This window comes from Martinezella sp. CNPSo 3890, from assembly GCF_057784455.1.
In genome coordinates, this window is sequence record NZ_JBXSOR010000002.1 from 230,687 (window position 1) to 344,720 (window position 114,034).

Consider the following 114,034-nt stretch of genomic DNA (forward strand, 5'->3'; position numbering starts at 1 on the left):
GGTGCGAAAATTCGCAAGCCCTACGAAGCCGCTCTTCAGTCCGAAAGGGTCTTCGCGCTGCGTCGATTGATAAAGCGCCTGGCTTGCCGGCCAGAAGAAGAACACGATCGTCAGGACGATTTGTGGCGCGACGAGGAAATAGGGTAGGATCTTGTTGGGAAAGACAACGCGCTGCACGGCGATCTCCTAGGACGAGAAAACGGCTCGCAGCCTTGTCGGCCGCGGGTCAAATCGCATCAGCCCATCAATTGCCAATGGCTTGCTGGATAGCGGCATCGCCACGCTGGACAGCCTTGTCGAGCGCCGTCTTGGCATCTTCCTTGCCGGCCAGCATCGCCTCGAACTCCTCGTTCATGATATCGCGTACCTGCGGCAGGTTGACGAGGCGAACGCCCTTGGAGTTGGCCGTCGGCGCCTTGCCGAGCATTTGCAGGATCGGCGTTTCGCGGCCGGGATTCTTGTCATAGAAGCCGGATTTTTTTGTTTCCTCATAGGCGGCCATCGTCACCGGCAGGTATCCGGAAACCTGATGCAGGCGTGCCTGGATCTTGGTCTGAGACAGGAAATGGAAGAATTCGGCAATGCCCTTGTATTCTGTGTCGCTCTTGCCGGCAAACACCCAGAGGCTGGCGCCGCCGGGAATGGTATTCTGTGGGCGGCCTTCGCCTTCGTAGTAAGGTAATTGGCCAATACCGTAATTCATGCCGCTCTTGATGATGTCGCCGAGGCCTCCCGACGATTCCGTCAGAATGCCGCATTCTCCCGAGGTAAAGAGCTGCTTTGCCTCCGATGTGCGGCCGCCATAGCGGAAGGTGCCATCCTTGGCGAGATCGGCGATCGACTGGAAATGCTGGACGAAGAGAGGCGTATTCAACGCCAGCTTGACGTCGGTGCCTCCGAGACCATTTTCGTTGGAGCCATAGCTGATATTGTTCCAGGCGGCGAAATTCTCGGTCTGAATCCAGGTCAGCCAGGTCGAGGTGAGGCCGCAGGCCGATGCCCCGCTCGACTTGATCTTCTTGGCGGCGTCGAAAACCTCCGGCCAGGTTTTCGGCGGGTGCTCGGGGTCGAGCCCGGCCTTCCTAAAGGTATCCTTGTTGTAATAGAGGATCGGTGAAGACGAATTATAGGGGAAGGACAGCATCGTGCCATCCGGCTTGGAATAGTAGGAAACGATACCGGGCAGGTAGAGCGACTTGTCGAATGTATAGCCGCCCTTTTTCAGAACTTCAGCCGCCGGCATGATCGCGCCTTCCGCACCCATCATCACGCCACTGCCGGCGTCGAAGACCTGCAGGATCGCCGGCGCCTGCTTGGCGCGAAACGCCGCAATACCGGCATTCAGCGCTTCCGGATAGGTGCCCTTGAACACCGGAACAATCTTATAGTCCTTCTGGCCGTCGTTGAATTCCTTGGCCAGTTGCTCGACGACTTCGTTGTTGGCACCCGACATGGCATGCCACCATTGCAGTTCGGTCACTGCAAGCGCGTGCGACGTCCCTCCGAATGAAATGGCAGCCGCTACAAGGCAGCTCCACGCGAGGCGATTAGGCATTTTTCCTCCCATTATGATCCCTTCCATGAAACGATTGGCTAACCCTCCTTGATCAGCCAGTCCCGCTTTGCGCAGCGTGGCCACCCGATTTGGCGGCAGATTTGCAAGCGCGTTCATTTAAACTAATGCCTACTCGGCTGTTGTCTACCGGGAAAACTTATAAGCCAGCTATCTTTTTAAGATCATCGATCGCACCCGGGGCAGCACCCAGAACCACCGATCCCTTGGTCAGACGTTCACCTTCCGTCGGAAAGGGATGGTACCAGCCGCCGGCTTCCTTCACGAGGCAATAGCCGGCCAGGCAATCCCAGGCATGCATATAGGGTTCGTAATAGCCGACCAAGCGGCCGGCGGCGACATAGGCGAGCATCAAGGCGCCCGAGCCGTTGCGGATGAAATTGCCGCCGGCTTCGAGAACCTGCTCGACCATCTTCGCGACAAAGGCCGGTGAGACATGGTTGTTGGCGCCGATGCCGGTCACGGCGTTACGGATGTTGCGCGATACATCCAGCTTGAGGCTCTTGCCGTTCAAGGTGGCACCCTTGCCGTGCGCGGCGACGTAAAGCTCATCGTGGCATGGTGCGCGGATGACGCCGATCACGGGAATGCCGTCATGCAATACCGCGATGGAAACGCACCAGTTCGGCATGCCGCTGACGAAGGGACTTGTGCCGTCGATCGGATCGACGACCCAGGTGTAGCCGGAGCTGCCCGTTTCCAGACCATATTCCTCGCCGAGAATGCTATCTTGCGGGTGCGCTTCATGGATGCGTCCACGGATGAGATTTTCAACCTCCCGGTCGGCGATCGAAACGACATCCTGCGGGTCGCGCTTGGTTTCGATGATCAGGGTCTCGCGGCGCTTGAAATAGTCGAGCGCGAGCTTGCCGGCCTCACGGGCGATGGTCTCGGCAAGGGCGAGACGTGCTTCGAGATCGGCGAGGGGAGCGGAGGTCATGCAATTATGTCCTTAATCGTCTGATGTTTGACGGCAATCAGCCGCTGATGACGGCAATGCCGCGATCCTTGAAAGCGATCGTGACATCGGTGTTGGGAGGAAGGGCGGAATCGACCGTGGCATCGACAACGAAGAGCGATCCGCGATCGGTCTTTACCTCATACTCGACATGATCGCCGAGATATGCGGAATGAGTTATCTGGCCATGGAACTGGCCGTTGCCTGTCCTTGGCGTCAGAATGATCGCGTTCGGCCGGACGGCAAGCTGGGCGGGGCCGTGTTTGACTGAACGGTTGCTGATCCTGTGGCGAAGTCCTTCGATGGCGATTGTGACACCATCGTTGTCGGTTTCGACAACGTCGCACGGCATGACATTGGCCTCGCCCATGAAGTCGGCGATAAAGGCGGACGCCGGGGCATCGTAGAGTTCGCGCGGCGCACCTTGCTGCGCGATACCGCCATCCTTCATGACGATGATGCGATCGGAAACGGCGAGCGCTTCGTCCTGGTCATGGGTCACATAGACGGCGGTAAAGCCAAGCCGTTGCTGCAATTCGCGAATATCCGTCCGCACGCGCCGGCGCAGCCGGGCATCAAGATTGGAAAGCGGCTCATCGAGAAGCAGAACCTGCGGCTCAACGACGAGCGCACGGGCCACGGCGACGCGCTGCTGCTGGCCACCGGAGAGCTCGGCCGGAAGACGCGAGCCCATGCCGGCAAGGCCGACAAGACCAAGCGCACCCTCCGCCTTCTCGCGCGCTTGACTGCGTTTCATGCCGGAGGATTCCAATCCATAGGCGACATTGTCGAGCGCCGTCATATGCGGAAACAAGGCATAACTCTGGAAGACCATCGAGACGTCACGCTCGTTTGCCGGAAGCATGGTGACATCCTTGCCGCCGATCAGAATACGGCCGGAGGAGGGATGTTCCAGCCCCGCCAGCATGCGAAGCGTCGTCGTCTTGCCGCAGCCGGAGGGGCCGAGCAGGGTGACGAGCGTGCCGGGCTCGATGGTGAGCGAGAGATCGGGAATGGCCGTGAACGCTCCGAAGGTTTTTCGAACATTCTCGAAGACGACGGAACCGGGAGCCTTCGGATTCATGCGGTTTTCTCCTGAACGAGGGATGTAGGCGCGGTCGGCGACGGTATTATCGCGACACGGTTCACGCGCCGCAGCCGCCTTTCTCCGACGAGCAGCTGGAACCCGGCGATGACCGATATCATGACGACGATAAGCGCGGAGGAATAAGCGATCGCGACGCCATATTCGCCGTTTTCGACCAGACCGACGATATAGGCAGTGGACATGTTGTACTGGGCGCTGACGAGGAAAATAACTGCGCTGATCGAGGTGATGGCCCGTACAAAGGAATAGACCAGCGCCGCGGTGATCGCCGGCCGCAGCAGCGGCAGGATCACCTTCCGAATGGTGCGCAGGCTGTCGGCTCGCAATGTCAGCGATGCTTCATCGAGGCTTTTGTCGAGCTGGCTCATGGCGGCAACGCCACCGCGCACACCAACCGGCATGTTACGAAACACGAAGCAGGCAACGAGAATCAGCGCCGTTCCGGTCATCTCCAGGGGCGGCAGGTTAAAGGCCATGATGTAGCTAATGCCGATGACCGTGCCGGGGATGGCAAAGCTCATCATCAGCGCGAATTCGAACAGGCCGCGACCGACGAATTTCTGGCGCACGATCAGATAAGCCGTCAGCAGGCCGACGGCAGCCGTCAAGGGCGCGGAGATCAGGGCGATCTCCATCGTCGTCCAAAAGGAGTTCCATGCAACGCCGGTCCAGGCAAGACCGCCATCGTCGCGCAGGCCGATCGAGAAGGCCTTGACGTAATGTTCCACCGTCAGCGTGTTGTCGAGACCCCAAGTGCGGACAAAGCCGCCGAAGAGGATCATGAGGTAGACGACGACGGTAAAGATCATCCAAGGGATGACGAGCGCATGGACGGCGATGGAGAGGCCGCGGGGCAGGGCGCCATGAGCGCCTGAATCTCCCTTGCCTGTCACCGTCGCAAAGCTCTTGCCCTGTAGCCACAGGCGTTGCGCGAGGAAGGCGCTCAGTGTGAAGACGAGCAGGATCATGGCAAGGACCGCCGCGCGTGAAGGATCGTTCTGTGCGCCGACGACACTGAAGAAAATCTCCGTCGACAGAACTCCATGGCTGCCGCCGAGAACCATCGGATTGCCGAAATCGGCCATGCTTTCGATGAAGCCGATCAGGAAGGCGTTTGCGAGGCCTGGTTTCATCAGCGGCAGGGACACCCGCCAGAAGGTGCGCCAACGATTGGCGCGTAAAGTTTGAGAAGCCTCTTCCATCGACGGGCTGACGCCTTCGACCACGCCGATGAGGACAAGAAAGGAAATCGGCGTGAAGGAGAGAACCTGCGCGATCCAAATGCCGGTCAGGCCATAGAGCCAGCGGCTGGGTTCCGTTCCGAAGATCGAAGCCGCGGCCTGTGTCACGACGCCGGCCCGTCCGAACAGCAGGGTCAGCGCGAGACCGACCACGAAGGGCGGCGTGATAATCGGCAGGATCGTGAGAAGCCTCAGTCCCTTCTTGAAGGGAAAGCGGGTGCGGGTGGCGACAAGCGCAAAGCAGAGCCCGAGCAAGGTCGACGCGCTTGCCGTCAGGATAGCAAGCCAAAGCGTGCGCCAGGCGACGCCGCAGCGGTCGCCGCCGACAATGCAGCTGAGGCTCCAGATCGACGGGTCCTGGATGTTCGTCGTGAAGCCGCTGGGATCGAAGGATCCGTCGAACGACTGGAAGGCTCCGAGGAACATGCTGCCGACGGGATAAAAGACGAAGATCGCGACAAGGACGATCAGCATGGTAATGGCGCTGACGACGAAGGCATCGCCCTTCATCGCGCCGCGTTCGGCAAGGCCGAAGGAAAAGAACAGGACGAAGACGATGCCAAGGATAATGGCGCCGGCACCCATCGCTGGCTGGCCGTCCGCCAGCGCACCGAAGATGGTCTCGAAGATCGACCAACTCCAGCCCGACGGTGTGATCGCTAGTCCCTGCAGCGACAAAAAGGCAAAACCCAACGCACCGGCGAGCGCCATCAGCGCACCGCGCGGCATCGCTTTGGAGATGAAGCGCGCGATGCCACCGAGCATAAGGAGCCCGGCGGCGATCGCGAGCCACCATCGACCGTGACTGACGATTTGCAGGATTCCAGGCGCTGTGGAGGGGTCGCCGGGAAAGCCGCTCAGCCAGCCAAGGCCGAAGAAGCCGCCCTCTATGCGATACCATGGGAGTAGTATCAGGGCGGCAATGCCGAAGATCAGCGTAACATCCAGCCGGCGTTTGCTATTGGTCATGGTCGGATTCGCATCCCGTTCAGCAAAAATCAGAGATGACGCAGGCCGGTTGCACGAGGAGCCGGCCTGCGAGGGCAATCGAAAAAGCCGTCAGTTGGCCTTGGCGCCGATTTCCCTGTCCCATCGGGCAAGCAGCGCCTTACGGATCGTGGGATCGCCGTATTTCTTGAAGTCGTAGTCGATCAGCTTTATCTCCTCGAATTTCGGGGCCTCCTTCGGCACCTCGGCCGACTTGTTGGAGGGAAGCTGGTAGGACTTGGCATCCTTCATATGCGATTGTGCCTCGGCGCTGAGTGCCCAGTCGTACCACTTCTTGGCGTTGTCGAGATTTCTGGCGCCTTTGATGATCGACATGGAGCCGATCTCGTAACCCGTGCCCTCGCACGGTGCCACCGCCTTGATGGGAAAGCCTTCGACGGTCTGTGCAACCGCGTCATGCATGAAAACGATGCCGATCGTCGATTCCCCACGCGCTGCCGCTTTCACCGGGGCGGAGCCCGACTTGGTATATTGCGAGACATTGGCATTGAGCTTCGAAAGATAATCGAAGGCCTTGTCCTCGCCCATGATCTGCACGAGTGTCGCCAAAGTATTGTAGGACGTTCCCGACGAGTTCGGATTGGCAATCTGGATCTCGCCCTTAAAGGAGGGGTCAAGAAGGTCGGCCCAGCATTTAGGCTCCTTCAAGCCCTTCTTCCTCAAGATATCCGTGTTATAGCCCCAGCCAAGCGCTCCCGCATAAACGCCGACTGTGCGGAAATTGGCGCTTTCGGCCTGCTTCTTCGCCCAATCCTGAAGCTGGTCGAAAAGCGGTGATTTATATTCCAGCGTCAGGCCCTCGGCCGCGGCTTGCAAATGCGGGTCACCGGTTCCCGCCCACCAGATATCCGTCTTCGGATTGCGCGCCTCGGCGCGGATCTTGGCGTAGGTTTCGCCGGCCGAAAGCCGAACCATATTGACCTTGATGTCGCTTTGCTTCTCGAAGAGCCCCTTCATCAGGTCGCAAACTTCGGGATCCGCCGAGCAGATCACGTTCAAATCGCCCGCGGCATGCGCCGACCAGGCAATAAGCGAAATTCCCGCGGCAAGGGCTGTCGCGGCCATGTTGACCAATCGCATGATGTCCTCCTACTTTACGGCGCCTCCACGCCGAGCGCTTTTTGCAAGCGCGTGCAAATGCTGCATTGGTTATCTCACACTGTCAACTACCGCTGTCATAAAAGTTTCACAAAACCACCGAGATCACCATATTGCACGCGATTGCAAACTATGATGGAGTTTGGATGGAAGAGGAGAGGCGGTGTGTCGCAACGAGATTTTGTCAGTGCCGAGGAAGTTGCGCGGCGGGCGGGTGTTTCGCGCTCGGCGGTTTCTCGCGCATTCACGCCAGGGGCGAGCGTTTCGGAGGCCACCCGCCAAAAGGTTCTGCGGGCGGCGGAGGAGCTTGGATATCAGGTCAATCATCTCGCCCGCGGGCTGATGCGCAATGAAAGCGGCATCGTCTGTCTGATTGTCTCGGAGGTGGCGACACCTTATCGGTCTGCATTGCTGCGCGAGCTGACACAGCAGCTGCAGATCGTCGGCAAGGTCGCCATGCTCGTCAATACCGACCGCTCCGACGGCAGCGTCGATCGCGCGCTTCAGCAGGCGATCCGATATAGGGCGGATGCATCGATCATTCTCTCAGGCCTGCCCGACAAGTCGATCACCCAGCTCTGCCTGAGAAACGGCCAGCGCCTCGTTCTGATCAACAGAGACGACGATCAACCGGGACCCTTGCGGATCAATCTCGACGATCGCGAGGCGGCAGGGCGCGTTGTGACCGCTTTCGTTCGCGCCGGCTGCACCAGGCTGGCGTTCGCAAACTCGGAAGCCGGCACGCCGAGTTTGATGGCGCGTGAGGCCGGTTTCATCGCGGCGGCGAAGGCCCATGGACTGGATGTGATCGTCGAACGATATGGCTGGACCGGATACGAGGCTGGCAAGGTCGTCGCGCAGCGGCTGCTGACCCTAAGCGAACGACCGGACGCGGTGTTTTGTGCAACCGATCTGCTGGCCTGCGGCCTCATGGACGCGGCACGGCACCAGTTTTCGCTTTCGATCCCGGATCAGCTCTGCGTCGTCGGCTTCGACGATATTGAGCAGGCCTCATGGTCGTCCTATGATTTGACGACCTTTGCTCAGCCCGTCGTGGCAATCGCACGACACGCTGTGACATGGCTGGGCGAGAGCCCGTCATCGGACAGGCTCGAGGGCCATTCCGTAACATTGCACGCCGAATTGGCGTGGCGAGGCTCGGTTAGAGGAGGATAGGGCGCTGGATAGGCTGATAAGTTGAATGATATGACATCAAAAAAAGACAGCGGCAAGCCAACATTCCCCAAATCAAAGCACCTGCTGCAACAGCTGGCACGCACGCCGGAACGGCTGTTTTCCAGTGCGTTTCGAAACCAATATGGCGCGCTTTGTTTTCGCTACAAGGAGGGCGGTGACGAGATCGAAGTTCTGGTGATTACCTCGCGTGAAAGCGGGCGCTGGATCGTGCCGAAAGGCTGGCCCATGAAAGGCAAGGAGCCTCACGAGGCAGCCGCCATCGAAGCATGGGAGGAAGCTGGTGTCCGCGGCAAGGTGAGAAGAGCGCCGATCGGCCGATACACCTATCTGAAAGAACTTGACGACGGAAAAGTCGTGCCATGCGTCGTTGACCTGTTTCAAGTGGAAGTGAAAGAAATCCGGAATGAGTTCAAGGAGCGAGGCCAGCGGCGGATCGATTGGGTCAGCCTCGACGAGGCGGCTAGACGCGTACGTGAAATTGAGCTCAAATCTCTGCTCATCAACTTTAGGCCTCAGCGAAAATAAACGTTGGAAATCAGAAACTTCAGAACCACAGGTCCTGGCCAACACCTGATCACATAGACTTCGGACTGTTCTCGCCCGCAATCAACCTGAACGATTTCTAATGTTCAGGTTCGCGGAGGCCGGAAGGTTCGTTGACCGGGCTCCAGTTTGAGGGCACCGAAGGCGGAGCTTGGCCAACATCGCACGGTGACGGAGCGCACCATTGAACGGGCGCCTCCTTTGATCAAACCGGTGTCTGATCTCCCAAAGAAGGTGAGAGCCGCCATAGAGATGCGTTTGCGGGAGCCACCTTGGACAAGGGCCCTGGTAAGGTGCAGGCGCTTGACGATTACGCGAGCAACGAGGTTCGTGCCGCATGTCGGGCCGATGATGGGAAGGGGCTGGACCGCGATCGCCCCAGAGATTCTCAACAAGCACTCCAGCAGCCCGTCGTTTTTCGATGCCAAGGGGATGCGATGTCATTTGCCTGCATATCAGGAAGCATATTCCTTGCCTCATGCGCCTGGTCGTAGCCCATAGCCAATCTCTGCCCCCTCCTTTCTAGAGACAGGCGGAACCATCCAGCAAATGTGCTGTCGTCGACACGACGGACTGTCCAGACATCGCGCTCGGTTCTCTCAGTCTCCGGAGGTGAACCCAAGCTCCATTCGCGCGCAGGTCACAAAGGATCTTACTGGATCGAGGCGGCACTACGTATCGAATTCTCGCCGAGGATTTTAACCAAGGTCGCGCGTGCGCGTGACACGCGGCTTTTAATCGTCCCGATCTCGCACCCGGAAAGTCTCGCCGCATCGTCATATGACAAACCATCGACAATCATAAGAAGTGCGTCTCGTTGATATGTGGGAAGGCGAGCTAAGGCAGAACGGACGTCGGCCGTATAAATGCAGAGCTGCTGGCGGCCTGCTACTGGAATTTCGAAAAGTCCATCATCACTATTACGAAGCTGGACCCGTTTTTGGCGCTTGTATTCGGTCATGTAGGTGTTTCGCATAATGGTGAATGCCCAGCTCCTGAGCTTGGTTCCCGGAGTGAAGCTATCGAGATGGGCAAGCATTTTGCCGACAGTCTCCTGCGTGAGGTCGTCGACATCGGTCTCGCTAAAAACGAACCGTCGGGCAAAGTTGCGCAAGGCTGGCAGCAGGGCGACAACTTCGTCCTGCAATGTAGAACATGCGGTTATGAGCATTTGATTTATCCTCCTGGATAAATCTGCAATGCTTACTCGCCTAGCTTGTTCCCCTTTCATATTTTCCGTACGCAAGCAGACAAAACTATGTTCGGATAATTACAGAGAGCTTGTCCTTTCCGATCACGACCCAGCATGTTTTCCCATCTAGGTTTGATATCAGTGCAGTGTTCACAAAAGACATCGCATCATCGTATTTGCAGCTAGAAAGACGATAGGAATCGCCGCAGCATCGCCTTGTTCTTGGTGGTCAATCAGCATTATTCGCTGACTTGAAGATATGGCGAATCTGCTTCGCGAGTTGTCTTCACAAGATATATTCGATTGTGACTTTGGTCTTGTTTCGATCGCAATGGCGGGCTTTATAATTGTCAATTCATCTACGAATGATCCGAAAGCGAAATGAGACGATCGGTAATGTAGGCGCTAATCCGCTTAGCGGATATGCCTCGAAGCAGACCCAACGGCTGTCGCAAGGAGCGGTCTTGCCGCGATCATCATGAGGCTGAGAGGTAGCCGTCGAAGGACGCGCCCTGTTATGAAGGCCGCCAGTGATGCTGCGGATAACTTCAGCCATGGATAAGCTCCAAGTTGGTCATGCGCAGAGGCATCAACCAATCGGATTCCACTCCAGGCGACATTCCTTGCCCGATATTTAATCGTCAGCAGTCGAATTCGCACGATTGCAATTTCGGTTCGTAGCTCCAGCAATCGCAGCTGGAGCTTCTCGCGAGGGCCGATCTCTGCCTGGTGATGGGTTTCGAGTTTAGCTGTATCCTCGAGGCTGTCATTCTGATTCATCTGGTACTCTCCCTTGTGGCAAATAAGACTCTGCTACCGCAACAGTCCTTGCCCAACGTCGACGAACACCGGAGTGCCGGTGATAGGATCGAGCAAATCCCTAATCAGCTTGGCGACATTGATGGCACTTACTTCTTCCAGCCAGACCCATTCACCTGAGGCACCTCAGTTATTGCGCGTCATCCTCAATCCACCGGTATCTCGGCGGCGTTATGGATGATCGAATTGGTTAGCGTGTCATGCCACACGCAAACCCTATCACCGCGGCCGCAACTATTGTCGCGATCGGTCGCTCGCGAATCCTATGCTTGAACTCGCTTAGCAGACCGGCGCCATCTGGCAAAGGGACGGAAGCGTCACGCGCAGTTGGCGCCGGATCAGTTCGACTCGCTTGGCGCGCTGCTCGGTAAAGCGCACGAACCTCGGTTTTTGCGGCACCTTTGTCACCGGCTCCGTCGCCTGTCGTTACGTGCCCGTCTGAAGTGATAGGAAGTCTGTCTTCAAATGCATCAACATGATGCCGCGCCCTGCCTCTTTCGGAGGCTTCTGAGGAGGCATGCTTCGGTAAGACTGCTGTATGGGTCGCAGAAACAGGATCGGACGCCGGGAATGTGTCCTCAAGGCCCCTTTCGAGTTCGTTTTGCGTTGCTTGCTGCTGCTGCTCCTCGCGTTCGTTCGAGAGGGATTGAACTGCAGGAGAATCGTTCCGTTTGGGCATCTCAGGCTCCGTTCGTGGCGATCGACTTGTTTGACCGTAATGAACCTTGTTCATTAGGTACGTGTTAACTTACCGTTTTACTTCAGAGACCCGGCCGCGGGTTGTAACGACCAGGTCTTCTTCTTCGTCACGCTGCCGGCCGCCGAGGGCCGAAGCTGCGGAGGCGATGAAAGCGCCCACCAGGAGCGAAAGAGAACCGACCAGTGCGGTCGTCGCGCCCGCCTTCCTAGCCTTGTCAGCCGCTTCTTTCGCAGCTGACTTCGCGTCATCGATCTGTTTAAGCACGGTATCGACGCGGTTGCGCGCATCGGCCTCAGAAAGGCCAGCACGCGCGGAGATAATTGCTGCCATATAGGACTTATCGCTATCGGGAATTTCTCCACTGGCCGCCCCTTGCAGGAGGATGCGTGAGATTTCTGCCGCTGCTGCGCGATCATCGGATTGGGCACGGTCTGAAACCTTTGCGGGCCGAAGCAGGGCGTCGGTAAAGTAAGCTGTCGCGTCCGTCTTCGTCGCTGGTGCAGCAGAGGCACTAACATCCGCCGCGGTCTGCGCGACCTTACCCGCGGCATCGACTGACGCGCCCGCCAGCGATGTTAGCGAAGACGCTAGAAATCCAGCCACGAACACTGTTGCCAGCGCCCAACTTAGAAATCCATGCGCCGTGTCACGGAAAAAGACCTCATCGGAGTGTATCTCCACCCATTTCGTACGCAGCCTGCCAGTGATGTAACCGCCGATCGCGGATGATAGCCATTGAACCACTATCAGCCAGATCGCGGCGGTTATACCAACCGTCGCCGCTGAGCTGGTTTGGCTGGACCACGGTGAAACCATCGTCAAGCCGACCCCGGATCCGAGGAGAAGAAGGATAAGAGCAATGCCGGTCGCTGCGAGCGCGCCACCGATGATCGGGCCCCAGACGATGGCCGGCTTGGACGACTCGACTGGGACGGTTCCCGCGGGTACTTCTTCGACAGAGGACATCCGCACCTCCTATCGCGTGAAGAGAACGAGAAGAATGACGATTGGCAGCGGGATGCCGAGAAGCCAGAGCAGAATACCTCGACCCATGTTGAATATCCTCCAAACGTGAAACTCACGCCTATTGCAACGGCGGTCGACATTGTTTGTTCCAGATGATCACTCACCCGTTTAATGGATTTTCTCCGGGATCGATGCAGTTTCCCGTCACGACATAAGGCGCTCCGGGAACCGCGACGCCGGATGGGAGTTAACGGCCCATGAACCAGATAGTCGCCAAAGTCGAAGCCGCTGCCGCGGCTGCCGAAGCAAAGCTCCATTCCGGACTGATCTACATTGGCAATCTCGAAGACGGCATCACCCGAAAGCCCGGAAGGAACGGATTCGTCTATTACCTTCCAAACGGAATAAGGATTAGGGATCGAGATGAGATCGCTCGCCTGAATGCCTTGGCCATTCCTCCCGCCTATACGGATGTTGTGATCTCAACCAATCCGTTGTCTCATCTTCAGGCTGTCGGTTTCGATGCCCGGGGCCGCAAACAATATCGCTATCATCCGGAATGGCAGTCCGAGCGTGCCCGCGCGAAGTTCGATCGTCTCGCCGATTTCGGCGATACCCTTCCCGAAATTCGCCAGCGCGTCGACGTCGATCTGCGCTCGCGCGGCTTGACGATGGAAAAGGCTTTGGCCACGGTGATCTGGATACTCGATAACCTCTATATTCGCATCGGCAACACCGCCTATGCCGAAGAGAACCAGTCCTATGGAGTGACGACGTTGAAGAGCCGTCATGTCCGGGTGGAGGGCGGGACGGTCAAATTCCGCTTCAAGGGAAAATCAGGTAAAGAATGGAATCTGGTTCATAGCGACCGGCGTATCGCCAATGTCGTGCGACGTTTGCAGGAACTGCCAGGTCAGCAACTTTTTCAGTATGTCTGCGATGACGGTGGTTGTCGCCAGATTTCGTCGCAAGATGTCAATACGTATATCAGGGAAACCATGGGAAGTGATTTCACCTCGCGCCAATTCAGGACGTGGGGCGCGACCTGTTTGGCAGTCTCGGCGCTGGCTCCTCTCAAGGTCGAATCGTCGGAAAGCGCGATCACGCGGCAGCTTAATCAGGTGGTCGATGCTGTCGCAGCAATGCTCGTCAATACGCGCGCGGTTTGTAAGACATCCTATATTCATCCCGCGGTCTTCGAGGATTTCCGGAATGAGCGCCTCGGTGATGTGCTTAAGATTCAAACACGCAGTGAGCGGCTTTTAAATTGGATGGACATGGAGGAGATCCGCGTATTGCGGTGGCTTCAAAGACGGGCGGCGAGGGATGTCAGCCTTTAAAAGGGAGTCCGCATCCTCTTGGATGAGGTGATCGGCGGACTGAGCATGGGAGGCGAGAATTGTTTGACGGTATGGCAGTCGAGACCGTGAATGTCGGACCTGGCAGTTTACGGGTTCGGTATGGAGGCAATGGGCCGCCCCTGCTTCTGCTGCACGGGCATCCGCGAACGCACATGACGTGGGGCCAGGTGGCGGACTTGCTGTCGCCGCATTTCACCGTCGTCTGTCCCGATCTCCGAGGGTTCGGGAAATCCTTTCAACCACCTGACACAGACGATAGCCGGCACTCGGCAAAGCGGGCAAAGGCGCTCGATTGCGTCAGCTTGATGCAGCTATTGGGCCATCGCAGCTTTGCCGTCGCGGGCCATGATCGTGGAAGCTACGTCGCTTTCAGGCTCGCCATGGATTATCCCGAGATCATCACGAAACTCGTCGTGATCGACAGTATCCCCATTATCGAACATCTCGAACGGATGGATTGGCGGTTCGCGCGCGATTGGTATCACTGGTTCTTCTTTGCTCAACCAGACAAACCGGAACAGGCGATCAATGCCGATCCAAGAGGCTGGTACAAGGCGATCACACCTGAGTTCATGGGGGAGGAAGCCTATCAGGATCTCATGGCGGCGATCCATGATCCGGCCGTCGTTCATGGAATGATCGAAGATTATAGGGCTGGCTTGACAGTCGATCGCGAAGACGAATGGCAGGATCGCAAAGCCGAAAAAAAAATTGCATGCCCGTTGCTTTGCTTATGGTCGACACGTGACGATCTCGAGTATTTCTTCGGCGATCCGAGAAAAATTTGGCGATCGTGGGCGACCAATGTCTCGGGTCATGGCATCGAGAGCGGACACCATGTAGCGGAGGAGAACCCCATGCATCTTGCACGCGCGCTGCTGCACTTCCTCAAGGCGTCCTGACATAGGATTTTCCGCCCGGTCCTTATCTATTGTTGCGGCATTTCTTTCGTTAGCTCGTCAAAAGACGGCTTCCGCCCTTTTGCGGCCATCAGCAGGTCAAGTTCGATCGAGGATGGACCGAAGCGGATGAAGAGATCTTCGGCGCTGCGGTCGTCGAGGTCATACTTTTTCTGAAAATCGGTGAGCGTATATGCTGAGCCTCTTAACGGTCGACGTCGCTCGAAGCGCCGTTGCTTTTCCATATGCGCGGTCTCCTTAGTTGCGTTGTAGATCAAATCGATCTGGATGCAGAAGGTTCCCGCGCGGAGAAGATATTGCGAGGAGCAAGCAGGAATTGATCGTGCCGCCCTTCCAAGCTTTTGAAATTGGATTGCTTTCGCGCGGGCTGCGTGTCCGGGAACAAATGATCAATAAGCACGGTTTGTTCGCACCGCGACCGACAAGATGCGCGGTCCGGTTCTGCAGGAGGCAGTCATGAGCGGCTATCAGATGGACGACAAAAGCTCTGTCGTCGAATCTTCAAAACCACGTCTGTTGGAAATCCTGGGACCAGGCCTGGTCACCGGCGCCTCGGACGACGACCCAAGCGGGATCGCGACTTACTCACAGGCCGGAGCGCAGTTCGGCTACCTCGCGAGTTGGACGCTGGTGTTCACCTATCCGCTGATGGTGACGGTGCAGATGATCAGTGCCCGCATTGGCCGAACGACGGGCCGAGGTTTGGCGGGCAGCATGGTGAAATGTTATCCGCGCTGGGTGGGCGTCAGTGTCACCGTTCCGCTCCTGATTGCCAATGTCATCAATCTCGGCGCCGATCTCGGCGCGATGGGGGATGCGGCACATTTGCTGTTGAATGGCAATTCGCTCATTTACGTCGCGGCTTTTGGCGTGATCTGCATCCTTCTGCAGGTCCTCCTGAAGTACAAGCGTTACGTCGCCGTCCTGAAATGGTTGAGCCTGGCGCTCTTGTCATACATTGCGACCCTCTTTGTGGTGCGTGTCGACTGGTTGGCCTTTAGCCGCGGTCTCCTGCTCCCAACCATCAAGGCGGATCCGAATTACTGGTCAATGATCGTCGCGATCTTCGGAACCACCATCAGCCCCTATCTCTTCTTCTGGCAAGCATCTCAAGAAGCCGAGGACCTCAAGGAGAAGCCTCGTGAAGAACCTCTCGTCAAGCATCCGGCGGAGGCGGAGAAGGCAAATACACGGATCACACTGGATACGCTCGTTGGCATGGCCGCTTCCAATATCGTCGCACTCGCGATCATCACGACGACCGCCGCGACCCTTAACACAGCAGGCTCAACGAATATCGAAAGCTCCGTCGACGCGGCGAAAGCGATCGAACCACTGGCCGGACCGTTTGCCAAGATCATCTTTGCAACAGGCATTATGGGGACCGGTCTTTTGGCAGTGCCCGTTCTTGCAGGTTCAGCTGCGTATGCGATTGGCGAGGCGGCTCGTTGGAAAGTCGGCCTATCTCGCGACCCCAGCGAGGCCAAGGCTTTCTACACGACCGTCGGTCTGGCGACTATCGTTGGCATGCTTTTGAACTTCACCCCCATCCCGCCGATGAAGGCCTTGTTCTGGAGTGCGGTGATCAACGGCGTGGTCGCCGTTCCCGTCATGGTGATCCTCATGCTGATCGCTTCCAATCGCGATGTCATGAAACAGTTCGTCATCGGCAGGGCCCTGCGTGCTGTCGGCTGGGCGGCGTGTCTAGCGATGTTCGTTGCCGTGATAGGAATGGCGGCAACTGCGTTTTTTTGATCGCTGCTGGGAACCAACATGTCCAAAGCCTGTTTGAAGCCGCGAGACCAATGAAGGTCTCGCAATCAAACAAGAGGAGAAACATCATGGCTTCCCAAGGTGGGTCCCACGAACAGCACGTCAAAGCCGGCCAGCAGAGCCACAAGAACGCCGACAAGGATACCAACACGAAGCACGCTTCGTCTCGTAACGAGCAGTCGGGCGGCACCCGTGGCGGTAGCCACGAACAGCATGTGAAGGCTGGCCAGCAAAGCCACAAGAATTCCTGATAGAGCTCGCTAGGGAGGTCCGCATGGCGGACTTCCTTTCAATCCTTATTCGATGGAGGACATCCATGGCATCCGAAAAGACACTCAACGACCTCTTTCTGGAAACGCTGAAAGACATCTATTACGCGGAAAAGCAAATCCTCAAGGCCCTGCCGAAGATGGCACGCGCAGCGCAAGCGCAGGAAGGCAAGGACGGCTTTCTCCACCATCGCGATGAGACCCAAGGTCACGTCGAACGCCTGGAACAGGTATTCGAGCTCCTTGGAAAGCCAGCGCGCGGCAAGACCTGCGAAGCGATCCAGGGCATCATCGCGGAAGCTGACGAAATCATCGAAGAGTTCAAGGGAACTCCGGCACTCGATGCAGGTCTGATCTCCTCGGCGCAGGCCGTCGAGCATTACGAGATCGCCCGCTATGGCACTTTGATCGAATGGGCCAAGCAGCTCGGCCTGAAGGATGCGGTACCTCTTCTCCAGCAGACGCTCGCGGAAGAAAAGGCGACGGATCAGAAGTTGACGAAGCTGGCGGAAACAGCGGCCAATGCAAAAGCCAAAAAGGCGGCATAGGACTACAGCCGGCACTTCTTCTTCGGTGCGTTGCCCCTGGCAGCGCACCGCCTGAGGTCGAACATGACGAACTTTTATTTCGCAACGAAAGATCGCGAGACAGTGCTTGATGATGACGAGGGCCAAGATCTCCCGGATCTCATATCAGCCGTTGATGAGGCGAAGCGAATACTGGCGGAGATGGCGTTGGATGGTATCCCGAACAAGAACGGCGAATGCCTTGCTGTCGAAGTCGCCAGGAGTGACAAGATTCCGGTAGTGCGGCTCACTCTGACAATGGAGATCACGTACCTGGCTCTTAAGGATGAGGGAACCTGACTATATCCGGGCGAGCCGCTGGTCGCCAGTTGTTGCAATCAGATTATTTCAGCCCTGCCGTGCATGGCGAGGAGCAATCGCGCCGCTCTTTGCCTGAAATCCATCTCCCACTGAATTGCGGGAACAATGGGCCCTTCGCGTGGTTCGCATCGGCAGTAACGAAAGGTTTGAACATGAACAAGCTTATCAGCATCACATTTGTCGCGATGGCTTTTGCGACGGGATCGTTCGCGCAAAGTGAGAAACCAACCACATCGCAGACAACGCCCGCCGTCAACACTGACCGCAATCCCGGGGCTCCGATCGCCGGCAAAAACAGCTTCAGTCAGAAGCAGGCGAAATCGCGCTTCGAAAACGCCGGATACAGGAATATTCGTGATCTGAAGCTCGATAGCCAGGGCGTCTGGCGTGCAAGCGCCGACAAGGATGGCAGACCAGTCGGCATCTCCCTGGATTTCCAGGGTAACGTGACAATGGCGAAATAATCCACAACAAAGGGAGAAGCATCCAATGCAGACCGTTACTGGACTTTATGACAGCTATGATAATGCCCGCACGGCCGTAAAGACCCTTGAGGATGCCGGTGTCGCGTCTGACGAGATCAGCATCATCACGAACAAGGCCGATGGCGTCGATGTCGAAGGGCAAGGCAGCTATGGCGCGGAAGGCGCCGGCACCGGTGCTGGCATCGGAGCCGTTGCAGGTGGAGCCGGGGGCCTGCTCGCCGGTCTCGGCATGATCGCCATTCCCGGAGTGGGACCGGTCGTTGCAGCCGGTTGGCTTGCTGCGACGGCCGCCGGTGCAATAGCGGGCGCTGTGGCCGGTGGAGCGGTGGGGGGGATTATTGGCGCGATGATCACGGAAGGCATTCCCGAAGAGGATGCGCATTTCTATGCAGAGGGTATTCGTCGCGGCGGATCGCTGGTCGCTGCTCATGTCGAAGACAGTCGCGTAGCGCAGGCTCAATCGATTCTTGCCGCGTCTCGTCCGGTCGACATTGCACAACGGCGCGCGAGCTATGTGGAGCAAGGATGGACCGGCTTTGACGAATCGGCACCTCCTTACACGTCGGAACAGATCCTGGCCGAGCGCGAGCGCAATCGCGCGCACCGCCTCTAGAGCAATTACAGGAAAAGTGTGTAGCGGTCTTTCGCCCGCAATTGCGTGAAAACAAAAAGATAGGGCGGTTCAGGGATTCCGCGAAAAGCTGAACCGCTCTAGGAAGCTGATCAACGGGCGGTTCAAGCCTCTTCCGGCGGTCTCGTTCGGGGAAGAACATCGGCTGGAATTCGCAGTGTAATCTTCAATCCCGCCGGATCCCAATCACGACTGATTGCACCTTGGAGGGATGCAATCGTCGCGCGCTCGAGCTGGGAGCCGAAGCCGCCCGGCCCCTCGGGTTGGTTGACCGATGGACCACCTATTTCAGTCCAGGTCAAAACAAAATCCGGATCGTACCGCACTTCGATCTCAATACGGCCCGCCGGCGCGGAGAGCGCGCCGTATTTCACTGCATTCGTTGAGAATTCGTGGAGCAGAAGCGCGAGCGATGTCAGCGTCGTTCCGCAGACTGGCACATCCTGGCCGCGAATGGAGGCCCGTTCGATGTCGGCGCCTTGGTGGGCGGCGAAAAGGGCTTTAACGAGTGTAAATAGCGACGTCTCGCGAAACTGAACGGCGGTGAGGCCGATGTCTGGCAGCGTCAGTTCATAGGCGATCGCCAAGGTATTTACCCTTGCACGGATGTCGCTCGTTAGTTCCTTGACGGTTGTTGCCGTGCGCTCGCTTACTCCAATGACCGCACTCATGATGGCGAAGATATTCTTGATGCGGTGGCTCATTTCCCGCAGCAACAGCATCTGGCGTTGGGCCGCATGCTTGCGTTCGGAAATGTCGCGCGCGATTTTTGATGCACCGACAATGGCGCCGCTGCTGTCGCGAACGGGCGAAACCGTCAGGGAGATGTCGAGCGGACTTCCATCCTTGTGGCGACGGACGGTCTCATAGTGCTCTATTCGCTTTCCCTCGCGGATGCTGGCGAGAATCGTGTCTTCTTCATGCCGGCGATCTTCCGGGATGATGATGGTGATATGCTGTCCGACCGCCTCTTCTGCGCTGAAGCCGAAAAGCCGTTCGGCGCCGCTGTTCCAACTGGTAATGAAGCCATCAAGGGATTTGCTGACGATCGCGTCATCCGAACTTTCGACGATGGCTGCAAGCAGAGCTTGAGCTGAGGGAGTATCGCCGCCGCCCCGTGGAGTCGCAACAGCGGAGGGTATCGATATGGATATTCTTGGTGCTCTATAAGGGGTATCTGTTGACGGCGTGGACCGATCAATCTTCCCAGGCATCTCCACCTCCCATTTTTCGGCAGAAAAGGTCACATGCCGTTGCCGATGCTCCTGTGGCGCCTATGTAGAAGTCATGCCAGCGAGATTTTATCTCGCAGATGATATTTGTGCTCCGCATTCCTGAGCCGATATCATTTAAGTAAAGCCTTCAGCTCTTCAGCCGAAGGGCGCTGCCGCATTTCAGGGACGGTAATAGCTACTGGCTTATAGGCGTCATCCAACGAGCGACCGCGTAGTGTAAAATAGGCCAAATTGCGAGCTTTGCCACAAAATCCGCTCTTCTGTCTGCTAGCGTACATTCCTTGTGACGCAGCTCCAAGAAGAGTAGCTTCTTTCATGTTGCCCGGCTGCAGCTCAGACGGCAAGGCGTGCATGCCATGCTCTTGCCTAACCAGGAGGAAGCGCTGTCATGCCAGCCCCCCACCAGTCCAATATGCAAAACAAACTGCTCTCCGTTCTTCCGTCGGCGGATTATGAACAGATTGCGCAAGAGCTTGAATATGTGGCGCTTCCGCGCGGCACGCTCATCGGAAAAGCCGGCCAGTCGATCGACTATGTTTATTTTCTGACATCCGGCATCGGATCAATCGTCGCCGTGACACCGGAAGGCCGCCGCGCCGAGGCGGGCGTGTTCGGCTTTGATGGCTATGTGCCGACATCGGCCGTTGCTGGCACCGAATTTAATGCTCATGATGTTATTGTGCAGCTCGAAGCGGAATCCTATCGGATGAACTATGGATCGTTTCGTCATTTCATGGATCGGAATCGAAATTTCAACAAACTTATAATCCGTTCCATCGAGGCCTTCGCCGTCCAATTGGCCTACACCGCTATTTCCAACGCTCTTCATGACGTGAACGAGAGATTGGCGCGATGGCTGCTGATGTGCCACGACCGAGTATCGGGCAACGAGATAGCGCTGACGCATGAATTCATATCCCTAATGCTTGCGGTGCGGCGACCAAGCGTCACCACCTCGCTGCATATTCTCGAAGGCAATCGCTTCATCACAGCGGAGCGCGGCAGCATCACCATTCGAAATCGAGCCGCTCTCGAGGAGTTTGCCCATGACGCTTACGGCAAGCCGGAAGAGGAATATCGGCGTTTGATGAAGGATCTCTTTTGATCGCGGCGGCAATGGCGCCAGTGGTGCTGGCGGTGGACAAGTGCTGAAGGAGCCTGCATGACACGCTACTTCTTTCATATTCGCCGAAATGGCGAAACCGTCCGCGATGGCGAAGGCGATGAATTTGCCACCATCGATGATGCGCGTTCGAGTGCAATAAAGGCAGTGCGGGAACTCGTCGCCGCGCGGATCAAGAATGGCCAGATGGTCCCCGATGAGCATATCGAGGTTCACGACGAGACCGGTAAGCTGCAGTTCTCGGTTTCATTTCATGCGGTCGTTCGCGACCATTTGAAATAGCGCTCCGTCAGAAATCACCGATAAGGCGACGATATTCCTCTTCCGGCTTGCCATAGGAGCCGCCAGTAAATTCTTCAAGTCCTCTTCTGTCGCGGATCGTAATGCGGCCACGCTCGGCCCTGATGAGCTTCCTTCCCTCAAGAACGTGCAGGGCCGTCGTGATGCTCGGCCTTCTGACACTCAGCATCGCGGCGATGAAGTCATGTGTTAAAGCAATCTCGTCGCCATCCACCCGGTCATGGCACATGAGCAGCCAGCGGGCGAGCCGTTCGTCTACCTGATAGTTTGCGTTGCAAAGGGCCGTATAGGAAATCTGTGTCGCAAAGGTCTGAATGAAACGCGCCAAAAGGTTGGAGAAAACCGGATTTTCCGGCAATGCTGCAAGGAGCGCATGCAGCGGCATCCGTACGCCCTGACCGTCCATTTGCATGAAGACCTCGTGGATGCTGATCGTCCCACCGACGCCGGCCGGCATTGGCAAAAAACCTTCGCGCCCCACCATGCCGGCTTCGGCGCGCTGGCCGTCAGGCGAAATGGCAACGACGGAGCTAATTCCACTCGAAAGGAAATAGACATCGTCGATCAGGCAATCGGCTCCGGCAATGTTGAAGCCGCGCTCGAGATCGATCTGCTCCAACTGCTTGCCGATGCTGCGAAATTCATCTGCGGGCAGGCGAGCGAGAAGCCGGTTCGTTGTCATTAAACGTTCTAGGTCGAGCATGGCTCTCGCGAAAGATCGAGCATGGGAATTGGGTCCTCGCCGGCCTGCCCTTAGCTTTGTGGGCGGATCATGATTCTATAGCACCCTGATGTTGGGGATGATTTTGCGTACGCTGGCGGACGTTCGTCGTGCACCAAGTTCCATGGCTGTTTCCGAGCGAGCGTTATCTTGGCGAATGAAGCGATCGGAGGAGGGTAGACCCTTAGGTTGGAAAGGGCGACCCTAGCGAGAATGGTGAAGGATGGCGCTGGACTGAATGACGAGTACGGCTACGATCCCGACACGTTGCTTGCCTTGCGTTTCTCCCGCACTCATCGGGATGCATGCGTTCGCCGCGGCCAACGTTCGTTGACAGAAGTCATCGGCAAATATCACGTCTCGCCCGGCGCATTTTTCGCAACCCTCGCCGCTCACGAAGTTTGTCGCATGAGGTAAACTCGTGATGGCTGCAGATGGTAGCCAAAGAGGAACATTCTGATGGCTGTGCAATTTTCCTTTCAGTTCGTAAGAACTAAAATGCAAAGGAGAATGCTATGAGAACGAGACTCATCGTTTCAGCGGTTGCCGCCTTTGGCCTTCTCGCTGGTTCAGCCTTGGCGCAGTCTTCCACGGTCACTGGAGCCGCGGGCGGCGCGGCCACTGGAGCGGTTGTAGGGGGTCCTGTCGGTGCTGCAGTTGGCGGTGTTGCCGGAGCGATTGCCGGTACCGCGATCGATCCGCCGCCACAAAAAGTGATCACCTATGTTCAGGAGCAACCACTGCCTCCAACCGAGACTGTCGTGCAGGACCAGATTGTCGTCGGTCGAACTCTCCCAGAGACCGTTGCCATCACACCGGTTCCGGACAACCCGACATATGGCTACGCTGTCGTGAACCATGAACGCGTCATCGTCCAACCGAAGACGCGTAAGATTGTTCGCATCGTTGAATAATGCCGAGAGGGCCTCCGAAAGAGGCCCTTTTGGCTAAACCAGGCAAGTACATTGTCAAGTCTTGGCCGACACGGACTTGAATGTGACATGGCGCATAGCGCCCTTGTGATAAGCGGCAAACCACATCCAACTTCAGCGTTTGTGAACTCCTCCGCAGTTTGGCGATCATGGTCTCGCGCATTCCGCGGCGCAGTCGGAACATTTTTGTGGCGATATCGTTCGGCGGGGAAAAGGGAACACCCGCCATGATGCCGTTTCGAAGAATCTCGCACTGTCTCAGAATCGTCGCCATGGCCGCCGCTATCTTCTTAAAGGTGGCGGCGGTGAGCCATGCATGTCCTGAAGAGACTAGTGCTGGCTACATGATCGAACGGAGCGGTCCGCGTGAGGTTCAGACAGAAGGCACACCGCGGCCGTGTTGTTGTTCCGTCGCGCATTGTTGTGCGCTAGTTCCTGATTACTTTGCAGGCGGGCTACTCATCAGGGAAGCCGACAATCTCGTGGCCCGAACGATCCAGCCGAGTCCTCTCCTCCTTATCAGGGCGTTGGATCCGCCGCCTCGATCTTCGTTTGGTTAAGAGAATCGAACCAAATCAGAAGGAGATCGACATGAATATCACCAGGAAGATCGCATTTGCAGCGGTCATCACCATGGCAGCCTTCGCGCTGAAACCTGCCGGCGCAGCGGCGCAGATCGCCTATCCGGAGACGTGTAAATCCGAGGAGATGCAGATGTCGTCGGCGGGCATGCAAATGCCTGGCGACATGACCGACTACCAGAAAGCGGCCATGGACGGAATGAAGAGCATGAATTCCAACATGATGCAGGGAATGATGAAGAAGGATGCGGACGTGTCCTTCCTTTGCGCCATGATCGCTCACCACATGGGTGCGATCAGCATGTCGCAGGTCGAACTCAAGTACGGCCATAATAAACTGGCGCGGCAAAAGGCTCGCAAGATCATTAACGATCAGACGAAGGAAATCAAACAGATGAGCGGCTTGCTCCACAGCGAAGCCAAGTAAGGAGGATGCCAATGCACCACGTTTCAGCCGAAATGAAGAGCTGCATCGAAGACTGCCTCGCGTGCTACGGCGAATGCCTGTCCACTGCGATGGGACACTGTCTCCAGGCTGGAGGAGAGCACACCAGTCCGCCGCATTTCAAGCTCATGATGGCCTGTAGCGAGATATGCCGGACGGCCGCGCATTTCATGCTGATAGGCTCTCAACATCATCGCCACGTCTGTCGTGAATGCGCGGAGATCTGCGCTCAATGCGCGGATGATTGCGAACGGATCGGTGACATGCGGGATTGCGTTAAAGCCTGCCGCCGTTGTGCGGACAGTTGCCATCGCATGGCGTCATAGAGAAGAAGGCCCTCGTACCATCTTCGCATCTGACAAGCGGGTCGACGTTGCATCTTTGCGCCGGCCCGCCGATTGAAGCGTCGCTGTGGTAGATGTGGGTCGGGCTTGCAACACCTCCATCCCATGATGCGGCTTCGTCAATTTCGCTAGAAAACGTCGATGCGATCAAGCTCTCCATTTAGTAGCGGAGTGATTTGAAATGCGAGCGGTAGCCGTTACCATTTCCGCAGCAGGATACGACATGACGGCGCAGATTATAGCGGAATGGGCAGCACAACGGTTTCGAGGTTCTCGATCCGTGGACGTATCGTCGGCCTATGTCACTGATATCGTCTACGATCGCCGTGCCTGATTATTGACGTCTGCTACGACATCTCAGATACCGGCATACCATTCGTAGCCACGATCTTCCCAGAACCCGCCGTTACCACCCCACAAATCATCAAACCGGTCACGGATTTCGATGCGCATGACGTATTTGGCGTGTTTGTAACCAAGATGACGCTCGACGCGCAGCCGCAAAGGAGCGCCGTGTTCGACTTCCAGATCCTTCCCGTTAAGAGAATAGGCGAGGATCGACTGCGGATGAAAGGCGTCGATCAGGTCAATACTCTCGTAGTAGCGACCGCTGCCATCGAGGGTTTGTTCCAGTTCATCTGCACAATAAAAGACGGCGTAACGAGCGCCTGGCTTCAAACCCGCAGTCTGCAGGATAAGCCCGAGAGGAACGCCCTGCCATTTCCCGATGGCGCTCCAGCCTTCGACACAGTCGTGGCGGGTGATCTGGGTGCGAGAAGGCAGCTTCTTTAGGTCGGCCAACGAAAATTCCATCGGCCTATTGACCATGCCATCGATCTTGAGCCGCCACTCGGCAAATTGAGTTTCGACCATCTGGATATATTCGGCGCTGTTTGGCTGAATTGATCCATTCGGATGAAAGCTCGGTGAAATATCTACGTCGGTATATTCTCGAGCAAGCGTCTGCGGCGAAACTATGAGCCGCTGTGTGCCCATGGTCAGCCGCTCAGCCAGAGCGAGCACCTTCTGAACGTGCTGGTTCTGGGAAATGTCATCGCATCCCGTCAGGCCCACGGCGCCCAGACTGGCGGCCGAGCCAATGAGAAAACGGCGGCGGGTGAAGATGGAGCTCATCGGTCGGCCTCCTCATTGATGATAGCGTAGCGGCCGGTCACCATCGAACGCATGTTGTTCCAAAGCCCGGAGAGAATGACCATCGCGATATGCACGACGACGAAGGCCACCAGGCTCCAGGCGGTGATGAAATGAATGGAGCGGGCCGATTGGCGACCACCCAAAATATCGAGCAGGAAGGGGTAACCGGCGTCTATCGCCGGTGACATGGTCAATCCTGAACCGATCATCAGCGGCAGCAGGATGAAGATTACGATGAGATAGGACAGCTTTTGCAACGCATTATAGTGCCGCGCCTTTTCCCCCTGCGGGAAGCGCAATCGGGCATGATCCTTGATTTCATGCCAGATGTTCCCGGGCTTGATGTCTTGAATCGTCGGCGCCAGATCGCGGCGGAAATGACCGCCGATGAGGCTGTAGGTCATGTAAACGAACCCATTGATGACAAACAGCCAGGCGAAGAAGAAATGCCAGCGTCGGCCAGTTGCAAGATCCTGGTAGCTCGGTATCGTTGCCCAGGCCGGAAATGCGCGCGGCACCATTTCGCCGTCGGCCGTGGAGGCACCGAGTATGCCGGTTGTGGTGATCGACAGACGGCCGATGCGCAGTATTCCGGTGATGCTGTCGCCATCCTGATTGCTGGCGATTTCGAACCACGATGGATCTTCGACCGCTCCGTAATTTCCCCAATGTAATTGTGGATCGGCATTGAAGATCTGCATGCCACTCATCAGCAGCAAGGTCAGACACAGCACATTGATCCAGTGCGTTATCCGCGTGAGAGCCGAATGACGGCGAATGAAGATCTTGGCCGGGGGCGGGGGCGGCGCTGTGCCGATCTGCTCGATGCTTGTCATGGATAATTCTCCCGACGTGCCGCCGGAGGCGGTGTCCGAAATCATATGCTGCGACGCTATCGCCGCTCATTGAGCTGCCCGGATGCGATCGGCAACCGGGCAGCCCATGATGGCGGCATCGATGCGTCACATTGGCGGGATGACGCCGTTTATGCCGACCACGACACGGTCGGATTCAACCGTATTGTCTCCATCGGTCGTGCCGTTGATAATGACTCCTGCGCCGGGTTTGATGTCGTCCTTCGTCGCCTTGCCGAAGGTGACGACCGGCGTGCCCGGCGGGATCGAGATCTTCTTCTCTCCGCCCTTGTAGGTGAGCGACAGGGTGGGACCGTTGACCGAGGTGACGGCGCTGGCAACCGTCGCATTGGTCATCGAGCTCTTCGGCTTCAGATCCCAGCCGTAATCGCCCTCACCGGTGCCTTTCATCGCGGCCGGGAAGATCAGTACCTCAAGCGCCCCGTTGATGCCGCTGTCGGTCGGAACGGACGCGATGCCCACGAAATCCCCAGGCTTGATGTCTGTCACGGAGGCGTTGACGATGCCGTTGACGGCCCAGCCGGATTTCAGCTTGATCGTCACGTCCTTGCCTTCGCGCGATTTGACCATCAGCGTATCGCCGCTAAGGCTTTCCACGACGCCGCGAACGCGCGCCTTATCGGCTGCCTGTGCGGATAGTGTGGTCGCGGCACCCAGCGCCAGCACCATACCCATGATCTTGAACTTCGTGAGCGACATTCTGCTCTCCATATCTCGCATCTTTTGACATGATGCCCATCCAGCTATCTGGAGCGGGTAGGGCGATCGCTTTGGAAAGGAGGCAAAGCGGCTATGGCATCCTACCGGCGACAACCGATCGTCCCTCAATTCCGCCCCTTCATTCGGCGCTTGTGCGAATGCGTTACAGCGATCACGCCGTTGTGATCGCAAGAAGGGCGACAAAAAATCCGGTTCGGGATGTAACAAATAGCGCCGATCAACGAATGACTGCACGCGAATGACGAAATCGGTATCGGAACAGGTCCTGAAAGGCTTGATGCTTCTCTCGCTTGACGGCGATGAGGCTGCATACAGGCGCTTGCTCGTCATTTTGCGAGATTTGCTTCTGGCATTTTATCGAAGGAGGCTTGGATCGAATGCGGACCGTGATGGCGAGGATCTGGTCCAGGAGGTGCTTTTGGCGGTGCATAGCCGGCGCATTACTTATGATCGGGAACGGCCGTTCACCGCGTGGTTTTTCCAAATCGCGAAATACAAGCTGATCGATCACTTCAGGGTAAATGGCAGCAGAAGAGGCGTAGAAATTGCTTTGGAAGACGAGATCGCCGCTGAATTTCGAGAGGAGACACTCTTTGCTCACCTCGACATCGACCGTCTTCTCGACCAATTGCCTGCCAAACAAAGGGAGCTTCTGCGCCAGGTAAAGATTGCTGGCAAAACCACTGCTGAAGCCGCGAGCGAGAGCGGCCAGTCGGAAGCAATGGTTCGCGTCAGCATTCACCGAGGGATGCGCGCGATTGGACGCAAGCTGGGTTTTGCCAATGACGAAAAATGATGAATTGATCGACGCTCTGGTAAGCGATCTCACTCCGGTTCGCCATCATGCGCTGCGAGTGAGGCTTGCGCTTACAATCATTGTCGGCGTGATCGGCGCGGCCATAGCACTGCTGATATCGCTAAGTTTTCGCCCGCATCTGCACCACGTGACGGTGGCGGCGTTTTGGGTGAAGTTCTTATATACTGCCGTACTACTGAGCGCGACGATCGTGGCCCTTGAACGGGTTGCGCGCCCAGAGGGTTCGATTGGGAGTATGGCTCGGGTTCCGGTCGTGGCATTCGGCATCGTCGCGCTTCTGGCCATCGCTCAACTCGGGCTGTCGCCGGCTTCATCCTATCCGGGTTTGATCATCGGATATTCGGCGTCCTTTTGCCCTTTCCTGATCATAGCTTTCGGCATTCCCGCTTTCTGCGCCAACATGTGGTTTCTCAGACGAGCAGCCCCCACGCGCCCGGCACTCGCCGGTTTCGTTGCAGGCGCTTGCGCCGGGGGCGTCGGCGGCTGGGTCTACTCCTGGGCCTGCGTCGAAAACGGCATTCCATTCATCGCGATATGGTACACGCTCGGCATCTTGCTGAGCGGGCTGGCCGGAAGCCTGGTCGGCAAATTCAGTCTACGTTGGTAGGTACGTTTTGACCTGCCGAGGTGCTGCAGGCATGCTGCCGATCTGAAGCCTTTCCCAATTTTTTGATGGTGATGGTCATCATGAGGGTGATCAGCGGGAGACGATCGGGCATTTTCGCGGTATGAATGGTAGTCATTGATCCTACCAATCAGACGCTGAGGTCCTTCACATGGCTTTGAACGTGCTTTTCATTGGCGGTACCGGCCAAATCTCATATCCCTGCGTCGAGCGTGCTGTTGGCGAGGGACATCGCGTCAGTGTCTACAACCGCGGCCTGAGAGGGGACCCGTTGCCTGCTGGCGTGACTTCGATCACCGGCGAGCTCGGATCGGCTGCCTATGCTAATCTGGCCAGAGCCAACTATGACGTCATATGCCAGTTTATCGCTTTCACGCCGGATCAGATCGCGCGAGACATCGAGGTGTTTGCAGGCAATTGCGGCCAGTACATTTTCATCTCTTCGGCTTCGGTTTATGAGAAACCGGCACGCCACTATGTCATCACCGAAAAAACGCCGGCCATCAATCCCTACTGGCCCTACAGTCAGGCCAAGATCGCCTGCGAGGAGCTGCTGATGGCGTCAAAGGGGCTGGCCTGGACGATCGTTCGCCCCAGTCACACCGTGCGCACGGGCCTGCCGATCATGATGGGCGACAGCGATATAATGGCGCGGCGCATGCTGGATGGCGAGCCCACGATCGTCGCGGGTGATGGCCACACGCCGTGGACATTGACGCGCTCGGTCGATTTCGCAGTGCCTTTCGTTGGGCTTTTCGGCAAGCAGGCAGCTTTAAGCGAAATCTTCCACATCACCTCCGATCGCGCCCATTTATGGGATGATATTCAGAAGGCGATCGCCAGATTGCTGGGTGTCGAGGCGAAAATCGTCCACGTACCGACGGATACGCTGATCAAGTATAATCCGGATTGGGTAGGCCCTTTGGTCGGCGACAAGGCCTGGACCGCGATCTTCGACAATTCGAAGGTCAAGCGCGTTGCCGGTGACTTCAGCTGCGCCGAGAACCTGGAAGAGATCCTCGCCGAACCGATCATGCATTTGAAGCATCGCTTCTCCAAAAATCGTCCCCCAAAGGGTGAGCTCGACGCTCTGATCGACAGGATTTGCACAGCACAAAGCGCTCTGCGATAGGACAGGCATCTCTCGAGCGACGCTCAGCGTATTGCCGGTTGATTATCAGCTGAAAATGACCCAGCTGCACATTTTACGATCACCTGCTGCGTTCCCAACTTTTTGAAAGAATTGGTCTTTTGCTTCTGTAAGATCGGAGTGAAGTGTCAGACTGGGTCGATTGGAGGCAATATCAACACTGAGCCGAAACTCGGATTGACCGGCGGCTGGCGGCTTTGTAGATCCTGCCTTCAGGGGAAGGGCAGGCTTGGACCCCGGACAGTCAAACCTGGGTAGCTCCGCCGTCCACACACAGTTCCGCGCCGGTCGTGAAGCTGCTTTCGCTGCTTGCGAGGAAGAGCGCCGCCGCCGCCACTTCATCAGGTCTGCCGAGACGGCCTAGCGGGATCATCCCGGTAAGTGCGGCACGAACTTCGTCTGTAGTCGCCGCCATCATGGCCGTGTCCGTAGGTCCAGGGCTAACGACGTTGACGCGGATCCCTCTGGGGGCAAGTTCGTTTGCCCAGGTGCGGGTGAACGATCGAACCGCCGCCTTGCTCGCGCTGTAGACACCGTATCCTTTCGGACCGATCGCATCGGCTATGGATCCGATCAACACGATCGAACCGTTATCAGGGATGAGTTCCAAGGCGTTCTGTGCGGCAAAGAGGAGAGAGCGAACGTTTAGGTCGAATATGCGATCGTATAGATCTTCCGAGATGCCGCCGAGCTCTGCGTATTCCGACATGCCCGCGTTCAAGACCAAGACGTCAATTCCGCCGCGTTCCTCGCGAACCCGGTCGTATAGCTGCTTCACATCGGAGGCGAGGCCGGCGTCTGCAACGACCGGGATTATCCGGCCTTGGTCAGGGGACACGAATGGCTTACGGCTGGTCGCGTAGACAATTGACCCTTCGGCCGCAAAGCGAGCCGCGATCGCGGCTCCGATACCGCTTCCACCACCAATAACCACTGAAATCTTGTCTTCGAGTCTCATCGTGAACTCCTTGCGATTGAACACGAGGAGTCAGATATAGTTCCTATATCTAGTGCGAAATACGCACCGTGTGTAAATCAGATATAGGAAAGTATATCAGTGCCAAGTTCTATCGATACGAGAACCGCAACCGCGGGGCGGACCCAAAAGTCGACAAAGAAGTTGATCGACGAGGCAATGATCGATGCAAGAAGGGCAAGGCCGGTGCTCGAGCAAGTCGCAAATAAGTGGTCACTCCTGATCCTAAGCGTACTCTGCACGAAACCGTCCCGTTTCAACGAGATCATGCGTCGTCTCGACGGTATAACGCACAAGGCCCTCGCGGATGCGCTCAAGCGTCTCGAGAGAAACGGACTCGTTCGAAGGCATGTTTTGCCGACAGCCCCGGTGGGCGTCGAGTACTCCATCACGCCAATGGCCGAGTCTCTTCGCGAGCCCTTCGCGGCGCTCTACCAATGGGCGATGGCGAACGGCGCGGCCATGGAACAGTCTCAAGAGGAGTATGACCGCAGGACCTCGACTTCAACCGGGGAAACGTTCTGATGGGCGGCCGACGCTCTCGATACGGTCTGGCATGTTCGACGCGCATCATCTTCAGCTTGCCAGCAAGCCATCCTGGAAAGATGCAGAAGATGATCGTGGCGAGCGCGTGCGCGATCGTGCTGCTGTTCGGGCGACACTTTGCCCTTGAAGATGAAGTAGATACACGGCGCTTATGTTCCATAATAAATCTTACGTGCGAAAACCGTGTAGCGGGGCAGATTCCAATTTCAAATGCAACGAAGACAATAATGGCCATTATTTGAGGAGGATGGAATGGCCCGCTCTTTTGTGCAGTTGAGTATGGACGAACGTCGCGTCATCGCGCGGATGCATGAGAAGAAGATCAGCCAGGCGGAAATCGCCCGCACCCTTGACCGCGACCGCTCGACGATCAGCCGGGAGCTACGTAACATGTTCCATGACTGCGAGTTTCCGCGATATAGCGGCTACTTCTCTATGCTTACCGATGATATCGCCAAGGAACGCCGCGGGCGCTTGAGGAAACTACGACGCCAACTGTGCTAGGCTCCTTTCAACAGGAAACCTCTCTCTCTATCTCGCATCCGCCGTAGAGCGATCTCAGCTTAGCTCGCTGAGTGCTCGACATTGTCTGGGAAAAGTCGCTCAATGCCCAGAACAGCGCGATCTTTTCGAGCTGGGTCGGATTGACTATTCCACATCGAAACAGGTCGATCAACGCGACGGCAAAGCCCTCCCGGCTGTATTCAGCGTCATCGAACCAGCTCTGTGTCGTAGCTAAGTCGAACACCCGCTTTATGACTTCGAGCTCGCTTTGCGATAAAGCGCCTTTTGCGAGGCGTTGCAACCTTTCCATCATCGTCTCCACCGCGAGACTGTCGGCAACCCCACGTATGCCGGCCGAGTTCTCCTAGGTTCTTTCCGCCGTTGACCGTGCCCATAGAGTTTGGGGGTGGACCAGCACACTCGGCGGTATCAAGCATGAAATTGCGACAGCGATAGGCACTATCAACGATTGTCTTGCCAGCGTGATCGGGGTCGCTTCACGATTCCTATTCTTAGCCTTGGATCAGAGCCAGTTCAGCGAACGGCAGATATTGTAGGCAATCGCAAGCCATGCAGCGATGATTGCTCCAAATATTACGAACGCAACCCTCATATTCCCTTCTTTGAAATCCGCGACGATGCCTGCCGTATCGGTGGAGCTTACTTTTCTCACGGACCATCCCACCCTGGTTAGTATTCTTCTCAGCAAACTGGATCTCTCGAAGTTTCCGTGTGTCAGCGCGACATCAATCGTTGATAAGAGAAAGACCAGAGCTTGCTAACAGTGACCACGTGCGTCGCCGACAAGCCCGTTCAGATGCTCGCCGGACAGCCTCGGGAACTCGGTTTCCAAAAGCGAAAGAAGAGCAGCTTGTGCGGCGTTTATAAGGAATACGGCCTGCGATGCGTTCAGCTCACTTGCGACGCCTCCGGCATACTGCATCATTTTTGCAAGCGCCAAAATCTCTCCCTGGCGTTCCTGTTCCTCAAAATCAGTCACTTTTAAAACCCCAACAAATGATTTCGTTGGGGTAGATTGGCATATTTCGATCGACACGGTGCGTTGCAAAAGCGTTGCACACGCAGTGCCTGTATTTTGGAATAAATTATATACGGTAAAATTGTGGGAAAAGTTTGCGCCACAGCGGAGTTGCATTGAATGACCAGTCCGTTATAGGTGCCAGCAACGGTGCCCTGGCAATGGCGCGTATAAGCTCTATGGCATCGTCGCGCTTTTGATCAGTCCATGCTGTTGCGACGAGAGCCCTCACCTGCCCTATGTCCATATCGGCAGTTTCGGCAAGACGTCTCCAGGTCCGATCCTTGAAGAATAGACGTCGTGCCGCCCGGGAGAGCCGCAGAGCCTCTTCCTTGCCGATAATGGCCTGGTCAATCGCAGTCTCTAGTGTCGCATCGACATTGACCAACGGCACCGACAAAGGGGGATAGCCCAATTCCGCTGGGCCATGAAGGAGAGCGACATCCGCATCCTCCTCCCGGAGTCCGGAGGCATAGTCACCGAATATCCTCCCGATGCCGACCATGCCGTAGGCCTGGCACTCCACCGCGCGGAGCGCTCCCATGCTGGCTGCTCCGAGCACGGGAAGGCCCTGGGATAGGGCAAAGAGCAGCTCCTTGTGCCAGACCGGCGCGACGAACTCGAACTGGCCGTCGACAAGACCGATAGCGGTCGCGCCATTCTCAAGTGCTCTGACAACGTCGCCCTGGGATGCCGGCGGCCGTATGACCATTGTGTCATCGGCGAACGTTTCTGCATCGGGGAGGCTCGGACCCACGAAGATCACTTTCATAGGAAACCCTTTGACAATGCCCGGCTGCCGAGACGAATGCGGCGATCCCCGTCTGGATGCTCAAGTTGCGGCGCGAAAACCTTTGCGACCGATGCCGGTAGCCATTCAGGTGCCAGCTCGATAGCATAAAGCTGGTCAACTCCGCATTCCAAAAGCGTCTCGATAAGCTGGTCGAGCGCATCTTGCGCCGACGTGGCCGACATCGTCGGCAGTTCGGCCAGGCTCGTCGAGCATCGCGCCTGAAACGACTGCAGATGGTCGGGATCGGCGCGGCGTGAGAACAGCTCCGGGATAAGATCATCTCTGGCCCCGGCGATGAAGGTCATCCGCGACTGCACAGCCTCGGAAATGGCGCGGGCTGCTGCCACATCGGGGGACAAGGATGCCCCTGCCCCCATGGTCAAGTCGACATATCTGAGCGAGCCGTCATCGCCTTTCGGCCGCAGCAGCGCGACGATGGAGGCAACGGCCAGATCGCTCGTCACATCGAAAAGGGCGAGATCGAAGTCGGCCGAGAAAATCTTCTCCAGCATCTCGCGAATACCCTCATCTTCAATGCTATGCGGATCGATCCGGCGCGCATGCCGGCACGCCGGATCGCCAATATTCCAGAGGACGCAAGCATCCCGCTCTACCCGCTCCAGCAACCCGTGCAGGACCGCCTCGTGCCAAGTATTCCCCGATGCCAGTCCATCTGATGATACCCAAAATCGCGGGCTGACATGCGTCCGGTCAAGATGAACGGCCTCGAAAGGTACGAATATCGAGGCGTTCTTTGCCAGATCGTGGGCTTGAGACCATCTGATCTGTTCCATGGTCTCTATCGGTTGCGCGCCGATCGCCAGCAGATCTTCCAGGCAATCCGTGGCATGGCCACTTGCGGCAAGCTCATTCTGGCTTGCCATGAGCGCTGAACAATAGGGTTGGGTCGCGACCGATCGTTCGATCGCTTCCATCACCGCGGATGTCTTTGCGGAGACGTCGTCAAGGCCTTTGCCTTGAGCGATGACGATCGCCCTGGAATTCGGGGCATAGGCGCACCAAACGGGAATGCCTATGCGATCGAGCTCGGTCTGTCGGCCAACACGGGTTATGCCAAGTCGTCCCAGATAGGGCCAAACCCTCGACAAGGTTTCGCCAGGCGGGAATGCTCTAAAGTTGCTTGACACCGATCGACGAGTACCTAGCCTTCAAAGAGGCCCGAAGCCACGTCACTTGCCGACGACAACGCCACAGCGAAATCGACATCTTTCTCCACTCTAATCCCTTTGGCTCGCCAGGATTCAGCCTTCCCCAGATCGCCCGTCAGTCGCCGCGTGTATCGAACGATGGTCCCCTTTTCGAGGTCAGCCAACCAAAGTCCCTTTTCACCCTTAATTCCAATCAGAACTGCCCTTGCCATAATCTCTACCTCTCAAAAACCGGCCTTCACAAGGCCTTCCCTGTAATGCTCAATCTGCCACTCTTCCTTGATTGGAATCATGGATAGCCATGCCTCAAGATCGAAATTCGGATTGTCGCGCAGGGTGCGCTGTCGATACATCTTGGCCTTCGCGAGATCCCCCAGCATTGCCCAACTTGCCGCCGCAAGCCTGCTTGCTGGTCCCGCGTCTCTCATTCTGTCCAGATAGGCCAGCGTTTGGGTATATTCCCCAATGAAATAGCTAGCTCCTGCCGCGGTCCAATAATAATAGTCCGGAGCAAGGGGATTGAGATCAAGAGCCGTTGCAACTTTCGCCAACGCTGCTCTTGGATTGGCGCCATGGGTGAGACTGTCGGCGTGGCTGCAAATGACATCAGCATAATGCGGGCTTAGGTTCTCGGCATTCGACAAGGCCTCGAGGCTGCCGTCGATATTTCCCCGGTAGAGCCTGGTGACGCCGATTTCCTTGAAGCCTCCGGCAAACTGGTTGTCATCCCGGATTGCATCGGCCGCCATTTTTTCCGCTTGATGCAATAGATCGCCATCGCCGCGCGCCGTCAGAACCCATTCCATCGTCAAGGTTCTGGCAATGCCCGCAAGTGCCGCTGCAAAACCCCGCTCGTGCTCGAGCGCCTCCTTAAAATGCTTGCGCGCGCGACGGACATTCTGAAGGCTCAGGCGGGACAGACATTGTACGCCCTCAAGATAGGCAAAATAGGCTTCCGGCTTGCAGCTAAAGTCAGAAACGATGTGGTGGAAGGCTCCCACACGCTCGATGATGGAGTGCTGGATCGCAGTGGCGATCGCGTTGCGCTGTTCTGTTATGGCCGCATTGTCCAGCTGGACGCGCGTTGCCCAGACAATTTCGTCGCGCGGCATGAAAATCAGCTGCGCGAAAAGGCTGTCGCCCGTTCTCTTGGTATCGAGCGCGTAGACAACATTATGTTGCTTGAGAAGTCCGGCCTTGTCGTTTGAGGAGCGAATCTGCTCAGCGGTATAGGGCGCGACTACGGATACGCTTCGATCGACACAAAGACTGATCGTCAGATCTTCGATGACAGCATTGGCGACTGATCCGGCACGCTCCGAATCCTCCAGGGTCTCGGGAGGAAGCAGAGCGATACGTGGCACTGCGTTGTCGGTGATCGCAATCGTATCCTGAGCCGACGGGCCGGGATTCGGATCTCTCGTTACGCTAATCAACTGACTGTAGGAGGTGATTTTTTCACCGAGCGCGACCCTGACTTCATCATCGGTCTGGTCCCAGTCCAGCAGAAGCATGGCTGCACGCTTCAATTCGCCGCGATTTTGAGACAAGGAAGGTTGGCTCATCGCCTTGAAGAATTCTGCTCGCAGCTCCCGTGCAAACCGTGCCCGAACATCGCGTACCCAGATAGCCACAGCTCCGGAGCCATTGCCGTAAGCCGGTAGAAACGTCTTGGCGACGGCATCGGCGAGTACGCTGAGCTTGGCAACGCCGGACGCATTTTCGATGCTATCCAGATCGCACCGCAACGCGTTGAAGTTCAAGGTAATGTCCGTCGTGACACCGCCGATCAGCGGCTGGGAGGATTTGGACGTCGCAGTCGCCAAACGCAGCAGGGTCGACCTCAAATTGGCGCCGGCGGCCTGAAGATTGCTGGACCAAAGAAAAGCCGCCAAATCTTTCCGCGGCATCGGCTGCCGACGGTCGTAGAGATAGACCAGCATGAGCAGAGCCTGCTTCGGCACGTTCACGCGATCGCCCATCTCATCATAAAGGGCGCAGCTGCCGAGTGTCGTTAAATGAAATGTCATCTTGCCAGGTCAGCGCTCGTTGTCGGGTTCGGATGATTGCACGAAAGCGAGGATCTTCGCCCGCAAACGCTTATCCTCGATCCCGGACAAGGCCGTGCGTAGAACCGCCTTATGATGCTTCGCAAGTCGAAAATCGGCCAGCGCCTCCTTGGAGGGAAAGGCGTCGTCCGATGCACTTTCGAAGAAAAACATGACCGGTACAGCGAGGAGTTCTGAAATGCGCAGAAGGCGGCCAGCGCTGATTTTTTCGATGCCGCGTTCGCATCTGTCGAGCTGTAGAGGGCTTATGCGAAGCTTCTCGGCCAATGCATCCTGCGCGATTGACAATTCCTCCCGACGCAATCGGATACGTAATCCAACCTCGACATCGATCGCATCGGTTTTTTTGTCCATGAGGGAACCGCCAGAAGAGAAACTTCTTTCATGTTCGCAGGTTTCCCTTGAATTCACAATCTTCCAGCAAGACACTCAAAGTCAATTTTACACAGCGGCAGGGCGTTTCCGATCATCGTATCAAGACAATGGCGAAATCGTTCTTGGCGGTTGCAGCCGCCTCGGCGATGTCTTTTCGCAGCAGTTCCCGGCTGCCGTACAATGTCAGGCGTTGGCGAAAACATCGGCGCCGAGAATTCTCTTCAGCGATCCGATGGCCGAGGCTGGGGTATAGGAGCCGGTCACACCGCCGAGCGACTGCGAACTCACCGAAATATCCCATTCGAGACCCCTGCCGGAAACCGCTATATGGTGTCGCATCGCTTTCGTATCGGGATCGGCGACAACGATGCTGCGGGTACGGTCGAAACCGATCCCCGCAAAGGCAACGGCGGCATGGACATTGACGTTGCGCGGAAACCGCATGCAGGCTTCGCGGGTCGAGCCATCGAAGAGCGTTCCGCTGGCATCGGCCGGCTGACCTAGGCTCGCGCCGCTTTTCGTCGTGGTTATCACTACTTCTTCGATCTGCTCACGACCATCGCGCAGACCATCGAGACCGAGAACGGCGCCGTGGGGAACGAAGAAGCGTCGTCCGCTCCTGCTGGCTGCCGCATGCATCGCCGCCTCCAAGGTACGATCCGCCAACGCGGAGCAACTGAATCCGCAGAGGTCCGAATGGGCGAGGATGTCCGGCCCCAGCATACCCAGGAGAGCCGGCGTCGCGCATTCGAGCACAAGGTCCGCCTTCCGGTCGAGCGCATATTCGGCCTCATCCGTGACGAATGCAGCTATGGCGGCGTTCTGCGTGTATTTGTCCTTGTCGGATACGAGAATATAAGCGACCTCGACCCCATCCAGACTGCTGACATAGTCGAACAGGCTCCTGCCGATCACGCCTGCGCCGATAATTCCTATAGTTCTATATTTCATTGTTCCCTCCACATGGATTTCAAGTTTTGGAGATCCCTTCACAGGCCTCGACAAACGCGCGAATGGCCGCAATCCGTGGGCCGGAATTCGCCCACAGCACTCCCATATTGCGAAGCTCGCCATCTTCCATGCGATGTTTTTGCAGGCGCAGTCCCTCCGGCCACGGCGGAGCCCAGTCGGGAACGAGCGCGACGCCCAGTCCGCGATCGACCAATGCCGCAATGGCATCCAGTGCGTCCAGTTCCGCCCATTCGCGCACGCTGATGGCATGACGGCGCAGATAACGGTCGACGATCTGGCCTCCCCACTGATTGCGGTCATAACGAATGAAGGGCTGCTGCGTAAGCGCGAGATGAAAATCGTGAATTTCCAGGTCCGCGGGCGCCAGCAAGACCAAAGGTTCGCGCCGGATGGTCGACCAGCCGAATGCTTTCGGAATCGGAAATTGCGGCTCGATGATGAGAGCGGCGTCCAGCTCACCTGACAGAACCGCATGATAAAGGTTCACAGACGAACCCGGCTGCAGGAAATAGTCGATCTGCCGAAATCGCTCGCTGAGGGCCGCGGTAATCTGGGGAATGAGACCCGTCATGGCCGTCGCCGTCGCACCGAGGCGAAGCTGCCCGCTCGGGAGATCGCCCGCAGCTATTGCTCGTAGGTCCCTTGCCATGCGCACAAGCGCCGGTCCATGGCTCTGCACGGCAAGTCCCGCCGCAGTGGGTCGGACCGTGCGCCCCACGCGAGAAACCAATGGCTGCCCGAGCTCCGTCTCCAGCGCCCTTATGCGCTGAGCGACCGCCGCCGGCGTCATATTCAAGCGCCGCGCGGCTTCGGCGACCGATCCGCATTCGGCGACGATGAGGAAGCTTTCGAGGAATTTCGTGTCCATAAGATATATTTTCTATCTTCTGAAGAAACTGGCAAGCATATTTTATTGCTTTAAATCCAGGCTATCCTAGCTTTCCAGTCTTACGCCCTCGCCGATAGAAGGAGTTTCAATGACCATTCAAGCCAAGTTCGAGCGCATGGGCACCGACGCCGCGCCAGGCCAGGAAGTGCGCCAGCAGGTCGAAGGCATCGAAGCGCTGTTGCGGGGTGAACGGATCGCGGGACGTCAGGTCGATTTTTCCCATGGTGACGTCGATGCGTTTACGCCGACGCCAGGCTCTTTCGAAGTCTTCACCGCTGGGGTGGAGGCCGGCGGCAAGCAGGCCTATACCGAATACCGCGGTGATCTCTCGATCCGCGAGCAGCTTGCGCCTAGTCTTGCGAGCTTCACAGCCGCCCCGGTCGACCCCGCCGATGGCATGATTCTGACGCCCGGCACGCAGGGCGCACTGTTCCTCGCCGTCGCCTCCACCGTCGCCCATGGCGACAAGGTCGCGGTGGTGCAGCCGGATTATTTCGCCAACCGCAAGCTGGTGGAATTCTGCGAGGGCCATATGATGCCCATTCAGATGGACTACCTGAATGTCGAGGGGCGTGCGGGTCTCGACCTCGGCCAGCTGGAAGATGCCTTCGCGGCCGGGGCGAAAGTTTTCCTGTTTTCCAATCCGAACAACCCGGCCGGCGTCGTTTATTCGCGCGAAGAAATCAAGACGATCGCATCGCTGGCCAGCCGTTATGGCGCGACCATCATCGTAGACCAGCTTTATTCGCGGCTGCTCTATTCCGGCGTCGATTATGCGCATTTGCGCGCGGAAGCCGTCGACGCGGAAAACGTGATCACCATCATGGGGCCCTCGAAGACAGAGTCGCTGAGCGGTTACCGTTTGGGCGTCGCCTTCGGCTCGAAGGCGATCATCAACCGGATGGAAAAGCTGCAGGCGATCGTATCCTTGCGCGCCGGCGGCTATAGTCAGGCGGTTTTCCGTACTTGGTTCAACGAACCGCAAGGCTGGATGGATCGGCGCGTGCGCGAACATGAGGCCATTCGGGACGATCTCCTCGGGCTATTTCGCGCCGGCAAGGATATCAAGGTTCGCACCACCGAGGCAGGAAGCTATATATTCCCGCAATTGCCTCCCCTTGCCGTCAGCGGCAGGGATTTCGTGCGGATCCTCCGGTTGCAGGCAAGCGTCATCGTAACGCCCGGCACCGAGTTCAGCCCTTTCTGCGACAGCAGTGTGCGCCTGAACTTCTCGCAGGACCACGCTGCCGCAGTAGCCGCGGTGGAGCGGCTCGTTTCGCTTGTCGATCGATATCGCGCATGAAACAGAGCTCCGCAATATAGCATGAAGGCTCCCTGCTCGCGGATATCGAGTGGACAACACCCATCATGAGCTCCGTGCGGAGGTCAAATCCGACCGCGCAGCTTTTAAATCGATTTTAAAAAAGCGAGATACGAAGCTAATCGATTTTAATTTGCGTATTAAAAAATTCTTGTTGCGGCGCGAAGAAAATCACCCCTAATTGCCTCAGCTGTTCTGTCCGTTCTCAGGAAACGCGCAATGACGATTTCATTTCCGCTTACAGACAAACGTACTGTCGATGAGCTGCTGAAGCACCTGAACGCGCATAAGCTGTTCTGTCCAGGAAACTGCGCCATCACCGTCAAACCCCTCGCCGCGCACGTTTCGTCGTGCCTTTCATATGCGCTCAGCACCGCCCGGACCGCGTGGTAGACCTGATCGTTCCTCCATTAAGCCTGTTTCGAGTGTGGAGATCCGAAGCTTGACCTCGGCGCAGGCCGCGTTGTTGGCATCCGCCCGGCATTGCTTGATTCCATAACGATACACTTCCGCAGGAGAAAGACATTGATGACGACATTCGAAGCCTATCTCGATGCCCATAAGGGAACATTGTTGAATGAGGACATGGTCGCCATCCTTCGCAATATTGCCGAGGCTACCCGGCAGATTTCGAACAAGCTCAGAAGCTCGTCATTGTCAGGCCTGACGGGCGCGACCGATGCTGTCAACGTTCAGGGCGAGACGCAGAAACCGCTCGATATACTTTCCAACGAGATCATGCTCGAGGCATGCCGTAAATCGCCGGCGGTCGCATTTGCCGTATCGGAAGAACTCGATGCCGAAGTGCTCATTCATCCCGCTGGCAGATATGCGATGATCTTCGATCCGCTCGATGGATCCTCCAATCTCGATGTCAACGTAACGGTCGGAACGATCTTTTCCATCGTCGAGGCTAGCTCCGCGGCTGAGATCCTGAAAAGCGGCCGCAGTCAGTTGGCTGCGGGGTACGCGGCTTACGGGCCGCAAACCAATCTCGTGCTTGCGATCGGAGATGGCGTACAGATTTTCACGCTCGACCAATACGACGTCTACGTGATGACGACCGCGAACGCCAAGATCGTTCCGGAAACCAAGGAGTTTGCGATTAACGCGGCACGTCGCCCGTCCTGGGACGACGTCATTACCGGATATGTCGACAGGTCCATTGGAACTCCTGGGTACAATATGCGTTGGGTCGGTTCGATGGTTGCCGACACACATCGCATCTTCAACCGCGGCGGAATCTTTCTCTATCCCGCTGATCGAAGCAAGCCTGCCTCCGGCGGCCGTTTGCGTCTGCTTTATGAGGCAAATCCTATCGGCTTTCTGGTCGAAGCCGCGGGCGGTTCCGCCATTGCCGGGAAGACCGCGATCCTCGACATCGAACCAACTTCCTTGCACCAGCGGGTTCCGGTGATTTTTGGCTCGCGCCAGGAGGTCGAAAAGATCAGCCGCGCGTATTGTGTCGAGCGGACCATCGAGACGGTGTAGCAACCGAACAGAATTCCGCTTGAACGGGCGAGCACCCGCTCCCACTCCACGCCTTTGTCGCGATGATCGGATCATGAAAAGCGCGCGTGTCGATCGTTGCACCGCCGAGAAGTATCATGAGGATCGAAGCGACGCGCGCAGCGGCGGCTTCCGGTAAAAGCGCCTTCAGCATGTCGGCCATCAATGCCGTCATGGTCTTCTTGCATCGAATGGCGAGGGCACAGATGTTCGGATAATCGGCTCCGAACGAGATTTTGCGCGAACACGCAAAACGTTTGATCGCGCGCCCATTGCCACATTCTCCGGTTGCTCTATTTATCGCTCAAAGGCCATAGGCCTGAAAGTAGACAGTTCCCGTGAACCGGACGCCTTCGACCTTCATGTTCAATTTCTCAATACTCGACTTTCCCGAAAAAGATCGGTTTCATGCTTGGGTCAGCGACAACAACTGCGATTGTATATCGCGTGACGATGCTCCCATCGAGTTCGACACAGAAGCAAGCAGCGCGGCGCTTGGTCCTTTTATCCTATCCACCAGGCGATGGCTCAATCAGGTCCGACCTTCTGCCTATGAGGTTGATCGAACCGAACGACATATACGGAGCGATCGCCCGAAGTTTATCGATGCAAATCGGCCTTCAGGTCCGCATTGGCCGATTTTCAGAAGGCGCTCGCATTGACGTCGGCCGATGATCCAGGCCGCACCAATATGCTGTTGGCAGCAGAATCGGTGAAAAGATGAATTTAATCGCCAGCTTCGCCACGAACCGCGCCGCAGCACGGCACGTGGGGTCGGCCACCGCGACTGTCCTAGCCCTGCCCCATAGATCTATCGTCGTATCATCAACAGAGGACGTTTTCGCTTTGTATAAGACAGCTTTCTACGCTTTTGCGTTCGCCACTATTTCTCTCGGCCCCGCCGCCGCCAGCCCATGCTCGCAACACTATCAGAGCACCGGCGTTCCGCTTGTAACCGGCGTGACCTATAAGACCTGGATGGAATTCCCGTCAATCAGCCCAGCCGTCGCCTTTGATAAGGTTTCGCGGGCGGTCCTGGCCGAAGGTTTTGTGGATGTGAATGTCGAGAAGCAGCTCGGCACGCTAACCGCGCAGCAGGAAACGACCGGTTCGGGTCGGCCTCAGACCCTGCGCGTCGTCGTCAGAAAGAGCGGCAAGGGCAGCCGGGTTGATGCGCTTTTCATGATGCCGCAGGGCCAAGTCGCTCCCAACATGAGCGACAATCTCTGCCGTGTCCTCAATTCTGTAGCCGATTAAGTCTTCCGCGATCCTGCCGAGCATGCGCGTGTTTAATCTCACGTTTCGGCTGCTATTGGAGTTTGATTGCTGTTTGGGCCGGCCGCGATATGCGGCCGCGCTCTTCAATATCGACAGGTTCGACTTGATCCACTCATGAACAACGGCTTCACGACCGCAGTTCAGTAGGAAATACGTCCATCGACGATGGGCGAGGAGCCAGATGAAAGCTGCTGCTTCAACACCTGCCTCGCATCGTCGCTAACAATAGACATGGGAGCGGCGACCACAACTTTCGCTGCGGAGCCCGCCAGGTCCGCGGTTCGCACCGCCGCCATGCCGACCCGATCCGCAAGCGAGGTTTGCCCGGTGTCCAACGACTGTCCTGCCAGCCGGCGTCCAAGCAATTGGACCATATCGCGATTGTCCGCAAACGTATTATGGCCCAGCGCATCGTCGGGTTTAACGGAACTCGTATCGACCACCGTGATACCGAGCTTGGCCAAATCGGCTGCATAAGGTGTCGAATCGAAACCGCCGACACGGTTGACGCCGCCGGAGAGCCATCGCGAGACCTGGAGAGCCTTGTCCCTTGTCGATGAAAAGATCGTGAAATGCGGGTGCTGCGGCCCCATTTCGATCATCTGCCGGCGAAAGACGTCGATATCGATGTCGGGCGACGCCAGGATGACATTCTTTACCTTCGACGGAATTGTCTTGTTACGCATCGCGACGCCGCGCAGCGCCTCGGCGGTCAGCCAGGATCCCATGGAATGGGCAAGAATGGTCACTTCCCCGACGTCAGGGCTTCTGGCAGATTGCAGGATCAGATCCTCCAATGCCCGGCGGGAGAAATTCGTGCTCTCCTTGTCGTAGAGATAGTCGAAGACATTGCCGCGCGAGGGCCAGGTGAAGAGGATCGGCGCGGCGTCGGTTCCCGAATCATGAATGATCTGCGCGAAGCGAAAGACCGCGTCGGAATAGGTATTGTTGAAGCCGTGCACGAAGATGACGACCTGGCGCTTGGCATTGCGGTTCTTGCTGAACCACTCGAAAATATTACGCTCGGACGCCACCCTTCCGACCTTGAGGACAGCGAACTCCTTTTCGGGATTGGCCGGCGCATGCGATGGCCATTGCACTTCGCCGATCTTGCGATTTCGATCGGGAGGAATGGAGACGACGATATCGTTGAGAGAAATCGCCGTTCCACGTTCGCCGGAGTAAAGCTCGCCTGGCTTGTCGGTCGGCTGGCGTGTCGTCGCCACCATCATGTCCACGGTGCTGGTGCCCGGTCCCGCCGTGGCGACCGGCTGGAGAACATTCTCCAGCCGCCCCGCGCATCCGGCCAATACCGATAGGGCCATCAGGACAGAAAGACATGGCCGCCTAGCAGCACAGGTCGCCTTTCGAACGCCAGACATCAAATCACCTCGTGCTGCGCGCCATCACGGGGAATGCGAAACCAGGCGACGTACAAGGCGGGAAGGAAAAGCAACGTCAAAGCCGTGCCGACGACGATGCCGCCCATCATCGCATAGGCCATCGGACCCCAGAATATCTCCCTGGAGATCGGGATTAGCGCAAGCGTTGCCGCAGCGGCCGTCAGCATGATGGGCCGCATTCGATGCTCCGTCGCCTCGATGACGGCTTGCCAGGCCGGCACGCCCTCGCTTCGAAGGTGCTCGATCTGCACGACGAGGATCACCGAATTGCGGATCAGGATCCCTATGAGAGCGAGCACGCCAAGGATTGCGACGAACCCCATCGGCGCGTTGCTGAAGAGAAGTGCGATAACGACACCGATAAGTGCTGTGGGAGCGACAGCGAACACCAGAAAGAGCCTGCTGAAACTTTGCAGCTGGATCATCAGGATAGTCGCCATGATGAAGAGCATCAGCGGCGCCACCGCCACGATCGGCCCTTGCGCTTTGGCGCTTTCCTCGACCGAGCCGCCATCCACGATATGGTAGCCGCTTGGAAGCGTCTTGCGGAATTCGTCGACTTTCGGCTGCAGTTCGTTGACGATCGTCGCCGGCTGCGTCGACCCGACGACTGCGGCCTTGATGGTGATGGTCGGTATGCGCGTCCGCCGCCAGATCGTCGGCTGCTCCAGCTCGTAATGGAAATTCGCAACCGCCGAGAGGGGCACGGATTTGCCGTTCGAGCCGGCCAGTAGAAGGTTCTGCAGCGTCTCGATCGAGCCGCGCTCGGCCGTCTGGGCTCTGCCGATTACATCGATCAGATAGATGTCGTCGCGAATATTGGTTGCGGCCGTTCCCTCGACGATGCCGTTCAGAGCCGTTGCGATATCTTGGGACGAGACGCCCAATTGCCGCGCCTTGTCCTGCAGAACGTCGACTTTGACGACGCGCGAAGGTTCGTTCCAGTCGAAGGTCATGTTGGACAGCAGCGGATGCTGACCGACGATGCCCGCAAATTGCTGGGCGATGTCCCGGACCTTCTGGACATCGGGTCCGCTGATCCGGTACTGCACCGGCTTGCCGACCGGAGGGCCGATGTCGAGCAGCTTCACGAAAGCGTCGGTTCCGGGGAAGGTCTTCGTCAGATAATCCTGCAATTCGGCTTTGACCTTGTCGCGAACGTCAAGACCCTTGGTGACGATCACTGTCTGACCGAACGAAACGTCGGGTGTTTGCACATCGAAGGACAGGATGAAGCGAGGAGCGCCTTGCCCGACATAGCTCGTCCAATGATCGATATCCTTGTTGTTCGCCAGCATCTCGCGTTCGAACCTGGCCATCTGCTTGTTCGTCTCGGAAATCGAGCTGTTCTGCGGCAGGTTCCAGTCGACGATCAGTTCAGGTCTGTCGGAGGAAGGGAAGAATTGTTGCTGCACCAGGCTCATCCCGCCGATGGAGAGGGCAAACGCGGCCACGGTCGCACCGATGGTTATCCAGCGCCAACGCAGGGCAAGGCTCAGGAGCCAGGCGAAGACGCGCGCAAAGCGGCCTTTCTGCTCATGGTGGGATTTCATGGTCTTCGGAAGGATCGTCACGCCTAGAAGCGGCGTGAACAACACCGCGACGACCCATGAAACCAGGAGCGAAACGGCAATGACCACGAAGAGAGTGAAGGTGAACTCGCCGGCAGCACTGGTGTTGAGGCCGACGGGGATGAAGCCCGCCACCGTCACAAGCGTGCCCGTCAACATCGGGAAGGCGGTCGAGGTGTAGACGTAGGTCGCCGCCTTTCTGAGGTCGTCGCCCACTTCCAGTCGGGCTACCATCATCTCGACGGCGATCATGGCATCGTCAACAAGAAGGCCAAGGGCGATGATCAGCGCTCCAAGCGAAATACGCTGCATGGAAATGCCGGCATAGGCCATAACGAGAAAGGTAATCGCCAGCACGAGCGGAATGGAAATGGCGACCACGAGGCCCGCCCGGACGCCAAGGCTGATGAAGCTGATCGCAAGCACGATGACGATCGCCTCGAACAGCGCGCGCGTGAAGCCCGATACGGCCTCATCGACGACGGCGGGCTGATCGGATACGCGTTGAACGTCGACGCCGATGGGAAGATCGGCCGTGACCTGCTCGATTTCCTTGTCGAGCGCCTTGCCGAACTCAAGCAGATTTGCCCCGGTCTTCATGCCGATGGCAAGCCCGATGGCCGGCTGCCCGTTAAATCTGAATAGGGATGAAGGAGGATCGACATAGCCGCGTTTGATCGTCGCGACGTCGGTCAGCGGAAAGAAGCGATCGTTGACGCGAAGATTGATCGATCTGAGGCTATCCTCGGATGTGAACTGTCCGCTCACCCGCAAGGCGATGCGCTCAGGACCGGCGTCGACGAAACCGGACTGGGTGACGGCGTTCTGCGCCTGAAGCGTGTCGATGACGGATTGCTGGTTAAGGCCGAGAGCGGCGATCTTTCGTGTGGAAAATTCGAGATAGATGGCCTCGTCCTGCGCGCCGATGATATCGACCTTGCCGACATTGGGAACCGTCAGCACCTTCGCGCGCGCATCCTCGACCAGATCTCGAAGCTGGCGCTGCGTCAGCCCATCACCGGTGAAGGCATAGATATTGCCATAGACGTCGCCGAAGTTATCGTTGAAAAACGGCCCGACGACGCCGCTTGGAAAATCTCCCTTGATGTCGCCCACCATGTTGCGGACCCGCATCCAGATGGCATTGACATCCTTGGCCTTGGTCGTCGGCAGAAGCTCGACGAAAATGGTCGTCTGGCCGGCAACCGTCTCGCTCTTCGTATAGTCGAGCGAATCCAGCTCCTCCAGCTTCTTTTCTATGCGGTCGGTGACCTGTTTGGTCACCTCCTCGGCCGATGCGCCAGGCCATTGGGCCTGAATGATCATGGTCTTGATGGTGAAGGCGGGATCTTCTTCGCGACCAAGACCAATATAGGAAAACGCGCCGGCCAGAATGAAGACGATCATGAAGTACCAGACGAGCGAACGATGTTCGAGCGCCCAGTCGGACAGATTGAATTTTTTCACGGGGATCTTTCCTTAATCTACCCTGACGGCCTGGCCGTCCGTGAGCTTGTGAACTCCGGCAATGACGATGCGTTCGCCGGGGCTGATGCCTTCGGCGATCCTCACCGAACCGCCTTCGACGAGGTCCCCGTCGATCTTGATCGCGCGAATGGAGACCTTGCGAGCCTCGGTATCGACCACCCAGACGTTTGGCTTTCCGTCTTTCACCAGCACGGATGAGGACGGCAGCAGGATCATCGGATCCGCGATAACAGTCGCGGTCGCGGTAACGACGGAGCCAAGGCGAAATGCTGCCGGCGGATTGATGAGCGTGATTTTCGTGCGCCGCGTGCGGGTGGTGGCCTCGGCTTCCGGAGCAATCTCTCGGACCACACCGCTCGCGCGGATGGTCGGGTCGAGCTGGAGCGCCACTTCAAAGGGCGAGCCCACCTTGAGACCGTCGAAGCTTGCCACCGGTATGTCGATGATGGCATCGCGCTGGTCGGGACGTGCGACGGTGGCGATGCTCTGGCCAGCCGAGACGACCTGGCCCACTTCGGCGGAAGTTGCGGTCACGACGCCATCGAATTCCGCGCGCAGCTGCGCATAGCCCAGCTGCTCCTCGGCCTTGTCCAGATTGGCCTGCGCCTTGGCAACCGCCGCACTCGCGCTCTTGCGGCCAAGTTCGGCTTCTTCGTAGGCCGCCTCGCTTCCTGATCGGCTCTCGAGCAGGGACCGTTGGCGTTCTTCCGTGGATGCGGCATTTACCAGCTGTGCCTGGGCATTCGAAAGCTCGGACTGAGAGCTCTTGACCGCAAGCTCGAGCGAAAGCGGATCGATGGCGGCAACGACATCGCCTTTCCTGACGATGTCGCCGACGCTGACCTTGCGCGCAATGACCCGTCCCAGGACCCGAAATGCCAGCTGGGTCTCGATCTTGGCCTCGACCGTTCCCGGCAGGGTCAGCGCCGAAGCCGCCGTGGACTTGGCGACAACGGAAAGCACGGGACGCGGCGGCTCGTAATGGGCTTCATCCTGTTTTTCGCAAGAAGCCAGCAGCAATGACCCGAGGATCGCCAGGCCAGTCGTGATGCGGATATTCATTTTGCAGCTCCGTTGTCATATGTGACGGTCTGGCCCGATCGCAGGAATTTCGCACCGTCAGCGACAACGATCTCGCCCGGCGACACTCCCGCCCGCACGGCAAAGCGGCCGGTTTCATAGCTGGAGACTTCGACCTGGCGAAGAGAGACGCTCGACGAGGCGGGATCGACAATCCAGACGGCCGGCTTGCCGCTCTTCGACGCCATCGCCGACCACGGCAGCTCGATTGCGTCCCGCGCCGCGGACCGAAACAGCCCGACCACCGGAGCGCCGAGCGGCATGTCCGGCGCCCCCTCGAGCGCCACCTTGATCCTGATCGTCCCGGTCGACGAGTCAATCGTGGGCGAGATTTCACGGACGGAGGCTTCTATCCTGTGAGACGGCGCCGAAAGGAGGCTGACAGCGACCTTGTTTTCAAGATTGCGGCCCAGATAAAGGGATTCAAAGACATTGAAGACCGCGTCGCGCGGACCGTCATGCGCAAGGGTAAAGACCAGTTGCGCCGCTTGCGCGACCTGGCCGACCTCGACGTTTCTGGCGGTGATCACACCGTCGGCATCAGCGCGCAGTTCCGTATAGGAAAGCGCGTCCTGGGCGGTGTCGAGCTGCGCTTGCGCCGATTTCACGCTCCCCTGCGCCGTCAGGAGGGTTTCCTGGGCCTGATCAAGCGCGGCGCGGGTCGTAACCTGCGTCTTGAAGAGGTTCTGCTGCCGGTCGAAGGCGAGCTGAGCCTGTGTCTGCTGGGCGAGCGCCGACTGCAGGTTCGCCGTGGCGACGCCCAGATCGGCCTTCTGTTCTTCTGCATCCATGCGCGCAAGCACCTGCCCCGCCTTCACCGACGAGCCGACATCGACGAGGCGTTCGACAATGCGCCCACTGACCCTGAAGGAAAGATCGCTCTCGACCCGGGCACTGACTTCGCCGGTGATGCTGTTGTTTTCGACGACCGGCGTCACCTTGGCGACGACGGTCTCCACATTCTTCGGCTTGGCCTCGCTCGCGCTTTGCTCTTCGCATGAGGCAAGCGCGACGGCGCTGACACCGAGCCAGGCGACGACAAGGACAGTTTTCATGAATTTGACCTCTTGCATCCGTTCGGCAGACGAATATTATTGACTGACTAGGAAGTCAATGGAAATTGTCTTGACGCCAAACGACGAATAACGCTCAAGGTGGGATATGCCCGATACGAAAAAGCTGACGCGCGCGGAGCAGAAAGCCCGCCGCCCCGTTCAGATCCTGGATGCTGCGTTTGAGGAGTTCGTCGAACGTGGTTACGTCGCGACGCGCGTCGAAGATATAGCCACCAGGATTGGAGTTACGAAGGGAACCATCTACGTCTACTTCGAGACGAAGGAGCAGCTTTTCGAAGCAATGATCCGGCACATTTCGACGCCCCTCGAAGATCTATTGATAAGCGGAAATGAGCTGAAGGGGACCGCTACGGAGCGGCTTCGGAAAAATATCGAGCTGATCTACGATCTCATAATCAATGATCGCAAATTGCGCGAATTGATGAGGTTCGTCATTGCCGAAGGTTCGCGGTTTCCACATATCGTCGACAGGCACCACGACATATTCATCGATCCTCTCGAACGGCAGATGCAATCCCTTATCGACGAAGGGGTAAAGCTTGGGGAGTTCCGTCAAGCACCAGCGGCGTTCTGCGACGCGGTCGTCGCTCCTGCCATTGCCTTTCTATTCTTCAAGCTTCTTTTCGACGAGCGGCGAACTCTGGACAAGGCAAGCTATGTGAAAGCACATATGGATCTCGTCCTGCATGGGCTGCTTGACCGGCGTTGAACGTGCAATGCTCTTTATGGCCTTGCCGGCCATGGTGCGTCTCGGAACTCAATGCGCCCCTTTCGGCTCTCTGATCTGCTTGGTGGAATCGTTCGTCCGAACAAAAAGCAGACCACTCGTGAGATATTGAGCAGAAAGCTAACCGATGAAACAGCGTATGGCCAAAACTTACGGCGGCAGGCTGGAACGATTATAGCCTTATCGACTGACACATGGAGGACAATATGTCGCTGAATGATTTCGGAAATGTCGGAGGCGCCTATCAGAGATATTCGGAGGGGATACGCGGCAGAATACGACACGAACTGGTGTTCCAGGTGGTTGCTGAACTGACAGCTGCGGGAGGAACGGTTCTGGATATGGGATGTGGCGATGGTGAAATAGCCGTGCGTCTATGCGAGGCGGGTTTCAATGTTCTTGGTGTCGATGCATCGCCCGAAATGCTGCGTCGAGCATATTTGCGTAAGGATCAATTGTCGGAGCGAGCCCGCAATCGACTAGATTTTGCAGTCGGCACTATCGAAAATTTCAAGCCAAAGCAGACATTCGACGCGGTCTGCTGCCACGGAGTGTTGATGTACTTGGATGACAGCGGCGCTGCCATTCAAACATTAGCAAACCATGTCAGCCCCGGCGGCCTGCTTAGTATTCTAACCAAGAATGCACTCTCCAACGGTTTTCGCGAAGCACTCCGAGGAGACTATGAGTTGGCTCGGCAATTGATCGAGACCCGCGCGGCGAGCAGCATCGGCAATCTCGGCATCAGCACGCGCGGCGACGATCCTTCAGTAATTGTTGACTGCATGAAGCAATGTGGTTTCAACGACTGCCAGTGGAGGGGAATCCGCATTTTCTCAGATCACCTCGATGCGGACAGCTTTGACGACAGTATGGCTGATGCACTCATTGCGCTGGAGCAGGCAACCTCGCTGCGCGATCCATATAGGCTAATGGCCCGGCTGTTCCACGCGACGGGTCGAAAAAATCAATAGGTTTGCCACTGAGCTGGTCAAGAGCGAAGCGCTGGCGTTATCGTCGCGCCGTTACCTTCCCCGAAAGTCACCGCGCGTCGCCATGCCCGCTTACCGCAACGTGCCGATCGTTGCCGCACAGCTCGGGCGCCATGCCGGCTTGATCGGTGCGGCCAGCCTCATCTTCGATAGCTAGCTGCTGGCAGACAGCTCGTTGTTCGAGAAATAGCTCATCGGGTCTTCGGTGCGGCCACTCGTTCGAGCCATCAGCACCGTGCACTTTCTATCGGCTGGCCAATGCAACTACGCGATCGGCCGCCGCTGAGAAGCCTTGCAGAGACACCTGGAATCCAAGGGCATTGCCGCCATCGGCAACAACCTTGAGATTCAAGCCCGAGCCGGTTCGCAATTTGGCAAGGGTCGGAGCATCGATCGGAAGCAAGGCTATGCAGCCGTTCGGCAGGCAGGTGCGAAAGCGCACCGGCTTCAGAGGCGGCTGATCGTCGATATTCGGGGTGACGCCCGAGTCGAGCACAATACCAAACGGCAGCAGCAGCGTTGCAAGCGCGCTGCCGTCGGGACGCATCTGCATTTCCACGGCGAGCAATCTCTGACCATTCTGCTGGGTTTGATCCTGCGAGAGCGCACAAGACGCAGCCTTGTCGCGCTGATTGCACGCGACATGCCAATCCTGATAGGTCTCTTGCAGGCTGGATGCGCCGTTCGGCAGAGCCGATTGGGCAAAGGCCAAAGGTGCGGGCGTCAGAGCAAAGCCCGCGGAGATGAAGGCAAGTACCGCATGGGATATGCGGCTGATGGTCCGAGATGAAATGAATGCGGAATTTGACAAGGGATAAAATCTCTCAGCTTGAAACATGACCTTGTGCAATCGGTTGCGCAAAAGGCCAAGATAACGGGCTAGCGGCGGCGGCCGCCTTTGAACGCGAACTGGCGCGCCCAAAGGCGGTCATGTTCGAAAGCGTTCAGGTACATACCCACTCTCGTACGCTGCAGCGGGAGCCGGAGCTCTCGCAGGCCTTGAGCGCGAGGTCTTCGGCTTCGCGGCGCGTCGGTGCCGAATTCGCACCCCATGGCGTAACGCGCTTGCCGCCTTCCTTGCCGATGGCGAGTGCGCCGCAATGATTGTAGGGAAAGCCGGTCTTGTCGTCGTCATCCCAGTGACGATGATTGCGGAAGACGCTGACGACGATGCAGCTCTTGCCCTTATCCCGCTCGCAATGCTTGAGGGCGATATCCATGGCTTCCTGGCGCTTGTCGGCTCCCCAGAAGAAGCCGTATTTTTCATCCGGTGCCGAATAGGCGATAGCTGCCCATATGCCGCGCTCTTCAGGCGGGGGAGCCGGCGGCTGTTCTGTCGTGAAGAGATCGGCTGCCCATGGGTGGACGGCGGAGACAAGCAGCATGCCTATCGCGGCAATCGCGGATTTCAATCTCATTTTGCGCTCCCTTGGTTTCCTGCTGCCGAAGCCACGGAAATGACGACGCAGCCGCTTCCTGTCGGTAAAAGCATCGCGTCACCGCCATCGTTGCCGAGCTGGTAGACACCGACCTGGTCGAGATTGTTGACGAGCTTGCTTCCATTCGGGAACTTGGCCGAAACTTCCGGGCAAGACATCGTGAACGGTGCGACGCGAACCATTGATCCTTCACAGCCGGATGCGACGGGTGCAGCAAAGACGATGCCGGCGGCCGGACCGCTATAGCCCTGTGTGGCATAGTTCATGCCGACAAGCGCTTGCACGGCATGCTTGTCGGCTGCCTCTTTGTTCCACACCGATTGGACATTGTACTGCGTGCCATTGGTCAACAGCTGCCCGAGAACCGGGAAAATCGTCGAGCAGGAATGCAGTCCGGCCTGCTTGGCGTGCTGCAGGAATGGCGTATCGGGCAGCGCCTGATTGGCATCGTTCGCGGCCGCGACCGCCGGCTGGGAGAGAAGATTACCCAACACATCATATCGGAAGGCGGCATAGCCGCCAGCGGCGACGATTGCGATCGCCAGCACCGAAAGGGCGGCGGTCTTTCGCCAGCTTCGCTTCGGCCTGACTTGCTCGACGGCCAGGTTCTGAATTGCGGCGTCCTTGGTGTTTCGCGACATGATGCGATCGTGAATTGATTGCTGGGTCATTGAAATCCATCCATCACTTTATCGCCTTCACGGCTGTGGAAAGGCCCTTGAGATTTGCGGTCACGCTGATCGTTCTCCCGTCCGCGGTCGGGTAGGAAACCGTTGGCGCGGTATTCTTGGAAATCTGCTCGCGCAGTAGGGGGCCGACCGGCAGCATGCCGACGCATACCGTGTTGTTGCAGCCGTTGAACCGGACCTGTATCGGCTCCTTGCGGCCCTCGAATTGCAACAGGATACCGCCGTCGCTTTTGGCAATCGGGGCCGCACGCAAGATCATGTAGGGATCACCCTTTTTCGTCGCGGCGAGTGACCAGCTGAATGCGACCTGTCCCGCCTCGTTCTCGATGATCTGGGTAACGTTGCAGACCCGCTGGCGAATTTTGAGATTTTCGTCGCAGATCAGCGTCCAGTTTTCGAAGGGACGAATGGTCCGCTGATAATCGCCAGGCTTCACTTCCGGAGGAACGACGACGTCGGACGGCTTTATGCGATACGCGGGAGCGGCAGTCTCCTGTCCGGCTGCAATCGAGCCGAACAGGAGCATGCACATCAGGAAAGTCGGGACGCCGAGAAGCGCTCCTTTGACCATGACAGGCTCAATTCAGAGTGAAGCTGAGGCCAGCGCCGACACCCACCTGGCCGCCGGCTGCCGTACCGGACAAATTCGCCCGGACCCGCCCGTTCTCGCTGGTGTAGCCGGCACCGAAGGCCAAGGCGCCCTCGCCTCTCCACACACCGCCGCCAACTGCCACGCTCACCTTGCCGGGGCGATCGTCATAGCGAAGCGATGCCGCGGCAAGTCCAATCGCGGCTGCCTGTCTCGCTTCCGACCGTACGTCTCCGAGTTCTCGGTTCAATTGCCCGAACTTCTGGTCGGTGTAGTTGTTGGCGGAAGCCAGCGTAGTGGCGGCGGCCGTGTCCGTGTAGGATTTGACCTGAGTGATGCTGTCACCCAATTGAGCGACGTTGACGGCATCCGTCGGGGCGACACCCTTGCCGACATTGGAAATGACCACCGGCGCATTCACGTCACCACCCTGCAGCGTGATGCTGTTCTTCTTGCTGCCATCGGGATTGAGGTCATAGGTGACTGCGTTCTTGGTGATCGTTCCGACACCCGTCTGCAGACTGTTGATCGCCTGATTGGTCGCAAAAAGCTGCGATCCGTTGATGGCATCAGTGCTGGTGTCAGAGATGCGACCAGCGGCTACGTTCGTGATGGTTCTTTCAGCCCCTTGAGAACCCACACTCACTGTTCCGACTGGTGCGGTGCCGGCAAAGTTGTAGTGCTGACCCTGGATGTCGGTACCGGTGGTCGGGACGGCAGCCTGTGTTGTGGAACCGGAGCCCAACGCCACATCATTTGCATTGTTGGCCTGCGCCCCCTGGCCGAGCGCGACCGCGCCCTGCCCTGTCGCCGTAGATCCAAGTCCTGCCGCCAGGCTGCTCACGCCGCTGGCTACACTCTGTGGACCGATCGCAACGCTGTCGGTGCCGCTGGCGCTGGAATCCGCTAGCGTCGAGTTGGCGTGGAAATACTTGATGCCGCCGCCACTCGTGATGTTGGTCAGCGTGTTATCGACCGCACCGAAGGCATCATAGACCGTATTGTAGCTGTTGCCCTGGATGTTGTAGGTGGGACCGGTGATCGACCCATCCGGGTTTACCGTCGTGCCGCCGCCGATCAGGGTGGTGATGTTGGTGCCGAGGCCCTTGAGCTGGCTGACATTCACTGCATCCGTATTTGCCGAACCGGCAGCAACATTGGTCAGCTTGCGTTCCGAGCCGGCCGAGCCGATCGATACTTCCCCGACAGAGGTTTGCGGGCCAGTAAGGGCAAAGCCGGTGTAGCCGGCTTGAGCGCCCACGGTCGTCACGGATTGTGCGCCGAGAGCGACGCTGTTGATGTTGTTGGCTTGCGCGCCAGCACCGAGCGCCACCGACTGGACGCCCGCAGCCAGCGAGTTCGTGCCAAGCGCGACGCCATCAGCCAGCATGACATGGGCATTCTGGCCGATGGCCGTGCCGCCAGGGGCAACCTGGTCGACGACTGCGCCATTGCCGATGCCGATGCCATTGTCGCCGTTGACGACGGTCGTCGGGCCGACTGCTACCGACTCTGCGCCGACGGCAAGCGAGTCACCCGCCGCCGAATTGGCATGGAAGTATTTGCTTGGTGTCGTCGCCACCGAAGCGATGGCGCCCTGGAGCTGACGAACGGTGACGGCGTCCTGCGCGTTGGTGCCATCAGCCACATTGATGATCTGTCGATAGGCCGTGCTCGAACCGACCGAAACGGCGCCCAGCAGGGTCTTGTCCGTCGTATTGTATTGGATGAAGTTCGTCGGCCCGGCCGCGATCTGGCCGGTGGCCGGCGCCAGGGCACGATCGGCAACCGATCCCGAACCAAGCGCCACGCCGCCGACGATGGTCGATTGGCTGTTCATGCCAAGCGCGAGCGCATTGTCGGCGGTCGAGGTGGCGTTATAGCCGACCGCCGTGGAGCCGACGCCCTGAGCCGAGGAGTCGCTGACGGCAAGCGTGCTGTCATTGGTGCGCACATATCGGATACCTTTACCGTTTGCATCGGTATAGGTCGTCGATGTGTCACCGGCGAGATTGTTGATCGTATTGCCGAGATTGGTCAGGTTGCCGTTGATGGTGGTGACCGTCGTGCCGAGAGCATCGACCGCCTGGTTGGTGGCGAAGAGCTGCGAACCGTTGATGGCGTCGGTGGACGAGCCGCTGATCCGGCCCGCCGCCACGTTGGTGATGGTGCGCTCGGCGCCAACTGCGCCGACGCTGACCGTCGAAGCCGGATTGGTGCCCTGGAAGGCGTAGGTCGTGCCGTTGATCACCGTACTGGCGGTGCCGACGGCGACGTCGGTCACAGAGCCCGAACCGAGCGCCACTGCGCCTGCGTTGCCGGCGGTAGCGTTGACGCCCAGAGCGAGCGCATCTGCGGCACTGGCATTCGCTTGTTTCCCGAGAGCGGTTGCTTGAGCGGCGGTGGCAAATGCATTTTGGCCGACCGCGGTGCTGGAGATGGCCGTGGCATTGGCATTGGGGCCGATGGCCGTGCTGTAGTCACCCGTGGCCTGGGATATGTATCCGAACGCTGTCGCGTCGAGACCGGAAGCCGTCGCGCTGTTGCCGGCCGCGATGGCGTTTGCCCCTGCCGCAGTCGAGAGAGGTCCGATCGCAACCGATTCCGCACCCGTCGCCGATGAGTCTGCCGCTGCCGAATTAGCATGGAAATACTTGATGCCGCCACCGGTGGTGATGTTGTTAATCGCGGTTGTGTTCAGGTCAACCTGCTGGTTGGTGGCAAACAGCTGCGAGCCGTTGACGGCGTCGGTGGACGAGCCGCTGATCCGGCCCGCCGCCACGTTGGTGATGGTGCGCTCGGCGCCAACTGCGCCGACGCTGACCGTCGAAGCCGGCGTCGTGCCAGCAAAGTTATAGGTATTGCCGCCGATCACCGTGCTAGCCGTGCCGACGGCGACGTCGGTCACAGAGCCCGAACCGAGCGCCACTGCGCCTGCGTTGCCGGCGGTAGCGTTGACGCCCAGAGCGAGCGCATCTGCGGCACTGGCATTCGCTTGTTTGCCGAGAGCGGTTGCTTGAGCGGCGGTGGCAAAGGCATTTTGGCCGACCGCGGTGCTGGAGATGGCCGTGGCATTGGCATTGGGGCCGATGGCCGTGCTGTAGTCACCCGTGGCCTGGGATATGTATCCGAACGCTGTCGCGTCGAGACCGGAAGCCGTCGCGCTGTTGCCGGCCGCGATGGCATTCGTCCCTGCCGCAGTCGAGAGAGGTCCGATCGCAACCGATTCCGCACCCGTCGCCGATGAGTCTGCCGCTGCCGAATTAGCATGGAAATACTTGATGCCGCCGCCCGTGGTGATGTTGTTGACCGTCGTGCCGATGGCATCGACCGCCTGGTTGGTGGCAAAAAGCTGCGAACCGTTGACGGCGTCGGTGGACGAATTGCTGATCCGGCCCGCCGCCACATTGGTGATGGTGCGCTCGGCGCCAACTGCGCCGACGCTGACCGTCGAAGTCGGGTTGGTGCCCTGATAGGCGTAGGTCGTGCCGTTGACCACCCCACTGGCCGTGCCGACCGCCGTGGAGGTCGAGGAGCCCGAGCCCAAGGCCACGTCGCCGGAACTCGCCGCCGCCGTTGCGCCGTTACCCAAGGCGACGTTGCCGACGAAGCCAGAAGCGCCCGCCGTGGAGCCGTTGCCGAGCGCGACAGAGCCCTGACCGATCGCCTTGTTGTTGTTGCCGATCGCGACCGCACCGGCGGCTTGGTTGGCGCTGGTGGCGGTCGCCGTGCCATCGCTATTGGCGATGTTGTTGGCGCCGCCGGTGAAGGCGCCGGTGCCGCTCGCATAGCTTGGATCGCCGATCGCGACCGCGCCATCGCCGTAAGCGCTATTGCCGTAGCCGATTGCGACGGCCTGACCGCCATCGGCGATCGCGCCCGTGCCGATTGCGACGGAATCATCGCTGAGCGAGCCGGCGGCGGTGCCGATGGCGATCCCGTTCACGCCTTGTGTCACCGCGCCTGCTCCGACTGCTGTCGAGCTCGCCCCTTGCGAAACGGCCGTCGTGCCGATGGCAACGGAGTCATCACCTGAGGCCGTAACCGAACGGCCGCCAGCGAACGCACGGGCGCCTGTGGCCTTGGCCGTGCTGCCGATCGCAGTTGCGTCGTTGGCCGCGGTCGTGCTGGTGCCCATGGCGATGCCGTTGTCTCCCGTGACATTGGCATTATAGCCGATCGAGGTCGTCTTGTTGCTGGCAACGCCGATACCGGCATTGGTGCCGATCGCGACGTTATCGTTGCCGGTTACTAGGTTACCCACGGCTGCATTCACCGAAGCATCATAGGCGACGGTCCCGTCCCCGGTTCCGAGCGCAACGTTACGCGTTCCCGTAACACCGGAGCCAGCGCCTCTCATGCTGCCGGCGACACCACCGCCAATAGCGGTGTTCTGCGCGCCGCTCACGAGACCACCCGCCGCCGTGCCCATGGCGACGGAGTTGGCGTTGGCTGTCGTCGAACCGGAACCCGCGCCCTGGCCAACGGAAACCGAAGCCTGGCCTGCGCCCACGGCACCCGATCCGACCGCAATCGTGTAATCGCCCTGCGCCTGCGCCAGATTGCCGACTGCACTGGACGCAAGGCCGGTTGCCTGCGCATTGCGGCCGATCGCGGACGACTGAGCCCCTGTGGCTATGGTTTCGGCGCCGAGCGCTGTTGCGTTTTGTCCTGAGGCATTGGCCGTATTGCCGATGGCAGTGGCCGCCGGTCCCGAAGCTGCGGCCTGAGAGCCCACAGCGAGCGATTGGCTGGCACTGGCAACGGTGCCGATACCGAGCGCGGTGCTACCGAGCCCGCTGGAGTTGGCGCTGACACCAGCAGCGAGTGAATTGTCGCCTGTCGCTTTCGTTCCAGATCCATACGCGGAAGCATTTGTGCCGCTAGCGACGGCGGTACGCCCTGTGGCGACGGTATTGTCGCCGCTGGCATTGGCACCGGCGCCCGAGGCAACCGAAAGGACACCACCGGCACTCGCGTTATTGCCGAGCGCGACGCTGGAGGTCCCGGTGGCGGCAACGGTTGCGCCCGATCCTATTGCGACAGCACCGCCGCCAGCGAGCGCCTGTGCCTGATTGCCCAAGGCGACCCCAAAGGCACCTGACGCAACGGTGGTGGAACCTACGGCAAGAGAGTTGGTCCCCGAGGCAGCGGCTGATGTGCCAAGGGCGATGGTATCGGTGTTCGAGGCATTGGCGAGATAACCCATGGACGAGCCTCTCAAGCCGGAAGCGGTCGCCCCATTTCCGACTGCGGTGGACTGGTTGGCTGATGCCGTGGCCGACGTGCCGAAGGCACTGGCGCCTGTCCCCGTAGCAGATGAGCTGGAACCAACCGCATTCGCCCATGCTCCCGTGGCCGTCGCAGCGGAGCCTAACGCAACAGACTCGAACGTGAAGCCGGAAGGAGCGGTGCCGCTTGCATTAGCATTGGTGCCGATGGCAATCGGAGAGCCGCCGCCTGTTCCAGCGTTAGCCTTGGAGCCGACGCCCATGGCGATAGCGGCGCCGTTTGACGATGAGGCGTTGGAGGACAATCCAACCGCTATCGAGGCGCCTCCGGAAGCGCTCGCAGTCGAGCCGAGGGCGACGGCGTTCGCTCCATTTGCCGTGGTGTTGACACCAAAGGCCGAAGCGCCGTCCTTCAATGCGCGGGCATTTCCACCCACGGCAAGAGCATTGACGCCGGTGGCGTTCGCGAAAACACCCATGCCTATGGCATTGAGGCCATTGACACCCATCGAATAGCCGATGGCGATCGAAGCATCCCCCGTTGCACTATTGGAGGTACCCAACGCGATGCTGTTCGGATTATTCGCTACGGTACCGTTACCGATAGCGACGGCGTTGCCGCCGGTCGCCGTGCCGCCGCCGGCGGCATACTGCGCCAGAGCCGGCGTGGCGATGCCCCCGAATACGATCGCTCCCAGTGCCGCCACTCCACCAACACCCAGCATCCCGTGCCCCAGACGGCTCCGCTTGAAGCCGAGCACGCGAGATGCCATCCGCAGCACCGCCATCAGCCGACGGCGAACCAGGCGATTGCCATCACCGCCCGAAATCCAGCTTCGTGCAAATCCGACACGCGATTTAGTCTGCAGATGTTCCCCAACGCACTCGCTCATGCTGCTTTCTCCTCGCTGCTATCTGGACGACCAAGCGCGCGTGAACCCGCATCTGCGGCTGTGTCGTCGTTGAGATTTTGCGCTTCCTGAAGCGCGCGGCCCATTTTGGCGGCCTGACTTTCGAGCTGTTCGCGCACGGTGTCGGCCCATGGCTGCGTCAGTTCCGGAACGGAATACAACGCGGCGTCAGCCCGATCGGGCGGAAGCTTCATCGTCACCAGGGCGCGGCAGACATCGAAATGGAATAGTGGTTCTCCTTCCCCATAAGCCGGAGAGGTCAAACCGAAGACAAGGCAGGCAAATAGATAATCGACTTCCGGGCCGGTCAGGCGGCTGGCATATCGTTCTTGCAAGGCAGTCCAGGCTACCTCGATTTTCGGAGCAAAGATTTCAAATTCAGGGAATTGAATGTCCATGAAGCACCGGATGGTTACCAGCACGAACATGGCCTTATTTCAGCACAACGGTATTTTAGAAAATTCCGGATTTTTTTTAGGAAATTACGGTTTTTTGCTTAGCCGGTTGCAGGTGTAACCGCTTTGCCACACTTAACCTGAAGCTGTTCCGCATGAAGAGGCGAATCGCCTGATGTTCGGCGCCAAACGATTCTTTTCATTCCGAAAATCTCTTCTGCCGCGTGAGCAGAAAAACCCCATGCCCACATGCACCTCTCGGTCAGCCCGCGGAAAACATAGGGTTACGGAATATTCGAATTGGCTTGGGACGAATCCGGGGCTTGCCTACAAACCCGCGCGGTTATCGCATGTATCGAAGCTCCGTCGGCGTCCGTCCACGGTATCTCTTCATCGTGGTCGCCAGGTGGCTTTGATCCGAAAACCCCGTCATGTAGGCGATTTCCACAATCGCGATCTCGCCCTCGGCTAGCAGCTTTTCCGCAAGATCCAGGCGCAGATTTATCAGATACCGGTGTGGGGGCATGCCAAAGGTCTTGGCGAATCTCACGATGAAATGGTTGGGCGAAATGCCAGCGACCGCCGCAAGTTCAGCGACGTGAACCTTTTCGGTGAAATGTTCGCGAAGATACTCTTCCACGCGTCGAGCGCTTTTCGCGGAGAGCCCTCCCCTGGGCGACGGAAGCTGTCTCATATTGTTCGCATAGGTACGGAGAAGATGGGTACTAAACAGCGTAACCAATGAATCCAGATAGAGTTCATTCGGAGTTGCTTTCCCGGTTAGCTCGACGGAAATCCTCTGCCCTATGCCGAGGGCGATAGGGTCGACGGTTCCAAATGCTGGAGGTTCGAGTTCTACGTCGGCAAGATCAAACTCCTGGAGCGCTAGCTCGGACAAGATTTGGGGAGGAATCGCGACCACCAGATTTTCCCTGGTTTCCGACCAGGCAAGAGTGCTGTCCACGCCGGCAGGATTGATGATGAGGCAGCCAACAGGCGCGTCATACTGGGTGATCTTGTCGCTGCCGAGAGACGCTCGCAAGCCACGCATGGGAGCCAATACGATTCCCATCGCATGTTCTTTGGCCAGGAACGTTTGTGATCCAGGCTCGCGAACGGAGCTGATGACGCTCCCCCGCATGGTGGCCTTTCTCGGACCCGCGCTTTCGGGAATTATGTCGAACACATATCGATCGGTACGTTCCCGCACCTCACCCGCATAGTCCATTCTTCATCGCCCCGCCCGAACGAAATCATGCAATTACTAACAAGCAGACGAGATCCCAACATCATCCGAGATCTCATTATTCCCAACACTGCCCGCCGGATACCGCCGTAAACCAGCTTATAGCGCAAGATTAAATAGTATAATTTACCGAGTTGGGAAGGGGAGATATGCGGATGGTAAAGAAAGTATAAGCCAGCAGGGCACGGCACTTTTTAGTCCGCTCGAACAGACCGCGCGCTCTTCGGCACCTGATCGCACGGGATATGGATATTAATTCACGGAGCATGACCGCCTGCGGCCGATCATTGCGGCTGCTAAAGATCGCCTCGGCGCTTTTCATATAAGTCCCAAGCGACATCCACCATCGCTAGAAGAACATCCTTCTGATTCCATCCAGCGGCAGCCGCGGCCCGAACGATTTCACTAACTATAGGCTGCAATTGGCGCTGGCACTCGTTTGAAATGTCATCGGCCCCGTTTCCTACAGGTGGTTCACTAAATTTGAATTCTGCCATTCGCGCTCTCGCAGCCTTAATATATGTCAGCTATCACATTCCCAACATAAAATAAATCCGTAAGGACGCCCCGAGATTTTCATAGCCCCGTACCTAGTCACACTATCGCTATGCTGTAATCAAGCCAAACTTCATTACAACCATTAACTCTATATCATTGGGCAACTCGCACAGTGAGCAGCAAGTGATACAAGAAGAACGGAAGTTATTCTGCCGCCCCGACGAAAGAGCTGAAAGACGCGGCGGCAAATCTCCAAAGCCGATCGTCAGGCCGAAATCCTCAACGAAGGGGTCTGTGCCTTCGAAATCGCGAACATTGCGTATCACGACACTCAAACCGTGAACGAGCGCAGACGGGCCTTCTGGATTTCGCGCAAATGGCAGGCGCACCCGCAACGGGTTAATGCGGCCCGGGTCTTCGGATTGTGGTGCCGGAGAGCTAGCCTATCGCCCGCTATTGGACCTCATGCACATAGCGATGGCTTCTGGTCGTCGCACGATGTTTTGCGACGAGAACCGGAACCGCGGATTGATCATAGGCCACTTCGTCGATCGTCAGTACGGCGCTGGGCATGCTCAACTGCAACAGCCGGCAATCCTCCTCCGTCGCCATGTCGGCGGCAATCTGCTCTCTGACGGCGGAAATGCGAATCCCGTAGCGATCGAGAAGGAAGAGATAAAGAAGGGAGGGAATCTCCTCCTTCTTATCGGGAAACTCCGGCAGCATGCTCGCCGAAAGTGCCATGACTTCATGCATGACCGGCTTGCCTCCGACGCTGCGCAGCCGGTGAATCGAGATGACTTCAGCCGCATCGTCAAGCCGCAGTCCGGCCCGCTCTTCTTCGTTCGCCCCACGGCGTTTCAGCGAAAGAATGTCGGATGTCGAGTTTTGCAGCGAACCGTCGAGCCCGTGCAGGCGAAAATACTGGAAGAAAAAGCGAAGGCTGTGCTGCGGCGTGCGACCGGTGACCACCGTCCCCGTCTTGCGCCGGCGGCTGAGCAAGCCCTCATTGGTCAGGTCCTGCAGGGCACGCCTGATCGTGCCGACAGCAACTCCAAACTTTTGCGACAGCGCGATCTCGCTCGGCAGCACGGTCCCGGCCGGCCATTTGCCCATCATGATCGCTTCCGTGATCTGACGTTTCACGACTTCATAGAGCGGAACGGAGAGCTCGGATGCACGCGGTACATCTGCTGAAAATTTGGGCATTTCGCGCAATTATTTGCCTCTTATTTGGAGTTGACTCGAAGCGTGAGCAGCAGCATCATTACTATATAGTTTATATAAATACGAGTGCGGAACCTCCATGTGTTTCTGCGCGTCTTTTCGGAATTCGAGCATGCGCGATCAAATCTTGTCATCTTTCGAGGAGCCATTTGCAAGCGCCTTGAAAATCATTGAAGAGACCGTCGAAAGCGCTGTCAGCGACCTCGCGCGGATGGTCGCGATCGATACCTCATTTCCGCCCGGAGACGGCTATCCCGCTTTTGCGGCGCTGATGTCGGGCCTGCTGGAACCCATGGGCTTTCATTGCCGGGAGGTTACCGTGCCGGAAGAGCTATGGCGGGTCAGCAATGGCCCTGCCCAAGGGGCGCGGGTTAATCTCATTGCCGAGCGATCCGGCAGCAAGCCGGTTTGCGGGCTGTACTACCACGTCGACACGGTTCCGGCCGCCCCTGCCTGGCAACAGGATCCGCTCTGTCTGCGCCGCGAAGGCCAACGCCTCTTCGGGCTTGGAGCCGCGGACATGAAAGGCACCATCGCGGCGACCCTCCTTGCGCTGCGTGCCGCCGATGCGTGTGGGGTCGAGCTTGCCTACGATCCGATGCTGCTCCTCTGCACCGATGAGGAAGGCGGCCTCTATCCGGGAATCCGATATCTCGCCGAGCAGGGCATGCTCAAGGGACATATCGTCAATTTCAACGGTTCGGCGGCACCACGCATCTGGGCGGGCTGCTTCGGCGTCTTCAATCTTCAGATCACTATTCGCGGCCATGCGGTTCACGCGGGCGAAGGCAACCGCACCGGCTCGGGCATCAATGCCATCGACGGAGCCCTTCCGCTTCTGAATGCCTTGCACGCCTTGAAGCCGCAGGTGGCCGCCTTCGCATCCGGCTTGCCAGCGCCGCCGCATGCGAGCGGACCGCTGCGGCCACAGCTTTCCATCGCCGCCATCAATGGCGGTACGTCGGGAGGTCAGGTTCCCGCGGAACTGAAGATCCTCGTCAGCCGCCGTTACGCACCCGAGGAAAGTTACGAAACGGCAAGGGCTGAGATCGAAAAGCTCGTACGCACCATCATGGCAAAATCGCCCGAGCTGCGCGTCGAGATCGATCTTGTCGGCCATCTTATTCCGACCTCAGATCCGGACGGTCCGCATTGGCCGCGCTGGCAGAAGGCGCTCAGCCTCGGCTTCGGCTATCAGGATTCCGATTTCAGCAAATGGGGTGCCGCCAGCTGCTCCGATTTCGGCTACGTGCAGCAAACGGGTGCGATGCAGGAAGTCCTGCTCGGCGGCCTTGGACGTCCGGAGAGCTGCATCCATAGCGCCGACGAACATACGACGACCACGGATATCGTCGCGCTGGCGCAGAGCATCCTTGCCTATCTCGCCCGCGACTTTGAGACCGGCCTTATTCCAGAACACGCACCATCAAAATAAGGGAACATCGCAATGCTGAAGCTGAATCGACGTCATTTCCTGGCGAGCACCGCCGCCATTCTGGCAACGCCTGCCATCGGCTTTGCTCAAGCCGCCGTTCCAGCCAAGGGCGGCACATTGCGCATTTCCGTCGATCAGGCCGCAAGCGTGATCCATCCGCTGCTGACGCGCGTCAACCCGGAATACATGGTCACCGAGTTGCTCTATAGCAATCTAACCCGGCTGAAGGTCGATATGTCCGTCGAGCCGGATCTTGCCGAAAGCTGGAGCGCCAACGATGCGCTGACGGAATGGACCTTCAAGCTGCGTAGCGGCGTCAAGTTCCATGACGGATCGTCGCTGACCGCCAACGATGTCGTCCAGAGCTTCAAGGCAATCCTTGATCCGAAGAACGCTTCGCCGGCACTCAACAATGTCGGCCCGATCGCCGATGTGGTCGCGGCCGATCCACTGACCGCCGTCTTCAAACTTTCGACCCCTTACGCCGACTTCCCAGTGGCGACTGCCTACACGGTCGCGCGCATCATCCCAGCCTCCATCGCCACAGGCGACTTCAAGAAGCTGTCGACCACGGCCGTCGGCACCGGCCCGTTCAAGCTTGTCTCCTACGAACCCGACCGTCTGATCGTCGTCGAGCGCAATCCCGATTATTACGATCCGAAGCGTCCCTATCTAGATCGCGTCGAAATCCAGGTCTTTCCAGATACCTCGGCACAGACCTCGGCCCTGCTTGCCGGCGATATCGACATCATTTCGACCGTGCAGCCGACCGAATATCTGCGGATGAAGGACGCCCAAGGCGTCAATCCGCTGCGCGTGCCTTCGGGCCAGTTCTGCAACATCAATTTCGGCTGCGACACAAAGCCCTTCAACGATGCGCGCGTCCGCCGTGCGCTGGCGCTCACCGTCGATCGGCAGGCAATGGTCGACTTCGTCACCGAAGGCTTCGGCACGCCGGGTAACGATACCGCCCTCAATTCCTCCTATCGCTTCTATGCCGACCTGCCGCTGCGCCAGGCCAATATCGAGGAAGCCAAGAAGCTGCTCACCGAGGCCGGCTATCCGAACGGCTTCGAGGCGACGCTGATTGCATCGGACAAGCCGAGCCAGCGCACCCAGCTCGCCGTCGCATTGCGCGAGATGGCGAAGGAAGCCGGCATCAACATCAACGTCCAGACGATGCCGCACGCGACCTATCTCGAACAGGTGTGGAAGAAGGGCAGCTTCTATGTCGGCTTCTACAACATGCAGCCGACGGCGGATGCGATGTTCAAGCTTCTCTACACCTCCGACGCCGCCTGGAATGAAACACGCTGGAACAATGCCGCCTTCGACAAGGTCGTCAACCAAGCGCGCGGCATCACCGACGAAGCCAAGCGCAAGGAGCTTTATGCCGAGGCGCAGAAGCTGATGAATGAGGACGTTCCTTCCATCATTCCGGTCTTCTTCGATGTTCTCGCCGCCAAGCGGGATTGGGTCGCCGGTTTCGAGGTCCATCCGCGCGCTTCCGTCTTCCGTCTCGATTACGTCTCCTTGACGGACAAGGCGCCGAAGCGGAGCTGATAGCACCTGCGAGCTGAATGAGCGTCGCGAGGCCAACGACCTTCGCGACGCATCCCATAGCAAGAAGATCGGCGCTTATGTTGAAGCGACCGGTCGTTCCAACGCCAGGGAATGGCCCTTGTCACCGAACTATCTCCTGAAGCGGCTTTTGATGATCGTTTACACGCTCTTCATCGTGTCGCTCGTCGTCTTCGCGATCACCCAGGTCCTGCCGGCGGATGCCGCCGTGATGATGCTTGGGGAGAACGCCACCGACCAGGCGCTTGAGGCACTGCGCCAGCATATGGGATTGAACGATCCCGTCTGGCTGCAATATCTGCATTGGCTGGGCGGCGTCCTGCATGGCGATTTCGGCCAGTCGCTGCGCACCGGCCAGCCCGTCGGGCCGGCCATGCTCCAGGCTCTCGGCCGTTCGCTTCTACTCGCCGTGCTCTCCATCGCCTTGATGCTCGCGCTTGCCATACCGCTCGGTGTCCTCGCAGCGATCCGCCGCGGCAAGCTCGCCGACATGATCGTCAGCCTCATCTCCTATGCCGGCGTATCGCTGCCGGAATTCGTGACGGCGACGCTCGCGGTGCTCTTCGTCGCCGATTGGGCGAAGCTTTTGCCACCGACAGGCTATGTGCCACTGACCGAGAATTTTGTCGACGGCCTTGCCCACCTGGTGCTGCCGGTTTGCGTGGTGTCGATCATCCTCATCGCGCATGTCTCTCGCATGGTGCGTTCCGAACTCGTCGATGTGCTGCATACCGATTACATCCGCGCGGCGCGGCTGAAGGGTCTTTCCACATCAAGAGTGCTGTTCGGTCATGCGCTGCGCAACGCCCTGCTGCCGACCATTACCGTCGTCGCGCTCGATGTCGGCTATCTCCTCGGCGGCATCATCGTCGTCGAGGAAATCTTCGCACTTCCCGGCATCGGCAGGCAGTTGATCGTCGCCATCCAGACGCGCGACCTGCCGGCAATCCAGGCCGGCGTGCTGCTCATGGCGGCAACCTATTCCATCGTCAATTTCGCCGCCGACATTCTCTACGCATGGCTCGACAAGAGGATCCAGTATGATTGAGCTTCTCAAACGGCTGCTGCGCACGCCGCAGGGCGCGGTCGGCCTTTTCCTGGTCGTCCTCGTCTTCATCGTCGTCGTCTTCGGTCCCTGGCTTGCTCCACGCGATCCGGAAGCCATGTCGATCCTTGCCCGCTATAAGGGCCCGAGCGCGAATTTCCTTCTCGGCACCGACCAATACGGCCGCGATATCTTGAGCCGCCTGCTGATCGGTGCGCGCTCGACCGTAACGATGGCGGTCTTCGCCACGCTTGCCGGCACGCTTGCCGGAGCCCTCATCGGAACGGTATCGGCCTTCCTGGGCGGCCGCGCCGACGAATTCATCATGCGCACCATCGATGCGATCATGGCAATCCCGAACCTTCTGTTCGCGCTGCTGATCGTCAATCTGCTCGGGTCCAGCAGCATCAATGCGCTTGTCGCCGTCGCCGTCGCCTTCGCGCCGGGCATGGCGCGCATCACTCGCAGCGTAGCCCTTGCCGTGCGCAAGCAGGACTATGTGAGCGCGGCGATCGCCCGCGGCGAAAGCTCGCGTTACATCATCCTGCGCGAAATGCTGCCGAATGTCGTCGCACCCATCGTGGTGGAAACGACGATCCGCGTTTCCTTCGCCGTCATGCTGTTCGCGACGCTGAGCTTCCTTGGTCTGGGCGCCCAGCCGCCCGCCACCGAATGGGGGCTGATGGTCTCGGAGGCGAGACAATACATGCACCTCAGCGCCGGCATCCTGATCTGGCCGAGTCTCGCCATCGCCATTGTCGCCATCGGCTTCAATCTTCTCGGCGACGGCCTGCGCGATGCGCTCAACCCGCGCACCGGAGGCTGAGATGACAGAAACGGCAAGCAATATCGTCCTACAGGTCCGCAATTATTCGCTCGACTATCTGACGGCGGGCGGCGTGTTTCATGCGCTCAAGAATATCGATCTCCAAGTCGGAGCCGGCGAGATTCTCGGCCTCGTCGGTGAGTCCGGCTCGGGCAAAACCTCGATGGCCTGGTCGATCATGCGCTATCTGCCGGCGAACGCTCGGGAGGCGGGTGGCGACATCCGGCTTCGCGGCGAGGATCTAACGGCGAAATCGCCAGCCGAGGTCAATCGCATGCGGGGCAAACGGATCAGCATGGTGTTCCAGGACCCCGGCACCTCGCTCAACCCGACGCTCTCGCTTGGCACGCAGCTCACGGAAACGCTGAGGCGCCATCGCGGCCTGACCGCAAGGCAGGCGTGGAACGAAGGCGAAGCCATGCTGGATCGCGTCGGCCTTAAAAGCCCCGCTGACATGATGAAGCGCATGCCGCACGAGGCATCCGGCGGCGAAAAGCAGCGCGTGGTTATCGCCACCGCCTTTGCCTGCAATCCTGAATGCATCATCTTCGACGAGCCCACGACGGCGCTCGATGTCATCACCTCCCGTCAGATCCTCGACCTCTTCCTCGACCTGCAGGCCGAGACGGGCGTCGCCTCGCTCTATATCTCGCATGATCTCGCCTTGCTGTCGCGCACCGCGAAACGGGTCGCCGTCATCCGGCGCGGCGAAATCGTCGAGCAGGGAGCGGTCGACTCGATCTTCCATGCGCCGCAGCATGATTATACGCGCCACCTGACCGCCGCGGTGCCGCGGCCGAGCGACCGCCGTACGCAGACACGCCCGTCCTATGAGGACCAGCCGTTGATGAAGGTCGAGAATGTCAGCGTGCATTACGGCCGCAAGCCGTTCCTGTCGACGCTGACCGGCCGGTCCTTCGAGCGCTTCGCGGGCAATCGTGCCATCAGCCTCAGCGTGCAGCCGGGAGAGATCCTCGGCATCGTCGGGGAATCAGGCTCCGGCAAATCGACGCTTGCCAAGGCAATGACCGGGCTCAATCCCTTCGAGGGCCGGATGACTTTCGCCGGGCGGACGATTTCAGGCCTTGCCGACATGGACAAATCCTATCGCAAGAACGTCCAGATGATCTTCCAGCATCCGGACGCCTCGCTCAATCCGCGCCAGAAGATTCGCGAAATCCTGGCGCGGCCGCTGAAACTCTATGGCGAAGGCGAGAATGGGGCCATCGCCCAACGGATCGGCGACATGCTTGAGCAGGTGCGCCTGCCGCGTAGCCATGCTGATCGCTATCCACATCAGCTCTCCGGCGGCGAAAAGCAGCGCGTCGCCATCGCGCGCGCCTTCGCATCCAGACCGAAGCTGGTGATCTGCGATGAGATCACCTCGGCGCTCGACGTCTCGGTGCAGGCCTCCATCATCGAGCTGCTGCTGGAACTGCATCGCGAACATTCCACCGCCTTCCTCTTCATCACCCACGACCTCAACCTCATCCGCCAGATCGCCCACCGCATCGCGGTGATGTATCGCGGCGATCTCCTCGAAGTCGTGCCGGCGGAAGACATCACCAGCCCCGAGCGGGCCGACTATACGCGCCGGCTGCTTGCCGCGGTCCCGACGCCTGTCGGCGCCGCACCTACAGAACAAGACTTCTAAGGAGCATCAAAAATGGACCCGAAATCGCTCATCGGAACAATCGATGAGAAGAGCTGCCTCGACTTCCTGTCGATGATGGTTCGCCAGAAGAGCCATTCCCAAACCGAAGGCGAACGCGAGCTTGCGCGCATCATGGCGCGCCAGATGGAGGCGATCGGACTTCAGTCCGAATTGCAACCCTTCGATAATGGCGAGCGCTTCAATGCGATCGGACGCCTGAAGGGAACCGGCGGTGGGAAGAGCCTGCTCTTCAACGGCCATCTCGATACAAACCCGGTTACCGAGGGCTGGACCGTCGATCCCTGGGGCGGCCTCGTCGACGACAAATTCATCTATGGCATCGGCGTATCCAACATGAAAGCGGGGGATGCCGCCTACTTCTGCGCGGTCAAGACCTTGCTCGACGCCGGCGTCAAGCTGAAGGGCGATGTGATCCTGACCTATGTCGTCGGCGAGCTTCAGGGCGGCGTGGGCACGCTTGCAGCCATCCGCAACGGCGTTAAAGCCGACTATTTCATCAACAGCGAGCCGAGCGATCTTGCCGCCGTGACGATGCATGCCGCCGCGCTAAGCTTCGTGATCGAGCTTACCGGCGACACACGGCACCTGTCCAAACGCGAACAATCGGTCGACGCCATCGCCGCCGCCTGCGATCTCATTCCGCGTATCAACGCCATGACCTTCAGCGGCGCGAGAAGCGAAGTGCACCGCTCGATCAATCGCGGCCATGTCGGTGTTATCCATGGTGCGCTCGGGCGTGAGCTGGAGGAATGGCGCCCGCCGCAGGTCGCCGATTTCGTCCGTATCCGAGGCTCGGCCCGCTATGCGCCCGGCCAGACGCAGGAAGGCGTGCTTGCCGATCTCGCCGCGGAATTGGTCGCGCTCGAAAAGCGCTTTCCCGGGCTGAAAGCCAAGCTGGTGCCTGAGATGATCGAAGGCCGTCCTCTGATGCCTCCTTTCGAAGTCTCGCCGACTTCACGCATCGTGACCTCGATCAACGCCGCCTATGAGACCGTCCGCGGCGAGACGCAGCCGACGGGCGCCATTACGCCCACGCGCTTTTACGGAACGGACGCCGGCCATCTCTACCATGAACTCGGCATGGAAGGCATCGTCTGCGGACCAGGCGGCCGATACAACACCATGCCGGACGAACGCGTCGACATCGTCGACTATCTCGACATGATCCGGGTCTACATGCTCACCATTCTCGATATTTGCGAGGCTGCCTGAGGCCGCATGTTTCCTCGCGACGAATATGATTGGCGTATCGCCAAGGCACATGCCGCCATGGACGCCGCCGCCGTCGATCTGCTCCTGATCGACAGCGGTGAGCTCCTTGCTTGGCTTACCGGTTATACCGTTTCGGAAACCATGTACCGCGCCGCCTTTCTCCCGCGACACGGTTCGCCCTGGTTCGTCCTGCGCGAGCTCGACGAAGCGCCGTGCAGGGAAAAAACCTGGATTTCCGATATCATCGGGTTCGCCGATACAGCCAATCCGCACGAGGCGATCGCCAGCAGCGTCCATGCTCGAGGTTTCGCCAGCGCCCGCATCGGCGCCGACTTCGCCTCCTATAGCTTCAGCGCCGATACGGCGGCCAAGCTTCGGGCGCACCTGCTCCAAGCGCAATTCGTCGCTCTTCCCGGCATCAGCGACAGTCTGCGATGGGTCAAATCGGCTCGCGAGATTGCCGTTCTGACGCAAGCGGCCGGCATCGCCGACAGAGCCATGCTGGCGATAGCGCAGAATACGCGAGCCGGCTCTTCGACCCGTACGGCCGCAGCGACGGCGGCTGCCACCTTCCTGCTTGAAGGTGCTGATAGCGGCGAGACCGGTCCTATCGTCAAGGCCAGCGGCGACCACCAATTCCTGCACGGCTCTTTCAAGAGTGAATTGCTTGACGCAGGCGATATTCTGCACGTGGAGCTTATTCCGCGCGTGGGCGGCTATGGTGCCCGTCTCATGCGGCCGATCGTCATCGGCAGTGCATCGGCAAGGCTTCAGAATATCGCCTCGCGTATCATCGCATTGCAGGACCGGCAGATCGAAGCCATGAAGCCGGGCGTTCCTGCCTGCGAGGTCGATGCCATAGTCCGTCAAGGTCTCATGTCGTCGGGATTGAGACAGCGTTACGACAATGTAACGGCCTATACGCTTGGTCTCTATACCCGCACGCCGCGCACCAGCGATTTCTCCCGGGTCTTTCTGCCGGATGCGGATTGGCCGCTGGAGGAAGGCATGGTTTTCCATGTCTATACGACAGCCGCTAGGCTTGGATTCAGCGAGACGGTGGTCGTTACGCCGGAGGGCGGAAGGCGGCTGACGATGACGCCACGCCACCTCCTCGGTTTGGCTAAATAACATTTGGCCGACGCGCGCAGGGCCTGCGCGCGGCGAGATTTTAGCCGAGCGCCTGGCTAGCAAGAGCATATTTGGACGCCATACCGGCGCTGGCCTTGTTTCTATTGGAGGGATGGTTTCCAAGCGACATGGTCAGGACGGTATCGTAGACAAGCATCCCGCACTGCGACACGTAAGAGGCGAAATCGCCGCTCTCCATGTGCGTGTCGAGACGGAGAAATTGGCCGGCATGATGCGCCACGTGTGGCTCGACCACGACAATCGCATCGGCATCACTTGACGCAACCACGGGCCCGACGACATGGCCGCGTCCGAAGGGCCGGCACAAGGCGAAAGCCTGCAAATCCGCTCCCCGGAACAGGCCGCAACCGATCGATTGCTCGTGGAGACGCCTGACCAGCTCCGAGCGATCGGCACCGAAGGCCATGGCATCGAGCCGCAGGATCTCTGCAAGATCGTCGGCGCCAAGCCGCCTTACCGTGCCGTCCGAAGGCAGCGGCGCGAAATCCTTCGCGATCCGCGCCTCCCCCTGACATTGGTAGACCGTCTTTTCCGGCTTGAAATCCAGCGAAAGATACAGACGCCGCGCCGCCCGTGTCGCGCTGAGGCTGAGGCGGCGTCCCGCAACCTTGTCGAGGATCCGGCTCATCAGCCATTGGCCGGTGCCATTGGTCTGCAAACGCGGAGAGGTAATCACCATGCCGACGGTGGCAAACTCGTCTCCGTGTGGAAACCACATGGCAGATCCCATGACGCGACCGATCTCATCGAGTGCGACGATGCCGCTACCCGTCTGCCTCAGAAATTCCCAGTCTTCGGCTCGATGCGGCCAACGGACCGAGATCGACAGCGCGTGCAACTGATCGAGCTCCACGTCCCTGATGTCGCCGATATGCATGGAGAAAGCATCGACCCGCAAACTGTCAGATACCTTCACTGGACCACCTCGAAACCTGCTACCTATACCCATGCGCCAAAACAGACGCGCTCCCCGTCAGCAAGGATAGGCGACGCCCGCCGATACAATTAGCTCGAATTGCGTGTGCCTGCACAACAATCGACTGAAACACTTCGACATTCGGCATGCAATTATGAAAGCGCAGGCCAATGCTATTGGGAAATGTCAGCAAATGCCGCAGCCGCCGAGGAGCATATGGACACGGTTGAAATCCTCGCCCGTCTTGTCGCCTTTCCGAGCGTCGTCGGCACGCCGAATGACGGGATCGTCGGCTGGATCCGGACGTATCTGCAAGGCCTCGGAATCCACGTCGCCGTGCTTCCAGGGCCTGAAGGCGACAGGTCCAACATCTTTGCCACGATCGGCCCCAGGGATGTCGCGGGTTATATCCTATCTGGCCATATGGATGTCGTTCCCGCTGGAGAGCCCGGCTGGACGTCGGAACCGTTCGCGCTCAGAAAGGAGGCCGATCGGCTCCACGGGCGCGGTACGACCGACATGAAAGGGTTCCTTGCCGCAGCGCTTGCCGCGGCGCCGGAACTTGCCAGGGCAAATCTTGCCCGTCCCATTCATCTCGCACTCTCCTATGACGAAGAAGCGGGATGCCGGGGCGTGCCGCATCTACTGGCGCGGATGAAGGAACTCTGCGCACCCCCGCAAGGCGCTATCATCGGCGAGCCCAGCCGCATGCAGGCCGTGCGCGCCCATAAGGGGAAAGCGGCGGCTCGCGTCACCGTCGGCGGACGGGCGGGCCATTCGTCTCGTCCAGACCTGGCGCTCAACGCCATCCATGCCATGTCGCGGGTGCTCAATTCGGCGGTCGATGAAGCTCGGAGGCTGACGCTCGGCCCGTTCGACCCCGTATTCGAGCCGCCGTACTCGACACTTCAGGCCGGTATTGTGTCCGGAGGACTGGCGCTGAACATCGTCCCCGACAACTGCCGGCTCGACCTCGAGGCACGTGCTATCGCCGACGTGGCCCCTGAGGAACTGCTGGCCCCGATCCGCCATTGCGCTGACATGCTCAGGGAACAGGGCTTTTCCGTCGATTGGACGCCGCTCAGCGCCTATCCCGCGCTGTCGCTTGCGAAGGACGCGCCACTTGCAGCCCTGTTGGAAGAAATGACCGGCAGGCCGTCGCTTGCGGCGGTCAGCTACGGGACCGAGGCTGGCCTATATCAGGCAGCCGGGATCGATGCGATCATCTGCGGGCCTGGCGACATAGAGCGCGCCCACAAGCCCGACGAATACATTCTAGAGGACGAACTCGAGGAATGCCGCCAGATGATATTGGCCCTGGCCGCGCGCTGCGCACGGGCTTGAGGGAGCGATCGCCATGACATTTCTCTTCAATTCGGATGCCAAGCGCGGAGCGATCTTCGCGCGGGCTTTCGCCGAGGAACTGCCGGATCTGGCATTTTCGATGAATGCGGCGAGCGTCGATCCTGATGAGGTTCGCTTCCTTATCACTTGGACGGTGCCCGACGACCTCGCCCGTTACCGCAATCTGGAAATCCTGTTTTCGATCGGCGCGGGCGTTGACCAGTTCAAGACGGATCTCGTGCCTGAACATGTGAAGATCGTCCGCATGGTCGAGGATGGCATCGTCAGGATGATGCAGGAATATGTGACGCTTGCGGTGCTCGCGCTGCATCGGGACCTTCTTTCCTATCTTGCGCAGCAGCGCGCCGGGGAATGGCGCGGCCTGCCTCAGCGCCAGGCGCATGAAAGACGAATCGGAGTTCTGGGATTGGGCGTTCTCGGGACAGCCGTGCTCGAGCGGCTGAAGCCCTTCGGTTTCCCACTCGCCGGCTGGAGCAGATCGCCCCGGACGATCGAGGGCGTCGAGTGCCATCACGGCGAAACCGGCCTCAGAACAATGGTGGCTGCGACGGACATTCTCATTTGCCTGCTGCCTCTGACGCCGGAGACCACGGGGTTCCTGGGCGACACGCTTCTTGGCGGCCTTCCGGCGGGGGCGATGCTCGTGCATGCCGGTCGCGGCCCACAGCTCGATGCGCACGCGCTGATCGAGGCGCTCGATAGCGGCCGTCTGGCGGCGGCGGTGATCGATGTGACCGACCCAGAACCCCTGCCCTCGGGTCACCCTTTATGGCGACACCCGAAAATCATGCTCACTCCGCATATCGCCAGCGTTACACAGCCCGATACCGCCGCACGCGCGGTGATCGACAACATCCGTCGTTATCGCGCAGGCCAGGATCCCATCGGGCTCGTCGACCGGCGGCGCGGATATTGAACCCATAGCAATGAAAGGCTCGCCATGACCTTCCTCAAGACCGTCGTAACCAATCCCGGTACGGCCCCGCGTGAATCCAAAGCCTTGCCGGAAAGACTGATTGCCGGCGATCCCTCGTTCAAGACCTGGGCGCAGGATGAGGCGAAGGACGGTGCCGTGCGCACTGGTGTCTGGGAGGCGACGCCAGGCGAGACCCGGTCGATCAAGGGCGAGACCTTCGAATTCTGCCACATCCTCGCGGGTGTCGTCGAAATCACCCCCGATGACGGCGAACCGGTCATCTTCCGGGCCGGCGACAGCTTTGTGATGAAGCCAGGCTTCGTGGGCAGATGGAAGACGATCGAGACCGTTCGCAAGATCTACGTGACGGTGGGATAAAAGCTGCTGGCTGCCGCAACAGAAATCACTGTTCGCCCCGGCTGAAACGCAAGATTCGTCGGCCCGCGCGCCGGCATACGGAGCAAGCTGCTCGTAAGCCGGCGCTAGGCTTTGGCAAAGCCTTAAGAAAGAGCTTCCCATGAGCTTGAGCTTCGATCCTGACACTTTGCCATTGCCGATCGGCCATTTCATCGGCGGGGAGCTCATTGAAGCTCCCGGCGAGGTCGACATGAAAAGGCCCTCCGACGGCAAGCCTTATGCAGGTTGCCCGATTGCGAGCCACGAGATGGTGGACCGCGCCGTCGAATCGGCCAAGGCGGCATTGAAGGCCAGCAACTGGAGCGGCCTGCGGCCGCGCGAACGTGTCCGCGTAATGCATGCCTGGGCGGACCTGATTGAAGCGGAGACGGAGACGCTGGCTCGAATAGAGGCTCTGTCCTCCACCCGATTGATCAGTCAATTGCCGGCCGGCGACATAGCGGTCACCGCGGAGCAGATTCGTTTCTTTGCCGAATTCGCCGACAAGGAGGGCAGCGATGTCGTGCCCACCGATGACAAGACCTTCGGCATGATCCTCAGCGAACCCTACGGGGTCGTCGGCGCGATCACGCCCTGGAACTTTCCGGTCTCCATGGCCGGCTGGAAGCTCGGTCCGGCGCTTGCCGCAGGCAATGCCGTCGTCCTCAAACCCTCGGAAATGACGCCATTTTCGACTGTTTACCTGGCCGAGCTCGCCGTGAGGGCCGGATTGCCCGCCGGCCTCTTCAACGTCGTTCTCGGCGACGGGCTCGCCACCGGTACGGCGCTCACCGGCCATCCCGATATCGCCAAGGTCAGCTTCACTGGCTCCACCCGAGCGGGATCCGCGATCATGGAGAATATCGCCCGCTCTGGCATCAAGCCGGTGACCCTGGAGCTTGGCGGCAAGAGCCCGCAGATCATCTTCAAGGACGCCGATCTTTCGAAAGCGGCCGATGCGATCGCCGGCAGCATTCTCTTCAATGCCGGCCAGGCTTGCGTCGCCGCGACGCGCGTAATCGTGGAGGCAAGCGTTGCTGGCCAATTCACGGAAGCCCTCATCGCGCGGATGGCGGATATCGGTCCCGGTCCCACCTGGGATGAGGCGACACGCTATTCGCCGATCATCTCCGAACGCCAGCGCGACCGGATCGACGCGATCGTCGCTGCCGCGATTAGCGAAGGCGGCCGCTGTATCGCCGGCGGCAAGCCGATGGATAGGCCGGGTTACTTCTACGAACCGACGCTTTTGACCGATCTCGATCCGTCTTCTCCCGCCATTCTCGAGGAAATCTTCGGGCCGGTCCTGACGCTGCAGACTTTCGAGGACGAAGACGAAGCGATGGTGCTTGCCGATCACCCCTCCTACGGGCTTGCCGCAGGCCTGTTTACATCCGACCTGTCGCGTACCATCCGCCTCAGCCGGCAGATCCAGGCAGGTACGGTCTGGGTCAATCGCTACAGCCGCTCGCGGGATCATATCTTACCGACCGGCGGCTATAAGCGCTCCGGCATCGGCAAGGACCTGGGACGCGAGGCTTATCTTGCCAATCGCAAAACGAAGAGCGTGCTCATCAGCCTTTGAGGGACCTATACCATGAAGACCTATTCGATCGCTCTGATCCCTGGTGACGGCATCGGCAAGGACGTGACAGACGCCGCATGGTCGGTGCTGCAAGTTGCCGCCAAGGCTGGCGGCTTTGCACTGAATAGCACCGAATTTCCGTGGTCCTGCCAATTCTACAAGCAGACGGGGCGGATGATGCCGGAAGACGGGATCGAGACGCTAAGGTCATTCGATGCGATCCTACTCGGGGCCGTCGGCTGGCCGGCCGAAGTGCCCGATGCGGTCTCGCTGCACGGCCTGTTGCTGCCGATCCGCAAGGCCTTCGTGCAATATGCCAATATCCGACCGCACCGGCTGCTGCCGGGGGTCCAGGGACCGCTGCGGGCGGAGACATTCGACATTCTCTGCATCCGCGAAAACACCGAGGGTGAATACTCGGGCGCCGGCGGTCGCGTCCATCAGGGCACGAGTGATGAAGTCGCGGTGGAGACGTCGATCTTTACCCGCGCGGGCGTCGAGCGCATCCTGCGTTTCGGCTTCGAGCAGGCGCGTGCCCGGCGCCGCAAGCTTGCCTCCGTCACCAAGTCCAATGCCCAGAAATATTCCATGGTGTTCTGGGACGAAATCACCGCCAGGCTTTCGGCCGAATATCCCGATGTCGAAGTCACGAGCTATCACATCGACGCGATGGCGGCCCGCATGGTGATGGCGCCGGAAAGCCTTGACGTCGTCGTCGCCTCCAATCTGTTCGGCGATATCCTGACCGATCTTGGCGCGGCCATTCAGGGCGGCCTTGGATTTGCGGCTTCAGCCAACATCAACCCGCAGCGCAATGCCCCATCGATGTTCGAGCCGGTTCACGGTTCAGCCCCGGACATTGCCGGGCGCGGCATCGCCAACCCGATCGCCGCCATCTGGTCGGGAGCGATGATGCTCGATCATCTGGGCGAGAGGGATGCTGCCACCTGCATCATCGCGGCGATGGAGGCAGCAACTGCGCGCGGCATCGGCACACTTCCGGGCAAGGATCGAACGGAAACCATCACCGCCGGCATCATCGCGGCGCTCTCCTGATTGCAGAGGACCTCATGTTGGATTTGAAAGACAAGCGGCTTTTTCGTGACAAGGGATTGATCGATGGAGCCTGGGTCGCGGCGGCCTCAGGCGCGGCGGTGGATGTTCAAGACCCCGCCAGACAGGCTGCCATCGGCACGGTGCCCGACATGGGTTCTAGGGAGACGCGCAACGCGATCGCGGCTGCCGAGCGCGCGCAGCGCAGCTGGAAGCGCAAGACGAATGCGGAACGTGCCGTCCTTCTCGAAGCCTGGCACGATCTCATGCTTGAGAATGTCGACGATCTCGCCCTCATTCTGACAACGGAGCAAGGCAAACCGCTCGATGAAGCCCGTGGGGAAATCCGCTATGGCGCCTCCTTCGTGAAATGGTTTGCCGAGGAAGCCCGCCGCATCAACGGTCATACGATACCGTCTCCCACACCCGATCGCCGCATCATCGTGCTCAAGGAGCCGGTCGGCGTCTGCGGCATCATCACGCCCTGGAATTTTCCCAATGCGATGATTACGCGCAAGGTCGCGCCCGCCCTTGCCGCCGGCTGCACCGTTGTCATCAAGCCCTCGGAATTCACCCCCTATTCCGCGCTCGCCCTCGGGGTCCTTGCCGAGCGCGCCGGCATCCCGGCCGGCGTCATCAATATCGTCACCGGGATGCCGGCCGAGATCGGCAACGAGATCATGGGCAACGAAACCGTGCGCAAGATCTCCTTCACCGGCTCGACGAGGGTCGGCGCGCTGCTGATGCGCGGTGCCGCCGGCAGCATCAAGCGGCTCAGCCTCGAACTTGGCGGTAACGCACCCTTCATCGTCTTCGACGACGCCGATCTCGATCTGGCCGTCGAAGGCGCGCTTGCCTCCAAGTTCCGCAATGGCGGCCAGACCTGCGTCTGCGCCAACCGGCTCCTTGTGCAATCGAGCGTCTATGACACCTTCGCAGCGAAACTGAAAGCGAAGGTCGATGCCATGAAGGTCGGGCCGGGCACGGAGGCCGGCGTGTCGATCGGCCCGATGATCAACCAGGCGGCAATCGAGAAAATCGACCGGCATGTCCGCGACGCGCTGGCAAAGGGCGCAACGATCATCACAGCCGCCCGGCAGCTACCCGACGGCGGACAATATACGGCTCCGATCGTCCTGACCGGGGCAACGACAGAGATGGAGCTTGCCGGCGAAGAGACCTTCGGACCGGTGGCGCCGCTCTTCCGCTTCGAGACCGAAGACGAGGCGATCGCGATCGCCAACGGCACGCCCTTTGGCCTGGCGTCCTATTTCTATACCGACAATCTCAAGCGCGCCTGGCGCGTCGGCGAGGCCTTGGAATTCGGCATGGTCGGGCTCAATACCGGCTCGGTGTCGATGGAAGTTGCCCCCTTCGGCGGCGTCAAGCAATCCGGGATCGGCCGTGAGGGCGCGCAAGCTGGTATCGAGGAATATCTCGAGATGAAAAGCTTTCACATGGGCGGGCTGGGCTAGATCAGAATCCAGGACCATAGCGGGTCACTCTGTTCGCGATCGGCCCGCCATGGTCCCGGCAACTGTCGTTACTGGAACTTGTCCAGCGCCTTATAGTAGAGGCCCACCAACGGCAGGAACCATGGTTTGCCGAAATGACCCGGCACGGCCGGCCAATCGACATCCCTCATGGGATTGCGATCCTCGCGGCCGAGCATGGCATCGGCCATGATCATGCCGAGATGGGTCGACAGTTGAGCACCATGGCCGGAATAGCCCATCGCATACCAGCTTCCATCATGATAGCCGGCGCGCGGATAGCGATCCTTGGTCATATCGACGAGACCGCCCCAGCAATAATCGACATCGACTCCGGAAAGCCGGGGGAATATCTCGGCCAAACCCGCCCTCAGAATTGCGCCACTCTTGGCGTCGGAACGATGGTCGGAGGTCGCGGAAAATCGTGCCCGGCCGCCGAATAGCAACCGGTTGTCGGGGGACAGGCGGAAATAGTTGCCGATGTTCATCGAGGTGACGCAGGTGCGATTTCCCGGCATGACCGATGCGATCTCATCCGCCGTCAGCGGTCGGGTCGCGATCAGGAAGCTGCCGACCGAGATGATCCGCCGGCGGAAATAGCTGAAATTCGGGGTCGTGTAGGCGCCGGTCGCCACCAGTACATTGTCGGCCGTGATCTCGCCGCGCGGTGTCACCAACCGATGCCTGCCCTTTTCCCGCAGCCTGTTCGTCACCGGCGCCGCCTCATAAATTGCCGCGCCATGGCGAACCGCTGCATCCGCGAGGCCGACAGCGTAGCGGCCCATATGCATCATCGCGCTTTTCTTGAAGAGCATGGCTCCATGGAAAGGCGAGCCGATTTCCTGTTTGAGATCGTCCGGCGTAAGCAGCGCCGTATCCGGATCGACTTCGGCATGAACCTCTTCGAAATTGCGGGCGATCGATCCGAAATGCTGCGGCTTCGATGCCAGCTTCAGCTTTCCGGCCCGGCGAAAATTGCAGTCGATGCCCTCTTCGGCGACAAGCGCCTCGATCGTATCGATGGAGGCGTCGAGCGCCTTATAGAGCGCGATCGCCCTCTCCTTGCCGAGTTCGGCTTTGGCGGCTGGATAACTATGGGCAAGACCATTGTTCAAATGACCGCCGTTACGGCCCGAGGCGCCCCAGCCGACACGCTCGGCTTCGAGAACGACGGCCCTCGCACCGGCCTTGGCCAGTTGCCGGGCCGCGGACAGTCCGGTGAAACCGGCTCCTATGACACAGGCGTCGTAATGCCCTTCGACCGGGCCTTGCCGGCCTCCGGCAAAGGCCGGCGCCGTGTCATGCCAATAGGAGACGAATTTCATGAATCTGCCTTTCCCTTAAAGTCCGACGACGCCGGGCAGGCCGGATATGTCCGCGATCTCGACATAGCCGTAATAGGGATTTGCCGGCTCATGACCACGGTTGACCCAGACCTTGTTCTTGATGCCGAGATCATGCGCCGACATCAGATCATAGCGGAAAGAGGACGAGCAATGCAGGATGTCCTCCGGCCCACAGCCCAGCATGTCGAACATATATTCGAACGCCTTGAAGCGCGGCTTGTAGGCATTGGCCTGCTCTGCCGTATAGACGGCATGGAAAGGCGCGCCGAGTTTCTCGACATTCGACATGATCTGGCTGTTCATCGCGTTGGACAGGATGACCAGAGGGATTTCCTTGGCAACCTTCGCCAGTCCGGCCGGCACGTCGGGATGCGGCCCCCAGCCGGGCACGCGTTCATAGATCGCTTTGGCGTCTTCCGCGCGGAACTTGACGCCATTCGCGCGGCAGGTCCGCTCGACCGCATTGTGAACGACGTTGGCATATGGCTTCCAATCACCGAGAACCTCGTCCAGCCGATAGGCGGCGAAATTCTTGATGAATTGCAGCATCCTCGCCTCATCGAGCTCGGCGCCATAGATGTCGCGAGCCGCTTCGGCCATCTCGAAATTGATGAGCGTGCCATAGCAATCGAAGGTGATGTATTTCGGCCGGAAAGGCGCCATGTCCGTTCGTCCTCTATCTAAAGGGCATCTGCGTTCTTTATGAGACGATCATAGGCTGAAGTCCCACGACGGACGTGATCGAATTGGCGTGTCCGCAAAGCATATTGTTTCGTATGCGCGGCGTCCTTTGGCAGAGTGTTGCAGCGGATATGCGTCGCGACGTGGTTTTTGGACCATTGCGGAGCGACCGAAAAAGGATCTTCAGCATAAGATGCGGCCAAGCGCGCCCGCTACGGCGAAAGATATCACGACGAACCATGCCTTCAGATAATCTGCCATGCGGGGATCGCCGAGACTTGGGGTAAGGAAAGGATGCCCCATGCGAACCGACAGCATAAATTTGGTCAGCTTCACACCGGAGCATATAGACGGCGCCCTCGCCCTCTCACGTCAAGCCAAATGGCCTCATCGTGCCGAGGACTGGCGTCTTGCCTTGCGTTTGAGCCAAGGCGCAGCAGCCGTGGACGAGACGGGTCGCGTCGTGGGCACCATCCTGATGACCCCCTATGGAGAGGATTGCGCGACGATCAATATGGTGATCGTCGACGAAAACCTGCGCGGCCGCGGGCTTGGCCGCAAGCTCATGGATGCGGCAATGGCGCTGGCTGGCCACCGCCCTCTGAGGCTCATTGCAACCACGGAAGGACTGCCGCTGTATCGCAAGCTCGGCTTTGTCGCCGAGGGCCAGATCTTTCAGCATCAGGGACATCTCGCCGACCTCGCGCCGGCTGGGGATGTCGAGGCCGCGACCACCGATGATTTTTCCGCGATCAAAGCGCTCGACCGCGCAGCTTTCGGTGCGGATCGCCGCACGTTGATCGACGTGCTCACAGATGTCGCGCAGGTGGTCGTCATTCGACGACATGGTCGTGTCGAGGCTTTCGGCGCGCTGCGCACCTTTGGACGCGGCGATGTGATCGGGCCTGTCGTCGCATCGAATACCGAGGATGCGAAATCGCTGATAACGGCGCTTGCCCTTCGCAAGCCGAGCGAATTCCTGCGCGTCGATACGAACGAAAGCTCGGGGCTGACCGGCTGGCTGGCGCAGATCGGCCTTAGCCATGTGGGTGGCGGTATCGCGATGCGGCGCCCGGGCGGCGCTGGAGCCCTCGACCGGGACGCGAGAATATTTGCATTGGCCAATCAGGCTCTTGGATAATTTGGAGATCATCATGCTCGCCAACTCGCTCATCGAACTTGATCGCGCGCACCTCATCCATCCTGTCTCATCCTATCGCGGCCATGAAAAACTGGGCGTGCGGGTGTTGCGATCCGCAAAGGGCGCAACCGTCACCGACGCATTGGGCCATCAGCTTGTCGACGGCTTTGCCGGCCTCTGGTGCGTGAACGCGGGCTACGGGCATGAGAGCATCGTTGAAGCAGCAGCCCGCCAGATGCGTGAACTGCCCTATGCGACGGGTTACTTCGATATCGGTTGCGAAGCGGCCATTCGCCTTGCGGCCGAACTCGCCGACCGGGCGCCCGGCGATCTCAATCATATCTTCTTCACGCTCGGCGGATCGGATGCCGTCGACAGCACGGTGCGTTTCGTCCGCTACTACTGGCATGCCAAGGGCAAGCCGGAGCGCGACCAGTTCATCTCGATCGAGCAAGGCTACCACGGCTCCTCGACCGTTGGAGCCGGCCTCACGGCGCTACCCGGCTTCCATGCAGGCTTCGGCGTCCCCTTCGACTGGCAGCACAAGATCCCCTCGCCCTATCCGTATCGCAATCCGGTCGGCGAAACGGCAGATGCGATCATTGCCGCCTCGATCGCGGACCTCAAATCAAAGATCGAAGCGATCGGCGCCGAGCGCGTGGCGGCATTTTATGCCGAACCTATCCAGGGATCGGGCGGCGTCATCGTACCGCCGAAAGGCTGGCTCAAGGCGATCCGCGATCTCTGCAGTCAATATGACATTCTCTTCATCGCCGACGAGGTCATTACCGGCTTCGGCAGGACCGGTCCGCTGTTCGCCTGCTCGTATGACGAAATCGTCCCTGACTTCATGACGACGGCCAAGGGTCTGACCTCCGGCTACGTGCCCATGGGCGCCGTGTTCATGTCCGATCGCGTCTATGATGTCATCGCTGACAGCGCCGGTAGTGCGGCGGTCGGCCATGGCTACACCTATTCTGCCCATCCCGTCAGTGCGGCAGTCGGGCTCGAAGTACTGAAGCTCTATGAGGGCGGCCTCCTCGAAAATGGTGTCAAGGCTGGTGCGCGTCTGATGGAAGGACTGGAAAATCTGCGTGACCATCCGCTGGTCGGCGATGTCCGCGGTCGCGGCATGCTGGCGGCCGTCGAACTGGTCGTCGACAAGGCCAGAAAGACCCCATTGCCAAGTGCTGCCGCGCCGGCGCGCAGAATTTTCGATCGCGCCTGGGACAATGGCCTCGTCATCCGCGCCTTCGCCCATGGCGTGCTTGGATACGCACCGCCGCTTTGCTGCACGGATGATGATATCGACGCGATCCTGGAGCGCACACGAAAGACCCTCGACCAGACTTTGGAAGATCCGGACGTTCGGGAAGCCATGCGTTGAAGCGGCGTATGCCGTTCTTGGTTGGCGAAATGTCGGAGAGGGCCGGAAATTCGGAATTTTGTGCCGCTGTACACCATCGATTCGGCGACTTCGCCGTTCAGGAACTGCCAAACTGCTTCCTAGAACGGCTGAAAGCCGGCTTTTCCGGGCCTTGGCAGGACGATTTCCGCCCTTTGGGTCAGAATTTTATGCTGCAAGCGGCTTGTCCGCAGCGGATCATGAAGGAGAGCATGACTTGGCCAAAGACTTTCAGGACTTCAAATATCTTACCTTCGATGTCGTCGGCACCCTCATCGACTTCGAAGGTGGCATAAAGACCTGCCTCGCCGAGATTGCGGCTGAAGCTGGCACCTCCATCGATGGCGAAGAAGCGCTGAGGCTCTATCGCCAGGCGCGCTACAGCGAGGACGCGGAACTCTTTCCGGATGATCTCTCACGGGTCTACATGGTCATCGCACCCGCCCTTGGCCTGCCGGCAGAAGATCGATATGCGCAGCGACTGCGTGATTCCGTCGCCAACTGGAACGCGTTCGACGATAGCGCGGCAGCGCTTGCCGAGCTCAAGAAAACGCATCGCCTCGTCGCCATGACAAACGCTCGCCGCTGGGCGCTCGATCACTTCGAAAAAAAGCTCGGCTCGCCGTTCTTCGCGAGCTTCACGGCCGACGACACCGGCACGGAAAAGCCAGATCCCGCCTTCTTCGAACAGGTATTCGAATTCGTCGGCGGCAAAGGAGCGAGCAAGAACGACATTCTGCATGTCGCTCAAAGCCAGTACCACGATATCGGCATTTCGCGAAAGCTCGGGCTGACCAATTGCTGGATCGAGCGCCGTCATGCGCAGGACGGCTATGGCGGCACGATAGAGCCAGAGAGCTTCACCCAACCCGACTACCATTTCACGTCGATGGCGGCCTTCGCCTCGGCGGTCAAGGAAAGGCTGACCGAAAGACAGTGACGCAACCCGGGAGAGCTTGCGACCAAGACGGGCATCCCATCAATCAACAGAAAAAAGGGGAATGAGATGACTGACGGAATCACGAACTGGACCACCGCCGACGACGCGATGGTGGAGAACGCCATCCGGCGCGGTGCAACGCGGCGCGACCTCCTGAAACTGATGCTGGCGGGAGGTGTTGCGGTATCATCGGCGGGCATCATTCTTGGCCGCGCCACGCAGGCCATCGCAGCAGCGCCGGTTTCCGGCGGCGCGTTCAAGGGGGCCGGCTGGTCGTCCTCGACCGCCGACACGCTGGATCCCGCAAAGGCGTCCCTGTCGACGGACTATGTGCGCTGCTGCTCGCTCTACAATCGCCTGACCTTCATCGACAAGGCCGGCGTGACACAAATGGAGCTTGCCGAGAGCATCGAAAGCAAGGACGCCAAAACCTGGACGATCAAGCTGCGCAAGGGCGTAACCTTCCATGACGGCAAGGAACTGACGGCCGACGATGTCGTCTTCTCGCTGAAACGCCATCTCGACCCGGGCGTCGGCTCCAAGGTCGCCAAGATCGCCGCCCAGATGACCGGCTTCAAGGCCATCGACAAGTCGACGGTCGAAATCACGCTTGCCGACCCCAATGCCGACCTGCCGACCATTCTGGCCCTGCATCATTTCATGATCGTCGCCAATGGCACGACGGACTTTTCGAAAGGCAACGGCACCGGCGCCTTCGTTCTCGAAACCTTCGACCCGGGTAATCGGTCAGTCGTCGTCAAGAACAAGAACTACTGGAAGTCCGGCCAGCCCTATCTCGATTCCTTCGAGTTCTTCGCGATCAGCGATGACAATGCCCGCGTGAATGCCCTGCTCTCGGGCGACATCCATCTTGCCGCCGCCATCAATCCCCGCGCCGTGAAGCTGGTCGATGGCCAGTCCGGCTTTGCACTTTCGAAAACGACAAGCGGCAACTATACCAACCTCAACATGCGCCTCGACATGACGCCGGGGAACAAGAAGGACTTCGTCGACGGGATGAAGTCCCTGGTCAATCGCGAGCAGATCGTCAAATCGGCACTGCGCGGTTTTGGCGAAGTGGCCAACGATCAGCCCGTTTCCCCGGCGAACATCTACCATAACAATGATTTGAAGCCGAAAGCCTTCGATCCGGACAAGGCCAAGTTCCATTTCCAGAAGGCGGGCGTGCTCGGACAGTCCATTCCGGTGATCGCATCCGACGCGGCAGGCTCGTCGATCGATATGGCAATGATCATCCAGGCCGCGGGCGCGAATATCGGCATGAAGCTCGATGTTCAGCGCGTTCCGTCTGACGGCTATTGGGATAATTACTGGCTGAAGGCGCCGATCCATTTCGGCAACATCAATCCGCGCCCGACGCCCGATATCCTGTTCTCGCTCCTCTATGCCTCCAACGCGCCATGGAACGAGAGCCAGTACAAGTCGGAGAAATTCGACAAGATGCTGATCGAAGCTCGCGGCTTGCTCGATCAGACCAAGCGCAAGCAGATCTACGACGAAATGCAGGTGATGATCGCCGACGAGGCGGGCACCATTATCCCTGCCTATATCTCGAATGTGGATGCCATTTCGAGCAAGATACACGGATTGGAAGCCAATCCGCTCGGTGGCATGATGGGCTACGCGATGGCGGAATATCTCTGGCTCCAGGCCTGACCCCTGCTGGACATCTCTCCCGGGGACGGTCGCGGCCGCCACCGGGAGCCGTCCCGCGAACGCCATTCGTTTCGTAGAACGCCGCAGGAGCGATTTGTTTGAGATCCGAGGTTTCCATTCTTGTCCTGAACCGGCTTTTAATTGCGATCATCTCCTTGTTGATCGTGTCGTTCGCCGTCTTTTTTGCAACCAGCATGCTGCCGGGAGACACCGCCTCGATCCTGCTCGGCCAGGCGGCTACGCCCGAGGCGGTTGCGGGCTTGCGCAAGGCCATGCACCTCGACGAGCCAGCGATCCTGCGATTCATGGGATGGCTTTTGGGTCTGATGAGAGGCGACCTCGGCATTTCCTACGCGAATAACATGCCTGTCGCGCAGCTGATCGGCGGCCGCCTGGTGGCGACCTTGGAGCTTGCCGCCATAACGACGCTCGTCTCGGTGCCGCTCGCGCTGCTGCTCGGTATCACATCCGCCATGCTTCGCGGCTCCTATTATGATCGGCTCGTAACCGTCATCTCGATCGGTGTCATATCAGTGCCCGAATTCATGGTCGCGACGCTCGCTGTGTTGCTGTTTGCCGTCTATCTGCGCTGGCTGCCGGCATTGTCGTCGACGAGCGAGGCGCATACGCTCTTCGACCTCATGAAAATCTATGCCATGCCGGTCATCACGCTCACCTTCGTGATCTCCGCGCAAATGATCCGCATGACCCGGGCAGCGCTTATTGAGACGCTGAAGACCCCCTATGTCGAAATGGCGCTGCTCAAAGGCGCCTCACGCAGCCGCATGGTGTTCAGGCACGCATTGCCCAATGCTCTCGGGCCGATCGTCAATGCCATCGCGCTTTCGCTTTCCTATCTCGTCGGCGGCGTCATCATCGTCGAGACCATCTTCAACTATCCGGGCATTGCCAAGCTGATGGTGGACGCAGTCGCGACCCGCGATCTGCCGCTGATCCAGAGCTGCGCGATGATCTTTTGCCTTGGTTATCTCCTGCTGATCACCGCCGCCGACATCATTGCAATCCTGTCGAATCCGAGGCTGCGATGACCACGAAAAGCTTGGCTCCCCGCACTACATCCCTGTTTGGCTACCAGGTTAGTCCCGTTGGCATCGTCGCCTTCGCCATTATCCTCGGCTGGACGATCATCGCCCTGTTCGCACCCTATATTATCCCCTATTCCGTCGGTGACATCGTCGATACGGACTATTTCGGTCCGATAAGCAATCAATTATGGCTCGGCTCGGACTATCTCGGACGAGACATGCTTTCGCGCGTCCTGATGGGCGCACGCTACACGGTCGGCATTTCCTTGGCTGCGGTGGCGCTCTGCTGTCTTTGCGGCGTGGCGCTTGGCATGACGGCCGCGGTCATCGGTGGGTGGTTCGACACGATCCTGAGCCGGTTTCTCGATGCCCTGAACTCGATTCCAAGCAAGCTTTTCGGCCTGGTGGTCGTTGCCGCCGTTGGCTCTTCCATTCCCGTCCTGATCATTACGCTCGCCGTCATCTACACGCCCGGCGCCTATCGCTTTGCTCGCGCGCTCGCTGTCAATATCAATACGATGGACTTCATCACCGTTGCGCGTATCCGCGGCGAGAAGGTCGGCTATATCATCGCCTCCGAAATCCTGCCGAACATTATCCGACCGGTCCTGGCGGACTTCGGCCTGCGCTTCGTCTTTGTCGTGCTCCTGCTCTCGGGCCTTTCCTTTCTCGGCCTCGGCCTGCAGCCGCCCCATGCCGATTGGGGAGCCCTGGTCCGCGAGAACATCGGCGGCCTGCCCTTCGCCGCCCCTGCCGTGATCGTGCCTTCCTTCGCCATTGCCAGCCTCACCATCAGCGTCAACCTGCTGATCGACAACCTGCCACGCAGGATCAGGGACAGGAGCGCATGACGATGACCAACCTCGTTGAAATCAGGAATTTGAAAGTCGAGGCCAGAACAGATTCCGGCCGCGTCATCGAGATTATCAAGGATGTCAGCTTCGACATAGCGAAGGGCGAGATCATCGCCCTCATCGGCGAAAGCGGCTCGGGCAAGACGACGATCGCGCTGACGCTCATGGGACATGCGCGGGAGGGCTGCCGCATCTCCGGCGGCAAGATTTACGTGGATGGTCAGGACATGGCCGCGCTTTCCGAAAGCGAGCGCGCAAAGGTTCGCGGCACGACGGTTGCCTATATCCCGCAAAGCGCGGCCGCCGCCTTCAACCCGGCCACGAAGATCATGGAACAGGTGATCGAGGTTACCCGCATTCACCGGCTGATGCCTCCCGAACAGGCCCGTCGTCGCGCGATCGAGCTCTTCCGGGCGCTGTCGCTGCCAAATCCCGAGACGATCGGCGAACGATATCCGCATCAGGTCTCCGGCGGCCAGTTGCAGAGGCTGGCAGCGGCCATGGCGCTGATCGGCGAACCCAAGCTCGTTATCTTTGACGAACCGACCACCGCGCTCGACGTGACGACGCAGATCGACGTGCTTAAAGCATTCAAATCCGTCATTCGCGCCGGTGATATTGCTGGAGTCTATGTGTCACATGATCTGGCGGTCGTCGCCCAGATCGCCGATCGCATCGCCGTGCTCAAGGGCGGCGAAATCCAGGAACTTGCGAAGACCGAGGCGATCCTGACGCGACCAAGCCATCCCTATACGCGCGAGTTGTTGGCCGCCTTCGAGCCGAAGCAGGCCATCCGGGATAGCAAGACAGGCGGGTCGATTGAGCCCGTATTGAGGATCGACAGCCTGGTTGCGGGCTATGGCGATCTCCAACCCAACGGCCTGCCGGCGGTCTGCGCGGTTCAGTCCGTGAGTCTCGAGGTGGAGAAAGGCAGGAATCTCGGCATCATCGGCGAATCCGGATGTGGAAAGTCGACGCTGGCGCGTGCGATCGCCGGAATACTGCCGGCCGTGTCGGGCACCATCGGCTTCAATGGCAGCGATATCAATCGCGCCGCCAAATCGCGTACGCGCGATCAATTGCGGGAGATGCAGATCGTCTTTCAATATGCCGACACCGCACTCAATCCGGCGAAGTCGATCGCCGACATTCTCGAGCGGCCCCTGGCATTTTATCACGGAATGGATCGCGCGGCCCGGGCGGCGAGGGTCGATCAACTGCTTGATATGGTGCGATTGCCCCGCGCGCTTCGCTATCGCTATCCGTCGGAATTGTCAGGCGGACAGAAGCAGCGCGTGAATTTCGCACGCGCCCTTGCCGCCGAACCACGCCTGATCATCTGCGATGAGGTCACCTCCGCTCTCGACACCGTCGTTGCCGCCGCGATCATCGATCTCCTCAAGGAACTGCAGCGTGAGCTGCATCTGTCCTACATCTTCATCAGTCATGATCTCTCGGTCGTCGAGGCAATCTGCGACGAGATCGTCGTGATGTATGGCGGCAAGAAGGTGGAGCAAATCACGCGCGAGACCGCGAATGTGCCTCGCCACCCCTATTCGCAGCTGCTATTCGGATCGGTTCCAAAGCTCGATCCCACCTGGCTCGACAATCTCGTCCAGGACCCGGAGCTCAAGCGCGAATATGGGCATGGCTAGAGCGTGATGCCGAAAAGTGTCAGGGGATTTCGGACGACATCACGCTCTATTTCTTTGATTCTAGAGCGGATTCAGATTTTAGGTCGACTCGATCTAAAATCATCCGGCTCAAGCCGCCGATCTGGCCTTGAAAGGTCGTTACATGGGAAACAGGCTGGTCAGCGGCATATGCGACTTGACGATCGGTGATTTCAGCACGACGAAGCTGAAATATTTATCGATCCCGATATCCATATCGGTCAGCCGTTCCATGATGGTCTGGTACTCGCCGATCCCAGCGGTTACGAACTTGATGAGATAGTCGTAGCCGCCGGAGACGAGATGACACTCGATCACCTGGTCGATTTTCTCGACCACGTTGAGGAAGCGCGCAAAATCGATCTGCCGGTGGTTCTTCAGGGTGATTTCGGTAAAGACGGTCAGCGTCTGCCCGAGTTTGGCCAGGTTGATCTGGGCCGAATAGCCCTCGATATATCCTTCCGCTTGCAGCCGTTTGACTCGCATCAGGCATGGGCTGGGTGAAAGAGCCACCAGTTCCGCCAGCTCGACATTGGTGATGCGGCCGTTTCTCTGAAGCTCATAGAGGATTTTGATATCGATCCGATCCAGTTTCATCAGAGGTCCGCCATTGAAAGAGCGCCGGGAGAAGACGGCACAAAATGCTGTTATCACGCAAAGCAGAGCCTAGCATATTGCCCGGTTATGTCTATCGGGAAGACAAATCTCCTTTGAAGCACAATAGTTTATAGACTGCATCAATCACGGCATAAAATTTTGTGGATCCACCATCTCCGGCAACGTCTGGCGAAGCAATGGGGTAGATTTGGTTCGAACGTGGAGATCGCGCATGCCTGCACCGCTTTGCCTTGTCGAAAGCTCGCCGATATTGCCGAAGTCAGCCGATGTCGTCGTGATCGGCGGGGGAATTGTCGGCGTTTTCGCCGCATACTATCTCGCACGGTCGGGCCTGCGCGTCGCCCTTGTCGAAAAAGGCCGGATCGGGGCAGAGCAATCCAGCCGCAATTGGGGATGGTGCCGGCAGCAGAACCGCGATGGGCGGGAACTGCCGATCGCGACGAAAAGCCTCGATCTCTGGGAGCGATTTGCTCCTGATAGCGGCGAGGACACAGGCTTCCGCCGCTGCGGCCTGCTCTATCTCAGCAATGACGAACAGGAGATCGCCGGTTGGGCGCGCTGGCACGACTTTGCGAGAACCGTCGGCGTCACGACGCATATGCTCGACAGCGCTGCAGCGAGCGAACGTGGCCGCGCCACGGGGCGCATCTGGAAAGGCGGAGTTTTCTCGCCGACGGACGGGGTTGCCGATCCGGCCAATGCGGCGCCGGCGGTGGCACGCGCGATCATGAAGCTAGGCGGCACGGTCCATCAGAATTGCGCTGCCCGAGGTCTGGAAACGGAAGCGGGGCGCGTCAGCGGCGTGATCACCGAAAACGGCGTGATCCGCACCAAGACCGCGATTCTCGCCGGTGGCGCCTGGGCGTCATCCTTCTGCCGACAGCTGGGCATTCGCTTTCCTCAAGCCTCCGTTCGTTCATCCATTCTGGCCGTTTCGGCCGGTGCCGAAGGATTGCCGGATGCCTTGCACACCAGCGGCGTATCGGTCACGCGACGTGGCGACGGCGGCTATACGCTGGCCATCAGCGGTCGCGGCCGGGTGGACGTGACACCTCAGCAATTGCGGTTCTCGTCGCAATTCATTCCCATGTTCCTCAAGCGGCGAAAAAGCCTGTCGCCCGGCGGTCTCGAAGGCTTTCGCTCCGGTCATGAATCGCTGAAGCGCTGGCGGCTCGATCGAACGACGCCGATGGAGCATATGCGCATTCTCGATCCAAGACCGGACCATGCCACGATCGAACTGACGCATGCGAGAGCCCTGGAACTCCTGCCGGAGCTTCACATGACGAGGATCACGGCCGCCTGGGCAGGCTATATCGACAGCACGCCGGACGGTGTTCCCGGCATTGGGGAAATCCAGGGCCTTCCCGGCTTCATCCTCGCCGCCGGATTTTCCGGCCATGGTTTCGGGATCGGGCCTGGCGCCGGCCATTTGATTGCCGACATCGTGACCGGTGCTGCGCCTGTCGTCGATCCGACGCCCTATCATCCAAGCCGCTTCGCCTCATCCGTTTGGGGCAAGGTCGCCGATTTCTGAGGCACAAAAACACTGGTCTTCTGATTATTGACCAAGCTCCGCGGACGGATGTTATCATCGGCAAGGGGTAGCCGCCCCGGAAAGGCGATGGACATGCCTCTACACATCAAACGAATTTACGAACCCGCTGATGACGGCGACGGCAAGCGTATCCTGGTCGACCGTCTATGGCCTCGCGGCATCAGCAAGAACGATGCTCATATTGACGCCTGGTTGAAAGACCTTGCGCCGAGCGCTGAGCTGCGACGCTGGTTCGGTCACGATCCCCAAAAATGGGATGAGTTTCGCCGGCGCTACCAGGATGAGCTCAAGAAGAACTCGAAGGCAGTGGAAGAGCTTAGGGACCAAATCGGACAATCAACCGCAACCCTTCTTTATGGTGCGAGAGACACCGAGCACAATAACGCTGTCGTGCTTATGGACTTCCTCACCAATCGGTAGATCATTGACCGGCATTGTCATCGCCCGAAGATGGAAGTATGTCGAAACCTCCGCGCGGATTTCAGGCGACGGCCTGAGCCGGGGCATCGCGGCTCGGCAGAAGTCGCGCCATCGCGCTCAACAAATCCGTCTGCGATATCAGACCAAGAACGCGCCGATCGGCATCAATGACGATGACCGCGTGTGTGCGTCCGTCCGTCAGAACAGGCAGGAGCGAAAGAGCAGGATCGGTCGCATCGGCGACAGCCGGTTTCGATATGGCGTGCGCGATGGCGTCGAGGCCGCCGGAGAGCTCGCGCAAACCGACCGTACCGATCAGGCGGCCCTCCCGATCCTTGACCGGCAATGTTCGAATATTGTGCTTCAGCAGAAGATGTCTCGCGTGATCCGGCTCGGCATCCTCGCCAATGGCGATGACATCGCGCGACATGATGTCGGCGCAGCTTATATCTCCATGCGATCGCACCGCTGCCTGCAGTTCGACCTGCCGCAAGAGGCGGATGAGGTCGGCGCGATCGATATCGAAGGTCTCGTCCAGCACGCCCAGGGCCGCATCGACATCTTCTTCTCGAAAGCCCACCCGCAAGGGCGGCGGCAGATCACGTGTTTGATGGATATTCTCGGCATGCTTTGCGACGACATGCGGATAATTGCGCCTGGAAAGCTTGTGAAACATAAGTCCGAGGCCGACGAGTATGCAGGAGTTCAAGGCAACCGGCACGAACGGAAACAGGAAGCCCCAGCCTGCGACGACCGGGCCGCCGAGAACGGCGGTCAAGGCGGCAGCACCGCCTGGCGGATGCAGGCATCGCGTAAATGACATCGCTCCGATCGCAAGCGAGACGCCGGCCCCGATCGCGATGATCGGATCATGGATGAGATAGGCGGCGATGATACCCATCATGGCTGAAATGGTGTTGCCGCCAATGATCGACCAAGGCTGGGCAAGCGGACTTGCTGGAACCGCGAAAAGCAGCACCGCGGATGCTCCCATCGGCGCGACGATGAGCGGAAGATGCGGCCCCTGACCGAAGAGATAGCCGCTGATCACGCCGGTAAGGCCGATGCCGATCAAGGCACCAAGGCACGCGATCAGCCGTTCGCGCAAGGTGGCTCCGGCCAGGATCGGGGAAAACAAGCGGAACCGGCTGGATCCCGCCTTATGGGATTCTGGATGCTGCATGATGAAACCAGTTTTAGAGAAGGGCTTTCCTTGGATGAACGGCGGGACGCCGGCTAGTTCGACGGTAGCGGCAGGCCCTTGCCCCTGGTGGCGCCGAGGACCTCTTGAAACGCATCGAGCGAACTCGGACGACCATTCTTGCGCGAGATAAGGATCGTGTCGACCATGGCGAGCTGGTGCGTCACCGATGTCGCCGGCCAGTGCATGAGATCGAGAACCGATCTTGGCATGACACCGGCTGCGTTGCCGGTCGCCACACTGGCCAGAATCGCATGATAGGAGCCAAGTTCGGTCGTTGGCAGAGAGCTCGACCTGCGCGCCCAGCCTTCTGCAATCCCGCGATAAGTGCATCCGGGCTCAAGGGCAGCAATCGAACCAACGCGCAAATCGGCAGCCGACCGGATCGGCGGATGCCCGGATGGCAGCAGGAGCAGCAGATCCTCGACAAATACCGGTTCGGCTTCGAGCTGCTTGAGTTCAGCCGCGAAACTTGGATCTTCATCCAGCATTGCCTTTGGCGGCCGGGCGATCAGCGCGCAGTCCAGAACATCGCGCAGAACATCTTGAGCAAGGTCGCGGGAGGCGCCAAGCGTCAGCTTGAGCGATACATCCGGCCACATTTGGTTGAACCGGCTGAGCGCCGCGGGCAGCCGGCTTGCCGCCGTGCTTTCCATTGTCCCCAGACGCAATGTGCCCGTTGGGCGCTGGGGCCTGACCGCCTGACGCGCCTCGAGCGCAAGCGCGGCGAGCCGATTGGCATAGCGGTGAAATGTCTCGCCTTCTTTCGTCAGGGTCATCTTCTTGCCGTCGCGGCTGAAGAGCAGGACGCCCAGATCGTCTTCCAACTGCTGAATGCGCGTCGTCACGTTCGACGGCACGCGCCCCACGGCCTTCGCGGCCTTGGTCACGCTGCGGTCACTGGCCACGGCAAGGAAGATCTCGATTGATGAGAGGTCCAATTGAAAGATCTCGATTCAGGAATTAAGTTGCCTTATTATTCCCTATATAAAAATCATTGTCGCAGCTCAAGCATGTTTCGGTATCGAGCCAGGAAATGGAGTTCTGACGGGCGGATGGCAAAACCAGATCAACGTGAAACCGACGAGGCAATCCGCGAATACGCATCGCCTGCCTGCATGTTGCACGAGGTCGACCCAGCCTATAGCGGCATTTCACCCGATGAAGACCGGACTTCGGATATTTTCGCGTGGCGAAGGACTGAGCGGCAAAGGCTGATCGGCGAGCGAAAGGCGCTGCCAATCGCAAAGCGTGAAGAATATGCAGGCGCGATCGCCACCTATCTCGATCAGATTGTCACCGATATAGATGGCAAACATATCAGCCTGTTCTGGCCCTTCTCGGGAGAGCCGGACTTGAGAGGATGGATGGCGGCCTTGACGGCACGCGGCGCGGATTGCCTGTTGCCGGTCGTTGTCGCCAAGGCAGAACCCTTGATATTCCGATCATGGAAAACAGGAGAGCGGCTCGAACGCGGGGTATGGAACATTCCCGTGCCGGCAGAGGACAGGCAAGCGGTTCCCGATATTGTCATCGCGCCCCTGGTCGGCTTCGATCCAGCCTGCTACCGTCTTGGTTATGGAGGCGGATTTTTCGACAGAACCCTTGCGGCCCTCGAGCGCAAGCCTTTGGTCATCGGCGTCGGCTTCGAATCGCAGAGGATCGATACCATCCGTCCGCTCGCTCATGACATTCCGATGGACGTGATCGTCACGCAAGCGGGACCGCGCTATCGATGAACTCAAAGCCCCTTTCCTGCCCGGCATTAAGCCTGCCGATTCCGACGGGATGCTGAACGGAGCGGCAGATCGCCGCACAAACGGGCAGCAGTCTACACCTGAGCTCCGATATACCCGGCCGGATCAACGCCTGCGCCTATTGGCACATGAATTGCGTCTTTACGATTGATCCATCGGAAGAGACGATATTCATGCTGTCCATTCTCCTGCCGCTACTTTTGAGCATTTCCCTCGGCTTGAGCTGGAACAGGTTTCTGCTGACCTTCGCAAGCCGCGGTGACAGCCTTCAAAACCAGATGCCGGTTACGATGGTCGCGGCGGCAGTCAGCCTGACGGCCCTTGCATTGTCCTTTGCCGATAAGGGGCCGTTACTGGGAAGTGCCATCGTCTTGCTCGGCCTGCTGCTCGCGGCCATCAGCAAGAGCCTTTCCCACCCCGCTGCGATTGTGGCGCTTTCCGCCGTCAGCCTTGCGGCCTATCTCCAGTTTACGGGGAACCACTGAGCCACTGATATCGGCACGGTATTCGAAGCATACATCGAGTCCGACGTTGAAATCGGAGATTTCCGCGACGTCAGGCCCAGCGTCGGGGGCTGGGCGCGGATCATCGGCCACAATACGATCTTCGTCGACGATCGAGATCCTTTGGCCTATGGTTTCCAGATCAAATAGAAGAGGTCTGTCCGTCGAGGCATTGCATGAAATCCGTCAAACAAGAAGCTAAGCACGATCCCTTGAAGGTCGGATTCATCCTCGCGCGATCATTTACGCTTTCCGCCTTCGCCCTGTTCGTGGATACGCTGAGATTGGCGAGCGACGAAGCCGATAAATCCGGCAGGGTGCTGGCCGACTGGCAGGTATTGGGTAGCACCCGGCATCTCATCACATCGAGCTGCGGTGTTCAGGTCGCACCGACGTCGGACTTTATCGACCCAAAGGAATTCCATTACATTGTCGTCGTCGGCGGACTCTTGAATGCCGACATCACGATCGATCAGCAGACTTCCGATTATCTGAAGAAGGCCGCGGCTCAGAAGATCCCGCTGATCGGGGTCTGCACCGGCACGTTCATCTTGGCACGCCTTGGCTTGATGAAAACACACCAGACCTGCGTCAGCTGGCTGCATTATCAGGCCTATCGGGAGCAATTCCCCGAGAACCCCGTTCGCTCCGATCGCCTGTTCAATCTCGACCGGAGCCGCGGATCATGCGCCGGCGGAAGCAGCGCCGCCGATATGGCCGCCTTTCTCGTCAGACGACACATCAGCCGGGACGCCGAGCGAAACGCGCTTGAAGTGCTGCAGATCGAGCGCGCTCGATCCGGGCTGGATATCCAACCGCGCAAGCCGCTCGCGATCGAATGTCAGGACCCACGCCTGAAGGCCGTGCTGATTACCATGGAAAGCCATATCGAGGACGTGGTGCCGACCGAAGATCTTGCCGCATCGGTCGGACTGTCCCGACGGCAGCTTGAACGTCTGTTCACCGAGGAAATGAAAACCTCTCCCGGCGTCGTCTACACCCGTATTCGCATGGAACGGGCCAAGCAGCTGGTTCTCCAGACAGAGGCTCCGCTCATTGAAATCGCACTGGAGGTCGGCTTCGATAGCGTGTCTCATTTTGCTAGGCTCTTTCGCCGGCTCTACGGACAATCTCCCAAGGAGTTGCGTCGCGCGCATGCCTGAAGCAGCCGTCGAAACGTGACGTGACAATGGCTGCCGGCATCCACCAAGGATGCTCCCGATGAGGAGCGAGCCGCGCCTCAGGCAGGCGATCTTGGCGACATGGTGCGCATATGCGGATCATGCGCGCAGCGGTATCATTCAACGTCCAGATCAAAGAAATGCTGGGTCGCCAGAGCTGCGGCGCCCCGCGCCCAGGAGCCTGGCACCCAGTCAGGAAGTAATTCCGGCGTATTCAAGAAGACATATTTTGCCATCGAACGGCGGATCGGCTCAAGAATCGCCTCGCCAAACTGCATGGCTTCGCCGCCGGCGATGAGGACCTCGGGATCGAACAGGTTCACCAGATCGGCCAGATGGCGCCCGATCAGCTCCCCCGCCTCCGCCATGACCTGGAGAGCCGCCGGATCGCCGCCATCGATCGCGGCTGCGAATTCATCGCGATTGGCCTTTGCGCCTCTTTGTCGGCCCCAGTCCTCGATCATCGCGGCCTCGGCTGTGTGCGCCTGAAGGCAGCCCCTTCTCCCGCATTCGCAAAGACGGCCGCCGGGAACAGTGATGATGTGGCCGAGTTTCCCGGCTAGGCCGTGACTTCCGTGATAGATTTCTCCACCCATAACGAGCGATGACCCGACGCCGGTGCCAACGGCGATCGTCGCGAAATTGCTGTAGTTGCGGCCCGCGCCGAAGAGCCGCTGCGCGACGGTGAAGGCGCTGATATCGTCGTCGATCCAGACCGGAACATGGACCCGCTCACGCAGCAGCTCGGGAAAAGCAAGATTGCGCCAACCGAAGCGCGGGCTCTGGACGCAGATGCCGTTGACCGCGTCCACCTCGCCCGGGATGGAAACGCCGACCCCCATGACCGGCAAACCGGTGCGGCCAGCATCGGCAAGAAGCTTCGGGATGGCCGTCGCAATCGCCTCGACCATTGTTTCCGGTCGCGTATCCGGCACAGGCATATCGAAGGAGGCGATCGGCGTCGTGGCGAGATCGGTCAGGACGCAATCGATGCTGTCATGGCGAAGCTTGAAGCCGACAGCGAGGTGGCCATCATAATTAATATCGACCGGCACTGGCCGCCGACCCGTGGCACCCGTCTGCGCTTTTCCCTCGATGACGAGCCCCTCCTCGACCAGCTCCGTGACCACGAAAGTCACGGCCGCCGGGCTGAGGCCCGTCACGGTGGCGATTTCGGCGCGCGGCATCGCTCCGCGGTTTCGCAGCAGGTTGAGGATGAGCCGCCGGTTGAGGGCTCGGGAGGTACTAGGGTTGCCGCGCACGGTGATCCTTTAAATTTATTTTGTAAATTAACTATTGTCGCTTCTTGGAAGATACGGTATGCAATAGCGCATGGCAATGGAGGAATGTCTGCTTGTATCAGCACAAGCGGAATTGCCGGTTTATTGCGTAATTTCTGAAGGTTAGTGGCTGCTCACGTCGGTGGGCGGGCCTGGATTTGATGTGCCTCGGGAGGAAAAAGATGGCATCGAAGAACGAACTTTCACTCGTCAATGCAATCAGGGCGTCTCGGCGCCAGTTCATGATCGGCACGGGCGCTGCCCTGGCCGCCACGGCGCTTTATCGGCCGGCAATTGCCAATGGCGGCGAGGTGACGATCATTTCGGATATCGGCAATGCCGATCAGCGCGCCGTCCTTGACCGTATCGCTGCCGATTTTACCAAGAAGACAGGGACGAAAGTCACCATCAACAATATGGATCACGAGGCTCACAAGACAGCCATCCGCAGCTATCTCGTCGTCGGTGCCCCGGATATCTGCTTCTGGTTCTCCGGCAATCGCATGAAGGCTTTCGTCGACCGCGGACTGTTCGACGACATTTCCGACCTGTTCGCCAAGGAAGGCTATAGCGATAAGCTCGGCGCTACGATGACGGCGGTCACCGTCAACGGCAAGCAGTACGGTCTGCCGCTTGGCGGCATTCTCTGGGGACTTTTCTATCGCAAGGATGTTTTCGCCGAGAAGGGCTGGACGGCGCCCAAGAACTGGGACGAGTTCCTGAAATTCGGCGAGGCGGCGAAATCCGCCGGCATGACCCCGATCAGCATGGGTACGAAGGAACTCTGGCCGACCGGAGGCTGGTTCGATCACATGAACCTGCGCATCAACGGTCTCGACAAGCACCTTGCGCTGATGGAAGGCAAGATCGCCTATACCGACCCGATGCTGAAGCCGGTCTTCGACAAATGGGAAGAGCTTATCAGGGCCAATTTCTTCTCTGCCAACGCGCCGTCCTTCGGCTGGGAACAGGCGGGTGCGGCCCTGGCGCAGAAGAAGGCCGCGATGATGGACCTTGGAGGCTTCATCAAGTCCGCATTCCCGGCAGGCGACGAGGGCCAGATTGCCTTCGCTCCCTTCCCGGAAATCGTCTCCGGCGTCGAACGCTACGAGGATTTCTCGGTCAACTCCGTGCATATCCCGGCCAAGGCGAAGAACCGGCAGGGCGCGCGCGATTTCCTTGCTCACTTTTATCAGCCTGACAATCTCGGCGCATTCCTCGAAGCCGAAGGCACCATTCCGCCGCGCAACGATTGCCCACCCAGCAAGGACCCCTTGGTCAACATCGCCGTGGAGTCGCTCAGGAGCGTGAAGGGAACGTCGCAATATTATGACCGTGACACCGCCCCGGACATGGCGCAGGACGGCATGAAAGGCTTCCAGGAATTCACGGTCAAGCCCGAGCGTCGCGACCAGATCCTGGCGCGGCTCGAAAAGACCCGCGCGCGCATTTTCAAATAGTCCTCCCGGACCAAGGCGCGGCGGGCATCGGCTTTAAGCCCTCACCCCGCCGCGCGTGCCTTGAATTATCGAACCAAAAAGTCTGAGCCATGTGGAAAAAACACAGGAACTGGCTGACGCCTGTCCTCTTCATCGTGCCGGGATGCATCCTGTTCGGAACGATCATCATCGCTTCCTCGATCCAATCGATCTGGATTTCCTTCTTCGATTGGGACGGCGTCGGACAGAAGAGCTGGGTGGGATTGGCAAACTATTCCGAGCTTTTTGCCGACCCGCAATTCTACGTCTCGCTGAAGAACAACATCATCTGGCTCGTCATGTTCATGGCCGCGCCGCCGCTTGGGCTGGCGCTGGCACTACTCGTCAACCAGCAGATCGCCGGCATGCGGATCTTGAAGTCGCTCTTCTTCATTCCGCTCGTACTCGCCACGGTCACGGTCGGTGTCGTGTTCGGTTGGGTCTATGATCCGAATTACGGGCTTCTTGCGCTCATCTTCAACCTCTTCGGCGCGACGGCGCCTGCCCTGCTCGCCGATGAGCATTTCGTCACCTTCGCCGTGGTTGCCGCCGCGCTCTGGCCACAGATCGCCTTTTGCATGGTGCTGTTTCTCGCCGGCCTCAACAATCTGAGTTCCGATATCATCGGGGCTGGACGGGTCGATGGCGCGCGCGGCTGGAACATGCTCTGGCACGTCGTCCTGCCGCAATTGCGCCAGGTGGGTTTCATCGCTCTTGCCGTGACCGTTGTCGGCGCCTTGCGATCCTTCGACATGATCGCGGTAATGACATCAGGCGGGCCCTTCGGCTCGTCGGAGGTGCTGGCCTACCAGATGTACGAGCAGTCGATCTTCTCCTATCGTTTTGGCTACGGCGCGGCGATCGCCACCGTCCTCTTTGCAATCATGATCGTTTTCATCACCTGGTATCTGCGCGTCATGGTGCGCATGGAACGGGAGACACGCTGATGTATCCTCGCCCCATCCCCGAAGAAAAGCCCGTACTTCGCGGCCTTTATGCCGGCTTCGTCGGCCTGATCCTGATCCTCTGGCTGCTGCCCCTCTTCGCGGTCATGTTGACCGCATCCAAGACGGCCGATGAAATCATGGCCGGCAAATACTGGACATGGCCCGAGCACGTCAATCTCGTCGAGAATTTCCAGGCGGTCTTCCAGCAGACGAACATGTGGGGCTATTTCATCAATAGCCTCATCATCACGCTGCCTTCGGTGCTGCTGGTTCTCCTATTCTCGACGCTGACCGGCTATGTGCTCGCGCGCTATAATTTTCGCGGCAACGCCCTGCTCTTCTCGCTCTTCGTCGGCGGCAACTTCCTGCCCGCGCAGATCATGATGATCCCGGTGCGCGATCTCATGGTCTCGGTTGGCCTCTACGACACCTATTTCGCATTGATCATCTTCCATGTCGCCTTCCAGACCGGCTTTGCCACCCTGTTCATGCGCAATTTCATAGCGGCTCTGCCCGACGAATTGTTTCAGGCCGCGCGCGCGGAAGGCGCGTCCCCCTGGCAGACGATGCGCCATGTCGTCATACCGCTGATGCGGCCGGCGCTCGCAGCCCTTGCGATCCTGATCTTCACCTTCGTCTGGAACGATTACTTCTGGGCGATCGTGCTCACCCAGAGCGATGTCGTGAAACCGGTAACGGCGGGCCTGAACAATCTCAGAGGCGAGTGGACCTCCGCCTGGAATATCGTGGCGGCGGCAACCTTGTTCGTCGCCGTCCCACCGGTCCTGATGTTCTTCCTGATGCAGAAACATTTCATCGCGGGCCTGACCATGGGCGCCGTCAAGGGCTGACGCTTTCCGCACCGCGCGAACAGATTTGGAGTATCACTCATGAGCCATGTAAAGCTGATCGACATCGACAAACATTATGGCGGCTATCACGCCCTGCGTTCGGTCAATCTTTCCGTCGACAAGGGCGAGTTCATTGTCATGGTCGGCCCTTCGGGCTGCGGCAAGTCCACCACGCTGAAGACGATCGCCGGGCTCGAAAACATCAGCTCCGGCGAGATCTGGATCAACGGCCGCGACGTGACGCGCGAGGAGCCTGGTGACCGCGGCATTGCCATGGTCTTCCAGTCCTATGCGCTTTATCCGCATATGACGGTTGCTGAGAACATGGGCTTCGGCCTGAAGATGGCGAAGCGCCCGCAAAGCGAGATCGACGCTGCCGTCAAGCGCGCGGCCGAGATCCTCAGAATATCCGACCAGCTCGACAAGCGCCCGAAGCAGCTTTCGGGCGGCCAGCGCCAGCGCGTCGCCATCGGCCGCGCCATCACCCGCTCGCCGGAAGTCTTCCTCTTCGACGAACCGCTCTCCAATCTCGATGCCGCGCTGCGCACGCAAATGCGCGTCGAGCTTTCAACGCTGCACCAGCAGCTCGGCTCGACGATGATCTATGTGACGCACGATCAGGTCGAGGCGATGACCATGGCGAGCCGCATCGTGGTGTTCAACAAGGGTATCATCGAGCAGGAAGGCGCGCCGCTCAATCTCTATCACAATCCGGCAAACCAATTCGTCGCTGGCTTTTTGGGCGCACCGCGTATCAACTTCGTCAATGCGAAGCTCGTTTCCCTCAGCGACGGTATCGCTGAAGTCGCGCTCGAAGGGGGCGGCACGACGGTCCATGTTCCGGTGGCCGATGTCGGCGATCTTAAGGCGCAAGCCAGCCTGACGCTGGGAATTCGGCCGGAATCGTTGAAGATGGGCTCCTCCACTGAAGACGCCGCGATTTCCTTTGACGGCAAGGTCGGGTTGGTCGAGCAGCTCGGCCGTGAAACCATTCTCTATGTCGATGCGGGTCCGCTCGCAACGATCGGGTCTGAAAGCGGCACGCGCAATTTCACCGTTCAGCTCGGTAATGCCGCCGGCTTTTCGGCCGGCGAGCAGATCAAGCTATCCGCCTCGACATCGTCCCTCTATCTCTTCGGTCCTGATGGCAGAACCCTCAGCCGGCCGAAATCAATCATTGCCTCTCTGTAAAGAAAGCTTGTGACCTCATGAAAGTTTTGGAAAGAAAGCCGCTATCCGTCTGGCGGACGCTCAATCTCGACGGCTTCTTGGTCGGCGTGCCGCATTATCCCGAACATGTCGACGAGAGTTATTGGGACCGCGATGCCGAACGCATGGCGGCCGCCGGTTTCAACACCGTTCGCATGGCGGAATTCGCCTGGCATATCATGGAGCCGCATGAGGACCATTTCGACTTCTCGCTCTTCGACAAGGCAATCGCCGGCCTGGCCAAGCATGGCATCAAGACCATTCTCTGCACCCCGACGGCAACACCACCGCGCTGGCTGACGGCAAAATATCCGGAAGTCCTGCGCGTCGATGCCAATGGCAGAGAGGCAAGCCATGGATCGCGCCAGCATTGCGATACGACGAGCCCGGTGCTGCGCCGGCACAGCCAACGGATTACCCGCGCAATGGCCGAGCATTATCGCGACAATCCTCACGTCATCGGCTGGCAGACGGATAACGAGCTCAATACGACGACCTCCGAAAGCTATTCGCCTTCGGCGCTCATCGAGTTCCAGAAGTTCTGCCGCGCGAAGTATGGTACGATCGAAGCCCTAAACTTTGCCTGGGGCGGCGATTTCTGGGCAACGGCCTATCAGACCTTCGACCAGATCGTCTTCCCGCAGCCGATGAACCCGTCCTTCTCCAGCCCCGGTCACGTGCAGGACTATCATCGTTTCCTCGCATTCGCGACGGCTCTCTTCCAGCACGATCAGGTCGAAATCTTGCGGGCGACCAATCCCGCATGGTTCATCTTCCACAATCTCGGCGGCCTTGTAGATATCGATTTCCGCGGCCAGTTCGGCCAGGATCTCGATTTCATCGGCTTCGACATCTATCCGTTCCTCTATGATGAGATGCGCCGCGGTGGCGGGCATGCGATCACGCAAGCCTTCCATCTCGACCAATGCCGCGCCTATTCCGGCAATTTCATCGTCCCGGAACAGGCCTCCGGCCTCGGCAGCCAGCCGGGCTTTTCCTCCTCCGTGCCGGAGCCGGGCGAGATGCGCCGCATGGCGATGACGTCGGTGTCGCGCGGCGCGGACGGCCTGATGTTCTTCCGTTGGCGGCCGGCGCATTTCGGCGCCGAGATCTACTGGAACGGCATTATCGACCACGACGACGTTGCGCGCCGTCGCTACGAGGAAGCCAAGCAATTCGCATCCGACATCCGCACGATCGAGGACAAGCTGCTCGGCACGACCGTCCGCATGGATATTGCCATCGCCGGCGCGGATTTCGACAATCAGGAAGCGTACAAGACCTACGCGATCGGCCTGCCAAGCCCGATGCAGGATGCAGCCCATCTGCACCGCGCATGCTATGAGGCGGGCATAGCCTGCGGCTTCATCCATCCGGAAGATGATCTCTCGCGCATCAAGGCCCTCTATGTCCCCCATTGGGTCATGTGGAAGGAGGAGTGGTCGAAAGCCGTGGAGAAGTTCGTCGCCGACGGCGGCACGCTCATCCTGTCGGCGATGACCGGAACTCGCGACGAAAACAATCACATCATCCGTACCCAGGCACCGGGCAAGGCGCTCGCGGAGCTTTCCGGCGTGCGTGTCCATGAATTCGGCCCTGTCTCCGCTCCAGGAGCGGATGGACTGTTCACCGGTTTCCGCGAAGGCGGCATCGGCAGCCACCAACCATCCCCACGTCCGGCCGCAACCTCGGCCTCGCGCAAATATGCCTATACGATCGGCAATCGTCAGCTGGAAGCCGGACACCTTTACGAGAAGCTGGAGACATCCGCCGATACCGAGATCATCGGCCGCTGGTCCGACCGTTTCCTGGAAGGCACGCCGATGCTGACGCGCCGCCGGCATGGCAATGGTCAGGTCTACTACCTCGGCACCTATCTCACCGCGCCGCTCGCGGAGGTCATTCGCGAGCTTCTCGTCAGCAACGGTGTTGCCGCGCCGCTGGTGCAGGATCTGCCTAACGGCGTCGAAGTGTCACTGCGCGAAGGTGGCGGCAGGAAGCTGCTGTTCGTGCTCAATACCGAGCATGAAACGAAGATCGTCAATCTGCCGGCGGGTACCGACCTGCTGACGGGCAAAGCCATATCAGGCGCGACCGAGCTCGCCGGCTACGGCGTATTGGTGATCGAGCAATCGGTCTGATACCATCTGTGACGTCTCCGGCGCCGAGGATGAAACTTCGGCGCCGGAGTTTTGGGATCGAGGCTCTTCGATTATTGGTCGGCGTTTAGGCGCGCAGCGAATTGAAGTGCTGCATCATACGCTCGGCCGCCGGACGGATGCCGGTGAAGAGTTCGAAAGCCTTTACCGCCTGGAATACCGCCATGCCGCCGCCGTCGAGAACACGGCACCCTGTCTGTCGGGCGCGTTTCACCAGCGCGGTCTCGATCGGGAAATAGACGATTTCCGCGACCCAGAGACGATCGGATAGAAGTTGCGCATCGAGCGGCAGCCCAGGATGGGCGGCCATGCCGGTCGGTGTTGCATGAATCAGACCATCGGCGACATCCAGTGCCGCGGCAAGATTATGACCGACCGAGAAACGGCAAGCGGCATGTGCCGGCTGAAGCTGGTCGACGAGGGCCCGCGCACGCGAAGGGTCGAGATCGAATATCTCCACGGAATGCGCGCCCATTTCAGCCATTGCATGCGCCACGGCAACGCCGGCGCCGCCCGCGCCCAGCTGCACGACATGGTCGAGTGAAACCCCGGCCAGCCCGCGCCGGAAGCTTTCGGCAAATCCCCACCAATCGGTATTGTGGCCGATCCTGCGCCGCCCATCAAAAACGATCGTGTTGATGGAGCGCAGCGTCTGGGCATCGGGCGAAAGCTCGTCCACCAGCGCGACGGCCGCCTGCTTGCAAGGATGGGTGATATTGAGGCCGGCAAACCCCATCGCCTCGGCCTCATCGATGAGAGCCGGCAGGTCCGATACGGAGAGACCACGGACGTCGAGGTCGATGAGATCGTAGCGATAGGACAGGCCGCAATGCTCGCCTTCGCGCATATGCATGGCCGGCGTCAACGATCGGCCGATTCCGGCGCCGATCAATCCGACATGAAGTTGACGAGGAACAATGGCGGCTTGAGTGTTCAATCTTTCCTCCCGAGCAGCAAAACAAAGCCATGCCGCAGGCTTGCTCGCAAAATGTACGAACTAGTACGTAAAGTCAATAAGAGGCGTGATGGAGCGCCGCCGGAAAACGCCAAAGCCCATCAAATCACCCCGGGCCTCGTCAGGCCATTTCGGAGGAAGGATGTCTCAGAAATGCAAGGATCGCATCGACGATTAGCGACTTGTGCCGCTTCTTCAAGGCTTCGGACGACAGATCACGCTCGAAGATCGCCCCAAAGGTATGGCGATTGGAAACGCGAAAGAAGCACTGGGCGCTGATCATCATATGCAGATCGACGGGGTCTACCCTGCGCACGAAGCTGCCATCGGCGTAGCCCCGTTCAAGGATTTCCGTGATGATATCGATGACGGCGATATTCATCTGCGACAGGACGACCGAACGTTTCATATGTTCTGCGCGATGAATGTTTTCGATGCTGACGAGGCGCACGAAATCGGGATTCTGATCATCATGATCGAAGGTGCTTGCGATCAATTGCGCCATGGCCTGAACGGGCGGCATGTTTTCGAGATCGAGTTCGCTCTCCAGCGTACGAATCTTCGTATAGGCCTGCTCGAGAACGGCGAGATAGAGCCCTTCCTTGCTGCCGAAATAATAGTAGATCATGCGCTTGGACGTCTTGGTGCGCTCGGCGATCTCATCGACGCGCGCACCGGAAAACCCGGCTGCGACGAATTCCTCGGTGGCGATCTTGAGAATGTTCTCCTTGGTCGCGTCTGGATCGTTCTTTCGCGTAAGACGCTCGATCTTGGCCGCTTGCGCTTTGGTCATGCCTTGCCCGTCTTCCTGGGTCTGTCCCTGCCCAACATTGAAGATCAAAGCTTTAACACAGGCTTCACGCCAATGGGGAGGGCCTAAAGTTTCGGCAGACCAATCGGTCGCAGATGCCGCCTCAGCGCCGCAATGCGAAAAATGGCATTCGCCGCGCCATATCCACGATAGCCGCTGCGCTGAACGATTTCGAAGAAGAAGCCTTCGCCGTAAGTGGGGCTGTAAAGCTGGAAATATTCGCCGTGATCGTCGCGGTCATAGAGGATGTTGTGCGCCTTCAGGCGATCCGTGAAAGCCGGCTCCAGGCCGAATCTCGCTTCCAGATCGTCGTAGTAGTTGGGCGAGATCATCAAGGTGGCAAAACCGTTGTCCGACAGAGCGGCCGCGGCGGCAAAGATATCATCGGTCGCAAAGGCAAGATGCTGGATGCCGGAGCCAAAAGTTTCGGCGATGAAATGCCCGGCGAGCGTGTTGCGATTTTCCGCACCGTTCAGCGTGATGCGCAAGCTGCCCGGCTCGTTTTCGACGACCTGGCTGCGAACGACCCCGGCGGGATCGATAATGTCGACCATCGGCGTCTTATGCGCATTCAATATCGCGGTATAAAAGAGCAGCCAGGTCAGCAGCTCTTCGTATTTCATCGTTTGCGCGACATGGTCTATGCCCGTCAACCCGACAGGTCGCCAATCGGTATCGTCATGGACCGGATCGAATTCGATCTCCCATATGCGGCTAAGCGCGCTCCTGCGATCGAGGAAATACAGGATGCCGCCGCCAACGCCCCTGACACCAGGCATTTCAATCTCGCCGGGATCCAATGGTTGTTCGAAGCGTTCGGCGCCCAGGGCCACGGCCCGCGCAACCGCGGCTTCCGCATCATCCACCCATAATCCCATCGCATAGGCCGACTGCCCGTGCAAAGCGTAAGAAGCGCCCGCAAACCCGTCCTGATCGGTATTGACGACAAGATTGATGTCGCCTTGCCGGAAGACATCGACGCGCTTGCTCTTATGGCGCCCGACATGGCGAAAGCCCAGCGCACGCAGCCGATCAGAAAGGACAGACGCCTCGGCTTCGTCGACGGTAAACTCGACAAAGGCAACGCCGTCCACTTCGGCACGCGGCGGCATCGGGGGCAAGGTGAGACCGCTGTTCTCCGCGCGACGAACCTGGTCGCCGAGATAGATGAGCGAGCGCCGGCCATCGACGGCGATGGCGGTCGGCGAGCCGCCGCGGAACTGGTCGTTGAAAATCTCCAGCGACAGATAGCCGTCATAGCCCGTTGCGGCGACGGCCTTCATGAATTCGAGTAGGGGAAGGTCGCCCTCCCCCGGCATGTTGCGGAAATGGCGGCTCCAATAGAGCAGATCCATGTCGATTAGCGGCGCGTCGGCAAGCTGGATGATGAAGATCTTCTCTTTCGGGATCGACCGGATCGAATTGACGTCGATCCTGCGCGAAAGCGTGTGGAAGCTGTCGAGAATGAGGCCGATATTTGGATGATCGGCACGGCGGACGATTTCCCAGGCATCGCGGTGGTCGTGAATGTGTCGCCCCCAGGCGAGCGCCTCATATCCGACGCGCAGGCCGCGTTTGGCCGCTCTCTCGCCGAGCTCGAAGAAGTCGGCGGCGGCACGATCAATCCCGCCCAGCGCCACGGACGAGACGTTCGAACAAACAAGGACGAGATCGGTCCCCATCTCCTGCATTAGATCGAACTTGCGTTCTGCGCGATCGAAGGTCCGGCTGCGGAAGGGTTCAGGCATGCCCTCAAAGTCGCGGAACGGCTGAAAGAGCGTAATCTCCAGCCCATGATCCCTCACGATCTGACCGACCTGGCGCGGTGATTCATCGAAAGCGAGAAAGTCGTTCTCGAAGATTTCGACGCCATCGAAACCTGCCTTGGCGATGGCCTGAAGCTTTTCCTTGAGGTCACCACTGATCGAAACGGTCGCAATCGAGGTTTTCATTGTTTCATCCCGTTACTTGACGATTTTCAACAAACTCATCCGCGATCGCGACACGTCATTGCTGCGCAGATCGGGACTGGCCGCTAGACAGCCCGATCGGCGTGGCGAACGGCAGCTGCCAAGCGTCGTTCATCCCTGCCAAGCTGATCGATCGGCGTCCGGTAGGTCTCCGTCGCGGTTGCCGCGGAAATGGCGGCAATCAAGGCTGTGATGGAGGTAAAGACCGCGACTGGCACCCAACCCATCGGTCCGGTGCCCATGACCGCCGCGCTGATCGTTGGCGCGAAGCCGCCGAGCGCGAAACCGATCTGGGTTCCGACGGCCATGCCGGACAGACGCACGCGGGTATCGAACATTTCGGCATAGAGGGCCGGCCAGATGCCGTTCGATGCACTATAGACCACGCCCGAAAGCAGGATGCCGAGGACGAAGACGAGCATGAGGTTGTTCTGGCTGATGGCCCAGATGTAGGGCCAGATCAGCACCGCGCAGCCGACGGCTCCAAAGATGAACACGGGTTTGCGGCCGATGCGGTCTGCTAGAATGGCCCATGCGGGAATCGCGCCCAGCGCCGCGATATTGGCAAGCACCAGAACGGTCAGCATCGTCGAACGATCGATATGCATGGTATTGACCGCATAGGACAGCGTGAAGACGCTGAAGATCGTGCTGACGACGGAAATCAGTGCCGCGAAGATGATGCGCAGGACATCCGCCCAATAATTGGTGAGCAGCGAGACGAGCGGCAGCTTTACGATCTCGCCCTTCTGGGTTTCCTCCAGAAAGGCCGGGGTTTCGGCAAGCGTGCGGCGAACCCAGAATCCGACGATGACCACCACGAAGCTCAGGAAGAACGGGATACGCCAACCCCATGACATCAACGCGGCTTCATCGAGCTTTCCAAGCGGAATGAAGACCAATGTTGCAAGGATCAGTCCGGCCTGTGTTCCGCTCAGCGTGAAGCTGGTAAAGAAGGCCCGTCTATTTTCTGGCGCGTGCTCAAGCGTCATGGAGCTGGCGCCGGCCTGTTCGCCGGCGGCCGAAATGCCTTGCAGCACGCGCGCCAGAACCAGAAGAATGGGCGCCAGGATGCCGGCCTGATTATAGGTGGGCAGGCAGCCGATGATGAAAGTCGAAAAACCCATGAGGAGCAGGGTGAAGGTCAGCACCTTCTTGCGGCCGAACTTGTCGCCGACGTGACCCAGGACGACCGCCCCCAGCGGCCGCATGATATAGGCGACGCCAAAGGTCGCGAATGAGGCGATGGCGGCCGTTTGCGGGTCTTCCGCCGAAAAGAATATCTTCGGGAAAATGAGCGCTGCTGCCGTACCGTAGACGAAGAAATCGTAATATTCGACGGCGCTTCCCAACCAGCTCGCAAGAGCCGCGCGCTTGGGTGTTTTATGTTCGATTTGTCTTTTCATGGTCGTTCCTCCCCAGAGCATTCGGATGTCGAGAACATATCGCAACCGTGCGCATCCGGCCTCCGCCTGCACCCGCTTGCAAGGACATCCCAGATCATCCTGACAATCTTCGATGCTGCACGATGCAGCACCCTCACTCCTCGTTAACAATAATGTACGAACTAGTTCGTTTTGTAAAGCGCCAGCAACCTGTCATCCCGCAGCGCCTCGTGTCGAGCAATAGAAACAATGCGTTGAAGCAGCTTGTTACGTCACAGCCTGAGGCGGTGAAGGCCTCCCAGTCGGGCTGAGCGCGCCTGCAGAGGCCCCATCATTATTCGTTGAAAATCTTGAAGGTCAGGCAATATCAGCTGGACCAAGGACAGTTCCCTCTCGCCCAGTACATGTCAATGATCGGCGAGTACGGCACGCCCTCGATCATCCCGCGACCCGCGGCTTACCGGCCGGCCTCGTTACCATCTGCCAGCGGCACGAACAAACCAAGCTTGACGTCACGCAGCACCACATTCGTGTGCATACGCCGTATCTGCGGATTCTCCGCCATGATCACGGCGGCGATGTCGTCATAATGCTCGACATCCCTGGCGGTGACGATCGCAATGAGATCGACCGCGCCCGTGACGTAATAGACCTGCTGGATATGATCCTGCTTTTCCGCCCAAAGGCGGAACTTGGCAAGCGCATCGTAATTGTCCCGCTCGATCTCCATGCCGACAATGAACACCATTGGAGTTCCGGTCGCCTTGCGGTGGACGACCGCGATTTCCGCCTTGATGATACCGTCCTCGCGCAACCGTTTCAGGCGCCGTTGCACAGCCGAAGTCGAAAGGCCGACCTCCTCCGCGATCGCTTCGGCAGTGAGCTGGCAATTGCGCTGGACGATATCGAGAATATCGCGATCAAAGCGATCCAGATTTTCCATTCCCGCTCCTTTCGGCGTCGATGAACTTAGGCGACGACATCTCTGTTCCATCGTAAAAGATGCACAAGAAATACATTTTTGCTTTTTATATGCAAAATAATCGGAAATTGCGCGCAAATTCCGCTCTCCTTCGCGATATTCTCCGCAAATTGTTTTTCATCGGAATTCTATATGACAGAGCTGCCCTCCCAGGCTCTTCGCGTGGAAGATCTCCACAAGAGCTTTGGGTCACATCAGGTCCTCAAGGGCGTTTCAACGACCGCCCATCAAGGGGACGTGATTTCCATCATCGGCTCGTCCGGTTCCGGGAAAAGCACGTTCCTGCGCTGCATAAACCTGCTTGAAATGCCCGATCGCGGCCGCATCGTCGTCAACGGCGAGGAAGTCGCGCTGAAGCAGGGACGCCATGGACAGATGCAGCCGAAAAGCTGGCGGCAGATCGAACGGATGCGCAGCGGATTGGGCATGGTATTTCAGAGCTTCAATCTCTGGGCGCACATGACCGTTCTCGAAAACATCATCGAGGCTCCGGTGCATGTCCTCGGCGTCCCCCGTCGCGAGGCTATCGACAAGGCAGAAGTTCTTCTCAACAAAGTCGGGCTTTACGACAAGCGCGACGCCTATCCGGCCTTTCTCTCCGGGGGACAGCAGCAAAGAGCGGCGATCGCTCGCGCGCTTTGCATCGACCCGGCCGTGATGCTCTTCGACGAGCCGACATCGGCGCTCGATCCCGAACTGGTCGGCGAGGTCCTCAAGGTCATCCGCGATCTCGCGGAAGAGGGCCGAACCATGCTGCTGGTCACCCACGAGATGCGCTTTGCCCGCGATGTCTCGAACCACGTTCTCTTCCTGCATCAGGGACGGATCGAGGAGGAAGGGCCGCCAAAGCAGATCTTCGACGCCCCGATCAGCAGCCGATGCCGGGAATTTACCGGCATGCTGACGTCCTGATCCACATCCCATTCGCAGACAACACCATTAGGAGAATCCCTTATATGAGAATGGCTTCCACTCTGTTCGCCGCGCTTGCCTTCGCTCTCTCTTCGATGACGGCGCAGGCCGAGGTTCGCTTCGGCATCATGAACGAATCCTACCCGCCCTTCTTCGCCAAGGATGCCTCCGGCAAATGGCAGGGCTGGGAAATCGATATGATGGACGCCGTTTGCGAGCAGATGAAAGAGAAATGCTCGATCATCGAGCTTTCCTGGGACGGCCTCATTCCGGCGCTTCAGAGCAAGAAGTTCGATGTGATCTGGTCGTCGATGTCGAACACGGCGGAGCGTTCGAAGATCATCGATTTCACCGACAAATATTATAACACGCCCAGCACGCTGATCGGCCCGAAGGACCAGAAGACCGGAGCGACGGCAGACGATGTCAAGGGCAAGACCATCGGCATCCAGGTGTCGACGATCCAGTCGGAATATTACAAGAAGTACTTCGCCAAGGTTGCAGACGAAAAGACCTACCAAACGCTCGACGAGGCGTTTCAGGACCTCGCTGCAGGCCGCATCGACTACGTCTTCGGCGATTCCCTTGCGCTTGATGCCTTCCTCAAGAGCGACAGCGGCAAGGATTGCTGCGCCAAGATGGGCGATGTCGCCGACGACAAGGAAATTCTCGGAGCCGGCGTTTCGGGCG

At 59.0% G+C, this 114,034-nt stretch carries 106 protein-coding genes and 2 pseudogenes (2 of these 108 cut by a window edge); 59 read left to right on the plus strand and 49 right to left on the minus strand.

Features of this window, described 5'->3' with window-relative positions:
• The 6 genes from ugpA to AC13RC_RS07275 form a co-directional block, all read right to left on the minus strand.
• On the minus strand, positions 1–177 hold the start of the coding sequence (ugpA, locus tag AC13RC_RS07250; RefSeq protein ID WP_113353099.1) for a sn-glycerol-3-phosphate ABC transporter permease UgpA. The gene continues 705 nt to the left of window position 1, outside the view; only the first 177 of its 882 coding nucleotides appear in the window; its start codon is at positions 175–177; its stop codon lies beyond the left edge, outside the window.
• A 67-nt stretch (positions 178–244) separates the two neighbouring features.
• A complete protein-coding gene (gene ugpB / locus AC13RC_RS07255; protein ID WP_368518497.1) occupies positions 245–1,555 on the minus strand; it encodes a sn-glycerol-3-phosphate ABC transporter substrate-binding protein UgpB in 1,311 nt (436 codons plus the stop codon).
• 157 nt (positions 1,556–1,712) lie between these two features.
• Positions 1,713–2,513, minus strand: a complete 801-nt coding sequence (locus AC13RC_RS07260; protein WP_488556832.1) for an inositol monophosphatase family protein — start codon at positions 2,511–2,513, stop codon at positions 1,713–1,715.
• Positions 2,514–2,550: 37 nt separating this feature from the next.
• Complete coding sequence (locus AC13RC_RS07265; RefSeq protein WP_113396551.1) at positions 2,551–3,615, minus strand: ABC transporter ATP-binding protein; 1,065 nt, start codon at positions 3,613–3,615, stop codon at positions 2,551–2,553.
• On the minus strand, positions 3,612–5,849 hold the full coding sequence (locus tag AC13RC_RS07270) for an ABC transporter permease (RefSeq protein ID WP_488556833.1): 2,238 nt from the start codon (positions 5,847–5,849) through the stop codon (positions 3,612–3,614). The genes AC13RC_RS07265 and AC13RC_RS07270 overlap by 4 nt, the downstream gene beginning before the upstream one ends.
• Positions 5,850–5,939: 90 nt before the next feature.
• A complete protein-coding gene (locus tag AC13RC_RS07275) occupies positions 5,940–6,968 on the minus strand; it encodes an ABC transporter substrate-binding protein (protein WP_113353103.1) in 1,029 nt (342 codons plus the stop codon).
• 153 nt (positions 6,969–7,121) lie between these two features.
• Between AC13RC_RS07275 and AC13RC_RS07280 the strand changes: the two genes are divergently transcribed.
• A complete protein-coding gene (locus tag AC13RC_RS07280; protein WP_488557040.1) occupies positions 7,122–8,162 on the plus strand; it encodes a LacI family DNA-binding transcriptional regulator in 1,041 nt (346 codons plus the stop codon).
• A gap of 30 nt (positions 8,163–8,192) precedes the next feature.
• Entirely contained in the window at positions 8,193–8,708 is a 516-nt protein-coding gene (locus AC13RC_RS07285; RefSeq protein ID WP_113353105.1) for an NUDIX hydrolase, read from the plus strand.
• A gap of 670 nt (positions 8,709–9,378) precedes the next feature.
• On the opposite strand, the gene AC13RC_RS07290 is transcribed toward AC13RC_RS07285, so the two are convergent.
• The 3 genes from AC13RC_RS07290 to AC13RC_RS07300 all read right to left on the minus strand — a co-directional run bounded on the left by AC13RC_RS07290 (position 9,379) and on the right by AC13RC_RS07300 (position 12,403).
• Positions 9,379–9,897, minus strand: a complete 519-nt coding sequence (locus AC13RC_RS07290) for a sigma-70 family RNA polymerase sigma factor (protein ID WP_113353107.1) — start codon at positions 9,895–9,897, stop codon at positions 9,379–9,381.
• A gap of 435 nt (positions 9,898–10,332) precedes the next feature.
• Positions 10,333–10,698: a hypothetical protein gene (locus AC13RC_RS07295; protein ID WP_145323086.1), complete on the minus strand. Its 366-nt coding sequence runs from the start codon at positions 10,696–10,698 to the stop codon at positions 10,333–10,335.
• Positions 10,699–11,485: 787 nt separating this feature from the next.
• Positions 11,486–12,403 (minus strand): hypothetical protein, encoded by a 918-nt coding sequence (locus AC13RC_RS07300; RefSeq protein ID WP_113353109.1) that lies wholly within the window; start codon positions 12,401–12,403, stop codon positions 11,486–11,488.
• Positions 12,404–12,660: 257 nt separating this feature from the next.
• On the opposite strand from AC13RC_RS07300, the gene AC13RC_RS07305 reads away from it, so the two are divergent.
• Both AC13RC_RS07305 and AC13RC_RS07310 read left to right on the plus strand, forming a co-directional pair.
• Positions 12,661–13,743, plus strand: a complete 1,083-nt coding sequence (locus tag AC13RC_RS07305) for a DNA topoisomerase IB (RefSeq protein ID WP_113353110.1) — start codon at positions 12,661–12,663, stop codon at positions 13,741–13,743.
• Between the two features lie 59 nt (positions 13,744–13,802).
• Positions 13,803–14,666 carry an alpha/beta fold hydrolase gene (locus AC13RC_RS07310; RefSeq protein WP_488556834.1) on the plus strand — a complete coding sequence of 288 codons (864 nt, stop codon included), beginning with the start codon at positions 13,803–13,805 and terminating at the stop codon, positions 14,664–14,666.
• Positions 14,667–14,692: 26 nt separating this feature from the next.
• On the opposite strand, the gene AC13RC_RS07315 is transcribed toward AC13RC_RS07310, so the two are convergent.
• Positions 14,693–14,908 (minus strand): hypothetical protein, encoded by a 216-nt coding sequence (locus AC13RC_RS07315; RefSeq protein WP_069614249.1) that lies wholly within the window; start codon positions 14,906–14,908, stop codon positions 14,693–14,695.
• A gap of 232 nt (positions 14,909–15,140) precedes the next feature.
• Here AC13RC_RS07315 and AC13RC_RS07320 point away from each other — a divergent pair, with 232 nt between their 5' ends.
• From AC13RC_RS07320 to AC13RC_RS07345, 6 genes are all read left to right on the plus strand, one after another.
• Positions 15,141–16,439 carry an NRAMP family divalent metal transporter gene (locus AC13RC_RS07320; RefSeq protein WP_488556835.1) on the plus strand — a complete coding sequence of 433 codons (1,299 nt, stop codon included), beginning with the start codon at positions 15,141–15,143 and terminating at the stop codon, positions 16,437–16,439.
• A gap of 86 nt (positions 16,440–16,525) precedes the next feature.
• The gene (locus tag AC13RC_RS07325) at positions 16,526–16,708 is read left to right on the plus strand and encodes a hypothetical protein (protein ID WP_113353112.1); all 183 of its coding nucleotides are present in this window, start codon (positions 16,526–16,528) and stop codon (positions 16,706–16,708) included.
• A gap of 65 nt (positions 16,709–16,773) precedes the next feature.
• Complete coding sequence (locus tag AC13RC_RS07330) at positions 16,774–17,274, plus strand: YciE/YciF ferroxidase family protein (RefSeq protein WP_113388654.1); 501 nt, start codon at positions 16,774–16,776, stop codon at positions 17,272–17,274.
• Between the two features lie 63 nt (positions 17,275–17,337).
• Entirely contained in the window at positions 17,338–17,592 is a 255-nt protein-coding gene (locus AC13RC_RS07335) for a DUF6894 family protein (protein ID WP_113353114.1), read from the plus strand.
• 173 nt (positions 17,593–17,765) lie between these two features.
• Positions 17,766–18,077, plus strand: a complete 312-nt coding sequence (locus tag AC13RC_RS07340) for a PepSY domain-containing protein (protein ID WP_145634599.1) — start codon at positions 17,766–17,768, stop codon at positions 18,075–18,077.
• 25 nt (positions 18,078–18,102) lie between these two features.
• Entirely contained in the window at positions 18,103–18,711 is a 609-nt protein-coding gene (locus AC13RC_RS07345; protein ID WP_145323080.1) for a general stress protein, read from the plus strand.
• Between the two features lie 122 nt (positions 18,712–18,833).
• Here AC13RC_RS07345 and AC13RC_RS07350 read toward each other — a convergent pair whose 3' ends face one another.
• Together AC13RC_RS07350 and AC13RC_RS07355 are read right to left on the minus strand one after the other, a co-directional pair.
• Positions 18,834–19,943, minus strand: a complete 1,110-nt coding sequence (locus AC13RC_RS07350) for a PAS domain S-box protein (RefSeq protein ID WP_113388686.1) — start codon at positions 19,941–19,943, stop codon at positions 18,834–18,836.
• Between the two features lie 131 nt (positions 19,944–20,074).
• Entirely contained in the window at positions 20,075–20,317 is a 243-nt protein-coding gene (locus tag AC13RC_RS07355; RefSeq protein WP_145324640.1) for a hypothetical protein, read from the minus strand.
• A 35-nt stretch (positions 20,318–20,352) separates the two neighbouring features.
• Here AC13RC_RS07355 and AC13RC_RS07360 point away from each other — a divergent pair, with 35 nt between their 5' ends.
• Entirely contained in the window at positions 20,353–21,069 is a 717-nt protein-coding gene (locus AC13RC_RS07360; protein WP_113388657.1) for a Crp/Fnr family transcriptional regulator, read from the plus strand.
• Between the two features lie 57 nt (positions 21,070–21,126).
• The gene (locus AC13RC_RS07365; protein WP_113353119.1) at positions 21,127–21,369 is read left to right on the plus strand and encodes a DUF6894 family protein; all 243 of its coding nucleotides are present in this window, start codon (positions 21,127–21,129) and stop codon (positions 21,367–21,369) included.
• 7 nt (positions 21,370–21,376) lie between these two features.
• On the opposite strand, the gene AC13RC_RS07370 is transcribed toward AC13RC_RS07365, so the two are convergent.
• Positions 21,377–22,069, minus strand: a complete 693-nt coding sequence (locus tag AC13RC_RS07370) for a Crp/Fnr family transcriptional regulator (RefSeq protein WP_233788515.1) — start codon at positions 22,067–22,069, stop codon at positions 21,377–21,379.
• Positions 22,070–22,623: 554 nt separating this feature from the next.
• Between AC13RC_RS07370 and AC13RC_RS07375 the strand changes: the two genes are divergently transcribed.
• From AC13RC_RS07375 to AC13RC_RS07385, 3 genes are all read left to right on the plus strand, one after another.
• Complete coding sequence (locus AC13RC_RS07375) at positions 22,624–23,022, plus strand: DUF1236 domain-containing protein (RefSeq protein ID WP_113353122.1); 399 nt, start codon at positions 22,624–22,626, stop codon at positions 23,020–23,022.
• A gap of 609 nt (positions 23,023–23,631) precedes the next feature.
• Positions 23,632–24,048: a DUF305 domain-containing protein gene (locus tag AC13RC_RS07380; RefSeq protein WP_113388659.1), complete on the plus strand. Its 417-nt coding sequence runs from the start codon at positions 23,632–23,634 to the stop codon at positions 24,046–24,048.
• An 11-nt stretch (positions 24,049–24,059) separates the two neighbouring features.
• Entirely contained in the window at positions 24,060–24,392 is a 333-nt protein-coding gene (locus tag AC13RC_RS07385) for a four-helix bundle copper-binding protein (protein WP_488556836.1), read from the plus strand.
• A gap of 375 nt (positions 24,393–24,767) precedes the next feature.
• Here AC13RC_RS07385 and AC13RC_RS07390 read toward each other — a convergent pair whose 3' ends face one another.
• The 3 genes from AC13RC_RS07390 to AC13RC_RS07400 all read right to left on the minus strand — a co-directional run bounded on the left by AC13RC_RS07390 (position 24,768) and on the right by AC13RC_RS07400 (position 27,139).
• Positions 24,768–25,544, minus strand: coding sequence for a molybdopterin-dependent oxidoreductase (locus tag AC13RC_RS07390; protein ID WP_113388661.1), 777 nt, complete (start codon positions 25,542–25,544; stop codon positions 24,768–24,770).
• Positions 25,541–26,401 carry a cytochrome b/b6 domain-containing protein gene (locus tag AC13RC_RS07395; RefSeq protein ID WP_488556837.1) on the minus strand — a complete coding sequence of 287 codons (861 nt, stop codon included), beginning with the start codon at positions 26,399–26,401 and terminating at the stop codon, positions 25,541–25,543. The genes AC13RC_RS07390 and AC13RC_RS07395 overlap by 4 nt, the downstream gene beginning before the upstream one ends.
• Before the next feature lie 126 nt (positions 26,402–26,527).
• On the minus strand, positions 26,528–27,139 hold the full coding sequence (locus AC13RC_RS07400) for a hypothetical protein (protein WP_113353127.1): 612 nt from the start codon (positions 27,137–27,139) through the stop codon (positions 26,528–26,530).
• 259 nt (positions 27,140–27,398) lie between these two features.
• Between AC13RC_RS07400 and AC13RC_RS07405 the strand changes: the two genes are divergently transcribed.
• From AC13RC_RS07405 to AC13RC_RS07415, 3 genes are all read left to right on the plus strand, one after another.
• Positions 27,399–27,956, plus strand: a complete 558-nt coding sequence (locus AC13RC_RS07405) for a sigma-70 family RNA polymerase sigma factor (RefSeq protein WP_488556838.1) — start codon at positions 27,399–27,401, stop codon at positions 27,954–27,956.
• Positions 27,943–28,584 (plus strand): NrsF family protein, encoded by a 642-nt coding sequence (locus tag AC13RC_RS07410; protein WP_152095197.1) that lies wholly within the window; start codon positions 27,943–27,945, stop codon positions 28,582–28,584. Before AC13RC_RS07405 ends, AC13RC_RS07410 begins: the two co-directional genes overlap by 14 nt.
• A 169-nt stretch (positions 28,585–28,753) precedes the next feature.
• Positions 28,754–29,734 carry an SDR family oxidoreductase gene (locus tag AC13RC_RS07415; protein WP_152094067.1) on the plus strand — a complete coding sequence of 327 codons (981 nt, stop codon included), beginning with the start codon at positions 28,754–28,756 and terminating at the stop codon, positions 29,732–29,734.
• A 262-nt stretch (positions 29,735–29,996) separates the two neighbouring features.
• Here AC13RC_RS07415 and AC13RC_RS07420 read toward each other — a convergent pair whose 3' ends face one another.
• Positions 29,997–30,710: an SDR family NAD(P)-dependent oxidoreductase gene (locus tag AC13RC_RS07420; protein WP_113353131.1), complete on the minus strand. Its 714-nt coding sequence runs from the start codon at positions 30,708–30,710 to the stop codon at positions 29,997–29,999.
• 177 nt (positions 30,711–30,887) lie between these two features.
• Here AC13RC_RS07420 and AC13RC_RS07425 point away from each other — a divergent pair, with 177 nt between their 5' ends.
• On the plus strand, positions 30,888–31,253 hold the full coding sequence (locus AC13RC_RS07425) for a winged helix-turn-helix transcriptional regulator (RefSeq protein ID WP_113388687.1): 366 nt from the start codon (positions 30,888–30,890) through the stop codon (positions 31,251–31,253).
• Between the two features lie 273 nt (positions 31,254–31,526).
• Positions 31,527–31,775: pseudogene (locus AC13RC_RS07430) on the plus strand (helix-turn-helix domain-containing protein); the annotation flags it as partial.
• A 10-nt stretch (positions 31,776–31,785) separates the two neighbouring features.
• On the opposite strand, the gene AC13RC_RS07435 reads toward AC13RC_RS07430, so the two are convergent.
• The 8 genes from AC13RC_RS07435 to AC13RC_RS07470 form a co-directional block, all read right to left on the minus strand.
• Positions 31,786–32,091: a hypothetical protein gene (locus AC13RC_RS07435; protein WP_162748831.1), complete on the minus strand. Its 306-nt coding sequence runs from the start codon at positions 32,089–32,091 to the stop codon at positions 31,786–31,788.
• 465 nt (positions 32,092–32,556) lie between these two features.
• Positions 32,557–32,835 carry a hypothetical protein gene (locus AC13RC_RS07440; protein WP_233788514.1) on the minus strand — a complete coding sequence of 93 codons (279 nt, stop codon included), beginning with the start codon at positions 32,833–32,835 and terminating at the stop codon, positions 32,557–32,559.
• Between the two features lie 49 nt (positions 32,836–32,884).
• Complete coding sequence (locus AC13RC_RS07445) at positions 32,885–33,589, minus strand: TfuA-like protein (RefSeq protein ID WP_113353137.1); 705 nt, start codon at positions 33,587–33,589, stop codon at positions 32,885–32,887.
• Complete coding sequence (locus tag AC13RC_RS07450; RefSeq protein ID WP_269244244.1) at positions 33,586–34,719, minus strand: YcaO-like family protein; 1,134 nt, start codon at positions 34,717–34,719, stop codon at positions 33,586–33,588. The genes AC13RC_RS07445 and AC13RC_RS07450 overlap by 4 nt, the downstream gene beginning before the upstream one ends.
• A 284-nt stretch (positions 34,720–35,003) precedes the next feature.
• The gene (locus AC13RC_RS07455; RefSeq protein WP_113353140.1) at positions 35,004–36,809 is read right to left on the minus strand and encodes a hypothetical protein; all 1,806 of its coding nucleotides are present in this window, start codon (positions 36,807–36,809) and stop codon (positions 35,004–35,006) included.
• 9 nt (positions 36,810–36,818) lie between these two features.
• A complete protein-coding gene (locus AC13RC_RS07460; RefSeq protein WP_113353141.1) occupies positions 36,819–37,202 on the minus strand; it encodes a helix-turn-helix domain-containing protein in 384 nt (127 codons plus the stop codon).
• A gap of 204 nt (positions 37,203–37,406) precedes the next feature.
• Positions 37,407–38,174 carry an aspartate dehydrogenase domain-containing protein gene (locus AC13RC_RS07465; protein ID WP_113388666.1) on the minus strand — a complete coding sequence of 256 codons (768 nt, stop codon included), beginning with the start codon at positions 38,172–38,174 and terminating at the stop codon, positions 37,407–37,409.
• Between the two features lie 19 nt (positions 38,175–38,193).
• The gene (locus tag AC13RC_RS07470) at positions 38,194–39,063 is read right to left on the minus strand and encodes a LysR family transcriptional regulator (protein ID WP_113353143.1); all 870 of its coding nucleotides are present in this window, start codon (positions 39,061–39,063) and stop codon (positions 38,194–38,196) included.
• 109 nt (positions 39,064–39,172) lie between these two features.
• Here AC13RC_RS07470 and AC13RC_RS07475 point away from each other — a divergent pair, with 109 nt between their 5' ends.
• The 4 genes from AC13RC_RS07475 (at position 39,173) to AC13RC_RS07490 (ending at position 43,171) form a co-directional block, all read left to right on the plus strand.
• On the plus strand, positions 39,173–40,387 hold the full coding sequence (locus AC13RC_RS07475) for a pyridoxal phosphate-dependent aminotransferase (protein ID WP_113353144.1): 1,215 nt from the start codon (positions 39,173–39,175) through the stop codon (positions 40,385–40,387).
• A 237-nt stretch (positions 40,388–40,624) separates the two neighbouring features.
• Positions 40,625–40,798, plus strand: coding sequence for a hypothetical protein (locus tag AC13RC_RS07480; protein WP_173004553.1), 174 nt, complete (start codon positions 40,625–40,627; stop codon positions 40,796–40,798).
• 135 nt (positions 40,799–40,933) lie between these two features.
• Complete coding sequence (locus tag AC13RC_RS07485) at positions 40,934–41,896, plus strand: class 1 fructose-bisphosphatase (protein WP_488556839.1); 963 nt, start codon at positions 40,934–40,936, stop codon at positions 41,894–41,896.
• 864 nt (positions 41,897–42,760) lie between these two features.
• On the plus strand, positions 42,761–43,171 hold the full coding sequence (locus AC13RC_RS07490; RefSeq protein ID WP_488556840.1) for a hypothetical protein: 411 nt from the start codon (positions 42,761–42,763) through the stop codon (positions 43,169–43,171).
• Positions 43,172–43,332: 161 nt separating this feature from the next.
• Here AC13RC_RS07490 and AC13RC_RS07495 read toward each other — a convergent pair whose 3' ends face one another.
• From AC13RC_RS07495 to AC13RC_RS07510, 4 genes are read right to left on the minus strand one after another with little or no spacing between them, the layout of a single operon-like run.
• A complete protein-coding gene (locus tag AC13RC_RS07495) occupies positions 43,333–44,574 on the minus strand; it encodes an alpha/beta hydrolase (protein ID WP_233790002.1) in 1,242 nt (413 codons plus the stop codon).
• Positions 44,574–47,633 (minus strand): efflux RND transporter permease subunit, encoded by a 3,060-nt coding sequence (locus AC13RC_RS07500; RefSeq protein WP_113388668.1) that lies wholly within the window; start codon positions 47,631–47,633, stop codon positions 44,574–44,576. Before AC13RC_RS07500 ends, AC13RC_RS07495 begins: the two co-directional genes overlap by 1 nt.
• A 12-nt stretch (positions 47,634–47,645) precedes the next feature.
• Positions 47,646–48,716: an efflux RND transporter periplasmic adaptor subunit gene (locus AC13RC_RS07505; RefSeq protein ID WP_488556841.1), complete on the minus strand. Its 1,071-nt coding sequence runs from the start codon at positions 48,714–48,716 to the stop codon at positions 47,646–47,648.
• Positions 48,713–49,789, minus strand: a complete 1,077-nt coding sequence (locus AC13RC_RS07510) for an efflux RND transporter periplasmic adaptor subunit (protein WP_113388689.1) — start codon at positions 49,787–49,789, stop codon at positions 48,713–48,715. The genes AC13RC_RS07505 and AC13RC_RS07510 overlap by 4 nt, the downstream gene beginning before the upstream one ends.
• Before the next feature lie 106 nt (positions 49,790–49,895).
• On the opposite strand from AC13RC_RS07510, the gene AC13RC_RS07515 reads away from it, so the two are divergent.
• Both AC13RC_RS07515 and AC13RC_RS07520 read left to right on the plus strand, forming a co-directional pair.
• On the plus strand, positions 49,896–50,519 hold the full coding sequence (locus AC13RC_RS07515) for a TetR/AcrR family transcriptional regulator (protein ID WP_113353148.1): 624 nt from the start codon (positions 49,896–49,898) through the stop codon (positions 50,517–50,519).
• A 224-nt stretch (positions 50,520–50,743) separates the two neighbouring features.
• Positions 50,744–51,511, plus strand: a complete 768-nt coding sequence (locus tag AC13RC_RS07520) for a methyltransferase (protein WP_162749384.1) — start codon at positions 50,744–50,746, stop codon at positions 51,509–51,511.
• A 262-nt stretch (positions 51,512–51,773) separates the two neighbouring features.
• Here the strand turns inward: AC13RC_RS07520 and AC13RC_RS07525 are convergent, their stop codons facing one another.
• The 8 genes from AC13RC_RS07525 to AC13RC_RS07560 all read right to left on the minus strand — a co-directional run bounded on the left by AC13RC_RS07525 (position 51,774) and on the right by AC13RC_RS07560 (position 63,736).
• Positions 51,774–52,340 carry an invasion associated locus B family protein gene (locus AC13RC_RS07525; protein ID WP_113388671.1) on the minus strand — a complete coding sequence of 189 codons (567 nt, stop codon included), beginning with the start codon at positions 52,338–52,340 and terminating at the stop codon, positions 51,774–51,776.
• A gap of 133 nt (positions 52,341–52,473) precedes the next feature.
• Positions 52,474–52,947 (minus strand): DUF4189 domain-containing protein, encoded by a 474-nt coding sequence (locus tag AC13RC_RS07530; RefSeq protein WP_113388672.1) that lies wholly within the window; start codon positions 52,945–52,947, stop codon positions 52,474–52,476.
• Positions 52,944–53,639: a hypothetical protein gene (locus tag AC13RC_RS07535; RefSeq protein WP_113388673.1), complete on the minus strand. Its 696-nt coding sequence runs from the start codon at positions 53,637–53,639 to the stop codon at positions 52,944–52,946. The genes AC13RC_RS07530 and AC13RC_RS07535 overlap by 4 nt, the downstream gene beginning before the upstream one ends.
• 13 nt (positions 53,640–53,652) lie before the next feature.
• On the minus strand, positions 53,653–54,228 hold the full coding sequence (locus AC13RC_RS07540; protein WP_113388674.1) for an invasion associated locus B family protein: 576 nt from the start codon (positions 54,226–54,228) through the stop codon (positions 53,653–53,655).
• 7 nt (positions 54,229–54,235) lie between these two features.
• Positions 54,236–60,370, minus strand: a complete 6,135-nt coding sequence (locus tag AC13RC_RS07545; protein WP_488556842.1) for a calcium-binding protein — start codon at positions 60,368–60,370, stop codon at positions 54,236–54,238.
• Complete coding sequence (locus AC13RC_RS07550) at positions 60,367–60,816, minus strand: hypothetical protein (RefSeq protein ID WP_488556843.1); 450 nt, start codon at positions 60,814–60,816, stop codon at positions 60,367–60,369. Before AC13RC_RS07550 ends, AC13RC_RS07545 begins: the two co-directional genes overlap by 4 nt.
• 310 nt (positions 60,817–61,126) lie before the next feature.
• Positions 61,127–62,011 (minus strand): helix-turn-helix domain-containing protein, encoded by an 885-nt coding sequence (locus AC13RC_RS07555; RefSeq protein ID WP_488556844.1) that lies wholly within the window; start codon positions 62,009–62,011, stop codon positions 61,127–61,129.
• Between the two features lie 969 nt (positions 62,012–62,980).
• On the minus strand, positions 62,981–63,736 hold the full coding sequence (locus AC13RC_RS07560; RefSeq protein WP_113331023.1) for a GntR family transcriptional regulator: 756 nt from the start codon (positions 63,734–63,736) through the stop codon (positions 62,981–62,983).
• Positions 63,737–63,866: 130 nt separating this feature from the next.
• On the opposite strand from AC13RC_RS07560, the gene AC13RC_RS07565 reads away from it, so the two are divergent.
• The 7 genes from AC13RC_RS07565 to AC13RC_RS07595 all read left to right on the plus strand — a co-directional run bounded on the left by AC13RC_RS07565 (position 63,867) and on the right by AC13RC_RS07595 (position 72,659).
• Entirely contained in the window at positions 63,867–65,189 is a 1,323-nt protein-coding gene (locus tag AC13RC_RS07565; RefSeq protein WP_488556845.1) for a M20 family metallopeptidase, read from the plus strand.
• 12 nt (positions 65,190–65,201) lie between these two features.
• Entirely contained in the window at positions 65,202–66,752 is a 1,551-nt protein-coding gene (locus AC13RC_RS07570; RefSeq protein ID WP_488556846.1) for an ABC transporter substrate-binding protein, read from the plus strand.
• 118 nt (positions 66,753–66,870) lie between these two features.
• A complete protein-coding gene (locus tag AC13RC_RS07575) occupies positions 66,871–67,818 on the plus strand; it encodes an ABC transporter permease (RefSeq protein ID WP_113353159.1) in 948 nt (315 codons plus the stop codon).
• Positions 67,811–68,641: an ABC transporter permease gene (locus tag AC13RC_RS07580; RefSeq protein ID WP_113366062.1), complete on the plus strand. Its 831-nt coding sequence runs from the start codon at positions 67,811–67,813 to the stop codon at positions 68,639–68,641. Before AC13RC_RS07575 ends, AC13RC_RS07580 begins: the two co-directional genes overlap by 8 nt.
• A gap of 1 nt (position 68,642) precedes the next feature.
• Positions 68,643–70,295 carry a dipeptide ABC transporter ATP-binding protein gene (locus AC13RC_RS07585; protein WP_488556847.1) on the plus strand — a complete coding sequence of 551 codons (1,653 nt, stop codon included), beginning with the start codon at positions 68,643–68,645 and terminating at the stop codon, positions 70,293–70,295.
• Between the two features lie 12 nt (positions 70,296–70,307).
• Entirely contained in the window at positions 70,308–71,528 is a 1,221-nt protein-coding gene (locus AC13RC_RS07590; protein WP_488556848.1) for a M20 family metallopeptidase, read from the plus strand.
• A 6-nt stretch (positions 71,529–71,534) separates the two neighbouring features.
• Positions 71,535–72,659, plus strand: coding sequence for a M24 family metallopeptidase (locus AC13RC_RS07595; protein ID WP_488556849.1), 1,125 nt, complete (start codon positions 71,535–71,537; stop codon positions 72,657–72,659).
• A 40-nt stretch (positions 72,660–72,699) separates the two neighbouring features.
• Here AC13RC_RS07595 and AC13RC_RS07600 read toward each other — a convergent pair whose 3' ends face one another.
• Positions 72,700–73,629 (minus strand): GNAT family N-acetyltransferase, encoded by a 930-nt coding sequence (locus AC13RC_RS07600; protein ID WP_488556850.1) that lies wholly within the window; start codon positions 73,627–73,629, stop codon positions 72,700–72,702.
• 183 nt (positions 73,630–73,812) lie between these two features.
• Between AC13RC_RS07600 and argE the strand changes: the two genes are divergently transcribed.
• The 6 genes from argE (at position 73,813) to AC13RC_RS07630 (ending at position 80,386) form a co-directional block, all read left to right on the plus strand.
• Positions 73,813–74,940 (plus strand): acetylornithine deacetylase, encoded by a 1,128-nt coding sequence (gene argE / locus AC13RC_RS07605; protein ID WP_488556851.1) that lies wholly within the window; start codon positions 73,813–73,815, stop codon positions 74,938–74,940.
• Positions 74,941–74,953: 13 nt separating this feature from the next.
• Complete coding sequence (locus tag AC13RC_RS07610; protein WP_488556852.1) at positions 74,954–75,877, plus strand: 2-hydroxyacid dehydrogenase; 924 nt, start codon at positions 74,954–74,956, stop codon at positions 75,875–75,877.
• Between the two features lie 24 nt (positions 75,878–75,901).
• Entirely contained in the window at positions 75,902–76,255 is a 354-nt protein-coding gene (locus tag AC13RC_RS07615; RefSeq protein WP_488556853.1) for a cupin domain-containing protein, read from the plus strand.
• A 139-nt stretch (positions 76,256–76,394) separates the two neighbouring features.
• The gene (locus AC13RC_RS07620) at positions 76,395–77,858 is read left to right on the plus strand and encodes an aldehyde dehydrogenase family protein (protein ID WP_488556854.1); all 1,464 of its coding nucleotides are present in this window, start codon (positions 76,395–76,397) and stop codon (positions 77,856–77,858) included.
• 12 nt (positions 77,859–77,870) lie between these two features.
• Entirely contained in the window at positions 77,871–78,914 is a 1,044-nt protein-coding gene (locus tag AC13RC_RS07625) for a tartrate dehydrogenase (protein WP_488556855.1), read from the plus strand.
• Positions 78,915–78,928: 14 nt separating this feature from the next.
• The gene (locus tag AC13RC_RS07630) at positions 78,929–80,386 is read left to right on the plus strand and encodes an NAD-dependent succinate-semialdehyde dehydrogenase (protein ID WP_488556856.1); all 1,458 of its coding nucleotides are present in this window, start codon (positions 78,929–78,931) and stop codon (positions 80,384–80,386) included.
• Positions 80,387–80,454: 68 nt separating this feature from the next.
• On the opposite strand, the gene AC13RC_RS07635 is transcribed toward AC13RC_RS07630, so the two are convergent.
• Entirely contained in the window at positions 80,455–81,729 is a 1,275-nt protein-coding gene (locus AC13RC_RS07635; protein ID WP_113353168.1) for an NAD(P)/FAD-dependent oxidoreductase, read from the minus strand.
• A 15-nt stretch (positions 81,730–81,744) separates the two neighbouring features.
• Positions 81,745–82,413, minus strand: a complete 669-nt coding sequence (locus AC13RC_RS07640; protein ID WP_113353169.1) for a haloacid dehalogenase type II — start codon at positions 82,411–82,413, stop codon at positions 81,745–81,747.
• 319 nt (positions 82,414–82,732) lie between these two features.
• Here AC13RC_RS07640 and AC13RC_RS07645 point away from each other — a divergent pair, with 319 nt between their 5' ends.
• The 7 genes from AC13RC_RS07645 to AC13RC_RS07675 all read left to right on the plus strand — a co-directional run bounded on the left by AC13RC_RS07645 (position 82,733) and on the right by AC13RC_RS07675 (position 91,149).
• On the plus strand, positions 82,733–83,572 hold the full coding sequence (locus AC13RC_RS07645; RefSeq protein ID WP_113353170.1) for a GNAT family N-acetyltransferase: 840 nt from the start codon (positions 82,733–82,735) through the stop codon (positions 83,570–83,572).
• 13 nt (positions 83,573–83,585) lie between these two features.
• Positions 83,586–84,959, plus strand: a complete 1,374-nt coding sequence (locus AC13RC_RS07650; protein WP_113353550.1) for an aspartate aminotransferase family protein — start codon at positions 83,586–83,588, stop codon at positions 84,957–84,959.
• Between the two features lie 235 nt (positions 84,960–85,194).
• Positions 85,195–85,917, plus strand: coding sequence for an HAD-IA family hydrolase (locus AC13RC_RS07655; RefSeq protein ID WP_113353171.1), 723 nt, complete (start codon positions 85,195–85,197; stop codon positions 85,915–85,917).
• Positions 85,918–85,983: 66 nt separating this feature from the next.
• Entirely contained in the window at positions 85,984–87,594 is a 1,611-nt protein-coding gene (locus AC13RC_RS07660) for an ABC transporter substrate-binding protein (protein ID WP_488556857.1), read from the plus strand.
• Between the two features lie 98 nt (positions 87,595–87,692).
• Positions 87,693–88,643 (plus strand): ABC transporter permease, encoded by a 951-nt coding sequence (locus tag AC13RC_RS07665; RefSeq protein ID WP_113331042.1) that lies wholly within the window; start codon positions 87,693–87,695, stop codon positions 88,641–88,643.
• A complete protein-coding gene (locus AC13RC_RS07670; RefSeq protein ID WP_488556858.1) occupies positions 88,640–89,491 on the plus strand; it encodes an ABC transporter permease in 852 nt (283 codons plus the stop codon). The genes AC13RC_RS07665 and AC13RC_RS07670 overlap by 4 nt, the downstream gene beginning before the upstream one ends.
• A gap of 2 nt (positions 89,492–89,493) precedes the next feature.
• The gene (locus AC13RC_RS07675) at positions 89,494–91,149 is read left to right on the plus strand and encodes an ABC transporter ATP-binding protein (RefSeq protein WP_113353174.1); all 1,656 of its coding nucleotides are present in this window, start codon (positions 89,494–89,496) and stop codon (positions 91,147–91,149) included.
• A 138-nt stretch (positions 91,150–91,287) separates the two neighbouring features.
• Here AC13RC_RS07675 and AC13RC_RS07680 read toward each other — a convergent pair whose 3' ends face one another.
• On the minus strand, positions 91,288–91,764 hold the full coding sequence (locus AC13RC_RS07680) for an Lrp/AsnC family transcriptional regulator (protein ID WP_092713673.1): 477 nt from the start codon (positions 91,762–91,764) through the stop codon (positions 91,288–91,290).
• A gap of 232 nt (positions 91,765–91,996) precedes the next feature.
• Here AC13RC_RS07680 and AC13RC_RS07685 point away from each other — a divergent pair, with 232 nt between their 5' ends.
• Both AC13RC_RS07685 and AC13RC_RS07690 read left to right on the plus strand, forming a co-directional pair.
• Positions 91,997–93,322 carry an NAD(P)/FAD-dependent oxidoreductase gene (locus tag AC13RC_RS07685; protein ID WP_488556859.1) on the plus strand — a complete coding sequence of 442 codons (1,326 nt, stop codon included), beginning with the start codon at positions 91,997–91,999 and terminating at the stop codon, positions 93,320–93,322.
• 93 nt (positions 93,323–93,415) lie between these two features.
• Positions 93,416–93,763: a DUF488 domain-containing protein gene (locus tag AC13RC_RS07690; RefSeq protein WP_113353551.1), complete on the plus strand. Its 348-nt coding sequence runs from the start codon at positions 93,416–93,418 to the stop codon at positions 93,761–93,763.
• 61 nt (positions 93,764–93,824) lie between these two features.
• Here the strand turns inward: AC13RC_RS07690 and AC13RC_RS07695 are convergent, their stop codons facing one another.
• Both AC13RC_RS07695 and AC13RC_RS07700 read right to left on the minus strand, forming a co-directional pair.
• On the minus strand, positions 93,825–94,946 hold the full coding sequence (locus AC13RC_RS07695) for a CBS domain-containing protein (RefSeq protein WP_113353176.1): 1,122 nt from the start codon (positions 94,944–94,946) through the stop codon (positions 93,825–93,827).
• A gap of 53 nt (positions 94,947–94,999) precedes the next feature.
• On the minus strand, positions 95,000–95,905 hold the full coding sequence (locus tag AC13RC_RS07700; RefSeq protein WP_113331046.1) for a LysR substrate-binding domain-containing protein: 906 nt from the start codon (positions 95,903–95,905) through the stop codon (positions 95,000–95,002).
• 114 nt (positions 95,906–96,019) lie between these two features.
• Here AC13RC_RS07700 and AC13RC_RS07705 point away from each other — a divergent pair, with 114 nt between their 5' ends.
• From AC13RC_RS07705 to AC13RC_RS07720, 4 genes and pseudogenes are all read left to right on the plus strand, one after another.
• Positions 96,020–96,703: a 5-formyltetrahydrofolate cyclo-ligase gene (locus tag AC13RC_RS07705; RefSeq protein ID WP_113353177.1), complete on the plus strand. Its 684-nt coding sequence runs from the start codon at positions 96,020–96,022 to the stop codon at positions 96,701–96,703.
• A 191-nt stretch (positions 96,704–96,894) separates the two neighbouring features.
• Entirely contained in the window at positions 96,895–97,206 is a 312-nt protein-coding gene (locus tag AC13RC_RS07710; protein ID WP_113353552.1) for a hypothetical protein, read from the plus strand.
• A gap of 9 nt (positions 97,207–97,215) precedes the next feature.
• Positions 97,216–97,374, plus strand: a pseudogene (locus AC13RC_RS07715) (proline racemase family protein); the annotation flags it as partial.
• A 26-nt stretch (positions 97,375–97,400) separates the two neighbouring features.
• On the plus strand, positions 97,401–98,387 hold the full coding sequence (locus AC13RC_RS07720; RefSeq protein WP_113388726.1) for a GlxA family transcriptional regulator: 987 nt from the start codon (positions 97,401–97,403) through the stop codon (positions 98,385–98,387).
• Positions 98,388–98,521: 134 nt separating this feature from the next.
• Here the strand turns inward: AC13RC_RS07720 and AC13RC_RS07725 are convergent, their stop codons facing one another.
• Entirely contained in the window at positions 98,522–99,667 is a 1,146-nt protein-coding gene (locus AC13RC_RS07725; protein ID WP_113353178.1) for an ROK family transcriptional regulator, read from the minus strand.
• 200 nt (positions 99,668–99,867) lie between these two features.
• Here AC13RC_RS07725 and AC13RC_RS07730 point away from each other — a divergent pair, with 200 nt between their 5' ends.
• From AC13RC_RS07730 to AC13RC_RS07750, 5 genes are all read left to right on the plus strand, one after another.
• Complete coding sequence (locus AC13RC_RS07730) at positions 99,868–101,145, plus strand: ABC transporter substrate-binding protein (protein WP_488556860.1); 1,278 nt, start codon at positions 99,868–99,870, stop codon at positions 101,143–101,145.
• An 89-nt stretch (positions 101,146–101,234) separates the two neighbouring features.
• Positions 101,235–102,110 carry a carbohydrate ABC transporter permease gene (locus AC13RC_RS07735; protein ID WP_113353180.1) on the plus strand — a complete coding sequence of 292 codons (876 nt, stop codon included), beginning with the start codon at positions 101,235–101,237 and terminating at the stop codon, positions 102,108–102,110.
• The gene (locus AC13RC_RS07740) at positions 102,110–102,961 is read left to right on the plus strand and encodes a carbohydrate ABC transporter permease (protein ID WP_113388728.1); all 852 of its coding nucleotides are present in this window, start codon (positions 102,110–102,112) and stop codon (positions 102,959–102,961) included. The genes AC13RC_RS07735 and AC13RC_RS07740 overlap by 1 nt, the downstream gene beginning before the upstream one ends.
• 39 nt (positions 102,962–103,000) lie before the next feature.
• The gene (locus tag AC13RC_RS07745) at positions 103,001–104,152 is read left to right on the plus strand and encodes an ABC transporter ATP-binding protein (protein ID WP_113353182.1); all 1,152 of its coding nucleotides are present in this window, start codon (positions 103,001–103,003) and stop codon (positions 104,150–104,152) included.
• Between the two features lie 17 nt (positions 104,153–104,169).
• Complete coding sequence (locus AC13RC_RS07750; protein ID WP_113353183.1) at positions 104,170–106,311, plus strand: beta-galactosidase; 2,142 nt, start codon at positions 104,170–104,172, stop codon at positions 106,309–106,311.
• Between the two features lie 85 nt (positions 106,312–106,396).
• On the opposite strand, the gene AC13RC_RS07755 is transcribed toward AC13RC_RS07750, so the two are convergent.
• The 5 genes from AC13RC_RS07755 to AC13RC_RS07775 form a co-directional block, all read right to left on the minus strand.
• Positions 106,397–107,266, minus strand: coding sequence for a shikimate dehydrogenase (locus tag AC13RC_RS07755; protein WP_113353184.1), 870 nt, complete (start codon positions 107,264–107,266; stop codon positions 106,397–106,399).
• Positions 107,267–107,405: 139 nt separating this feature from the next.
• Entirely contained in the window at positions 107,406–108,077 is a 672-nt protein-coding gene (locus tag AC13RC_RS07760) for a TetR/AcrR family transcriptional regulator (RefSeq protein ID WP_113331056.1), read from the minus strand.
• Positions 108,078–108,160: 83 nt separating this feature from the next.
• Complete coding sequence (locus AC13RC_RS07765) at positions 108,161–110,047, minus strand: bifunctional sugar phosphate isomerase/epimerase/4-hydroxyphenylpyruvate dioxygenase family protein (RefSeq protein WP_113353185.1); 1,887 nt, start codon at positions 110,045–110,047, stop codon at positions 108,161–108,163.
• Positions 110,048–110,130: 83 nt separating this feature from the next.
• Positions 110,131–111,471 carry an MFS transporter gene (locus AC13RC_RS07770; RefSeq protein WP_113353186.1) on the minus strand — a complete coding sequence of 447 codons (1,341 nt, stop codon included), beginning with the start codon at positions 111,469–111,471 and terminating at the stop codon, positions 110,131–110,133.
• 436 nt (positions 111,472–111,907) lie between these two features.
• Positions 111,908–112,393, minus strand: coding sequence for an Lrp/AsnC family transcriptional regulator (locus AC13RC_RS07775; RefSeq protein WP_488556861.1), 486 nt, complete (start codon positions 112,391–112,393; stop codon positions 111,908–111,910).
• Between the two features lie 171 nt (positions 112,394–112,564).
• Between AC13RC_RS07775 and AC13RC_RS07780 the strand changes: the two genes are divergently transcribed.
• Positions 112,565–113,344, plus strand: a complete 780-nt coding sequence (locus AC13RC_RS07780) for an ABC transporter ATP-binding protein (RefSeq protein ID WP_113353187.1) — start codon at positions 112,565–112,567, stop codon at positions 113,342–113,344.
• 44 nt (positions 113,345–113,388) lie between these two features.
• A protein-coding gene (locus tag AC13RC_RS07785; RefSeq protein ID WP_113353188.1) for a transporter substrate-binding domain-containing protein crosses the window boundary here: on the plus strand, positions 113,389–114,034 show its 5' portion. Its footprint extends 128 nt past the window's final position; 646 of the gene's 774 nt are visible here — the first part of the coding sequence; it begins with the start codon at positions 113,389–113,391; its stop codon lies off the right edge, out of view.

Coding starts and splice junctions, on each gene's coding strand:
- argE (WP_488556851.1), top strand. CDS start 73,813: ATGGACACGGTTGAAATCCTCGCCCGTCTTGTCGCCTTTCCGAGCGTC.
- AC13RC_RS07400 (WP_113353127.1), bottom strand. CDS start 27,139: ATGTCGCTCACGAAGTTCAAGATCATGGGTATGGTGCTGGCGCTGGGT.
- AC13RC_RS07695 (WP_113353176.1), bottom strand. CDS start 94,946: ATGCAGCATCCAGAATCCCATAAGGCGGGATCCAGCCGGTTCCGCTTG.
- AC13RC_RS07375 (WP_113353122.1), top strand. CDS start 22,624: ATGAGAACGAGACTCATCGTTTCAGCGGTTGCCGCCTTTGGCCTTCTC.
- AC13RC_RS07275 (WP_113353103.1), bottom strand. CDS start 6,968: ATGCGATTGGTCAACATGGCCGCGACAGCCCTTGCCGCGGGAATTTCG.
- AC13RC_RS07340 (WP_145634599.1), top strand. CDS start 17,766: ATGAACAAGCTTATCAGCATCACATTTGTCGCGATGGCTTTTGCGACG.
- AC13RC_RS07765 (WP_113353185.1), bottom strand. CDS start 110,047: ATGAAAACCTCGATTGCGACCGTTTCGATCAGTGGTGACCTCAAGGAA.
- AC13RC_RS07760 (WP_113331056.1), bottom strand. CDS start 108,077: ATGACCAAAGCGCAAGCGGCCAAGATCGAGCGTCTTACGCGAAAGAAC.
- AC13RC_RS07260 (WP_488556832.1), bottom strand. CDS start 2,513: ATGACCTCCGCTCCCCTCGCCGATCTCGAAGCACGTCTCGCCCTTGCC.
- AC13RC_RS07330 (WP_113388654.1), top strand. CDS start 16,774: ATGGCATCCGAAAAGACACTCAACGACCTCTTTCTGGAAACGCTGAAA.
- AC13RC_RS07670 (WP_488556858.1), top strand. CDS start 88,640: ATGACCACGAAAAGCTTGGCTCCCCGCACTACATCCCTGTTTGGCTAC.
- AC13RC_RS07570 (WP_488556846.1), top strand. CDS start 65,202: ATGCTGAAGCTGAATCGACGTCATTTCCTGGCGAGCACCGCCGCCATT.
- AC13RC_RS07505 (WP_488556841.1), bottom strand. CDS start 48,716: ATGAATATCCGCATCACGACTGGCCTGGCGATCCTCGGGTCATTGCTG.
- AC13RC_RS07720 (WP_113388726.1), top strand. CDS start 97,401: ATGAAATCCGTCAAACAAGAAGCTAAGCACGATCCCTTGAAGGTCGGA.
- AC13RC_RS07555 (WP_488556844.1), bottom strand. CDS start 62,011: ATGGACTATGCGGGTGAGGTGCGGGAACGTACCGATCGATATGTGTTC.
- AC13RC_RS07625 (WP_488556855.1), top strand. CDS start 77,871: ATGAAGACCTATTCGATCGCTCTGATCCCTGGTGACGGCATCGGCAAG.
- AC13RC_RS07615 (WP_488556853.1), top strand. CDS start 75,902: ATGACCTTCCTCAAGACCGTCGTAACCAATCCCGGTACGGCCCCGCGT.
- AC13RC_RS07735 (WP_113353180.1), top strand. CDS start 101,235: ATGTGGAAAAAACACAGGAACTGGCTGACGCCTGTCCTCTTCATCGTG.
- AC13RC_RS07370 (WP_233788515.1), bottom strand. CDS start 22,069: ATGACAACGAACCGGCTTCTCGCTCGCCTGCCCGCAGATGAATTTCGC.
- AC13RC_RS07480 (WP_173004553.1), top strand. CDS start 40,625: ATGACGATTTCATTTCCGCTTACAGACAAACGTACTGTCGATGAGCTG.
- AC13RC_RS07315 (WP_069614249.1), bottom strand. CDS start 14,908: ATGGAAAAGCAACGGCGCTTCGAGCGACGTCGACCGTTAAGAGGCTCA.
- AC13RC_RS07560 (WP_113331023.1), bottom strand. CDS start 63,736: ATGCCCAAATTTTCAGCAGATGTACCGCGTGCATCCGAGCTCTCCGTT.
- AC13RC_RS07750 (WP_113353183.1), top strand. CDS start 104,170: ATGAAAGTTTTGGAAAGAAAGCCGCTATCCGTCTGGCGGACGCTCAAT.
- AC13RC_RS07520 (WP_162749384.1), top strand. CDS start 50,744: ATGTCGCTGAATGATTTCGGAAATGTCGGAGGCGCCTATCAGAGATAT.
- AC13RC_RS07360 (WP_113388657.1), top strand. CDS start 20,353: ATGCCAGCCCCCCACCAGTCCAATATGCAAAACAAACTGCTCTCCGTT.
- AC13RC_RS07640 (WP_113353169.1), bottom strand. CDS start 82,413: ATGGCGCCTTTCCGGCCGAAATACATCACCTTCGATTGCTATGGCACG.
- AC13RC_RS07355 (WP_145324640.1), bottom strand. CDS start 20,317: ATGCACGCCTTGCCGTCTGAGCTGCAGCCGGGCAACATGAAAGAAGCT.
- AC13RC_RS07620 (WP_488556854.1), top strand. CDS start 76,395: ATGAGCTTGAGCTTCGATCCTGACACTTTGCCATTGCCGATCGGCCAT.
- AC13RC_RS07325 (WP_113353112.1), top strand. CDS start 16,526: ATGGCTTCCCAAGGTGGGTCCCACGAACAGCACGTCAAAGCCGGCCAG.
- AC13RC_RS07645 (WP_113353170.1), top strand. CDS start 82,733: ATGCGAACCGACAGCATAAATTTGGTCAGCTTCACACCGGAGCATATA.
- AC13RC_RS07270 (WP_488556833.1), bottom strand. CDS start 5,849: ATGACCAATAGCAAACGCCGGCTGGATGTTACGCTGATCTTCGGCATT.
- AC13RC_RS07660 (WP_488556857.1), top strand. CDS start 85,984: ATGACTGACGGAATCACGAACTGGACCACCGCCGACGACGCGATGGTG.
- AC13RC_RS07510 (WP_113388689.1), bottom strand. CDS start 49,789: ATGAAAACTGTCCTTGTCGTCGCCTGGCTCGGTGTCAGCGCCGTCGCG.
- AC13RC_RS07585 (WP_488556847.1), top strand. CDS start 68,643: ATGACAGAAACGGCAAGCAATATCGTCCTACAGGTCCGCAATTATTCG.
- AC13RC_RS07290 (WP_113353107.1), bottom strand. CDS start 9,897: ATGCTCATAACCGCATGTTCTACATTGCAGGACGAAGTTGTCGCCCTG.
- AC13RC_RS07635 (WP_113353168.1), bottom strand. CDS start 81,729: ATGAAATTCGTCTCCTATTGGCATGACACGGCGCCGGCCTTTGCCGGA.
- AC13RC_RS07780 (WP_113353187.1), top strand. CDS start 112,565: ATGACAGAGCTGCCCTCCCAGGCTCTTCGCGTGGAAGATCTCCACAAG.
- ugpB (WP_368518497.1), bottom strand. CDS start 1,555: ATGCCTAATCGCCTCGCGTGGAGCTGCCTTGTAGCGGCTGCCATTTCA.
- AC13RC_RS07545 (WP_488556842.1), bottom strand. CDS start 60,370: ATGAGCGAGTGCGTTGGGGAACATCTGCAGACTAAATCGCGTGTCGGA.
- AC13RC_RS07380 (WP_113388659.1), top strand. CDS start 23,632: ATGAATATCACCAGGAAGATCGCATTTGCAGCGGTCATCACCATGGCA.
- AC13RC_RS07690 (WP_113353551.1), top strand. CDS start 93,416: ATGCCTCTACACATCAAACGAATTTACGAACCCGCTGATGACGGCGAC.
- AC13RC_RS07630 (WP_488556856.1), top strand. CDS start 78,929: ATGTTGGATTTGAAAGACAAGCGGCTTTTTCGTGACAAGGGATTGATC.
- AC13RC_RS07705 (WP_113353177.1), top strand. CDS start 96,020: ATGGCAAAACCAGATCAACGTGAAACCGACGAGGCAATCCGCGAATAC.
- AC13RC_RS07345 (WP_145323080.1), top strand. CDS start 18,103: ATGCAGACCGTTACTGGACTTTATGACAGCTATGATAATGCCCGCACG.
- AC13RC_RS07265 (WP_113396551.1), bottom strand. CDS start 3,615: ATGAATCCGAAGGCTCCCGGTTCCGTCGTCTTCGAGAATGTTCGAAAA.
- AC13RC_RS07395 (WP_488556837.1), bottom strand. CDS start 26,401: ATGACAAGCATCGAGCAGATCGGCACAGCGCCGCCCCCGCCCCCGGCC.
- AC13RC_RS07540 (WP_113388674.1), bottom strand. CDS start 54,228: ATGGTCAAAGGAGCGCTTCTCGGCGTCCCGACTTTCCTGATGTGCATG.
- AC13RC_RS07565 (WP_488556845.1), top strand. CDS start 63,867: ATGCGCGATCAAATCTTGTCATCTTTCGAGGAGCCATTTGCAAGCGCC.
- AC13RC_RS07335 (WP_113353114.1), top strand. CDS start 17,338: ATGACGAACTTTTATTTCGCAACGAAAGATCGCGAGACAGTGCTTGAT.
- AC13RC_RS07710 (WP_113353552.1), top strand. CDS start 96,895: ATGCTGTCCATTCTCCTGCCGCTACTTTTGAGCATTTCCCTCGGCTTG.
- AC13RC_RS07300 (WP_113353109.1), bottom strand. CDS start 12,403: ATGTCCTCTGTCGAAGAAGTACCCGCGGGAACCGTCCCAGTCGAGTCG.
- AC13RC_RS07410 (WP_152095197.1), top strand. CDS start 27,943: ATGACGAAAAATGATGAATTGATCGACGCTCTGGTAAGCGATCTCACT.
- AC13RC_RS07470 (WP_113353143.1), bottom strand. CDS start 39,063: ATGGACACGAAATTCCTCGAAAGCTTCCTCATCGTCGCCGAATGCGGA.
- AC13RC_RS07390 (WP_113388661.1), bottom strand. CDS start 25,544: ATGAGCTCCATCTTCACCCGCCGCCGTTTTCTCATTGGCTCGGCCGCC.
- AC13RC_RS07460 (WP_113353141.1), bottom strand. CDS start 37,202: ATGGACAAAAAAACCGATGCGATCGATGTCGAGGTTGGATTACGTATC.
- AC13RC_RS07745 (WP_113353182.1), top strand. CDS start 103,001: ATGAGCCATGTAAAGCTGATCGACATCGACAAACATTATGGCGGCTAT.
- AC13RC_RS07455 (WP_113353140.1), bottom strand. CDS start 36,809: ATGACATTTCATTTAACGACACTCGGCAGCTGCGCCCTTTATGATGAG.
- AC13RC_RS07580 (WP_113366062.1), top strand. CDS start 67,811: ATGATTGAGCTTCTCAAACGGCTGCTGCGCACGCCGCAGGGCGCGGTC.
- AC13RC_RS07680 (WP_092713673.1), bottom strand. CDS start 91,764: ATGAAACTGGATCGGATCGATATCAAAATCCTCTATGAGCTTCAGAGA.
- AC13RC_RS07285 (WP_113353105.1), top strand. CDS start 8,193: ATGACATCAAAAAAAGACAGCGGCAAGCCAACATTCCCCAAATCAAAG.
- AC13RC_RS07675 (WP_113353174.1), top strand. CDS start 89,494: ATGACCAACCTCGTTGAAATCAGGAATTTGAAAGTCGAGGCCAGAACA.
- AC13RC_RS07465 (WP_113388666.1), bottom strand. CDS start 38,174: ATGAAATATAGAACTATAGGAATTATCGGCGCAGGCGTGATCGGCAGG.
- AC13RC_RS07350 (WP_113388686.1), bottom strand. CDS start 19,943: ATGCCTGGGAAGATTGATCGGTCCACGCCGTCAACAGATACCCCTTAT.
- AC13RC_RS07485 (WP_488556839.1), top strand. CDS start 40,934: ATGACGACATTCGAAGCCTATCTCGATGCCCATAAGGGAACATTGTTG.
- AC13RC_RS07730 (WP_488556860.1), top strand. CDS start 99,868: ATGGCATCGAAGAACGAACTTTCACTCGTCAATGCAATCAGGGCGTCT.
- AC13RC_RS07535 (WP_113388673.1), bottom strand. CDS start 53,639: ATGACCCAGCAATCAATTCACGATCGCATCATGTCGCGAAACACCAAG.
- AC13RC_RS07590 (WP_488556848.1), top strand. CDS start 70,308: ATGGACCCGAAATCGCTCATCGGAACAATCGATGAGAAGAGCTGCCTC.
- AC13RC_RS07740 (WP_113388728.1), top strand. CDS start 102,110: ATGTATCCTCGCCCCATCCCCGAAGAAAAGCCCGTACTTCGCGGCCTT.
- AC13RC_RS07515 (WP_113353148.1), top strand. CDS start 49,896: ATGCCCGATACGAAAAAGCTGACGCGCGCGGAGCAGAAAGCCCGCCGC.
- AC13RC_RS07475 (WP_113353144.1), top strand. CDS start 39,173: ATGACCATTCAAGCCAAGTTCGAGCGCATGGGCACCGACGCCGCGCCA.
- AC13RC_RS07495 (WP_233790002.1), bottom strand. CDS start 44,574: ATGTCTGGCGTTCGAAAGGCGACCTGTGCTGCTAGGCGGCCATGTCTT.
- AC13RC_RS07420 (WP_113353131.1), bottom strand. CDS start 30,710: ATGAGACTCGAAGACAAGATTTCAGTGGTTATTGGTGGTGGAAGCGGT.
- AC13RC_RS07405 (WP_488556838.1), top strand. CDS start 27,399: ATGACGAAATCGGTATCGGAACAGGTCCTGAAAGGCTTGATGCTTCTC.
- AC13RC_RS07610 (WP_488556852.1), top strand. CDS start 74,954: ATGACATTTCTCTTCAATTCGGATGCCAAGCGCGGAGCGATCTTCGCG.
- AC13RC_RS07320 (WP_488556835.1), top strand. CDS start 15,141: ATGAGCGGCTATCAGATGGACGACAAAAGCTCTGTCGTCGAATCTTCA.
- AC13RC_RS07775 (WP_488556861.1), bottom strand. CDS start 112,393: ATGGAAAATCTGGATCGCTTTGATCGCGATATTCTCGATATCGTCCAG.
- AC13RC_RS07770 (WP_113353186.1), bottom strand. CDS start 111,471: ATGAAAAGACAAATCGAACATAAAACACCCAAGCGCGCGGCTCTTGCG.
- AC13RC_RS07280 (WP_488557040.1), top strand. CDS start 7,122: ATGGAGTTTGGATGGAAGAGGAGAGGCGGTGTGTCGCAACGAGATTTT.
- AC13RC_RS07650 (WP_113353550.1), top strand. CDS start 83,586: ATGCTCGCCAACTCGCTCATCGAACTTGATCGCGCGCACCTCATCCAT.
- AC13RC_RS07600 (WP_488556850.1), bottom strand. CDS start 73,629: ATGGGTATAGGTAGCAGGTTTCGAGGTGGTCCAGTGAAGGTATCTGAC.
- AC13RC_RS07385 (WP_488556836.1), top strand. CDS start 24,060: ATGCACCACGTTTCAGCCGAAATGAAGAGCTGCATCGAAGACTGCCTC.
- AC13RC_RS07685 (WP_488556859.1), top strand. CDS start 91,997: ATGCCTGCACCGCTTTGCCTTGTCGAAAGCTCGCCGATATTGCCGAAG.
- AC13RC_RS07365 (WP_113353119.1), top strand. CDS start 21,127: ATGACACGCTACTTCTTTCATATTCGCCGAAATGGCGAAACCGTCCGC.
- AC13RC_RS07530 (WP_113388672.1), bottom strand. CDS start 52,947: ATGAGATTGAAATCCGCGATTGCCGCGATAGGCATGCTGCTTGTCTCC.
- AC13RC_RS07595 (WP_488556849.1), top strand. CDS start 71,535: ATGTTTCCTCGCGACGAATATGATTGGCGTATCGCCAAGGCACATGCC.
- AC13RC_RS07435 (WP_162748831.1), bottom strand. CDS start 32,091: ATGATGGAAAGGTTGCAACGCCTCGCAAAAGGCGCTTTATCGCAAAGC.
- AC13RC_RS07445 (WP_113353137.1), bottom strand. CDS start 33,589: ATGAAAGTGATCTTCGTGGGTCCGAGCCTCCCCGATGCAGAAACGTTC.
- AC13RC_RS07295 (WP_145323086.1), bottom strand. CDS start 10,698: ATGAATCAGAATGACAGCCTCGAGGATACAGCTAAACTCGAAACCCAT.
- AC13RC_RS07550 (WP_488556843.1), bottom strand. CDS start 60,816: ATGTTCGTGCTGGTAACCATCCGGTGCTTCATGGACATTCAATTCCCT.
- AC13RC_RS07305 (WP_113353110.1), top strand. CDS start 12,661: ATGAACCAGATAGTCGCCAAAGTCGAAGCCGCTGCCGCGGCTGCCGAA.
- AC13RC_RS07425 (WP_113388687.1), top strand. CDS start 30,888: ATGATCGATGCAAGAAGGGCAAGGCCGGTGCTCGAGCAAGTCGCAAAT.
- AC13RC_RS07415 (WP_152094067.1), top strand. CDS start 28,754: ATGGCTTTGAACGTGCTTTTCATTGGCGGTACCGGCCAAATCTCATAT.